Raw genomic sequence first — 114087 nt, forward strand, 5'->3', positions numbered from 1 at the left:
ACAGCGTGTTGCGCATCTGGCGCAGCACGATCTCGCCCACTGGCGTCAGGCGCAGGCCGGACGGCAGCCGCTCGAACAAGGTCACCCCCAGTTCTTCTTCCAGCTTGCGGATAGCGGTGGACAGGGGCGGCTGCGCCATGTGCAACCGCTCGGCGGCGCGGTGGAAATTGAGCGTTTCGCTCAGCACCAGCGCCTGCTTGATCTGACGGAGGTCCATGCGGATAAGACGGTCGTCGCGGCACCATCGCCGCGCGGCAGACTATGCGCGAAGCGGGAACAATGCGCAATCGGGCATTGTCCCGTGCGCCATTCAGGCGCCGGTGGCGCCGAGCGTGCGCACCTGGTCGATTTTCTCCTGCGGCAGCCAGCCGGCCAGCACCTCGCCATAGCGGCGCGCGTCCGGCGCGCTCGGCGGGGCGGGCGGGGCGCTCTGTGTACGGCTGAAGCGCGGGGCAGGGGCGGGCTGGGGAATGCCGTCCACCTCGACGAAGGTCTCGCGCGCCTTCAGGTGGGCGTGTTGCGGCGCCTCCTCGAAATTCAGCACGGGCGCAAAGCAGGCGTCGGTGCCTTCGAGCGACCGGCACCACTCGTCACGGGTGCGAGTGCGGAAGACATGCGCCAGGCGTTCGCGAGCGGGTTCCCAGTTGCCTGCATCCAACTGCTCACCGAGGCTGGCGGGATCGATGCCGATCCTCGCCAGCAGGTCGCGGTAGAAGCGCGCCTCGATCGGTCCCACCGAGATCCAGCGGCCGTCCTGGCACTGGTAGACGTTGTAGTAATGGGCGCCGGAGTCGAGCACATTGGTACCGCGCTCCTGTCGCCACTGGCCGGCAGCCGTCATGCCATAGAAGACAGTTCCGAGTGCCGCGGCGCCGTCGACGATAGCGGCATCGACTACCTGTCCCTGTCCCGACTTGCCGGCTTCGATCAGCGCCGCGAGGACGCCCGTGACCAAAAACATGGCCCCGCCGGCGAAGTCACCAAGGTACGCCGGCGGAATCGCGGGCGGCTGGTGACGTCCGCCGATGGCGTTCAGCGCCCCCGTCAGTGAGATGTAGTTGATATCGTGGCCGGCGGTGTGGGCCAGCGGGCCGGTCTGGCCCCATCCCGTGACCCTGCCGTAGACCAGGCGCGGGTTGCGCGCCATGCAGTCATGTGGGCCCAGGCCCAGGCGTTCCGTGACGCCGGGTCGGAAGCCTTCGATCAGTGCGTCCGCATTCTCCACCAGATCCAGCACAATGGCCACGGCTTGCGGATCTTTCAGGTCGAGCGCGATCAACTTGCGGTTGCGCAGCATCAGGTCAAAGCGGCGCTCGCGCCTGACGCCCAGGTCGGCCTCGCCGGGGCGCTCGATGCGCAGCACCTCGGCGCCCATGTCGGCGAGCAGCATGCCCGCCATGGGGCCGGGGCCGATGCCGGCCAGCTCAATGATTTTCATGCCTGCGAGGGGGCCCATCGTTGTCCTCATACTCTTGTCGTACTGAGTTTGCGCCTGTACGGCGTTATTCGACGGGAATTCCGGCCGTCTTGACGATTTCACGTGTTCGCTGGATCTCCGCGAGCTGGAACTGCCGCAGCTGCTGCGGTCCGCCGGAAAACACGCTGCCGCCCAGGTTCTCGATGAACTTCACGCTGTCGCGTTGCTGCATGGTCTCACGCACCGCGTCGGAGAGAGCCTTGACGATTCTTTCGGGGACCTTCGCCGGCGCGAAGACACCGGTCCAGGCGAATACCTCGAAGCCGGACGCGCCGCTTTCGGCGACGGTGGGCACCTGCGGGAGTTCCTTCAGTCGCCGCGTGTCGGTGACGGCCAGCGCACGCAGGCGACCGGCACGGATCAGCGGCAGGACCGAGCTGATCTCGCCGATCGAGTAGTCGACGTTGCCAGCGGCCACGTCTGTCATGGCCGGGGCCGTGCCCTTGTAGGTGATCGGGTTGCCCTTGATGCGGAAGCGTTCATGAAAGAGTTCCACGGCCACCTGGTAGCCGGCGCTGCCACTGGCGTAGTTGAGCCTGCCGGGTGCCTTGCGGGCCGCCTCGACGAGGTTGTCGAGGGTCTTGTAGGGAGAGCTGGCCGGAACCACCACCACCATGGCAAAGCGCGCGATGCGCTCCACCGGCACGAAGTCCTTGACCGGGTCGTAGGGCATGCTCCGGAACACCGCCACATTGGTCACCATCGACGAGTTGCTGCCGACGAACAGGGTGTAGCCGTCCGGCGCGGCTTCGGCCACAGCGCGCGCGCCGATGAAGCTGTTCGCCCCTGGGCGGTTCTCCACTACGAAGGGCTGTTTGAACTTTTCGCTCAGGTGTTGGGAGATGAAGCGTGCCGTGGTGTCAGCGCCGCTGCCCGGCGGCAGCGAGACAATGACCTTGACCGGCCGGTTCGGAAAATCGGACTGCGCCGCGGCCGGCAGCCCGGTCAGCGCCAGCGATGCCGCGAGCAGGCAATGCTTCAAGGGGTGGAATGCCATGTCGTCTCCTTGCTGTCTTTCGCCCGGCCGGGCCAAGTGCCGCGGCCGGGGTACCGCCATCGTCCGGTCAGACGCGCCGCTCGAGGAAGGCGTCCAGCGCGGCGTCGTGTTCGGGCGTGTTGTGGGCCAGCGCCTGGAAGCCCGCCGACATCTCCATGATGGTGTCCAATCGTGCATGGACGGACTCGCGCAGCAGGCGCTTGGTCATGCGCAGCGCATGGCCGGAGTTGCGCGCGATGCGCTGGCCCAGCTCCATGGCTGTCGGGAGCAGGGCGTCGGGGGCCACCACTTGCGACACGAGGCCCCATTCGAGCGCCTGGCGTGCGTCGATGGCGTCACCGGTAAAGGCCAGCTCGCAGGCGCGCGACATGCCCACCGCCTGGGGCAGCAGCCATGCACCGCCGTCACCCGGGATCAGCCCGAGCTTGACGAAGGTGGCGGCAAACGTCGCGTGCTCGGACGCGATGCGGATATCGCAGGTACAGGCGAGGTCATTGCCGGCGCCCAGGGCGGGGCCGTTGACCGCGGCGATGGTCGGCACCTCGAGGTCGCACATGGCCAGCGGCACGCGCTGGATGCCGTCGCGATAGCCATAGCGGCTCAGCACGGGCTGGACCAGCCCGCTGCCGAGCTTGCTGCGCAGCGTTTTCAGGTTGCCGCCGGAAGAGAAGGTCGGCCCCGCGCCGGTGAGGATGACGGCGCGCACCGTCAGGTCCCGGTTGATGGTCTCGCACATCTGCACCAGGGCCTCGATGGCGTCGTCGTCCGAGATCGCGTTGCGCGTCTCGGGGCGGTTCATGGTGACGATGGCGACAGCGCCTTCGCGCTGGATATCCAGAAAGCTGCTCATGTCTAGGTCGAATAGAAGGACAGGGGGAGCCGGCGCGAAAACGTGCACGGCGATTTCCATTCGATGCTACGGACTGAGCGGCGCTGTGAAAAATACTTTCGGTATGTCGCGCAATACATCGGCTGTATCGCGCCATGGCACCGGGCGCGGCAGCTATGCCTTCTCCATCAGCGCATCACGCACCTCAATCAGCGCGGCCAGGTAGGCGTCGTGGTACTTCTTCATCCGATCCGCCGGGCCTGCCACGGAGATGCCCGCCGGTTGGCCGCCCAGCAGCCCGGTCACCGCCAGGCCATACACTCCCTCGCTGCCTTCTTCGCGCGCCTCATGCCAGCCACGCTTGTGGCCACGGGAAATCTGCGCCATCAGCGTGTCGACGTCGACAATGGTGTGTTGCGTGAGCGGGCGCAGGTTGCTCCTGGCCAGTGCGGCGCGTGCTTCCTCGGGCGGCAGCAGGCTTAGCAGGCCCTTGCCCAGCGCGGACGCATGCAGGGCGGCCCGCGAACCGACTTCGATGATGTAGCGCAGTGGCAGGCGGCTGGGCTGGGCGGCGACGACCTTGACCGCGGCGGTATCGAGCACGCCGAAGAAGACGCTTTCGTTTGTCTTTTCCCCTACCTGTTCCACGGCTTCCTGCGCGACGGTGCTGAGCGGATCGTTCTCTGCGATTTGGCGCGCGACCTCGAACAGGCGTCCGGTGGGGTAGAAGCGCCGGCTGCGGGTGGTGCGCATCAGGTAGCCGAGCGAATGCAGCGTATGCAGCAGGTCGGAGGTGCTGCTCTCTGGCAGGGAGAGCAGGCGCGCCATGTCGGAATTGGACAGCTCGCGCCGTTCGCGGGCGAAAACTTCGAAGACCGCCATGGCGCGGCCGGCGGCTGGGATCAGGGTAGGCATGGATTGGCAGGTGGAAATTCGGATACCGGCAGTACTATACGAAATTTCGTAAAGCACCGGAAGCCTGCCGTGCAGTGCTACCGCACCACGCCGCCCTGCCGCAAGCGGCGGATGTCTTCCCCGGCATAGCCCGCCGAGCTCAGCACCTCATCGGTATGCTCGCCGAGCAGCGGCGCCCGCCGGTGCACTCCGCCCGGGGTTTCGCTTAGCTTGATCGGCACGCCGGCGATCCGCACAGCCCTGGCCGAGCCCGGTTGCTCGACTTCCACCAGCACCTCGCGCACTGCGTAGTGCGGATCGGCGAAAATCTCGGTTGAGGTATAGACCGGCCCGAACGGCACTTTGCCGCCCAGCGCTGCCGCGATTTCCGCCTTGCTTCGCACCGCGGTAAAGGCCTCGATCGCATCGATGACCTGCTGCTGGCGCTGCACCGGGCGGCATTGGTGGCAAAGGCTTCGTCGGTGGCAGGGCGCGGCTACGGCCGCCTCCAACCCGGATGACGGCAGCGATAGCAGTGACGACAACGATGACAGCCAACCATGAGCGGGCGGCGGCGATCCGCTGGATCCAGGACCAGATGGCCGACTATGGGCTGACGATGGACGAGTTAAAGGCGGCGGGGTGCTTCGACCCACCTCCACCCCCACCCCCTCCGCCGCCGGTCTGATACCGGAACGCCAAGGGAGTGAGTTGGGACGGGCAGGGCGAGATGCCCGATTGGCTGCGGCGGGCGGTCAATGCAGGGCAATCGGTGGAGTTTTTCCGGGTCGGATAGGGGCTCAGGGTTATCCCTGCTTCAACAGCGGGCCGGTCTCGGGCCGTACCCCTTGTGATAGCGGATTCCCCTATCTTGGCCTGGCCCCAGTCTGGGTCCACCAGGTTGACGATTGGCAGGTCGTGAAATGGCGCAAACTGCATGAGACCGCGCAGCATCAAGGCGCCGCCGCGCTGTGCCTGATCTTGCGCCTATCCTGGGCCGCGCCTAGATTTAGCGCATGGGGGGCAGTCCTCGGGCTGGCGTGGACAAAGGAAATCGTGAGCGCGGAAATTGCGGTGGTACTCGGGCTTGTGGTCTACAAGCTCGCCTGCCTGGCGGTTGGCACGCTGTTCGCTTGGCTCGGGTATCGCCTTTTCATGGCCGGAATCTGGGGGGCCGCCGGAAACCTGGAGGCCAATTTCAAGGATTGGAGACTGATGCTCAAGAGTGCGGCACCCGGAACCTTCTTTGTTGTCCTTGGCGCGGTCGTCATCCTCTACGCAGTATTTACCGGACTGAAACTTGGCGCCACCAAGAACATTGGCGCCGTGGAACGCGTCGTCCCATTCGACAAGGCGCCGTCTCTGCCTAAGCAAGGCAACGGCCAGGAAGCCGCGCCGGCCAAACCGGCGCGGCAATGACTTCAACGCAAGGCAGAGGGCGGACGGAGAAAGGGAATTGCCGTGAGAGTCGTCCCGAAAACTTCCTATTGCGGGGTTGCGTGCGGCCTCGTCCTGTGCGCGATGCCGGTGGTAGGGCGAGCCGATCTGAATGATTCCAACTTCGTCGCAGCCACGCAAGCGTATGACATGCGAGACTGCGAGGGCACACTCAAATACTTGGCGATTTACCGACAAAGAGATGCGGCGTTTCTGGCCAGCAACCCACAGATTGATGTACGAATTCGTCAGACGGAAAGGTTCTGCGCCGAGCACCTCCGAGGGCTTCGCACCCCTTCGGAGAGCGTGACCGTCGGTGGTCAGGGCGCACCACCTCTATTTCCTGTGTTCGGCTCGTCGCTGCCCGAAGTTACTGGGGCACCGCCGCCGGTAACGCCCCCTGGCCCGCCATCCAGGCTGCCGCCGCCTCCGCCCCTTGGCCCGGCACCTTCAAAGCCTTGATTGGATCGAGCGAGCGTGATCCGCGCGCGAAAGGCGGGAAGGGGGCGGAGCCTTGCTGGAAGCGGCTCTCCAGTTGATTGCCGCCACTTTTCGCGGGCCGGACCTTGGGGGCGCTGTGCCTTATGCAGCCAGGGAATAGAACTGCTGCGCAGCCGACGGATTGCTCCCATCGTGGCACTGCATCTGGCCCTTGGCGATCATATGCGTGAGCTCGATGCCGGCCAGCAAGATGCGCGCGCAGCGGAAGTCCTTGAAGCCAAGCATTGGTCGAGTCTGGCGCTTGATGGCCCGATGGTCCTGGTCGGGTAGCCGTACCGCATTGCTGCGGTACGGCCCCCTAAGAACCGTACGTGCGCCTTTAGGAGCATACGGCTCAAGCCTCTACAAAGGCATCTGTCGACACCCGGTGGCACAACTTCTTTTCAGGCGTATTGCGGAGTTCTACGGCAATTGAGATGGTGCACTTGAAGGTTGCTTGCTGCATCCGTCCCGCCGTCAGTTTGCTTCACAATATGCGAAACATCCCAGCGGGTGTTCATTGTGATGGGCTGCTGACAGTTGGAACACATGCCATCTTGCCTTAGCCAGACACGGTACAGCTTACCGTGCCCTCGCGCCGAGTTCAGCATCTTCTGGCCCCATCGGGATTCGAAGTACGGCGCCCAGTGCGGATCGTGCGGATTGGCGCTCGCCTTGATCTTGACATGCCGTTTGATTGGCGTGTCCGATACCTTCAGCAAGGTGACCTCTCTTGTCGTGCCATCCTCTTTTTTTTCTGTGGCGGCAAATACCCAGTCCCGGAGACCTTTGGTTTTGAAGTATTTCGTTTTTATCCATCGGGCGCCTTTGTTAGGGTGCCTTCTTGCCGCCCATCGCCATAGCATTGACCAGACCTCGTGATCAACCCGATCGAAGGTTTTCTTGGCGACTACATGGCTGTGATAATTCGCCCATCCTCGTAAAACAGGATTGAGCAGCCTTATCAGGCTCGCCTGTTTAGCCGTCTTGTCGGCCTTGATGATTTCACGAATTTTGTCAAGATGCGCCTTGACGTTCGCTTTCGACGGTTTCATCAGTAGCTTGCCGTTGTACTTGCGAATGTTCCATCCGAGAAAATCAAACCCCTCCTTGATGTGCGTTATCCTGGTTTTTTCTGGGGATAAGACCAGCCCGCGTTCCGCCAGAAATTCAGCTACTGCCGGCCTGACTTCATGTTCCAGCCACTCTTTCGAGTGGCCGGTAATAATGAAATCGTCCGCGTAACGCACCATGTTAATTTTCAGTCCTCTCTGCCTGGCTCGCGGAAATTTTTCCGCTAGCCTAGCTTCGAGGCCATCGAGCGTCATGTTGGCTGCCACCGGTGAAATGATTCCCCCTTGCGGGGTGCCGGCGTCAGTGGGGAAGAGTTCGTTTTGATACACGTAGCCCGCTTTGAGCCACTTCTTTAGGATCACCTTGTCCGTGGGGAGATTGGCGATCATCCAGTCGTGGGAAATTTTGTCGAAACAGCCTTGAATGTCAGCCTCCAGCACCCATTCCGCACTCGCCTTTTTCGCCAGAGAAATGAAGCATTGTCCTCCAGCGTCAGCAGTTGAGCGTTCCGGCCTGAACCCATAAGAGTTCAGGTCCGCAGTGGTTTCCGCAACGGGTTCCAGCGCCAGCAGATGTAGCGCCTGCATGGCGCGGCATTTCATCACGGGGATGCCGAGGGGCCTCGTCTTGCCGTTTTTCTTCAGAATAAAAACCCTCCGAAGCGGAAGGGGCGAATAACCCCGCCTCTTCAACGACGCAATCGCGTTGGCCTTTGCCGCCGGTGTTTTCCACGTTACCTTGTCCACACCGGGGGTGTTCCTGCCTTTGTTTTCAGTCACCCGCTTGACGGCTAATGCACGGCCGCTGAACGAGTGGGTCAGCAGCCATTGCAGGGCTTTCACCCTGTTATGGCGGCCGGCCTGTACCGCCTTCACCATACGCGACTGCAGCCTTCTTACCTGACGTTGAACATCGGCCCAATTGATGCCGTCCCACGCCACGCCAGAAGGTGCACGCGCCCGTGTTGCTGCACTCATTTGCTTTCCTTCCGTATAGATGATTCTGCAAACTCTCTGGTGAGGAGAGACCATGAGGAAGTCTGCCCGCTTTCGCGTCGGGTGATGTTGCAACCCGTATCCCGTCCATTACAGTCGGGCATTCGCTTTTTCCCCGATCCTGTGCCCGCACCGCCATGGGCAGGCCTCGCAGCCTGCTGTCCCCGAAGGGAGCGATCCGGGGTTTCCACGTTCCGCTTACGGAAGTACGTCGGGTTAGGTGCCTGCTCTGGGCCGGAAGGTATATGGGTCACGAACGCGTAATCGAGAAACGCTGTTCCCACCTCCAGTACCGTTTGGTTCGAGCGCAATAGCCATTTCCGCTCGTTCAACATAACGACCCTGTTGCAGATTCAAATGTTTTCACCATACCGACTATCTGGCACTCATCCGGCTTATGGCTGCCAGAAGGGTACGCCTCTCGCGATTGATACCCCGCGCCTTGCGGCGCTTCGTTACGTTGTCAGAGCCGCTCTTGATTCAGGCTCCTGGATTCACCGGGTGACACCGGTGGTTCACTCCTTCTATACGGCGAGAAGGGCGAACAACTTCTGTAAGCGACTTCGTGTCGCACCTCGACGATGTTGTTCAGATATTTGACCTGTCGAATGGCGATGGGAGCTTCCTGCTCGGCGTTGATGTCGCGCAGGGCCGCCAGGTTGGCCGGGCTGCCGTCGATGGTCACTGAGTCGGGCTGGCCGTTGTGCGCGATGGCCTTCTCGAAAAAGCGCCGCGCCGCAGCCTTGTCGCGCTGGGCACGCAACAGGAAGTCGATGGTATGGCCCGCCTTGTCGACCGCCCGGTACAGGTACTTCCACTGACCGCGTACCAGGATGTAGGTCTCGTCCATGCGCCAGCTTTTTCCCACCGGGCGCTTGCGAGAGCGAAAGATCTTGTTCAGCGCCGGCAGCAATTTCAGCGCCCAGCGGTGCACGGTCGAATGGTCAACCGAGATGCCACGCTCGGCCATCATTTGCTCGAGATGACGCAGGCTTAGCGGGTAGGCCACATACCACCGCACGCAGGTCAGCATCACGTCCAGCGGGTAGTGCAGACGCTTCAATACCTTCGCAACTTCCAAGTTCATGACCGCTGCCAACACTTGCTGAGTTCGACACCGGCCCATTCTACCGGAGGCTTATTGCGACAGAGCCGGCGATGGCATGCACGATAAGCGCGCGGTGCATGATGAGTTTCTTGAGGCTGTCGCGCATGTTGGCCAGCATCTTCTCGGCAGTGTCACTGTCGATACGATCCCTCTTCAACTGCGCAGTCCGCAGTTCCTGCGCAGCGATGCGTTTCCCCAAACGCTCGATGGCCAGATCCGTTTCGTCCAGATCCTTAAGATCCTCCTCTATGCTGCGCGTGACCTCTAATCCGGGTTGCATGATGATCTCCATGCTGGTGCCTATGCCTCTGTCATAGGTCAGGTGCGAAGGCGCAGGTTATTGGGCGGGATCCTACAAAGGCTCAGTATTGCGTCAGCGTGCGATGACCGGTGCATCAATCAGGAATCTCGCGCGGATCGCTCACGTGTATCTCCTTAACCTCATCGTCGACGCCCTGTCTTGGACAGGCTGAGCGTAGGCTGGTGCCGGCCGGCCACAGCATCACTCCTGTACTCCGAGCGGATCCTTAGCGAGGCCGCTGCGCAAGCGAACCGTTCCGTCTTGACGGTATATGTGCAGCTCGGCGTTTTCGCGCTTCGCTCGGTGCCATCCGGCAGCTATTGCAGCCTCAAGGGATGAATAGATCTGGAGCCTTTCCGTAGGACCTTCTATTTCGAGTGCCCAGCCATAATAAGCAGGCACAATGCGAACGATTCGCGTACGCATCTGCAAGACTCCTTGGCACCCGAGAAAAAAGGCGCCCGCTGTTTAGAGCGGGCGTCACGAACGCCGAACAAGTGAACGCATTTGACTTGTCTTATATTGTCTTATGTGTCTGGCGGCGGATAAGCCCACTTAAGTGGGGCGTCGCGCAAATGCATCACTCCTTGATCTTGCGCGGACCCTTACTGAAGAAATTTCACATGCTGATGTGGCCGTCGTGGGCATAAACGAGAAGATCGACCTTCTCCTTTGCCCGCTTGGTCCGGGCGGCGATCGCTTCTTCCTCGGGAAGTGTATCGGTGGAGGCGGGACTGCCGCTTACTCTATCGCCGACGGTGACCGCCGAGCCGCAAGTGCAGGTGGTGTGGCAGCACCTGTCGGTCAATGACCTGACCGATCAGGCTTCCACGGTCGCGTTCGACAACGCCAACAGCACGCTGATGCGCGCCGGCGTGCGGGTGCAGAAGGTGATCCCATACCAGGGCGCAACCTGGCAGCCGTACTTCCGCGCGGATGTCATGCACATGTTCGACAGCACCGGTCAGACCATCTTTGCCGGCACCACCACCGTGCCGACCGGGCAAGACTACACCGCCGCGCGCTTCGAGTTCGGCGTCGTCGGCAAGTCGGGGCGGCATGGCAGCGTCTATGCCACGGCGGGATATCTGACCAGCCTGGGCGGGCCGCCGCGCGAAGGCTGGTTCGGCAACCTCGGCGTGCGTTGGTCGTGGTAGTGCTGGGCTCAACGATGTTCAGCCTAGCGATATGAAGCCTGGGTAGAAGCGCCGGCCTACTGGAGGGTCGGCCGAGATTCGCAAATATCTGAAGCTTCAGATATTTGCGAATCCCGGTCAACCCTCTAAACGGATCGCCGCGCCAACCGTTGTGTATGTCCCAATGGTCGGAACAGTGGCACTGGAACTGTTCCAATAGTCATTGGTGAGTACCGGGCTGATCGGTACCATTGACACCATTGGTCGCACCAGTTGCTTCCATTGGCGGACAACCAACCGGGGAGAGCGATTTGACGGAGAAAAACAATGGATTCGCATTACTATTGAAGGCCCATGCGTCCAGTCCAGTGATCGGCGGACTGGTCGGACTGCTGATTGGCGATGCACTCGGCGTGCCATACGAGTTTCATACCCCCGAAGACTTGCCAAGCCAGAAGCAGATCGAAATGCAGCCACCGGTTGGCTTCAGACCGGCGCATGCCGGAGTGCTGCCCGGAACATGGTCCGATGATGGTGCCCAAGCCCTGTGTCTGCTTGCCAGCCTGTTGGAACAGGGCAAGTTCTCACTGACGGACTTCGCCGCCCGGTTGCTGCAATGGCTGGACGATGGCTACATGGCTGTCGATGGCGATGTCTTTGACTGTGGTATCCAGACTGCCGAGGCGTTGGGCTACCTTCGCGAAGGTGTCTCGCCGCACGAATCGGGTGGGACCGATGAACGCAGCAACGGCAATGGTTCCCTTATGCGGGTTCTGCCGTTGGCCCTGTGGCATACCGGCAGCGACGAACAGCTTGTCAAGGACGCACACCTTCAGTCCTTGCCAACCCATGCACATCCCCGTTCATTGGGGGCTTGTGCGTTCTACGTTCTGGTCGCGAGAGGCTATCTGCGGAAGCTGGACGAACCGTGGAGATGGGCTGACAGTCGTCTGGCCGACATCTACGAAGACTGGCCCGAACATCGGGAACGGAAGGCGCTTCTCGCCGAACTGGACGTGCTGCGCAGCTTTCCGACGACCGACAAGCCAAGCGGGACCGGATACGTACCGGACTGCCTATGGTCGGCGCGTCGGGCACTAGAAGAAGCGTCGTTCGAAGATGTTGTTCGGACTGCGATCCTCTTCGGTCATGACACGGACACCACTGCTTGTATTGCAGGCGGACTGGCGGGCGTCAAGTTCGGTCTGGCCGGTATTCCGGCGCGCTGGCTGGAACAACTGCGAGGGTTCGACATCGTGGAATCGTTGATCTTCCGATTCGATTCAACGAGGTCAAAAGCAGGCTGACCCATCATGGCGGCTAACTGTGATGTAATAGGCATAGTGCACCGCGCAACTATTAGAACAGGCGGCGCAGCAGATCGGTGGCAGTCTGCACCACTTGCACCACCGCATCGCCGACGCCCATCTCCATGCCCATCGCTTTGGCTGACGCATAGATGACAGCCGTGAGCAGTGCCAACACCATCAAGCCCATCTTGAAATTGTCATCCACCGCGCCCCCTTGCGTTCAGTCAAACTCGGGTCCGCAATTGGCAAAGGCGCTGAACAGCGGCGGCACAGTTGCACAAGCTGGACCACGTCCCATTTCGTTATAGGGACAGTGCCAGAAGCAGATGTGCCATTCCGTGCGGTTTCTCTCTTACCTCATGACGCGAAGGAAGCGTCGGCAGCGTAACCAAGCAACTACAGCAGTTGCAACCCCACACCACCCAAGCCGATTTTGGGAATCGGCACCCCTTTGCCTTTCTGTAACAGGACATGCTGCACGACGCGATCACGATGCAGAGCGAATGTCGCGGGGTCCAAGCGCAAGGCCGTACGTGCATAGTGCTCCGTCATCAGCTTGTAGACGCGATGGCGAAGCTGTAGGTTTTCGATCTTCGCTTCCAGCCTGCTGCCCTGATCAGCGTTCTCGTTTTCAAGCTGGCGAAGATTGGTCACTGCCCGGGCGTGCGTATGGCGATAGCGGTCCAGATCGGCGTATGCCTTCCGCAGTTCTTCCTTTATTTCTCGCACTTGTTGGTGGAGTTTCAGATTGGCTCGCACGCCATGCTGGATGCGGGTGGCTTCCCCGAGTGCGAGGTCTGCCGCCGCAATGGTGTCCTTCCACCCCATGCATTGGTCAAGGCTTTGCAGGTGCGGCCACGCTGTCCATGGCTCGTTGTTGTTCTTCATGCTGCTCCCCCGTCAACTGTCGGCTTCCTTGGCCGTCAGCGGTGCTTTGCCGCCAACGTGACCAAGGACCCTCGCGCTACTTCCCCCGTAACCCTTCGTGTATGAGTTTCACAGCATCTAAATCCAATTAAAGTATGGAACTAGATACATGGCAGCCTTTCTGCCACCCCTGGAACGTGAGGAAGCTGCTACTCAGGTTGTCGTGAAATGCATCCATATTCAAGCCACGTCGCTTGCATCGTATTATCCTGATTGAGGCAAAGGAATCCTCCGAATGGATGGCGCGTCGGACCATTCTTCAACCCTGCTAGTATTGCGCCCGGAGTTCTTGGCCTCATAGAGTAGGGCGTCGGCGGCAGCGAACAGGGATTTCTCGGTGACGGTCTTCCCTGCCGTCGCGAAATTTATAACCAACACACCAAAACTGGCTGTCGCAGTGATGCTTCGGGCAGTGTCGTCAATTGCCGGACTCCCCGCAATGGCGTTGTCACGTTGGTGAGGTAGTCGCGTAAGATGAGGCGATGAAGAAGAAATCGCTCTACCACGGGCACCGCTTCCCGGCGGCCGTCATCAGCTGCGTCGTGCGCTGGTATTACCGCTTCCACCTGAGCCTGCGCGACGTCGAGGAGCTGCTGTTTGAGCGCGGCGTGATCGTCAGCTACGAGACGATCCGCCGCTGGTGCTACAAGTTCGGCGCGGGCTTCGCGCATCGCGTCAAGGCTGCACGTCGCAAGCCAGGCAGCACGTGGCATCTGGATGAGATGTTCGTGTCGTTGCGCGGCGAGCCCTACCTGCTGTGGCGCGCGGTCGACGAACACGGCGCCGAGCTCGACATCCTGCTGCAAAAGCGGCGCGACAAGGCCGCGGCCAAACGCTTTTTTCCGCGTGTGCTGCGTTCCTGTCCGGCACCGCAAGATCGTCACTGACCAGCTGCGCAGCTACCCGGCCGCAAAGGAGGAGATTCCAGAGCTGGCAGGTGTCAAACATGTGTTCGTGAAGGCAGCCGCACGCGTGAACAATCGGGCCGAGAACAGCCACCAGCCAACCCGTGAACGCGAGCGGCGCATGCGCGGATTCCGCGACCCGAAGCGCACCCAGGCCTTCCTCTCAAGCTTCGGGCCGATCCGTCAGCATTTCGCCCTGTAGCGACATCTGCTGCGCGCTTCGCTTTACCGAAAACTCCTCACCGCCCGATTCTTGGCCTGGCGCGAATTTACCGAAGTCACTCAAAATCCGTCCCCCGCATGAGGCGGCAGTTCACGCCCTCCACGCATTGCGGCTTCGTTATGCCAACGTGACACCCATTAGCCGGCCGAAGTCAAGGTGCAAATCCTCCCCATCGCCAGATTGCCATGATGATGAAAATAACCATCATCATGGCAATCTGGCGAAATTCCTTCCATTATCCTGTCGCGGCTGCCTGCAGGGGCGGTATCGCATCCGTTTTCTCGCGGCTGGTTGCGAACCGGATCGCACCAGACACCCATCGGGATCAAGCGATCGGCGATGAATTGTCGATCACCCTGGCGGCGGTGCCGCCCCAGAGAAACGTTGGTGCCAGACAAGGTCCAATGGGTTTCAAAACCGTGGCTGTTGCCTGCGCAACGCCAGTCAAGCGTGGCTCATTGTCTAGGCGACCCGGCTATCTGCAAACAGGAGGCGGGGCAAAGGGAGGACCCAATCAAAACCATGGCTTTTCACCAGTCACGTTACCGGGCTCGTTCCCCTTGCACCGCCTTTTAGCCAAAGCAGCGGGTTACGTCAAATGGCTTGTGCTCCCGAAGCATGTGATAGCAGGCGCGCGCCAGCTTGTGCGCCAGCGCCTTGATCGCGATAATCCCGTTACGTGCGCGTTTCTTGCGCTCGTAAAAGCGTCTAGCTTCCGGGCACGAACGCATGGCGAAGTTGGCCGCCTCGACAAATGCCCACGCCAGATACTTGTTGCCGTTCTTTGTGTTGCCTTCGCCTTTCTTCCTGCTGTTGCTTTCGCGCCGGCTGTCCACACAGCGGCAGTACGAACTGAAATCACCAACCTCGGTGAAACGCGAGATGGTTCCGGTTTCCAGCATGATCGTGGTTGCGAGAACCGGACCAATGCCAGGCACCGAGTTCAGCAACACGTAGTCGGGTTGCAGTTTCACCCGCTCCATGAGACGCTTCTCGAGGATTCCGATCTGCTCCTGCAAGGTTTGCATCACCGCCAGATTGGCCTTCATCGCGAGCGCTACGTCCGGTGCAAAGCCGAATTCGCTGACCTGTGTCTTATCCAGATGCTTGACCTGTTCACCCCGCATCTGCCCACCAGTGTGGCGTGAGAACAGGTTCTCGATCGCGAGGATCTGGGCCGTACGACACTGCACCAGTTGCATGCGCTTGCGCGAGAGATCGCGCACCGGACGTTCTTCTGCTGGATAAATGTAGCCTTCTGGCAATAGCCCCAGACGCAGCAGTTGTGCGAGATGGGCTGCATCCGCGAAGTCCCCACTATATTTCAGCCCCTCGTACTGCTTGATCGCTGCGGGGTTCGCCAGATGCACCTGGTAGCCATCTTTCATCAGGTCATCAACCAGCCAGTACCAATTAAACGTGGCTTCGATTACCACCCCCACCAGCTCGTCACGATGCGGCGCCAGGGCCGTCCGGATCTGGACCGGATCGTTTGGTAACCGCCGCTGGTAGATAACCCGGTCAGCTTCATCGCTGACCACAACCACACTGTTGTTCGAGTGCAGGTCGATTCCACTAAACTTGTTCATGCCGGCCTCCTGTGCGTCACGTCGGTGTTCGCATCTCGACTCTACGCCAGCCGTTCGACCCGAACGGAGGGGAGGCCGGCTATATGATTATCAAAGCCGTGTAGTTCGGCACTGGCAAATCAGCCGCCCGGCACACCGCTGAGACCCGCATCAATTCAAGGCGGCATCCACCGGCGGCGCGCAACCGCCTCAACGCCGTGCTGTTTGCTGCATGCTCACCGGCGTGGCCCCGGGGCGCCGCGCTCGGCAGAGCCGCGCTGTCGAGGTTTGGCGGGATGGGTGTGACGGGGCTGGCCACGGCGTCGGCGCTAGTGGCGATCAGCGTGCGCATGGCCGCGCGAGGCGACGCTGATGCGTGTCCAGCGTCATAACAGCCGTTCGCCGGCCGACCCGGGCACGCGAGTCTCGCCTCACAGTTAAAACCTCCCGAAATTCTGATCTGTATTTTTTTTACTTGCCGCCAATGGGTTGGCCGATAGAGTTATGCAAGGTGGAGCAATCACCGTCTTCCCATCGTCTTGCCGGAGATCCGGCAAGACGATGGGCATCTGGCGCTCAGGCACAGGCGTTGCACGAACGAGGTCGGCCGAGAAGCGGCCGTGGAGGTCCGCGATGAACAAGAGTGTCTACCCGCGCTTCCCCGCTCAAGCATTGGCAGACCGTTCACCAAGCCGGCCGGCACCGGCTCCAGTGGACCGTCGACCACGCCGGTTCCTGCGCTGATCCGCTGCTTCCGGCTACCGGATTTCTCATACCCCCACTATGCTGCAATTGCACTTGTTCGGCGTAGTATCGTACAGCGTCGACCCTGGCGATGCCGCCGCCGACGTGGTGCCCACGCATGTGAGCGGACGTCCTGGCTGCCTGCTGGCCTACCTCGCGCTGGCGCGGGGCCGGTACTTCAGCCGCAGCGAACTGGTCTCTGTGCTGTGGGCGGAGCAGGCCGATTCGGTGGGCAACGGCACGTTCAACACCGTGCTATGGCGCCTGCGCAAGCTTATCGAACGGCCGCCGCTGTCGCCGGGATCGCTGATCGCCTGCGACCGGCGCGGTGCCGTCGGGATGCACCTGCAGGCACCCGTGCAGCTTGACGTGGAGGCGTTCGCGCAACGCGTGCTGCCGGTGCTGTCCAGGCCGCTGGAGCGGATGTCCGAAGCCGACGTGGAAGCACTACGTGCCGCTATTGCTCTCTACACCGCCGACATCCTCACCGACCTCGCCGACGAGTGGGCACTGCGCGAGCGCGAGAAGCACCGGCGCTATTATCTCAATGCGCTGGGCCGCATGATGCAGGTCTGCTCGCTGGCCGGCGACTATGCCTCGGCCATTCGCTACGCCCAGGCGGTCCTCGACCGCGACGCGCTGCGCGAGGACGTGCACCGCGAGCTGATGCGGCTGTTCATGCAGAGCGGCCAGCGGGCGCTGGCGCTGCGCCAGTTCGAACTATGCCGCGCCGCGCTCCGGCAGGAACTTGCGATACAGCCGATGCCCGAGACGTTCGTGCTGTACCAGACCATCGTCCAAGGCGCGCTGAGCGCCGAGTGCGGAGCGCCTGCCCACGGCATGCCGACGGCGGTGTTGAGGCTGCCGGCGCTGATCGATCCGCCCGTGCAGCGCACCACGCTGTCGCCCCGCGAGCTGATTGAGTCGGCACGGCTACACCTGGCGCGCGCCGACGCGCAGCTTCAACTGAGCCTGCCGTTCCTGTAGTCCTCCCGCTGTCATCCCACGGTCGTTCCGCTGTCATCGCGCTGTCGTTCCGCTACACCTGCGGTCCCGCCTTGCGCTGCCCCGGCGCGCCCACCCATGGTCCTCTCCTGTGCCGTCGCGTGCCATCCTGCGGCTGGCGCGTGCCATCCTGCGGCTGCCTGCTGCCGCCCCGGCATCACGCGCATCACCTCCATCACACCGGTATCACGTCGCGTCACGGCCGCGCGTGATGCACGTGATATCGGCGTGATGCCGGCGTGATCGGGGGGTGACGCCGCGCGCCAAGACTGGATTCCAGTCCACCGTCGTCGCAGGGAGTTGCTCTCGATGTCACTGCTGGAAGACCACAGCGCCTCATTCATCGTCCGCGTCTGGCGCGAGCGGGGTGAGGGGCAGGCGGTGTCGCAGGAGTGGCGCGGCTCGATCGAGCACGTGCAATCCGGCCAGCGGTCGTTCTTCCGGGACCTGGGCGCGATCGCGCGTTTCATGCGACCGCATCTGGAACAGCTCGGGATCGAGGCGCCGATGCGCTTCTGGGAGCAGATGACATCCGACCTGTTCGATCCGTCCGACGCCGCCGGGCCGCAAGACAACCCGCCCGAGCCGCGGCCTGCACGGGCAGCGGGGCGGCGCAAGCGCTGAAGCCAGGGTCTTGCCGGGCCAAGCATCCAGGAGAAGGTCATGCCCCTCATTCGCGTCAATCGTGAGTCCGTCAACGACCGCTTCAGCGTGCTCGGCTTCACCGTGCGCACCGAGAGTCCGTTGTTCGAGATCGGCATCGCCACCGATCCGGCGCTGTTCCAGGCCGAGAACCGCGCGCACCGCACGCGGCGCAACTTCTACTCGAGCCGCAGCGTGGGCGCCTTGCGCGCACGCCGCGGCGAGGCCGTGTACCTGGTGCCGCCGGACGTGCTGGCGAACTTCGTCGGCCGGTCCCGGCTGTACTTCGGACTCGCCACCTATCGCGAGAACAGCGGCGGCGTGCCTGACTGGGTGCAGTCGCCCACCGAGGGCCATATGTACGTGGACCTGAGCGGGCTCACGGAGCGCGGACTGCGCCGCGTGGCCGGCCGGTCCTTCGGCGCTGGCGCCTATGGCGCGGTCAACGGTCATGATCCCAGCCTGGACTGGGGCGGCGATGCGCAGCCCCAGATACAGCCCCCTGCGTCTCACCCGGTGCAGGCGCAAGCGCCCGCGACGAACAAGGTGGCTGGTGCCGCGCGGCCCGGCAACGGCGCCGCAACCACCGGCAACGGCAAGGCCGCCGCGCCGGTTGCGTCGGTTGCGAGCGCACCCTATGACGACGGCTTCGGCGACTTCCCCGCGGCCAAGGCCGAGCACCCGCCGGCCGCCACACCCGTCCCGCCCGCGGGCGCCGGGCACGCCACGGCGCAGGCATATGCGCGCCATCCCCGCGCACTGGAGGCGGAGGACGACGCGCACGGCATCGACGGCCCGGTGCCCGACGATGAGGCCACGGCACAGGCCCAGGAACAGGCGGCCCATGCGCTGGAGGCGCCGACGCCGGAATACCTCGGCGCGAGCCGCTTCGCTCCCGCGCATCCGTCGAACTTCCGCGCGGTCAGCGCGCCGCGCGAGGTCAACCAGATCGTCATTCACATCACAGACGGCGGCAGCCGGATCGCCGGCACCATCGGCTGGTTCCAGAACCCGAACCAGCGTAATGCGCGCGGCAACCCGATTCACGTCAGCGTGCACTACGTGGTCGGCCGCGACGGCGAGGTGGTGCAGATGGTGCGCAACAATGACGTCGCCTGGCACGCCAACGTGGCCAATGCCCACAGCATCGGCATCGAGCACGTGGCCAACACCCGCGGCCTGCTGCCGACCGAAGAGCAATACGCTGCTTCGGCGAGGCTGGCCGCCTGGCTGTGCCGGCAGTATGGCCTGCCGATCGACCGCGTGCACGTGCTGGGACACGCGGAGGCCGACACGCATACCACCCATACGGACTGCCCGAATGCCGTGTGGGATTGGGACCACTATATGGACTGCGTGCGCGAGGCCGCGGCCGCCCCGGCAACCGCGCAGGGCCTGGGACGCCCCAACGGGCTTGCCTATGCCCGTGCGCAGGAGATCATCCAGCCGTACTACGACCCGGCCGACCCGGCCAGCGCGCTCACGTGCCAGAACGACGCCTTCAGCGAGGCGCGCGAGGAATGGTTCGCCGGCGTGCCCCACACCACGCTGTTCCCGCATTCGGCGATTTGCCAGTTGCGCATGACCGCGCCGGACGGCAGCCGCTACATCGGCACCGGCTTCTACATCGGCGCCAACCGCATCCTGACGTGCGCGCACAACCTCGATGGCATGCAGAGCGTGACCATCATCCCTGGACGCAATGGTGCGGAGAATCCCTTCGGCGAATGCACGGTGAACCAGTGGCGCATCGCGCGGCCGCCATATACGGGCGACGGCAACTGGGAGAACGACCTCGCGGTGATCGACAATGTGCCGCTCGCCGCGCCCGGTGGGCAATGGTTCGAATACCTGAACGCGACGCCGTCGGACCGGCTGCCGATCGTCGTCTGCGGCTATGCAAAACGCTCGGTCACGATCCCCGAGCTGACGCAGGTGATCGACGGCGACAAACAGCATCTGCACGGCGGCTATGCGGCCAGCCAGAGCAACGGTGAGGTGATCGAGTACCCGATCCTGACGCTCAAGGGCAACAGCGGCTCGCCGGTCTACCACCTGGACAACAGCAGCGGCACGCTGCGCGCGCTGGTCTGCGCGGTGCATGTGACCGGCGAACCGGCGGCGCAGGGGCTGAACCGAGGCTGCTTCATCACGCCGAACAAGATCGACTGGATCGAAGGCCGTGCGACCGCCTTCGCGCTCGGCACGGCCCGCGCGCTGGACGTGCCGCTCGACCCGGGCGAAGGTGGCCGCTCGATCGGCCTCGACGCGCTGCAGCCCGCTGACATCATCGTTTCGACCGCTCGCCATCCGGTTTCGTACGCGATCCGCCTCGGCACCATCTCGGCCATCAGCCACGCGATGCTGTACGTGGGCGACGGCAAGGTCATCGAGGCGATTGGCAGCGGCGTGCGGGAGGTGCCGCTCGCAACGGCGATCGGCGACGCCATCCTGGCAGTGGCCTATCGGCATCCGTCGGTCGATGCCAGCCATGCGCAGGCGATCGTCGACCACGCGCGCTCGCGCGTCGGCTCGCCGTACAACTACGCCGGCGTGGCCTTCACCGGCTATCGCATCACCAATCCGCTGCCGGCGCGCGTTATCGACGCGCTTGCCAGTCGGCTCGGAACGGAGGTTGGCCAGGCGGGCGCCGCCTACTGCTCCGAACTGGTGTTCGAGTCGTTCACGCAAGGTGGCCTGCCGCTGGTGGCATCGGCGCCGGGAGCCAGTACGCCAGACGACATCGTGCGCCTGACCAGCGGTCTGCTGCAGTACGTGGGCCACCTGAAGGGCGAGGACGTGCCGTTCGGGATTCCGCTGTCTCTGGCGCAGGGCAGGGGCGCGGCGCGCGCACTGAGCCAGTCCTTCTCGCTGCACTGGGACGATACACCCTACCAGCCGCAGAGCACCGAAAACTCGTGCTGGGCCGCCACCGGCGCGATGGTGGTCGGCTGGCGCGATCGCGTCTGCATCCCCGACAGCGAGATCGCAGCTATGGTGCCGGTGTTTGATGCTTTCAACAACGGCCTGCCGCCGTCGAACCGCATCACGCTGGCTGAGGCCTGGAACCTGGTGGCCGAGCCACCCGCCTCCTATGCGATCGAGGGCTTCCGCCAGATGCTCGCCAACTACGGGCCGCTCTATGTCGGCATGCGCGCCAGCGCGCAGGGCGGCGGCCATGCCCGCGTGCTGGTCGGCATGGAGAGCGGCGGCGCGGAGGACGGTTCCGACACCACGATGTTCCTCTACGATCCATGGCCGGGTACGCCGGGGCGCATCCGCATGGCATTCGGCGAGTTCGTGCAGTTCTACGAGGGCCGCATGACGACGACCGGCGGCGTGGTCGACGTGCAGATCCTGCATGCCGACGGCGCCCAGGGCCGCTCGCCGGCTACCGCCGCGCCGTTCTCGCTGTCGCTGGCGGCCTCGCAGCTCCGCGCGCCGGGCGAAGCCCGTGACGCCGTGCGGCCCGTGCTGCGCGCGGTGCCGTCGGCCAGGCCGCCCACCCGTCCCCGCGCGCTCTCCGACGAGACCACCGACTACCCGATCACGTTGATCCCGCAGCCAAACAAGCTTGCCTGCTGGGCCGCCGCGATGGCGATGCTGCTGTCGGTCCGCCGGCACCAGTCCATCGATCCCGAGACACTGGCGCGCGAGGTCGGCAGCTCGCTGATGACCTCCTACGGCATGGAGTTGCTGCAGGCGGTGCGCGACCGCTATGGCTTTGCGGCGATCGAGATGCCCTCGAACACCAGCCTGTACTTCTCGCCCGCGCAATGGGCCCAATGGCTGCGAGACTTCGGCCCGCTGTGGGTCGTGATCGTCGGCATGCCGCACGCGGTGATCGTCAGCGGCCTGCGCGGCAATACCGGCGACGCCAACGCCTGCCAGGTGAAGATCCTGAACCCGTGGGACACGCGGGTCAGCTTCGACGACGATCCCACTGAGTTCCATCCGGCCAACCAGGGCTATGCCGACTGGCTGTCGTTCCAGCAGTTCACGTCCGACTTCGGCAACATGGCCGAGCCGGACTACGGCAACTGGCGCGTGCTGCATTTGCCCGCGCAGGGCGCCAGCGCACAGGGGCTCGCCTATGGCGGAAATGCGCATCGCGCCATCTCACCGGCGCACAGGCTCGCGCCGCCGCCGCGGCCGGTACGCGCGATGAGCCTGGAGGACACGCCACCCGCCGATGAGCCGATCGACCCGTCGCGCGTGCCGGGCACCACCATGCGCCGCCAGCGCGGCAGCCACGGGCGCGTGACGTGGGCACTGGATCAGCTCGACGGCGTGAAGCTGCCCGACCCCGCCGCCATGGCGGTGCCGGCGCTGGTGCCGACGACGATCACGCTGGCCCAATGGCCTTGCATCGGCCAGGATGCGGTGCCGCTGCCGCTGACTGTGCGCTTCGATGCGGGCGGCGGCGCGGTGGGCAACGTGCGCATCGGCGCCGGCACCGCGGCCGATACCGCCTACGACGTCACCGTGACCGCGACGATCGAGGACGACGCGCAGTCGTTGCCTGGCCTGCATGCGCCGCAGGCGGCGCTGCGCGTGACGATCGACTATGACTTCACCGGCGCGCCGGGCGGCGATGCCTCGGCGCGCGTGAAGCTGCGGCTGATCGGCAACGGCCGCTACGACCTGGACAGCAGCTGGCAATGAACGGGGCGGGGCGGCCATGACACAACGCACGCACGGCTCGATCTTTCCGCCTCACGTGAGCGGCGGCGCCCACGCGCGCGGCCTGGCCGAGGCCGCGCCAACCCCCGCCGCGCCGGCGCCCGCGCCCGCGCCGAAACCCCCGGCAACCGAATCCCTGGCCGGCCGCGCGGGCGCGCTGGTCAACGAGATCGACTTTCCAGGCTTCGTCGCCGGCCTCGTGCACGGCACCTTCGACGCGATTGTCGATGCCTCGATCCGGCAGATGGAGAGCTACTCCGGCCTGGTGGCGGCGGTGGCGAAGACGGTCGACCAGTTCACCGAGGAGAATGTCTCACCCAATCAGGCGCGCGACTGGCTCGCGCAGCGCTATCCCGGCGACGTGCGCGTGGCGCCGCCCACTGCCGAGCAGCCTTCGCCGCAGCTCGTGCCGACGGCCGAGGGGCTCACGCCTTCGTGGCTGGCCGATTATGGCGCCGGCGGCGAGGAACTGACCTCCGAGTTGCTCGAGGAGCGTGTGCTGCCGCAGGTCCGCACGCATGTCGGCGCCGAGCGCCAGCAACTCCTCGCCACGATGGTGATGCTCGGCATGAACCGCGTCGCGGTGAAGGACGGTTCCATCACCGCGAAGGTCATGTTCCGCGCCGCCGCTAACGACGTGGCGCGGGTTGGCTACGCCGCCGGCAGCGATCCGAAGAGCGTGGCGGACTGGGGCGAACGGGGCAGCCTGACATACAGCGGCGGCAGCTCGACGATGATCTCGACGCTGGGCGTCAATGCCCAGAGTGACACCAGCCTGCGCGCCGACCTGTTCGGCGAGGTCAAGCTTAATTTCGTCAGCGAGACGCTGCCGCTGGACAAGCTGGCCGATGCGGCGAAGATCGCGCTGGTGCAGCGCAATGCGGCGGTGGCCCGCGCGCCCGCGCCTCAATCGGCACCCGCCGCCGCACCTGCCGCCGCGCCCGTGGCATCCGCAAAGCTCGCTACCGCACCGGCCACGCCCGGCACACCGACGGGAGGCGGCGCCTGATGCTGCGCAGCCTCTCCACCGTGCTCGAAGACCTTCATGCGGGCATGCAGGCCGCGACGCGGCGGGCCGGCCACGGCGTGCGCATCGCACAGGCCGAGATGACGCTGCCGATGGACTGCGCGCTCGTGCTAGCGGATAGCGGCTGCACGCTGCTGGCCGACGTGGCGCGCAATCCGGCCGATGCGTCGTGGCGCGAGTCCGCCTCGCGCCTCGTGCTGCGCTGGGGTGAGATACCCACCGAGGAGTTGCCATGAACGCCGCGTTGCCGCCGCTGATGCAGGAGTCGGGCGTCCCGTTCGACGTCTTCATCCAGTCGCTCACGGAGCAACTGGACAAGGCCCAGGCCGCCATGGCCCTCAAGGCGCGCGTCGCCAAGCTGCCGCTAACCTTCGCGGTGAAGGACGTCTCGTTGGACTTGCGCGCCTTCGTGCAGATGGTGGACGACGACGTGTTCGTGCGTCCCGCCGGCCCCGGCGACACCGAGGCCAGCACGATCCGGCTCTCGCTGACGACGATCACGCGCTCAATGGTCGAGGAGAACGCGGTCGACTTCAAGGCCGAAGCCCCCGAGTTCTCGCTGCGCGAGGCGATGCAGGGGCAGCTGAGCGACGAAGACCAGCGCCGTCTGGAGCGCATCGGCGTGCGCACCGTGGAGCAGCTGACCGAATTGCGCAAGACCGCCGGCGCCGATGTGGTGGCGCGACTGGCCCGCATGCCGGTCAACCGGCTCCAGCAGGCCCTGTTGAGCGCCAGCGCGCCGCGCGTGACGCGCATCGAGGCCGCGCCAGCCGGCGGCCAGGCTGGCTCCCGCGTGCACCTGCAGGCGCCGGGCCTGCGCAGCGGACGCGTCCCGTATGTGCGGGCGGCGGGGCAAGACGTGCCGGTGGTCGAGTCGGATGAAGGGCGCCTGGTGCTGGCGCCGCATGCGATGCAACTCGGACTCGATGCCGAGATCGACTTCGGCGACGGCGAGGTCGCGCACGTGCCGCTGGCCGAGGGCAGCATCGGCCGCTGGGCGGCGGGTGCGCCGCGGGCGGGAGATCGGGGAGAGCGTCCATGAACGCCGGCCGGATCGACATGCCTCGCGTGCCGCGGCGTCTCGTGCTGACGCTGCGGCTCGGGGAGATGCCCGAGCACCTGCCCAGCCTGCGCGAGGTCCGCCGCGAGGGCGTGGAGATGGCCGCGCGCATCGATGGCGGCCCCATCGACCGGTTGCTGGCGCACCATGGTGGAGCCGCCCGGGCGGCCCGCCTGCACAGCGCCCGCGTCACGCGGCAGCAGCGCCCCGGCACGCCGGGCGCGCGCCGCTTTGACGAGGCCGAGCAACTGAGCGGCGTGGCGCGCGTGCTGCGGGTGGAGGTGGCCGACGACGCGGCCGTGCCGTCGCTCGTGCAGGCGCTGGCGCAGGTGACGCAGGTCGAGCGCGTGGCGCCGGACCGGGTCTGCACCACGCCCTTCGACAACCGGCCGGCCGAGGCACCGGCACGGCTGGACCCCGCCGCATCGCGGCGCCCGCGCACGCTGATCCGTCTGCCGCAGGCCCTGGCCATGGAATGCGGCGACCCCTCGGTGGTCATCGGTCTCGCCGACACCGGCGTGGCCCACTGCCATGCCGAACTCGCACGCCGCATGCGGCGCGGCTTTGACACGGTCGATCTGGACGCGGGCACCATCGGCGACCTGACGCTGGTGGGCGACAACGCGGTACGCGACGAAGAGCCCGACGACGAGGTCGGCCACGGCTCGGCCTGCGCCGGCATCCTGCGCGCCAGCGGCACCGGAATGCCAGGCGGCGGCGCGGGCCTGTGCGGCCTGACGCCGGTGCGCGTGCTCGGCGCGGCCCTGCAGGGCGGGCGGCGCGTGGGGATCGGCGCACTGGCGAACATCGACGCCGGCATGAAGCGGCTGATCGACCTGGGCGTGCGGGTCATCAACATGAGCTTTGGCACGCCCGAGTCCGCGCTCGCCGCCGGCGATCCACTGCCGCACGAGGAAGTGGTGCGCTACGCGCTCGCGCGCGGTGTGCTGCTGGTGGCGGCGAGTGGCAATTCCGGCGCGGGAGAGCGCTACTTCCCGGCCGCGCATGACGGCGTGATCGCGGTGGGCGCCGTCGAGGACTCGCTCGAGCCGTGCAGCTTCACCACACGGGGCGCGCACGTGGCGCTGTGCGCCCCGGGGCGCGACATCTGGACCTGCGGGCTCGATGGCTATGCCTGCGTCAGCGGGACCAGCTTTGCCGCGCCGTTTGTCGCCGCGGCGTGCGCGCTGCTGGTGTCGCACGCCGAATCGCGTGCCTGGCCGCTGGATCCGCGCAGCGCGCGCGAGATCCTGGTGGAGAGCGCACGCCCGTTTGCTTCCATCCGGGGCACCGAGGGCTGCGGCGCCGGTGTGCTCGACGTTCATGCCGCACTGACGCTGCTGGATCGACGCATCGATGCGGCGCTTGAATCTTGAGGAGGGAACCTTGCCATGGCCACCACGCGTAACAACAAGACCGTCCGGCCCGCCGCCCGCAGCGCGACCACGCGCAACGACCCCACTACCGGCCACAACCGGCCGCCAGTGCAAGGCGCCCGGGCGCGGCGGATCCTGGTGATCGACCTGAGCCAGCGGGAACTGCAGGAGCGCCAACGGCTGCGGACACGCGCCGACCGGCTCGAAGCCGTCAAGCGCACGGAGGAGGCCAGCGGCGGCCTCTCCGCCGAGCAGGAAATCGAACTTGAGCGCATCAACGCCGAGCTGGCAAGCGACCTGCCGGTCGATCCGTTCTACCAGGCCGTCGCCTCGGCGGTGGTCCGCCGGGACTGGGACGACCTGGTATCGAGCCCCGACTACATGCTCGAGCATGGCCTATTCGGCTCCCAGCAGCTGACGCACGTGATCGGGGGGCTGGGCACAATTGAGCAGGAAATTGCCTTCGTCTGTGGCCTGCTCGAGCTGGACGGTACCACGGTCCCCGGCGCGCCGGGCTTCATCCGCAAGGTGAGCGAGGCGCAGGGCGAGTACCGCCAGAACGAGGCCCTGTTCAATGCCGCCTACGAGACCTTTGCGCGGCGCTTCGAGGCCACGGTGCAGAGCCAGATCGACACTGGCGTGCTCGACCCGGACATCATCGGCTGCATCGAGCCTGGGTGGCGGATCTACGCGGACCCGAATGATCCCGAGCAACCCTACCGCCGCGATAGCAAGGGACAACTGCGCCCGCTTCCGCAAGGCTACACGTGGGCGCCGGCGCCGAACGAGCGCGTCAATGTGATGTCGGCGCGCAACATTGCCGCCGTGGTACGCAAGCTCACCGCCAATGGCGTGACGGCCGACGACGCGTGGATCAGCAGCCGCCTGGAAAGCGCCTTCAACATGCAGACGGGCGCGACGTCGGGCGGCTCGCCGTCGGCCATGGAAATCATGCTGCCGGACCTCGAGGAGCAGGTCGACATCGAGATTATCACCGAGAACCTGCACGCGGTTCAGGCCATCTACTTCACGTGGCAGCTCGAGGAAATGCGCCTGTTCCAGGTGGTGGAGCGCATCGTCGACCTGTTCCGCCAAGGCCTGCTGCCGCTGGGCAAGGGCTTCGCCGGCGACTACCTCTTCAACTACTACAAGAAGGCAGGCGAGCGCATCACCGAGGGCGAGCGCCGCGACCTGTACATGCGCGTGTTCGGCGCGCCCGGCGGCAATCCGTCCAACGAGCCGAACCGCGACTTCAACGAGCTGTGGCTGCGCTTCGTGTCGGCCGTTTCCAGCTTCGCACGCCAGCTCACGGTGGAACGCATGCTGCGCAATGCCGTGCCCATGGCCGTGACGCAGGAGCAGGTGCGCAAGGCCGGGCGCGACCTCGGCGCCAATCTCTCGCGCAACGGCTACGGCATCGCCTACTTTGCGGCCACCGAGCTGCAGCAGACGATCCTGGAGTTTCGCGACGTGCTGCAGAACGCCGAGCTGCGCAACGCCTTTGGCGCACGCGACATGTGGCAGGTGATTGACCAGGTCAACGTCAATTACCTCGGCGGCGCACGCAACACGCACCGGTACCGCACGCAAAGCCGCTCCGGCGCAGTGATCGTCCGCTGGATCGCCAACAACGTGCAGCGGCTCGCCAACGTGGGCGGCCCAGTGATCTACGTCGAGCAGATCATCAATCCTCAGCTGCGGGCGGCCAGCGGCAGCAACAACCCGACCGTCGATCCGACCGACTGGGACCTGGTGAACGCCTGCGAACAGTGGCTGGCGGTTGGCGGCGTGCAGGAGCAGAGCATCGAGCAGTACTCGCAGCCGATCGAGGCGCCAACGATGACCAGCCGGCCGATCGAGATGCCGCAGGTGGCGCGCGACGTGCTGAGCGGCATGGGTGTGGGCCTGAACGGCGACGGCCTGGCGGGCGGCGTCAGCATGCCGACCTTCTGATGTGCGGGAGACAGCCATGCCTTATATCGAAACTGCCAAGCGTCCGATGGCCACGCATGTGAAGCGGTCGCTGTCGGACGCATCGCGGGCCCTGGGTGTGCGCGATCCGCTGCCCATCATGGGCTCGCTGATCGATCGCACGTTCTCCCGGCCTGATGACGACGTCTCGTACGCCGACAACCGGCTGACGCCAGGCGCCGTGCCATTCGAACCCTCGTTCTCGGAGGCCGAGCCCGACACGCTGCGCTTCACGATCGAGCCGCTCGGCCCCGGCGCCTCGCCGGTTGACCGGCGCGACGAGGCCACGCGGGAGATGCGCCGGCTGATCGCCCCGTTGTTCGGCCGCGATGCGCTGCACTGGTTCGATGCGCGCAGCGAGGAGTGGCGCGGCATGAGCGGGCTGGGCTGGATGTCCTACGGCGCCTGGTTCGGCAGCGCCTTCGACGAAGACGGCCTGTATGCCGCGAAGATCTACTACGAGCTCGCACCCACGCAGATCGACGCGCTCGCGCCCGGCCTCGCGCGACTCACGCGGCTGGTGATGGCGGAGATGCCGGGGCTGATGCCGATCTTCACGTCGATCGGCTGCAAGCGCGACGCCGGCAGCCAGCGCGTGACCTTCATGCATCGCGGGCCGCTCGCGCTGGCGGCGCTCGGGCCGCTGATGAACCGGCTGGACATCGGGCACCAGTTGCCGAGCCTGATGCGCATCGTGGGCGTGGCGCTGGGCGGGCGCTTCGAGCTGCCTAACGGCGGCGTGCTGATCGGCCTGCGCGACACACCGAACGGCGTGGAGATGAAGCTCGAGGTGCTGCTGGCCGCGCTGCCTGACCTGCCGGCGCGTTTCGTCGACCTGCTGCGCCTGGGCCTCGCCGAGCGGCCGCGCCAGGTGGCCGCGCTCGAGCGGTGGCTGTCGGCGTTCGGCGTCGACGATGCCAGCGAGCAGGGCCATTTCTCGGTGCTGTCGGTGCGCGTGACGCCGCATTCGCAGGCGCGCATCAGCCTGTACGTGCGGCCGATCGAGTTCGAGATTCGCGACACGCTCGAGGAATCGCGCGATTTGCAGTAAGGAGCCCGCCATGCCCGCATCGATCTTCCCGTCCGGCGTCGCGCGACCGCCCGCCGCCCGGTTGCCGGCGAGCCGCGAAACAGTGGAGGCCGCGCGACACGCGGTGCGCAGCCTGCTGCAACGCAGCCAGGCGTTCAACGCGCTGCCCGAGGACAAGCGCCGCCAGCTCGCCCACGACCTGGTGCAGATCGGCAGCTATCTCGCCGAGCCCGACGGCATGCGCTTGAAGCGGCAGAGTCCGCCCGTGCGCGCGCTGGCCGATGACACGGCCGCCGAGCAGCCGCAGGAGTTCGGCCAGGCGGTCAAGGCGGGCGTGGAGAACATGGTAAGCCTGGTCCAGGGAGTGAATTTTCCCGGTTTCGTCTCCGGGCTGGTCCAGGGGGTGTTCCATTCCATCGTCGACAGCTCGATCCAGCAGATGGAGGCGTATGCCAAGCTGGTGGCGGACGTCAGCAAGAGCCTGAACCAGTTCCGCGACGACAACACCACCGACAACCAGGGCCGGGACCACCTGGTCGAACAGTTCCCGGACCTGTTCCAGCTGAGCACCGGCGACGATCCGTTCTCGGACTTCGGCGGCGATTCAAATGCTCCGCCGCAACCGCGCGTCGTGTTGCGCGAGGGCGTCGACGAAAAATCCGCGCTGGAGCGGCTGAACCGCTCGCTGCCACTGGAGCGGCCGCTGACGAGCCTCGATGACGATGTCGTGGAGGCTGCACTGGTGCCGGCCGCGCGCACAAGTGTCGCCACCGGCCGCCAGCAGCTGCTGGCGACGATGGTGATGATGGGCATCAACCGCATCGTGGTGACCGACGGCAAGATCTCCGCCAAGGTCATGTTCGACTTCCAGGCCAAGGACAACCGCAGGTACCGCTTCAGCGCGACCAAGTTCGACCACGAGAAGAATGCCGACGGCAGCCTCGCCACCACGTCCACTCGCGAGGGGACGATCGAGCAGAAAGGCGAGGATCATGCGCGCGGCGGCTCCTACTCCTACAGCAAGGACGGCTCCCAGTACGACGGCGGCACACGCGACGCCAGCTACTACGCGAAGGGCGATTACAAGTACTCCGAGCAGCCGGTCGTCAAGCTCACCAGCACGAAGCAGCTCATGGACGATTCCGCTCTGCAGACGAAGGCCCAGCTTGCCGGCGCGGTGGAGATCAACTTCAAGAGCGATTACCTGCCGATGGAGAAACTCGCGACGCCGGAGAACATTGCGGCGATCCAGATGAACGCGCAGCCCGGCATGGTGAAGAACCTGGCCGCACGGCCGCAGTCCGGCGCGGCCGCGCCAACGCCTGCAGCGGCGCCTGCGGCCCAGGCTCCCGCGCCGGCCGCGGCCACGCCGGTCCGTTGAGCGGGGCGACGCCATGGCTGCCGCAGCCGCCTCCACGCCGCACGAGCCCGCCTGGCTCGACGACGACACGCTTGCCGTCGTGCGCCCGCAGGTGCGCGAACTGCTGCAGCGCTCGCCGGGGTTCCGCGCGCTGTCGCCCAACCAGCAGCGCGACCTGGCACGCACGATGGTGCGCGTGGCGTCGTACATGGCGAACCCGGATGGACTCGCCAAGCAGGAGCTCACGCCGGGACGGGCGGTGCTGGCGCGCGCGCAGGACAGCGGCGTCGATGCGGCCAAGGGCAAGGCTTCGGACAAGGTGGGCACCTTCGCCGGCGCCGACTTCCAGGCCGGCGCGGTGCGCCAGGGCGTGGAGCAGTTCAGGAATCTCGTCGGCACGGTCGACTTCCCGAACTTCGTCGGCGGCCTGATCCAGAACGTATTCCAGGCCATCGTCAACGCCTCGATCCAGCAGATGAACGCGTACGGCCAGTTGCTGAAATCGGTGGCGCAGACGGTGGACCAGTTCGCGCAGGACAACATCAGCATGAACAATGCGCGCGACTGGCTGATCGACAAGTATCCCGACCAGATCGGGCTTGATGAGCAAGGCGCCGAAGAGGAGGGCGGCCAGCCGCGCCTGACAATGAAGGCGGAGGACGGCGACGCCGCGCTGGCGGGCATCAATACCGAGATGGGCATGGCGCAGCCCATCACCGACCTCTCGGACCCTGAGCAGGAGAGCCGTCTGGTCACCGCCGGGCGCCTGCAGATGGCGCGCAGCCGGCAGCAGTTGCTCGCCTCGATGGTGGTGCTGGGCATCAACCGCATCGTGGTGACCGACGGCGCCATCAACGCCAAGGTGGTGTTCGACCTGAAGGCCAGCGACCAGGCCCAGCGCCGTGCGCGGGCCTCGCTCTATGACAGCCAGTTGAGCGCGAACCGAAATACCACGGTGGCCGGGGGCGGCTTCCTCGGCTGGGGCGCGGCTACTGCCAATGTCAACGAGCAGCGCCACGTGACCACGGTAGGCTCCGCGGTGGACGAGACCTCTGAATCGAAGGCCGAGGTGAAGGCCAAGCTGAGCGGCGAGGTGCGCGTGAACTTCAAGTCGGACTACTTCCCGATGGAGAAGCTCGCCACGCCTGGCATGATCGCAGCGATCCAGGGCAACTCGCTGCCGGTGGACCCCAATGTCACGCCGTCGGCGCGCGGCGCCGCGGCCGGCGCACCGTCGCCCGCGCCGGCGGCGCCCGCCGCGCGATAAGGGGCGCGCCGCGACGCCCCGTCTTCGGATGACACCATGCCCGCTCCCTGCATCTTCCCGCCGACCACCCGCGCAGTGCACCGCATCGATCCGGCGCTGCTGCGCACGCTGGCGCAGGCGATGGACGCGGTGTGGCAGCTATCCGCGCGCCATGCCGCCCGCGCCGGTGCGCTAACGGAGCTGGGCGATATCGACCTGCCCGATACCGCGCCAACCACCGAGGATGCGCAGCACCTGGAAGCCATCGCGCCGCTGTACTTGGCGCACGAACTGGAACAGGCGGGGCTGCTGCGGACCGCGGAGCTGGTCGCGGGCCTGTTCGCCAGCGGGGCGATCACGCAGCCGCTGGGGCCATCCGCGCAACTGATCGCCGACTTCTGGTGGGGCCGGCGCGAGCGCCTTTCCGAGGCCGAGCGTCAGCAGCTCTTCGCCCAGGTGTTCGAGCCACAGGGCTTCTATCTGCTGATGCAGGCGCTGTGCGGCGCGCTGTCGGACCAGCTCGACAACCCGCCGCGCGCGAGCGACGTACACGCGCAGGTTGTGTTGCACGAGGCCGCCGAAGCGCTCGGCGGCTGGCTCGTGCCGCGTGCCGTGGGCATGGCAGCCTTCGCGGCGCAGGACATCGTGCATGCATTGTCGCAGGCCACGCACTTCCTGCGGGACCGGCTGTTGCTGACGGCATTCGGCGTACATGACCTATGGGGCCTGCTCGAGACCGTGGGAAGCACGCAAGGGCAGGGGACTGCCGCCATCCGCCAGCACGTGGAGCTGGGCCGGCAGGGAACGACGGTGCTGGCCTGGCTGGCCGGCGCGGTACCGGCCGGCTATGCCTTTGACCCGGCCAGCGCGCAGGGGCGGCAGCTCATGGCCGCCGCGTATGCCTGGCGGATGACCTGGGAGCGCGTCCGGGGCAGCGTTCCGGGCAGTTCCCAGGCCGGAATGCCGGCCAGCGCGGGGAACCCGCTGCCCGCGGCCGTTGGCCTGCCGGCCGCCTGACGCGGGGCGGTGTTTCCTTCCATGCCCGACCTCACCACGCCCGCCGCCTCGCCGCCGGACTGGCTGCGGCACGCCGTGCGCGGCGTGCTGGAGCGGTCGCCCGGCTACCACCAGATGCCGGCGCACCAGCGGCGCTTGCTGGCGCAGGCGATGGTGAAGGTGAGCACGATCGCCGCCGCGCTGGTTGCGGAGGAGTGCGATGCCGAGGCGTCGCTGCCGGCACCGCACGCGGCGGCGCTGGAGGCCCCGGCGGCCTCCGCGACACACTCCCGGCAGCTGCTGGCGCGCGCTCAGGACGCCCCGCCCTTCGGCACCTCGGTCGACCGCATCGCCGGCATCACGCACAGCGTCCTCAACGCGGTGTCGTTTCCGCGCTTCGTGACGGACCTGGTCAACGGCGTGTTCAAGTCCATGCTCGATTCGAGCGCGCAGCAGATGCAGATGTATGTCCAGCTGCTGAACAACGTGTCGGCCTCGGCCGAGGGCTTCGAGCGCTCGCAGTTCGGCACCGGTGCGATCCGCCAATGGGTGGCCGATCATTTTCCGGAGCAGATCGAGTACGACCTGCCCGAGGTCGAGCCCGGCGAGGAGCCGCCGGACCCGGAGGAGGTGGCCAATATCCGCCTGTGCCTGAAGCCCAACGCCAGCATGCCCAGCCAGGAAGAGCTGCACACCGTGCTGGGTCTGGGGCCGGAGGAGAGCGTGGATGCCAGCAACCCCGAGCAGTTGGTGCCGCTGGCGCGGCGCCACATCGCGCGGCAGCGGCAGCAGATGCTCGCCACGATGGTGATGCTGGGCATGCAGCGCATCGTGATCGACAGCGGACGCATCAATGCCTCGATGCGCTTCCATATCGACACGCGCAGTGCCGCCAGCGAAGACCGCGGCAGCCAGTTCGGCATGCAGAACCGCGTCAAGGCGGGAGGCAGCTTCGGCGTGGGTCCGTGGGGCGCCAGCGCGGAGGTGGAGAACACGATCAGCTACGTGTCAACGCAGCGCTCGCAGAATACCGAGGAGATCAACACCGACCTGAACCTCGATTCATCCGTCGAACTGGTGTTCAAGACCGATTACCTGCCGCTGGAGCGGCTGGCCGGCGGGGCGCAGATCGAACGGATCAAGGTCCACACGCTCAATCCGGAGGCCGAGGTGAAGGCGGTCAGCGATGCGCGCGCGACGCGCGACAGGGTAAGCCGCGAGGCCGAGGCAAAGCGCGGCGAGTCCATCGCCAAGGCGCTGCCGCCCGGGCCGGCGCCGCTTGCGCCCGGCAAGCCTGGTGACCGGGGCACCGTCGAGGATGCGGAGAAAGCGCGCAAGGAGGCGGCGAAGAAGGAAGATCCCGCAGCCAAGAAGAAGGAAGAGGCGCCGGTCGCAAAGAAGAAGGACGGCGACCCGGCGAAAGCCGACCCTGCCAAGGGCACAGTCAAGGCGGCCGCGCTCGAGGCGGACAACAAGGACGTGCGGCCCGACGTGGTTTTCATCCCGACGCCGCCGGAGTCTGTCGATGCCATACTCGCGCTGGCATCGCCGCGCCCAGGCGAAACACTCGTCGACCTGGGCTGCGGCGATGGCCGCATCCTCGTGGCGGCCGCGCAGCGCTACGGCTGCATCGCACTGGGCTACGATGTCGACCCGCAGCGGGTACGGGAGGCCCACGAGCGCATCGAGGCGGCGGGCCTGGGCAGCCGGGTGCAGGTCGAGCAACGTGACCTGTTCGGCATCGACCTCGGCACGGCTGACATCGTCGTGCTTTACCTGCTGCCGCAGCTCAACGGCCGGTTGATCCCGCAACTGCAACGGCTGCGCCCGGGCGCGCGCGTCGTCTCGCACGACTTCGAGATTCCCGGCATGGAGCCCGACCGCGTGGTGCAGGATTACCTTCCGCGCCTGGGCCTGTACAAGACCTACTTCCTTTTCCGCGCGCCATTACGGCCAGCGGCGGCGACGGCCCGGCATGAGTGGGCGGAATCGGCGCGCTTGCCGTGGGAGGGGGCAGGCCGGGCGGCCGTTTGAGGTCTGCGCCGGGTTGCGCCGGCATACCGGCTTCCCAGTGCACCAAAGTTCGTCGAGTCGGCCGTCAACCGGATAATAAGCAAGCGGTTCGTCAAGCGGCAACAGTTGGCCTGTTCGCTGGTGCATTGAACATCACGCCCGTTATTCAGCGAACCACAAGAAGAAAAGAAATCGCGATGATCTCGTCACGATGCCGTCCACGCTCTCCGCCATGCGCTTCATTGAAAATCGATCGAGCATCCAGGCCGCACACCGGTTACCGAGAGTGAGACGTGCCGGCGGCAGGTGTGAGCATCGTTCAGATAGGGGCCAGCGGATTTTGGGAGTGTTCGGTCAATTCGCGCCAGGCAACGAAGCGTGCGGCAAGCTGTTTGCGATAAAGCGAGGCGTCGCAGCAGATGTCGCTTGAGCGCGAAGTGCTGCCGGATGGGGCCGAAGCTCGATAGGAACGCCTGCGTGCGCTTCGGGGCGCGAAAGCCGCGCATGCGCTGCTCCCGTTCGCGGGTCGGCTGGTGACTGTTCTCTGCCCGATTGTTCACCCGGGCGGCGGCTTTGACGAACACGTGTTTGACGTTCGCCAGCTCCGGGATCTCGGCTTTCGCCGCCGGATAGCTGCGCAACTGATCGGTGACGATCTTGCGCGGCACTGGGCAGGAACGCAGCACGCGCTTGAGAACGTTTGGCGGCAGCCTTGTCGCGTCGCTTCTGCAGCAGGATATCGAGTTCGGCACCGTGCTCGTCGACCGCCCGCCACAGCAGGTACGGCTCGCCGCGCAGTGTCACGAACATCTCGTCCAGGTGCCATGTGCCGCCCGGTTTGCTGCGCGCGGCCTTGACGCGATGGGCAAAGCGGGCGCCGAATTTGTCGCACCAGCGACGGATCGTCTCGTAGGTCACCGTCACGCCGCGTTCGAACAGCAATTCCTCGATGTCGCGCAGGCTCAGGTTGAACCGGAAGTACCAGCGCACCGCCTGGCTGATGACCACCGCCGGGAAGCGGTGGCCGTGGTAGAGCGATTTCGTCTTCGTCATCGCGCCATCCTACGCGACCGCCCCACCAACGTGACAGTGCCCTCTCCAGTTCTGCCAAGGTCGCTTCCGTCAGCATTGCCAAATCGAACAGACAATATAGGTGACGCTGTCTGAAGGTAGTCCTCGGTTCCTTAAATCCACGTAGTAGGGCTTCGGATGATCGGACGGCGATGTGCTCAAGGCTTCTGAAGTGGACGAGAACGCCGAATTTTTTCCCCAGTCTCCGGAGCTAAAGGGCGTCTTCCCACCCCGTTTCGTAGTCGAGGTCAACCATGCCCTCGACACGTGAACTGATGCGCTCAATGGCGTTGGCTCGGCTGTGTGCGACGTAGGTGTTCATGGGCGTAGAGAGGGCACATGAAGTTCCGACGACAAAAATATAGCGCGCGATGGGCGGTGCGACAAGAGGGGAAGAAGGGAGCGCGGCACCCCGCTGACCCGCCCACGACGCTTGTCGGCTGAGCCTACATAGGCAGATTGGAGCGGCACCTTGAGTCGCCGCACACAGCCTCCAATAAAACAGCGACCAGGCATACGACCGTGTATTTATAATCGAAGCGAAGCAGGAATTGCTGGAAGCGTTAATGGAGTAAGATTGCCTCCGCTAGGGAACCCATGATCAGCGAGGGTGTCGGCCGAACAGATGACGCGGAATCTTGGCGTGTCGCTCCGATGCTGTATCAATGGGTACCCGCATCCGCGCTCCCAAAGCCCGGATATGCTCGTTCACGAGGGCTTGTCATGGGTTTTCTCATACGAAGGGCGTTCGCTCCCGTCATCTTACTCATCGCCTTCCAATCCACCTTTGCACAACCGCCGAAAACCGTGTTGCTTGAGGATCTGACCTGGACCGAACTGCGTGACCAGATTCAAGCGGGCAGGTGCACCATCATCATCCCCATCGGCGGGACCGAGCAAAGCGGTCCTCATGTTGCGCTCGGCAAGCATAACGCCCGGGTAAGGGGCTCTATCAACGAATCGCGGAAGGACTTGGCAATGCGCTCGTCGCGCCAGTGATCGCTTATGTGCCCGAGGGAGAGCTACCAACCGCCAACAGCGCATATGCGTTTCCCCGGCACCATCACAGTGTCGGACGATGCGTTTGAGAAGACACTGGAGTCCGCCGCCAACAGCTTCAAGCTCCATGGATTCACGAACATCGTCTTTCTTGGTGATCACGGCGGCTATCAGAACGACATCAAGCGGGTAGTGGCTCGACTTAACAAGACATGGGTCGACTCGGGCGCCCGCGCGTTCGTCCCGCCGGAGTACTACGGCACCAGCTCGGATGGTTACGCCCAAATCCTGCGCGAGCACGGCTACCGGGACGACGAGATTGGCACGCACGCCGGACTCGCAGACACATCGTTGCTGCTCGCAGTGGCGCCGCAGATGGTTCGGCTGGAGCGACTGAGAAATGGCGCGAAACTCGGACCTGCTGATGGCGTCTATGGCGGCGACCCGCATCGCGCGAGCGCCGAACTCGGTCAGCTGGGCATCGATGCGATCGTGTTGCGTACCATCACTGCCATCAGGAATGAGACCGCGGCCGTTGAAGGGTTCGCCAGCATTCCCCTCCCGCCTTTCTGCACCGCTCCACCCGCTAACGGAAGGAAGTCGCCATGCATTTGTGTTCCTGTCGTCTGTCGCGCCTCGGATCGTCTGTTGTCCGCGCGTTGGCCGGTTTAAGCGCCGCCGGCGCCGCATTCGCCGCGCCGGCTGTTGCCACAGTGGCAGGCATGCCGCCCGTCGTGAACGCGAGCAATCTCTACAGCGAGGCGGGAGCCGACCACCTCAGCCCGGCGGTGGCTGAGGCGTTGCCGCGGGTTTATGTGCCCAATCTGCGCTCGAACGACGTCTATGTCATCGACCCGGCGACGTTCAAGGTGGTCGACAAGTTTCGTGTCGGCTACCGGCCGCAGCACGTCGTCCCTTCGTGGGATCTTCACACGCTGTGGGTGACCAACAATGCCGAAGGCCGGCCCGACGGCAGCCTGACCCCGATCGATCCAAAGAGCGGGAGGCCGGGCAAGGAGGTGAGGGTCGACGATCCATACAACATGTACTTCATGCCGGACGGCAAGGAAGCGATCATCGTGGCGGAGGCGCAAGCGCGACTCGATTTTCGCGATTCGCACACGATGGCACTCAGATCTAGCCTTGAAGTACCGCAGTGCAAGGGAATCAACCATGCCGACTTCTCGATTGACGGCAAGTACGCGCTCTTTACCTGCGAATTCGATGGCAGCCTCGCGAAGATCGATCTTGTGAACCGCAACGTCGTCGGCTATCTGCAACTCGCCAGGAATGAAATGCCGCAGGACATTCGCATTGCGCCGGACGGCAAGGTGTTCTATGTCGCCGACATGATGGCCGGTGGCGTCCATGTGGTCGACGGCGATCGCTTGACTAAGATCGACTTCATCAAGACCGGCATCGGTACGCACGGGCTGTACCCGAGCCGTGACGGCACCAGGTTGTACGTCGCCAATCGCGGCTCCAATCGCGTTCACGGGCCGCGCCATGGCAAGGGCAGCGTGTCGGTGATCGACTTCGCCACGCGCAAAATCGTCGCGACCTGGCCCATTCCGGGGGGAGGCAGCCCCGATATGGGCAATGTTAGCGCCGACGGCAAGACGCTGTGGCTCTCTGGTCGGTTTGACGATGTCGTCTACGCGATCGACACGACGACGGGTTCGATCAAGTCCATTCCGGTCGGTATGGAGCCGCATGGCCTGACGGTCTGGCCGCAACCCGGTCGCTATTCGCTAGGCCACACGGGCAATATGCGTTGACCCATGATCGGCAGCCAGGTAATGTCAAGAGCGCCGTCACCGTCGAACAAACTGATTTTGCCACTACGCAAAGGGTCATGCCAAGAGACGGGCAATTTGCAAGGCCGCTGTCGAGCGCTGCGCCTACTATGCTCACATTCACACTCCATTGCACCCATCGAGCCCGCGGACCACACGGTGGCTGCGGTGCTGACCGGATATGGTGTGCCCCTCATCACGCAGCAAGCCATCGTGTCCCCGGCGGGCGTGAATCCGAACCTGTCTATCTGATGAAAGGGCGCCGGCAATGCCGCGCCTTAATTCAGAATATGGGGAAGCAAACGAAGCTCATATTTGTTGCGACGCTGCCCCACCACGCTCATGGCCGGCTGGGCTCTCTACGCGCCGGATGCCGCCGTCGCGGATTCACAAGCCAAATGTGCTGACAGGCTTGAGCCAAAACGGCAATCGGCAAGGTATGGCCTCTGGGAGCTGGGCCATCATGGACAGAACGCCGCCGGCGAATGGGAAGGGGCTGACACGCTCTGAAGTTCATGTGGAACCATATAAGCCCGCAGCGCCGCCCCCCAAGGCAGGCGAACCCCAAGGAACGCTGTAGTTGCGGGTATAGGAACACGGAAAAAGCGAAGGCCTTTCTGTAAAGGGCGTGCAGGATTGCCCATACTGCGCGCCGCCGCATTCTCTATACTGATTATCCGCACTGAGTCGCTGAAGGCGGCCGGCCTGCGTCACCGGGACGCAGGAAAGTGCGAGGTTGGTCGCGCCAGCGGCAGGCGGATCATAGTGAGCATGTACGATCCAGCCGAACCATGCCGCCGGGCGCGAGCTGGTGAGAAATCGCCGGGCTTAATCGGGGCAAACGCGGACGATACCCGCAGCCCGCCGAACATGTCAGGGCTCGAATCACGATCCACACCAGTCGACGCCCGCCACACTAGTAGGGCTGGCTCCCGAAAGCGCCTCGAGGTATGAGGCGCATTTTCTTTTGGAGCGACGTAGGCCTCACGGTCGTTGCGCAAACGCCTGAGGCTATCGACCGCGGATTCGCGGATATGTGAAGCTTCACATACCCGCGAATCGCCGCCGACCCTCTCTATCGCGCAGCTGGACTCGGTAGGAGTTTCAGCCAGCCACTCCGGGCGCCGAACGTTCGCAAGCGGGCTCCTGGCACAAGGGCAGTCGCTCGATACGGTTCAGTTGCTGCTGGGGCATGCTGCGCTGGATCATGTGGCGCCGCATCTGGAGGTGTCGCGGCACGATCGGCGAGAGGCAGTTGCACTGCTGGGCGACGCTTTGGGCTAAAGCCATTGGAGACGGTGCCGATACATCTGAAGTGCAGAGCTGTAGACAACGCAGTATCTCCAGTTGCGCTGGAGCCTCGTCGTCTCGCTTCTCCTCAAGCACAGTCCGTAGCCAGAGGCCTACTTGCGAACGAAATGACTTGCTTAGATAGTCATTTGTAGTAGCATAATGACTATCGCTGATGACTAGGGGATATTGTGCACAGAAATCAAGTATCGAAAACCGAGTTTAAGGCGAAGGCGCTGGAGTTCTTCCGGCAGGTCGAGGCGTCGGGCGAGAGCGTGATCGTGACAGATCACGGCAAGCCCGCACTTGAGGTGCGGCGCTTCCGTAGCACTGACCGGAATCCGCTCGACGTCTTGCGGGGGACGGTTGTCCGCTATGACAACCCGACAGAGCCGGTTGACGTGGAGTGGGAGGCGGCTCGGTGATTGTCCTGGATACGCATACCCTCGTTTGGTGGGTTGCCGAAGACGAGACCTTGAGCAAGAAGGCGAAGGCCGCCATCGATCGGGAACTCGAAGGCGGGCAAATTATCGTTTCGGCGATCTCCGCCTGGGAAATCGCCATGCTGGTGGAGCGCGAAAAGCTTGTCCTGTCGATGGACGTCGGAAGCTGGTTGGCCACGGTGGCGGAGATTGAGGCCGTGCATTTCTTGCCAATCGATATCGATATCGCAACTAAATCTGTCGATCTGCCTGGGGAATTTCACAAGGACCCGGCAGATCGGATGATCGTCGCTACAGCTCGGAAGCTCGCCGCACCCCTCGTCACGAAAGACGAGAAGATTCGCGCCTACAAGCACGTTAAGTCGATCTGGTGACAAGGAAAAGACGCGATGGCAATACACACGTTCGCCGAGATGGTCGCGCTGGCCCAGTCGAAAGGCGGGCGCTGCCTATCCGCGCCCTCCGACTTCGTCGATACCAAGTCGGTCCTGCGTTTCACCTGCGCGGCTGGGCACGAATAGACCACTCGCGTTACCAACCTCGTGCATCGCGGCCGGTGGTGCCCGGAATGCGGAGCCGCGCATAGTCCTGCTTTGACATTGACGGATACAACGCATGGCCGCTGACCGCGGCGGCGAGTGCTTATCTCCAGCCTACCTGGGCATTCACAGGAAGCACCTGTTCGAGGGTCGGCCGGCACACTGCGACGGCCCGAAAACAACGCGGCACTGATCGTGGCGCTGCGTGGTGCCAAGTGGCAACACCTGTGGCATGGCTGCCCCTACCCGGCGTTGCGCCGACAGGAAAACCTGGGCTGGGATCTTGACGCCGAGGCCAGTCCCGAGGAGAGGATTGGCCGGGATTCGCAAATATCTGAAGCTTCAGATATTTGCGAATCCCGGTCAACCTTCTTGAAGCCATCCCGCTCAATGCCCTGGCGTTCGCCGGCTCGTTGTTTGTCCGGGATGCGGCGCAGATGCGGGCCATTGACGACCTTGGCCCGATGAACCTCCTCCGGCTGGCCTGCGGCAGCCGGACCTTAAACAGGCCGCTCACTTCCGCTCATCGGCACCCCCGGCCCCGAGCGCCTCAAGCAGCGGCCGCAAGGCATCGAGCTCCGCGCCGAAGCCGCGCCAGTCCCCCGCCTTCAGGCGCTCGATGGCACGATCATAGTGCGCGAGTGCCTCGCGGGCGCGGGCGTCCGCTGCGCCCTGAGTCGGTATCGCCGCCGGGGCGGATTCCTTGAAGAGGGCCGCAAGGGCTGCGTCCAGGGTTTCTTCCATGACCACGCGATCGCCATAGGCGGCGATCACCCGCTTGAGTTCGGGCAACTGGCCGGATTCCGCGCGCAGGTAGAGCGGGGAGACATAAAGGATGGAGTTCTCGATGGGCACGACCTGCAGATGGCCGCGGATGACGCGCGAGCCCATCTGGTTCCACAGGGAAATCTGCTGCGAGATCTCGGTATTCTGCTGGATGCGCGCCTCGATCTGGAACGGCCCGTAGACCAGTTTTTCCTTGGGGAAAGTGTAGGCGACGAGCTTGCCGTAGTTGGGAGGATCGGAGCGCGCCGCCAGCCAGGCGATCATGTTCTCGCGCTGGCTGGGCACCATCGGCAGCATGAGGACGAACTCGGCGCGAGGTTCCGCCGGCAGCCGCAGGATCATGTAGTAGGGCATCATCCGCCCGCCGGTCATGTCCCCTGGGTTCATGCCCGACAGCTGGCGTGGGAACTCCCAGAGATCCTCGCGGTTATAGAAGACTTCCGCCGCTTCCATGTGGTAGGCGCGGTAGATCTGCGCCTGGATCAGGAAAAGGTCTTCAGGGTAGCGGATATGCCGCTGCAGGTCCTGCGGCATGGCTCCCAGCAGCCTGAACATGCCCGGGAAGATGCGCTGGTACACCTGCAGGATCGGATCGGCCGGGTCGCTGATGTAGAAGTCGACCGTACCGTTGTACGCATCGATCACGACCTTGACTGCGTTGCGGATGTAGTTGTCGCCGCCGCCTGTGCTGGGCTGCGAATAAGGGAACCAGCGGCTGGTGGTGTAGGCGTCCTGGATCCAATAAAGGCGCCCGTCGCTCGCGACAATATAGGGGTCATGGTCGAGGCTGAGGAACGGGGCAATCGTGCGCACGCGGTCCCGGATGTTGCGACGGAGCAGGATGCGGCTTTCCTGCGTGATGTAGCCGCTCAGCAGGATATTGGGATCGCCGAGCTGCCAGGCGAACAGGGCCCGGCGCGCCATGCCGCCGATTTCGATGCCGTCGCGCCCGCGGTAGGTCGTATAGACGTTGTCCTTGCCCTTGGGATAGTCGAACTCGGGCATGCTGCTTTTGACGATGACATAGCCTTTGCCGCCTTCACCGAAGTAGAGGCGCGGCTCCTGGATGACCGGGCCGCCGTTGGAGAGCGGGGGAATGTCACGCAGATAGAGCGAGGGCAGGCCTTCGGCGGATTTCTCGGTGACCGGCGACATCACGATGCCATTGCCATGGGTGAACAAGAGATGCAGGTTCACCCAGGTCTGGGCATTGGCCGGAATCAGTGCCGGCTCCAGCTCCCGCGCCGACAGCATGACCTGCTGGTAACCTGCGTCGAGCCGGTAGCGGTCGATGTCCGTCGCGAGGAACTTGTAATAGGTCCTGATCTCCTGCAGCTGCGCATAGGTAGCGCGCAGCGGCTGCAGGTCCCACAGGCGGATGTTGTCGATGGTCGGGCGATTGGCCTGGAGCGAGGCGAGATTCAGGCTCTGTTCGATCGGAAAACGGCTTTGCCTCGATCTGCGTCAAGCCATAGGCCTCCCGCGTCAGCGCAATATTGTGTTCCAGATACGGCGTCTCCAGCTGCAGCTCGTTCGGCTTGACATAGAAACGCTGGAACAGTGCCGGCCAGATCGTGCCGAGCATGATTGCGCTGCCGACCACCAGGAGTGCCGAGGCCGCAGGCACCCGATAGTCCCGCCAGCGCATATTGGCCCATGAAGCGGCGGCAGCCACCACAGTCAGGCCGAATTGCAGCCACAGAACCGGCAGCCCGACATGGACGTCGGTATAGCTCGCGCCGACCACGACGCCGTTGTCGCCGTAAAGCAGCATGAAACGGTCGAGCCAGTAGGACCACGCCTGCAGCGCGAAGAACAAACCGAGCAATGCCGAACCATGGGTAGCGGCGGCCGGTGAAAGCCCGCGCGGCGACCGGATCAGCGCGATGTCGCCGCGCAACCCGTAGACCACGCCGGCAACCACTGCGCTGCAGCACAGCAGCAGGAGCAGCCAGTTCCTGAGTGCAAGATATGCCGGCAGCGAGAAGAAGTAGAAACCGACGTCCTTGCCAAAGATCGGATCGGTCTTGCCGAAAGGCACCTGATAGATATAGCGCAGCGCAATGTCCCAGCTCGACAGCTTACCGACGGCCATGAGCAGCCCCACGAGGACAGCGGCGCCGGCAATGGCGGCGCGCCAGGGGAGGGGCGTCGCAATCTCGCCGACCAGTTCGCTCAGAACCTCCGGCGTCCGGACCTGCGCCTGCCTCGCGTAGCGGTGCGCCAGCCAGCCCGATATCCAGAGCGCGCCTGCGGAAACGGCGAATACGGCAAGGAATAAAAGCGTCTTGGTGAAGAATATCGTGCGGAAAACCCCGGCGTAGCCAACCGAGGCAAACCACAGCCAGTCAACAACGAGGCCGGTGACGCGCCCGAGGGCGAACAGGGCGACGATGACGGCGACGACCCAGGTCGCAAGGCGTCTCAGGCGCGTGGCGTCCCTCGCTGGCGAGCGCATCGATCATGCTCCTTTGCCGCACCGCCGTCCGTGACCCACCGTGTGCCGGCCATGGTGCACCGCTGGTCTGCCGCAATCGCGACTGAACGGGCCGCCTGTGTATTCACGATAGCTGCCGCGCAGCAATGCATGGGTGGCGGGTCAGATCGTGCAGCCTGGGTAATTGTAGGCGAGACAATTCGGAGGCAGCGCGTCCTGCGCCGGCATCTGCAGGAAGCCAGGGCCTGTAGGCAGCAGGTTTCAGTGTTCCAGCGATAACGTATTGCATTGCAGCATTTCCTGCGCGCGCAAGCCGCCCCTACGCCAGCTACCCATTAGGGTGGTGCGCGGCAGTCGCGTGCCTGTCATTGTGAGGCCACTCGTCTCCGCTTGCCTGCCTGGCATCCTCAGGCTGGCCGGGCGCGCGAAGCGTCGATTCACGTAGCAAATGGCAGGAGTCATCACAATGGAACCCTCAACCCCCAGCGGAAATCCCTTGCAGGATCTTTCCGCCAACCTGGCGGCCATTGCCGAGCGCGTCGGCCAGAGTGTCGTCGCGGTGCACGGGCGGCACCGCTTTCCCTCCAGTGGAGTAATCTGGCAACCCGGCGTGGTGGTCACGGCGGCGCATACGGTCAGGCACGAAGACGGCATTGAAGTCACCTTGGACGATGGCCGTACCGTGGCGGCCGTCCTCGCGGGGCGGGACCTTGGCACCGACCTGGCCGTACTGAGGCTCGATGGCGTGGAGCTGAACCCGGTCGAGACGGGTGATGCGCGCTCCCTCAAAGCAGGCCATCTGGTGCTCGCGGTGGCGCGTGTGGACCGGCTCGGCACCAGCGCGGATTTCGGCGTCGTTGGCACTGCCGGCGGTCCGTGGCGTAGCTGGCGAGGCGGGCAGTTCGACGCCTTCGTGCGGCTGGACGGCGGCCTGCGCCCCGGTTTCTCCGGGGCGGCCCTGGCGGATATGCAGGGGCGGGTCATGGGCCTGTGCACATCGGCGCTCGCCCCTGGCGCTGGCATGCTGATTCCGACAATGACCGTGGCGCGCGTGAGCGATGAACTGCTAAGCAAAGGACGTGTGTCGCACGGCTACCTTGGCGTGGGCACGCAGCCGGTGAACCTGTCGGAGACCTGGAAGACGAAGCTGAATCTGGCTTCCGAGCGCGGGCTGCTGGTGGTATCGCTTGCCGCGGGCGGGCCCGCGGAGGAAGCCGGGGTACTGATCGGGGATGTGCTGGTCGAACTGAATGGCAAGCCATGCCGCGACATGGACGACGTGCATGCCGCGCTTGGCGGCGACCGTATCGGACAGTTGCTGAAGATCGGGCTGGTCCGGGGTGGCGAGCGCAGCGAGTGCTCGGTCACGGTGGGCGAACGGCAGCAACGGAATTCGTGCGGCTGAAATCCTTGCCAGCCGTCGCATGTCGGAGGCTAAGATGACACAGATGAGCCCGGTCAGGGTCGCCGTCGTCGCCGCCTCGCCGCAGGCGCGCGCAAGTCTGCAGGCGCTTGTCGAGGCGGCGCCGGCGCTGGATTTCGCAGGCAGCGCGGCCGACGCCGCAGCGATCGCCGACCGCTTTGCCGGCGACGTGCCGGATGTGGTCGTGGTCGAACTGGAACCGCAGGCCGGCGACTTGCCGGTGCCGGAGGCGGACCGCGATCCCGCAACGCCGGCGCAGGTCCTGCTCACCGACGAGGCGGACACCGACTGGATCCATGAGGCGCTGGGAGGCAGCGCAATGGCACTGCTGCCGCGCGGCGCGACGCCCGGCGAAATCATCGCCGCGATCGAAGCAGTGGCTGCGGGACTTTGCGTGCTGTCCCCGGAGATTCTCGCCAGGCTGCTGGCGCAGCGCAGGGCGCCTCGCCAGATGGCATCCGCGGCTCTGATCGAAGCGCTCACCCCACGCGAGATTGAAGTGCTGACCATGCTCGCCGAAGGGCTTGGCAACAAGGAGATCGCGCGCCAACTCGACATCTCGGACAACACGGTGAAGTTCCACCTCTCCGCCATTTTCGGCAAGCTCGGCGCAAGCAGCCGCACCGAGGCCGTCATGCAGGGCATGCGGAACGGCCTCATCATGGTGTAGGTCGGAAATCAGGCCGAGTGTTCTGGATGGCCCCGGTTTGCCTCTTCGAAACAACAGGAAGCTTCAGAGTCCGGCGCCGGACCTTGCCCGACGCCAGGCTCAAGGCGATCAGGCTGAAGAGGTCCAACGCGGCGAGCTTCGCTGCCAGCCCCGCAGCGATGTTCCGTGCCATGCTTGCCGCAATACGTTCCGACTTCTGCCGGTGCGGCGCCGACAGTGTCTGTCTTTCCTCTTTCAACGCGCAGTCCCGCAGCCACCGCTCAGGGCGCGGCAGACCTGTGGCTGCCACCCGCGATCCGGGCGCAGGTGCCGGCGGGCAGCATCAGCCATTCATCGCCGGCGGCGTCGTGGCGGGCGCGGCCCGCGCAAGCGTGCAGCGCGGTGCCGCAGTCGTTCCTGCCTGCCCTGGCTACGCCGAAGCACCGTTCACGGTCCAGGGCAAAGTGTGCCGGGGAACTGGCCAGCAGATGCGTGTTCTGCCTGATCGCAAGCCCGACGGCAGTGAGCGCGGTCGCGATCACCAGCGCGTTCCCGATACGGTGGCTCATGCTTACTCCTTCAGACTGTCAGCAATGCAACACGACTGGTCCTGCTAGCCTTGCCTAGGATTGCGGGGCGCCCGGGGTCGCAGCGGCCTGGCCAAGCCGACGCCGAAGCCATTGCGCGAGCGCGATGGTGACGCACATCGTGCCGAATGCGACCCATGCATACGGCCACAGCAGGGGCATGCCGACCAGCAGCAGTCCATCGTTGCCGCCCGGAATCAGCATGCTGCCCCAGCCCATGATGGCACCGCCCGTGAAGCAGCGGAGACACTGCGCACTGGAAGTCGCGGGACCTTCGCGGCGGCCAGCGCTTATCCCGCCGAGGATGGCACCAGCGAGCAGCCCCAGCGACAGCAAGGCCCGTGCCGGCAGCATGGCAGCGCTGCCACGTGCCAGTTCGGCCAGCACCTCGGTGTATGACCACGCGCCTGCCAGCAACAGGAGCAGCAAGAAGGTGAGACCGACCACCGTGGTGGCGTGGTGCGGTGACCAGATCCGGGCGCCAACGCGTGCATGCCACGTTTGCACCAGGGTTGCAGGAGCGCCATGACGTCGCGCCCGCTGCCACAGACGGAGCAGCCGCCACCCGACGAACAGAAGGAAAAGCGGTGTCAGCAGCGGCGCAGCACTCCATACCGGCGAGGCGGTCGCGAGCACCGGGCGCTCCGCTTGCGGCCACAGCGCAAGCAGCCCCACGCAGCCCACGTAATATCCGAGGGGCGTGGCGGCGTACGCCCATTGCCCGCTGCCCAGCCTGGCGACGGCGCCGAATACGCACGCGCCGTTGATGAAGGCGCCCAGCCCGAGCAGGGCGCCTCCCAGGACAGTCAGGCCATCGACCGGATAGCCGGACGGCATGATGGGAAGCAGATGCAACCGCTGCGCGATCAGCAGTCCGCCACACACGTACAGCGACGCTTCTGCCATGGCAAGGAGGCGCGAGCAATTGCGCGATGACGTGATCTCGCTGACCGCGGCGACCGCGCAGGTTGCGCCGCGCTGGATGGCGAATCCCATCACGGCGGCGCAAATCAGGGCGCCGGCAAAGGACAGACTCAGCAGCATGAGTTTCATGGGCGCTTCATCCTCGGGCATGCGCAGGTAGCCGTCCCCACACCTGTTCACATAGTATGCGGGTCCATCTTCATTTCGACCGGGAAGAGATCGGACGACAGCAAGACTGCGGGGCTGCCGCCTTCATTCTTCCACCAGTGGGAAGTCCCGTTCCTCTCCGCGGTCACGTCGCCGGCGCGGTGTACGATCGGCACCGCGCAGTTGCTCGCATATTCCACGATCTCGCCGGAGACGATATAGATGATTGCCGGGCGGTTGGACCCAGCACTGAGGGCGAGCCATGTCGACCGATCCTGGAATGCGAGATGCCGGAGAAACCGGCCAAGCCGTGAAGCCGATCACGCTGGCGTTGCAAGGCGGGGGTGCCCATGGTGCCTTTGCCTGGGGCGTGCTGGACCGCCTGCTCGAAGACGGCCGGCTTGCAATCGAGGGCGTCAGCGCCACCAGCGCCGGCGCGATGGGCGCCTTGAACGGCGAAGCCACCAGGCCATGGGCCGAGGCGATATTGATGATGCGGCCCCAGAGCCTGGCCTTCATGCCGGGCAGCACAGCCTTGATCACGTGGAACGCTAAGGACAGGTTGATGGCAACGATCGCATCCCACTTGTCGTCCGGCATCTCTTCGGTCGGGGCGACATGCTGGATGCCGGCGTTATTCACGATGACGTCGACCTTGCCGAACTCCGCTGCAGCGAATTTGGCCATTTCGCGCACCTGGCCGGGCTGCCTCATATCCGCGGGCGAATAGCGCACGCGCACGCCGTACTCCTGCTCCAGCCCCGCACGCGTGGCTTCAATCTGATCGGCATCGCCGAAGCCGTTCAGCAGTACATCGGCGCCTTGGGCGGCAGGCGCGCGCAATGCCAAGCCCGACACCGCTGCTGGAGCCGGTGATGATGGCGGATTTTCCTTCAAGCATGTTGATCTCCAGTTCGCGTGGGGGCGGCGGGGGTGGCGTAGGGCGCCCGCGGTATCCCGGAAAAGTCATGCGTTGCAATGCGGGTTGCCGATGCACCCGGCGCTTGTGGGCGGTGGGGTGGCAGCGCATCGGGTGGCGATTCGTCTGCCTCGCTGGTGCGTGTAAAGCGCAGGTGGGTGATGTCAGTCGGGAAGAACATGGACAACGTCCATTCCGCCCAGAGGCGCAGCTTGCGCCCGAGCGTCGGCATGCGCATCAGGTACAGCGCACGCCAGGCCAGCCAGGCCGGCAAGCCCGAGAAGCTGAAGCCATAGACCTGAGCAACGCCCTTCATATGCCCGATGCTGGCCATCGCGCCCTTGCTCTGGTACGAGAACGGCTTGCTCTCACGCTGTTCCAGGTGGCCGGCGAGGTTATGGGCAAGCTGGCGCGCCTGAGCCACGGCGAACTGCGCGGTTGGCAGCGAATCCTCATCGGTGGCGGCGTTGGCCACCTGTGCGCAATCGCCGATGGCCCACAGTCCGGGCATGTCGCGCACCGACATATCCGGGTTGGTCTCGATGCGTCCGCGCCGGGTGGCTAGTGCGAGATTGCGCTCCAGGGTGGCGACCAGCGGATTCGGTTTGGTGCCGACGGTGCAGACCACCGTTGCACCTTCGATCATTTCGCCGTCAGCCAGCACCACCGTGTCGGCTTCGAAGCGGACGGCCCGGGTGCCGAGCCTGAGCCGGATGCCGCGCGCGGCCATATGGCGTGCCGCGGCCATGCCAAGCGAGGCGGGCAACTCGGGAAGCAGTTGCCCGGTGTCATGGAGCAGCGTCACCGCCAGCTCTTCGCGCTGCACGCGCGGGTAGAAGCGCCCGATGCTGCAAAGATAGTCGGCGAGTTCCCCGGCAACCTCCACGCCCGAAAAGCCCCCGCCGACCACGATGAAATGGCCCAGCAGGCGGCGCAGGACCGGGTCCGACTCCAGTTCCATGCGGGCCAGCTGGCGCAGCACGCGGTTGCGGATAAACAGGGCGTCACCCACCAGCTTCAGGGGCAGGGCGTGCTCGGCCATACCTGGCACCAGGTCGAGATTCGCGCGGGTGCCGAAGGCAAACACCAGATGGTCGAAGGGAATCTCGCGCAGGCCCGCCAGGGTCGTGCAGGATAGCTTGCCCTGGGCGTAGTTGACGTCCTGCACGGTGCCCATGATGAACTGGGTGCGCCTGAGCATCTGGCGGATCGGCACGATTACGTGTTCAGGGAAGACCGAGGCACCCACCACCTCGGCCAGCATCGGGTTGAAGGTGGTGTAGCTTTCGTCGCTGACGAGGATCAGCCGGTGAGGCGTCGGCAGCAGCTTCTCCAGCGCCTGGGCCAGCGTGGTGCCGGCGAATCCACCACCGATGATGACGATGTTGTTCTCTGCAAGCATGACGGTTCCTTTCGCCCTGGCATGGCGCCCCGGGGCTTTCGAGCTAGTGGCTGCCCCTGCCGCGCAGCAGGAAGCGGTCGATCAGGTGGTCCAGCGACAGCCGGCCGGGGCCGTGCAGCATCGTGACCAGCAGCAGGAGCCCCCAGTACTGGTGGTCCCTCAGGCCAACTTCGCCCAATCCCGGATACGAGATCACCGCGACGATGTTGAAGACGAACAAGGCCAGCGCGGCTGCCCGCGTACCGAGCCCGAGCACGAGCAGCACCGGCAGGCACAGCTCCGCGGCGGTACCGAGATAGGCGGCCAGGGTCGGACTCAACAGCGGCACGGCGTACTCGCTTTCAAACAGCGCTAGCGTGGTGGACCAGCTGGCGAGCTTGGTCAGCCCGGACTGGAAGAACACCAGGCCGATCAAGACACGAATGCCGAGATCGAGCGCGGGAGCCAGCATTTCCAGCAGGCTGATCGCCGCCTGCCCAGCGGCGATGATGCGCGAAGGCTTTGCGCCGGCCACATCCAGCGGCGCGGACGACAGAGGGGTGGTGCATTTCATTTGGGCTACCTCGCGAAGCGGTCAAGGACTTGGGGTGCGCTGGGCAGCCGTGACGCGGTTACGTGTCACGGCTTTCCGCTGCAGGCTCGGGTGCCGCTCAGGCCGGGTGGGCCGCCTTGGCGGCCGGGCTGAGTTCGCCGCTCTTGCCACCTGGCTTGGCGAACTCGGACATCTGCAGCCGCCCCCCCGCGATCTTTTCGCATGTGCCCTTGGGCACCAGGATCCAGGCTTCCACGTCGCGGTCAACCTTGGCCGTGGCAGCGCAGGAACTTTTGCTGGTGCCGCAGTCGTTCTTGCCGGCCTTGGCGATGCCCGCACATTTTTCGTTGTCGCCTGGCGCTGCCATGGCCTGGGAGGCGGCGCCGGCAATGCCAAGCGCCAGCATGCCTGCAATCGCGCCGCGGATGATTTGATCGCTATTCATGATGCACACTCCATTTGGGTTCAGGACAGGAGGGATACCTGTCTCTGGATTGCAGTATGGAAAGGCGAGTTCACGCTGGTTTCGCTCAAATTTCAAATTTTCTTCACGAGGGCGCGGGTCGTGACGGGCCGGGACGTCAGCCACGCCGGCGGATGGCTTTCCATCCACGAAATGCGTTCTAGAATGGTTCAGTGACTGCCCGGCCGCAAACCGGGCGGCAAGGACGGTGTTGCCGACATCCCGCATGCTTCAACGATGAGGTGAAACCATGTCGCGCCAGGTTCTGGTGATCGAGGACGACGCAGATATCGCCGAACTGGTACGGCTGCAGGTGAGTGGCCTGTCTTGCGACGTGAAGGTGATCAACCATGGCAGGGCGGGACTGGAAGAGGCGCTGAGCCGTCCCTATGACCTGGTCATCCTGGACCTGATGCTGCCGGGCGCCGACGGGCTGGAGATCTGCCGGCGCCTGCGCGCGGAGCCGCGCTATACGCCTATCCTGATGCTCACCGCACGCTCCACCGAACTGGACCGGGTGCTGGGACTGGAGATGGGCGCCGACGACTACCTGACCAAGCCGTTCAGCGTGCTGGAGCTGACTGCGCGGGTCAAGGCGATCTTCCGGCTGGTCGACACCCTGGCCAACCCGCCAGCGGATGGCCGCAGGACGGTGCAGGTCAAGGGCCTGCACATCGATATCGACAAGCGTGAAGTGAGCGTGCGCGGCACGCCGATCTGCCTCACCGCCAAGGAATTCCAGCTGCTGCTCTACTTTGCCAGCAATCCGGGGCGCGTCTTCAGCCGCGCCCAGTTGCTGGACCAGGTCTGGGGCTATAGCCACAGTGGCTACGAGCACACGGTAAGTTCGCATATCAACCGGCTGCGCGCCAAGATCGAACTCGACCCCAACGAGCCAGAGTACATCCAGACCGTCTGGGGCGTGGGCTACAAGTTCTGCAATACGTAATAGGGCGCAATAGGGGAAGGGAAAGGGGATTCCATGTTCCGCACCCTTTACGGCAGGCTGGCGGTGGTGCTGATGGCGGTGTTCATTACCATTGGCGCGCTGATGATCCTGGCCTCCCAGAAGATGATCGAGACGCAGCGCCTGATCGAACTGGCGACCGATCTCATTATCGGTACGGTGGCCTTCAGCCTGGTGGCGGCGCTGATCGTGTTTCGGCTGTTGACGGTGCGGCTGCGCGTGCTGTCGGAGGCCATCGAGGCATTCCGGGCGGGCGGTTTTTCCACGCCGGTGAGACTGGCGCAAGACGGCCGTGCGGACGACGAGATCCAGAAGCTCAGCACGGCGTTCGAGGAGATGTCCGAGCGGATCGTCACGCAGCTCGCCCAGCTGTCACAGGTGGACCAGCAACGGCGCGAGCTGCTTGCCAATGTCTCCCACGACCTGCGTACGCCGCTCGCATCGATGCAGGGTTACCTGGAAATGCTGCTGCTGAAGGCCGAAGAGATGACGCCCGAGGACCGCAATCGCTACCTGCAGGTGGCGACCAGGCATTGCGAACGGCTCGGCAAGCTGGTGCAGGACCTGTTTGACCTGACCAAGCTCGAAGCGCGGGAGGTCCAGCCGCGGCTGGAGAGCTTCCCGTTGTCGGAACTGGCGCAGGACGTGGTCCAGAAGTTCGCCCTGGCGGCAAACAAGCGCGGGCTGGCCCTGCTGGCGACGTCAGGTCCCGGTTGTCCGCCGGTGAGCGCCGATATCGGCATGATCGAGCGGGTGCTGGAGAACCTGATCGAGAACGCCATGCGCTATACGCCTGCCGGCGGAGAAATCAGCGTCGACGTCCAGGCCGCCGGGGAGCGCGTCGAACTGACCGTGCGCGATACCGGCCAGGGCATAGACGCGAGCCGGGTGCAGGGTGTGTTCGACCGTTACTACCGGGTGGATCGCATGGCGTCTGACAATGGCAGCAACGTCGGTCTCGGGCTGGCCATCAGCCGGCGCATCGTGCAGTTGCACGGCGGCGAGATCCGTGTGCGCAGCGCGCTCGGCAAGGGCACTGCCTTTACGATCGACCTGGCGCGGGGATAAGGCCGGCGGCGCAGGCGTCGAAATCAATGATCGTCGCGTCCAGGATACGTCGCTGGATAAAGCCGCCCAGTGCGAAGGCGGGCGCAGTTTGCAGCGCCCGCTGGTATGCCGGCTCGAGCGCGGCACCGCCATCCAGTGCGTCAAGCATGGCGTATTCCCCGACATCCAGGGACTGCACTTCGACCACAAAGCCGCTGCGCCTGACCAGCAGCCAGTCGCCGCCGCTGTCGGCGTCGATCTCGATAGCGTCCGCATGATCTGGCTGGTTCGCCTGCCAGATATGCAGCACCGGAAATGGGGACGCGAGTAACCGGCAGGCCGGATTCAGCGTCAGGCGCAGGCATGCGGCATCGGCCTCGGCGAGCGCGCCCAGGCGCTTCAGCGCGAGCGGCTCGGCGTCTGCCGCATGGAAAACCTCATGCGTCAGCCATTCGAGCCTTGCCACATCGGGCAGGTAGCGCAAGCCCGCTGCCGGTCCGAATTGCGCGAGGAAGTCCGGAAAGTTCTTGCCGAAGCGCTGGATGTCGCCGCTGGTGGATGGGCAGGCTCGGATATACCGGCCCGCCGTGGCATCGAAGAACGGCTCGCCCACCAGGCGCACGATCACGGGGAATACGGCGCGCAGGGCCTCGCACAAGTTGTGGCGCACGTTGCCGGCGTAAATGCCCAGGCTCCGCTGCGCGTCCATGGCGCCGCCGACGATGTGGTCGGACAGTGCAGCCGGGTCCTGCTCGAGCACCGCCCGGGCAAAGCGACACTGGATCTCATGCAATGAAGGCATCGTCGGTCTCCAGCATCTGGTCTGCCCTGCGGGCTTCGTCGAGCAGTACCTCGAGCGGGGGAATGTCGGTATCCCACTCGATCAGGGTGGGAACCGGGCCAAAGCGGGCGAGCGCATGTCGATACAGGCTCCATACCGGCTCTGCCACGCGCTGGCCGTGGGTGTCGATCAGCATGCCGCCGCTGTGGTCAAAGCCAGCCAGGTGGATTTCGTTCACCGCGCCCACGGGGATCGCATCGATATAGCCCGATGCATCGGTGCCGTGGTTGACCGCGTTGACGTAGATGTTATTGACGTCAAGGAGGATGCTGCAACCGGTTCGCGCCACCAGCGCCGCGATGAACTCGGGCTCGGCAACCGTCGAGTGGCTGAACCGGAGATAGCTGGTGATGTTCTCCACCAGCAACTGCTGTTGCAGGTAGTCCTGTACTTCCTCCACGTGTTCGCACACGACGGCGAGCGATTCCTCCGTGTAGGGCAGCGGCAGCAGGTCGTTGAGGTAGCGGTCTCCAATGCGGCCCCAGCTCAGATGTTCGGATACCAGCCCTGGCTGGGAGCGCCGGATCAGGGCAGCCAACCGCTGCAGGTGTGCGCGATCCGGGCGGTCCGTAGCGCCCAGGCACAGGCCGACGCCGTGCAGGCTCAGCGGGTAAGAGGCCCGCACCTGCGCGAGGTAGTGCAGGGGCTGACCGCCATCACCGAAGTAGTTTTCACTATGGACTTCGAACCACCCTGTCGCGGGCGTTTCCGCCAGGACCTGGCGATAGTGCGGGGCGCGCAAGCCGATCCCGGCCCGGGGCGGGATGGCGGCTACCATATTGGGGTGGAGGCTGGTGGGTAGCATCGGAAGTCCTGTCGGTGGCGGTTTCCTTCAGTCCCACTCTGGCCGACAAAGATCACGAAACTCTCACGCGGCCTTCAATTAAGTCTGCCGATCAGCGCTATGGGCAGGGTGCGGGCGTGATTCCGCGGTACTGGTTGGTGGCGGGATCGTGGGCTATGTTAGGAAGGGCTCGCACCGGCGTGTCACGCGAGGGTGGTGCGGACGTGGCATGCCTCCACAGAACCGCGCAAGCTGTAAAGCAAAAAGCACCTGTTGTGATGCGCGTCTGTAGCGACGGGGCGGAACAGAAAGAGAATCATGATGGGCCTGAGAGCAAAGCTGCTGCTGCCGCCGGCATTGATCAGCCTGGTGCTGATTGCCTATCTCCTGCTCGGCTGGGTGCCCGGCGCCGGCCCGCCCGGCACACGCACGGGCGTCGCACTGGTGGCGGCGGCCGGGCTGGCGTTTCTGCTTGGCGTGCTCGCCCTTGCTATTCACGCCTTCTGGGGACGTCCGCTTAGCGCGCTGCTGCGCAGTTGCGCCACATCCCAGGTATCACGCAACGATGGCGCCGGCCGCGGCAAGCCCCCTGATGAATTCGAGCAGATCCGCCAGGTCGTCACGGACTTGCGCGCACGCGTCGAGTCGTCGCAAAGCACATTGGCGTTGTCGATGGAACAGCGCCGACAGCAGGAGATCGCGCTGCGTTCCAGCGAAGAACGCTATACCCTGGCCATGCGCAGCGCCGATGACGGCCAGTGGGAATGGAATTTCCAGACCAACGAATTCCACCTGTCGCAACGCTGGAAGGCCATGCTCGGCTTTGAAGAAGACGAACTGCCGGACAGCCTGAAGGCCTGGAAAGAACGGGTACATCCCGCCGACCTGCTCGCGGTCGAGCAGGCGATGGCACGCCACCTCGAGGGTGCCAGCCCGCGCTATCAGCAGCAGTGCCGCTTGCTGCACAAGGACGGGCACTACCGGTGGGTCAATTCGCTGGGCAGCGCCATTCGCCATGCCAACGGCAAGGCATTGCGGCTGGTCGGCCTGGATACCGATGTGACCCGTATCAAGCGCGTCGAAGAGATTCTCAAGCACATCGTCGAGGGCACCTCCGGCACCTGTGGCGATGAATTTTTCCGCGCACTGGTCCGCCACTTCGCTGCCGCACTGGACGTCCCCTGCGCCTTCGTTACGGAATGTACCGGGTGGCCGCCACGGCGTGTCCACACGCTGGCCTTCTGGTTCAAGGATGACTTTCGCGAAAACGTCGAGTACGACCTGGCCGGCACGCCTTGCGAGGCAGTTTTCGACCATGGCTTACCGGTGTTCTACCCGGAGGGGATTGGCAAGCTGTTTCCGCGAGAGCAGGGCTTCGAATGCTATTACGGGTTACCGATCCAGGACAGTGGGGGCAAGGTGATCGGGCACATGGCCTTCCTCAATATTCGAAAGATGAAGGAGGAAGAAGTCCTGATGGACTACGTGTACCGCATCTTTACCGCGCGTGCCGCCGCCGAGATAGAGCGCAAAGCCGTCCTTGAACACCTGACCCGGGCGCAGGCGGCGCCCGGTGCCGGGTAGCGCAGCGACGGGCGGCGCGAGAACGCCGCTTGTCGGCCATGTGTCGCCGCCTGACGCGTCATGGCGCGATGCGCGGAGCCAGCAGATCAGACATCCCCCCGATGCAGCTTCCGCCCGCACGCGATCGAGCATGGCGAAGCCCACATAAGGAATCACGATCCGTTCTTGCCACCGTCCCACTCTTACGTCGCACGACAGCGCAACCGTTTTGCTGCTTGACCAGTTGCTCGATGGGGTGTCGGCTTTAACCATCAGAGCGTGACGCGGCTAGCTTCATCGCTTCTGCATGGATAGGGGGGCAAATAAGCACTCAGTGGTGCGCCGTGATGAAAAATTGATCTTTAACGGATCAATGCGTGAGTTCCGTTGCGCACACTACATCCAAGGACAAGCAATCGGCCTGTCTGAGTCTAAACCTTGCGGCGTCCGGCTCAGCCCCGCAGCGCACAAGTCATAGTGAACGGAGCCCTGTAACCACCTGAAAAGGAGTGGAAAATGCTGAAGAACGTCTTATTGCTCGTTGCGGCGAGTGCCGCGCTCGGTGCTGGGGTAGCCCATGCCGGCATCGGGATGCGGGACGTCTATACCGATGGCGCTGTGAAGGGGCCGGACCCCTACACCAATGGTGGCAGAGCAAGCACCGATCGACGGGATGTGTTTACGGACGGCGCGAGAATCACCAACCGCGATGGGTATATCGAAGAGCGCTCACAAAAGTAAGTGCCGACGGACTTGAAGAAGCCACCAAGTGATGGGCGCGACCTCTATGCGACCATTTGCAGGTCCCCCCGAGAGAATCCCTTTGCGGGGGGCCCGCTAGCGGGGCCTTCATTGCGGCTCGCTCAGGCGAGGGCGGGGTAGTCGATATAGCCTTCCGCTCCAGGGTGATAGAAGGTGTCTGGCTGCGGTGCGTTGAGCGACGCGTCCAGCTCAAGCCGGCGAGGCAGGTCCGGATTGGCGATGAACAGTTGGCCGAACGCAACGGCATCCGCCTCACCCGCGGCGAGCACGGCTTCAGCGGTTTGCTTGGTCATCTTCTCGTTGGCAATATAGACGCCGCCGAACGCTGCCTTCAGCGCAGGTCCGAGGCGGCCGTCGCCCAGCGCCTCGCGCGAGCAGATGAAGGCGATGCCGCGTTTGCCGAGTTCGCGGGCCACATAACCGAAGGTCGCGGCCGGATCGGAATCCCCCATCGAATGTGCATCGCCGCGCGGGGCCAGGTGCACGCCGACACGGCTGGCGCCCCACACTTCGATGCAGGCGTCGGTGACTTCGAGCAGCAGCCGCGCACGATTCTCGATCGGGCCGCCGTAGGCGTCAGTGCGCTGGTTGGTGCTGTCCTGCAGGAACTGGTCGAGCAGGTAGCCGTTGGCGCCATGGACTTCCACGCCGTCGAAGCCCGCCGCCTTGGCGTTCTGCGCGCCGCGGCGGTAGGCCGCGACCACGCCGGCGATCTCGTCGGTTTCCAACGCGCGGGGTGTCACATAGGCGCGCTTCGGGCGCACCAGGCTCACATGGCCTTCGGCGGCAATTGCGCTCGGGGCGACAGGAAGTTCACCGTCCAGGAAGACGGGATCGGAGATCCGGCCGACGTGCCACAGCTGCAGCATGATGCGGCCGCCGGCGGCATGGACCGCCTCGGTGACCTGCTTCCAGCCGGCCACCTGTTCATCGGTCCATATGCCGGGGGTGTCGGCATAACCTACGCCTTGCGGCGTCACCGCGGTGGCCTCGGAGATGATCAGGCCGGCGGAGGCCCGCTGGACGTAGTACTCGGCCATCAAGGCATTCGGCACGCGGCCGCCACCGACCGCGCGCGAACGTGTCAGCGGCGCCATGATGATACGGTTGGGCAGGTCGAGATCGCCGACACGGATGGGATCGAAGAGAGTGGGCATGGGATTCTCCTTTGTTGTCGAGGGTGAAGCGCGCACGATCGCGCGCAATGGCATGGCGCCGTGTAATCTGCGGCGCAGGTTGTTCAAAGGTCCTGGTGGACGTGTTCGAGGAAGGCCTGGATGGTCTCCTCGTTGCGCTTGAAGAAGACCCACTGTCCGATGCGTTTCGAACTAACCAGGCCGGCGCGCTGCAGCGTTGCCAGATGAGCGGAAACGGTTGATTGCGATAGCCCGGCCTGCGCATCGATCAGCCCGGCGCAGACGCCCAGGTCGAGCGGATATTCCTGCGCCGAGAAGTACGCATCGGGCGTTCGCAACCATGAGAGGATGTTCCGCCGGACGGGGTTGGCCAAGGCCTTGTGAATCGCGTCCACATCAAGCGCCGGCTTGACCGAGGGCGTGGCAGCCGGGCGCTGTTTCGGTCTCTCACGAACCATATATCGCGCTTTCTTAAAATTAATATCGTAATTGTACGATATCTATCTCAAGCGCGTTGCAAGTGGTGCACCGATGGCCCCTAGCCGAAAGTCGAGACCGCTTCTGAGAGGCCAATGAGCCACCTAGAATGGGCCCATGGCATCCGATCCTCAGCTGGCGATCGCCGTCCTGCAACTCCGGATGGCTCTGCGCGGCTTGAGCCCGCCGGTCTGGCGACGTGTGCTCATTCCTGGGCACATCACGCTGGCTCGCCTCCATGAAGTCATCCAGGCAGCCATGGGCTGGACGGACGATCATCTGCATCGGTTCGTCATTCGTGGCCGGAGATATGGCGAAGCCCGCGAAGGCGCTCTGCAATTTTCCACGGCGGCAACCACGCTGACGCTAAGCGAATTTGCTTTGCGCGAGCACGAGGCTTTCTTCTACGTGTACGACTTCAATGCATGGTGGCGGCACGATATACGCGTCGAGCGGCGCGTACTGACGCAGCATATCGAACTGTTGCCACGTTGCGTGGCGGAGTCTGGGGCTTGTCCGCCGGAGGATGTCGGCGGGGTGGAAGAATACCTGGAGGTTAGAGAAAGCCGGAGCGAATGGGAGTTCATGGAGTGGCTCGAGTCCTTACGTGAGCGCTCCATAGAGCTGAACGAGCTTCGTGATGAGGTCGACCAGTGGCTGACGTGGCTGGACCGCCGCTTCGACCGCCAAATCGTCAATGATCGGTTGCGAGAGTTGCAGGCGTAGACTGGTCGCCGCAGTTCACGGGAGGAGGGCGGCCATGCATATCACTTTGCAAGTCGTTGTGCAGGACGAAGGGGAGACGCCCGCCACCGTCACCGAGATCGCCCAGTTCGAGCGAACAGCCTTTGATGCCGGATCACTGGGCTTGCATCTGGCGGAAGCGAAAGCGCTGCTAGGCAAGCTGCAGCGCACGATGGTTTCGGCACAGGTTGCCGAGATGGTTGCCCAGTCCAGCGTTTGTCCCAAGTGCGGTGCACCGATGACCTGCAAGGGGCACCATCGGCTGGTCTTCCGTTCGCCGTTTGGACGACTGTCGTTTGATAGTCCCAGGCTGTATCCCTGCCGGCAATGCTCGGGCAGCGCCTCCACCTTCAGCCCGCTCGCAAGCTGTCTGCCTGAGCGGGTCAGTCCCGAACTACAGTATCTCGAGGTCAAGTTTGCCGCGCTGATGTCCTATGGCTTGACCGTCAACGTGCTGCAGGAGATTTTGCCGCTCGATCACGCCCTGGCAGCCAGCTCGATCCGACGTCAGGTCAGGCGCTCGGTCGCCGGCTGGAAGCGGACCAGGCGACCGATGACAGGGAGCAGGGGGAGATGGCCGCGGGCACCTGTTTGCAAGTTGTCGCGGAGCCCAGTCCGCTCCGCGCCGTCGGCATTAACGGCGGCTACCTTCGGCTGGCCGGCCACCGGCGACGGCAGGACGGCTGGTTTGAAGTGATCGTCGGGAAATCAATGCGGGATCAGGATGCCAGCCACAGTTTTGCTTACGTGCACAAGCTGGAGCACCGGCCGGCCGATCGTATGTTGAATTTTCTGCTTCGAGAAGGTGTGCAACCCAGTCAACCGGTCACCTTCCTGTCGGACGGAGGCGATACCGTACGGTTTGCCCAGCTCGGCTTTGGTGACCGCGGTGAGTACGTTCTCGATTGGTTCCACATCGCCATGCGAATACAGAACCTCGAACAGATGATCAAGGGCCGGCCGGCACACTGCGACGGCCCCACCAACGCGGCCTTGATCAAGGCACTGCATAGCGCCAAGTGGCACCTGTGGCACGGTTTGGATCGATAGCTGTGTCGCTCGTCACTGCCCGGAACGCGCGACGGATCCAACAGTTGCAGATCGACCGCGATAAGCAAAGCAGAACCAGGATCACTCAGGAACCGAATCTCGCAGAGGGAATAGACGAGAGCTGATGGCACTGAGTCCGTCAGTTGCCCAAACCCAAGCAGATGCCTAAGTGTGGGTACTGCTCATACCTTTTTATTGCTTCATTTTGCAGCGCCAGTAGAGGCCGCCACATACTTCGCCAGCGTCGCGACTTGTTGATCGGTCAGGCCTTTGAATGCTGGCATCTGACCAATACCGTTGCGCACCGCTTTCTCCACACGCGATGCATCCGGCTTGAGTTCATCCAGATTCGGGCCGATCGCGCCTTGTGCGCCAGCGTGTTCCAGCGTGTGGCACACCGCGCATGCCGGTACTGCAGTCTGAGTGAACAGCTTCTTTCCCTCTTCCATATTTGCCTGGGCCAGTGCATTGCCGCCAGCGAGTGCAGCGATCGCAGCAAGCGCTGCGCTTGCTGCCTGTCTTACGTAAAATGGCATTCCTTTTCCCTTTAAACTACAGTGATTTGCATTGCGTGGTCGCGCCAGCTGGTGTTGTTATAGCCGTGAGCGTTTTCCACACGCTCTTCCGGTTGAACCTTACCCTTGGAGTCTGTTGCGCGGCAAGCGATCGTGTACGTCCCTGGAGTCAGCTTCACCGGCAGCACGAACTGGCGCCACGCATAGCGACCCAGATCCGGGCCGACGAATTTTGCAGCCTTCCAGGTCTTGCCGCCATCGATGGAGACTTCCACGCCTCGCACCGCATTGATACCGCCAAAGGCAACACCTTTGATCTGCACGAGACCCGCCGAAACCGGACCGCCGTCGGAGGCCGGGCTGTTAATCCACGACTTGACGCTCATTTCCCAAATCGAAGGCTGACTGGGATCTCCCTTCTCTCCCGGAGGCGAGAAGCGATAGCCGGTCTTCTGGATCGCCGCGTCCGTCTGCTCTGTGGTAAAGGCGAGGCGCTTGATGTATTTGACATTGTTCACGCCGGAATAGCCGGGCACGATGATGCGCAACGGCCCGCCGTGGGCATGGGGGATCGGCTCACCGTTCATTTCCCATGCCAAGAGCGCGTCGTCGATGGCGCTCTTGGGCACCGAACGCTCCACGATCACGGTCTTTGGATCAATCCCCTCCGGAATCTTCTCACCGCCAGTGCTGGTCATGTACGCTGCGCCAGCCACCACGCCGCCCAGCGCTTCGATCACGGCACGCACCGGCACACCGCTCCATATCACGCATCCAGCTGCACCTACTTGCCAGGGCGTGCCACTCGGCTTGCTCGGAAAATAGCCGCGGCCGTTACCAGAACACTGGAGCACCATCGCTACGGTATCCAGCCCCATGGTCTTGAGTTCCTTGACCGTCAACTTGCGCGGATTCTTCACGCCTTCAACTGTGAGTTCCCAACCATCGCGGTCGGCAACGATGCTCACATCGGGCGCAGGAAGGTTATTGCGAATATACAGTTGGTCAGCCGGCGTGATGATGCTGGTGCCATACGCAGCCCGCTTAGTTTCGAGGGTGTTGCTTGAATGGACGATCATTGCATTCGGATCTTTCCATGCAACATAAGCCGGCAGCGGTTTCCCCCCGGCTGCTGGTGTAGCGGCCGGCGTGTCGGCAGCCTTTGCCAAGCCTGACATGGAGGCCGCGATCGCAGTTGCGCTGCCTGCCATCAGACGGCGACGTCCAAGATTAATTACCGAGTCTGCAGGAATCGATTCAGTTTTCTCTGACATTAGGGTCTACTTATAGCGATGATTGTTCAGATCACCGAGCCCGTTGTCTGGCAGCGACTCGGCGAAGACGGAAGGCGGATGGATAATGTCAGGAACAACTAACACCACAGCCGCCGTTGACTTGCATGGAAGCGAACACAAGCATATGCCAGATTTTAGAGGTGGTGCCGGAAATTCGGACAGCCGGATCCCCGTCGCAGCTCCGTTGCAAAGTGCTTTTCCAGATACTGGTCCTGATGCGCCTTCGCCATCTGGCCCCAGCTCCTGTTTAGAGCCATCACAGCGACAACGATTATCGTCAACAACAAGGCGAAGATGCCTGAAAGCAGCAACCTTGCGCTACTCATCATGTCGCCTGCGCGTTGGTGGGGTGAGCAGGTTAGCATCATCGATCGATGGTTTTTGCATATTTACGGGCATGTCATCAATAGACAAATAAATGTCGCGTTAGGAAAAACAGAGCAACCTGATTTCAGGGCGCAGTTTCCGTTGGCCGGATAGAGTGCACAGTATTCCCAGTGCCGAGTATCCTGCGTACCTGTCTGTGCCGCTTGCTTTTCGGGATATACATTTGCCAATTCGGGACAGTCGCCAGGTAAGCGTGACAAGCCGCCAGCCGCCTCAGTAAGGTTGCACAGCCGAGTGGTCGCCAGCGGCTTGCCGGAGCGGGTCAGTGCAGAACTACAGTATTTCGAGGTCAAGTTTGCAGCGCAAATGTCCTACGGCCTGACCGTCAATGTCTTGCAGGAGGTGTTACCGCTCGATCATGTGCTGGCGGCCAGTTCGATCCGGCGTCAGGTGACCGCGCTCGGTCGCCGGCTGGAAGCGGAACTGGCTACCGATGCCCGGCAGCAGGGGGGAGATGGCCGCGACCGTCGGTTCGCCCGATATCCCGGAACCCAGTCCGGTCCGCGCGGTAGGCATTGACGGCGGCTACCTTCGGCTGGCCGGACACAGGCGCCGCCAGGACGGCTGGTTTGGGGTAGTCGTACTTTTTGCGCAGGATCTGGTGGTAGCAAGCTGGAGGAGCCACTCGCAGCAACGGTTCTTGACCATCCCCATTCTGAGCGTTAGACATGTTTGCAAAACATTGATTCGTATGGTTTTTTAAGTCAAACCAGCAGATTTCGCACCAAAAGTACGATGACCCCGATATGGTGCGGCGGTCCACGCCACTCAAGAAGCAGGTACGTATCCTGGCTACGACCACCTCAATCTCAGAGTCTCTGCCAGACGAAATCGCTGCATTTTTAAAGGCCCTCGGCCGGAGTGGTCGAGGGCTAGAAGTGGTAGCGGGCAGATCGCAGAACCACCCGAACGGAGGGACCGACCGGGTTTGGGTGTATCGAGATCACTCATGGTGATGTTGGTTCGGAGCGACAGCCAGGGTGAAGTTGCTGCTGTCAAAGGAGTGGATACAAAGCCTTACAAGACGCTCACGCCGCAGTGGTCAACCGTGACAACCTACCGCCGTTACACAAGGTAACCGGCTTTAGGTTCTGCTCATATCAGACTGGGCGAGAACGCCCTAAGGTGTGAGCATCATTGGACGGAACAGCATCATGCAGAAGATCTTGGCAGTATGTGTAATCGCAGCCGCCTCCGCGCTTGCCTCAAGCGCTGCGCAAGCAAGAGTAGACGTCGGAATTGGCATCGGTATTCCAGGTGTCGTAGCACCTCCGCCCCCGGTGTACTACGAGCCGGCCCCTGTCTACGTTGCGCCGCGCCCAGTGGTAGTGGCGCCTGGTTATTACTACGACGATTGGCAAGCACGCGCATGGCGTGAGCAACAGTGGCGTGAGCAACAGTGGCGTGAGCAACAGTGGCGTGAGCAGCGGTGGCGGGAGCGCCATCGCAAGTGGCACCGTTGGCACGATGACGAAGACGATTGAAGCCGATTCTCAGGGCGACGCGGCAAGCCCGAAGGAAGCATTGGAGGGGCCCGGACCAGACCAAGGATGTCGTCCCGAGCGCTTCCCGCTCTTGCCATGCTGGCGGGAAGTTCCGCCCGCGCAGGGCACAGCCAAATGCGCCACAGGATTCAGTGAAGGGAGGGCGCCACGAGTACCTTGGATGAAACAGTTTTTTAAGGTTAGGGGTCCTGCTGGCTGCAGATCTCCGCCCCCCTCAAAGGAGGGCCCAGGACTTCGTACACCATGACTGACCTCGACAGACTGCTCGAGTGGGGCGTCCATGCGGACCAGCGAAGATACGTGGATTGACCGTCCCTGGCCGCCCAAGCGGAAGCCGCTATATGACGATCGGCAGGAGGTAGACCGGAGGTACTTTGCTGCTCGCTGGCGTTCAGTCGCACCCGCGAAGGAGCTTGTACTCGAAGCCAGGTCTGGCCGCTCAGCGCGCCGGACTTGCCCAGACGTCCGTTCTTGCTTCAACCTCAGCCGTCGAATCGGGCTTTATCCAACGACAGCTACTGGCCGATTGTGTTGAAAAACTCGGCAGGCGGGGTTTCCAGCTAGATTTTTGGGGTTACCCGAACCCCCAACCGATCGACGATCGTTCAATACAGGGCGATCTGATAGGTCGAGTTTCGCCAGGCACGGCCTCCTCACTGGCCACAACGAGTTTTTCAACACTATCGGCCGGCAAGTGACCTACGGCAGCCGCTCACCGGTCGTCGCTTTATGACCCCTTCTCGATCGTTCGGAGGCTTTGGTTCGAGAGGCCGTGCTGGCCGAAAAGCGGACTCTTGGCTTTACGACGAAAGTGAGCTCCGCGTCGGTAAAGAATTGAATTCTTTCGTAATGAGACACTGCAAAGCTGCTCTTCCCTCCACTCAATACGCCCTTTGGCAAGGTCATCACGCACGCTAACTCGGCACTGAAGTGCCGGTCTTCCATGGTGCGGCACTGGCCGCCACAGCTCATTCTGACGTGTTCGTTTAGAATCGGGGCGCATCCCTACAACGCGCCGCTGATTCTGCCAGCACCATGAGCAAGAGGCTTACCAGTATCGACATTGCCCGCCTGGCGGGAGTGTCCCAGACCACCGTCTCCCGTGTTCTTCAAGATCTGCCGTCAGTAAAACCGGAAACAAAGGCTCGGGTACTCAAGGTCATCCAGGATCATGAATACTCCCCCAGTGCCGCAGCTCGCCAGATGAAAACCAGGCGCAGTGGCACGGTTGCTGTCGTCGTCGCAAGCCTTTCGAATCCGCTCTACCCGTTGCTGCTTCAGCTATTGGTGGAGCGCCTCGCGAGCCACGGCTTCCGAACGACGGTCTGGGAACTGGACGGCGTGATGGACGATGCAACAGTGCGCGCGCTGGCGGAGAGTGCGACGGACGGCGTGATTTTTGCCGCCGCGCTCGATGAATCCAGGGAGCTGCTGACCAGGGTGGCGGCAGAGAAGCCGATCATTCTGATCAACCGATCCGTCGGTACCAATCTTTTCGATACGATCGTCAGCGACAACTACGCCGGTGGCAGACGCGTCGCGGAGTATTTCCTGACCGCGGGCCGCAAGCATATTGGATTGATTTCCGCAAAATCGAGCAAGAGTTCGAGAGCAAGCACGATTCGCGAGCGCGAAAGGGGGTTCATGGAAGGGCTCGGGGATGTGGCACTTGGCCCGGCTTTCACTCGTGCTGACGCGGCGGACTTCGGCTATGAATTCGGTTTCCGCGCCATGCAGACGTTGCTGACCGACCGCCCCGAAGTTGACAGCGTCTTCTGCACCAATGACATCGTCGCAATCGGCGCACTGGATGCCGCAAAGCGCTGTGGGCGGTCGGTGCCCGATGAGATGTGGATCGTGGGCTATGACGATATTCCGATGGCTCGGTGGGAATGCATCGGCCTGAGCACCGTTCAGCAACCGCTGCCGGCGATGGTGGAGCAGGTGGTTGAGCGGCTTGAACGTCGCATGGCGGACCCCGGGCTGGCCCCGCACACGTTCGTGTTGCCGAATGATCTGGTGCTGCGGTGCACAACATCTTGAGGTTGAATCCGCAAGGCTTGCGCCTATAATGACTACGTAACCATTTCTACAGGTGCGGTTGGCTCGCATGAATGCGCCACCGCAATTTTTTGGAGACAGAATGACTACGTATTCATTGGGGGCCGTTGCCGAACCGCCGCGTTCGACGCCGGTGGTCCGGACGGCGGATATCTGCGTGGTGGGCGGGGGCGCCGCCGGTGTGGCAGCCGCCATATCGGCAGCGCGGGCCGGTGCGAAGGTGCTGCTGCTGGAACGCGAGGGCTTCCTCGGCGGCACCTTGACCTCAGTCAGCCTGGGCAGCATCTGCGGTCTATATGCGGTCACCGAGTCGGAAGTCCGCCAGATCGTCGGCGGGTTCTGCAATGAGGTTATCGAACGCCTGCATGCGCTGGACGGGGTAGGCGAGCCAACGCGATGGCTGGAGACGGCCTCGTTGCCCTATGACCTTTTCGCGATGAAGGTCGTGCTCGACCAACTCATCCAGGACGCCAAGGTCGAGGTGCTGTTTCACGCCCTGGTCGTGGATGTGGCCATGGATGGCGAGGACGTCGATGCCGTGCTCATCGAAACCAAGCAAGGCCGCCTGGCGATCCGCGCGAAGGCATTCGTGGACTGCTCGGGCGATGCGGACGTGGTGAAGTTCGCCGGCGCACCGTTCGAAATTTCCACGGGTGACCTGCAGTTTCCGACCACAATGGTGCGCTTTGGCGGTGTCAATACCACGGCGCTCGGCAACCTGAGCCGGGCGGCGTTGCGCGAGTGTCTGGAACGCGCCGTGGAAGACGGCTACGACCTGCCTAGAACGGCCGGCGGCGTGTTTGCCGAACGGCCGGGTCTGGCGCATCTGAATATCACGAAGGTCGCGGTGGATGGCAAGTCTCCTAATCCGTTCGACGTCAGCGTGATGTCGCGGGCGGAGTTGGCCGGGCGGGAACAGGTTTGCCTGTATCTGCAGGCGTTCCGCAAATTCGTACCGGGTTTCGAATCAGCATTCGTGATGGATACCGGCGCAGTGATCGGCGTGCGCGAGAGCCGGCGCACGGTCGGCAGCTATGTCCTGACCGATCAGGACGTGCTCGAAGGCGCGCGGTTCTCCGACGCTATCGCCTGCTGCGCCTGGCCAATGGAGGACCACGCGGCGGGCCGTGCAACCAAATGGATCTGGTTGCAGCCGGGCACGTACTTCCAGATTCCGCTGCGCTCGCTGACGCTCCCCGGCTTCGACAACCTGATGGTGGCGGGCCGCTGCGCATCGGCCACACATGGCGCGCAGGCGTCGATCCGCGTCACCGCGCAGTGCTTTGCGATGGGCGAGGCGGCGGGCCAAGCCGCTGCAGCCGCCGTGGCGCGGCAATGCAGCGTGCACAGCGTTCCCGTCACTGACATCCAGCAGGCCCTGGCCCGCAACGGCGCCTTCCTTGGAGACGCGCAATGACTTCGCAGAAATACCGTAGCAATTTCGTCCCGGGCACTACGCGCTGGGCGCTGCGCAAGGCGCAATGGCAGGCGCTTGGCCTCAGCGATGCGGACATGGAGAAGCCGAAAATTGCCGTGGTCAACACGTCATCGGAATTGTCGAGCTGTTTCAGCCACCTCGATGGGGTGGCCGTGCAGGTGAAGGCAGCGATCCGCGCGGCCGGTGGCGTGCCGTTCGAAGTGCGCACCGCCGCGCCGAGCGACTTCATCACCAGTGCGGGCAAGCAGGGGCGCTACATCCTGCCGTCGCGCGACCTGATCGTCAACGACATCGAAGTACAGGTCGAGGGTGCGCAGCTTGACGGCATGGTTTGCCTGGCATCGTGCGACAAAACCACCCCCGGTCAGATGATGGCGGCGGCGCGGCTGAACATTCCGACGATCGTCGTGATCTGCGGCTACCAGGCCAGCGGCCAATACAAGGGCGAGCATGTCGATATCGAGGACGTATTCGAGAAGGTCGGCATGCATGTGACCGGGCAACTCTCGTTCGAGGATCTCGACGGCATGTGCAAGCGCGCGGTGCGCAGCCCGGGCGTTTGCGCAGGGTTGGGCACGGCCAACTCGATGCACATCGTCTGCGAGGCACTGGGCCTGACGCTGCCGGGCGCGAGCCCGGTGCTGGCGAATTCGCCGGCGATGGTGGAGCAGGCCAGGGCTGCGGGGGCGCGCATCGTCGAAATGGTCAACGCTGGCCTGACGCCGCGCAGCATCCTGACGCCGGCGGCGTTTCGCAATGCCGTCAGGGTGGCACTTGCACTTTCGACGTCGATCAATGTTTTGCGCCATCTGCAGGGCGTTGCCGAGGAGGCGGGCACCGATGTCGATCTCTACGACCTGTTCGACCGCCTTGGCCGTGAAGTGCCGCTGCTGGCCACCGTCAAGCCGAATGGTCCTCATCGCACAGAAGAACTGGAAGCGGCGGGTGGCACGTTGGCCACAATCAAGCGCTTGGCGCCGATGATCGAGCAGGATTGCCTGACAGTGTCCGGCAAGACCTGGAGTGCGATTCTGGACGACTATGAAGCGCCGTCGCCTTCCATCCTGCGTACGCTCGACGATCCCGTTTCGACCAAGCCATCGCTGGTCATCCTGAAGGGATCGCTGGCGCCCGAGGGCAGTATCCTGAAACTTGGCAATGCTGGCGAAAAGGCGGAGCGCTTCCGTGGCAAGGCCATGGTGTTCCACTCGCAGGAGGAGGCCATTGCTGCGCTAGCGGATGGCAGGATCACCGCCGGCACCGTGGCATGCCTGCGCGGCATGGGCCCGATTGGCGGGCCGGGCGTGGCGCTGGCCTCGTCGTTCGTGGCAGCGGTGGAAGGCGCGGGATTCAACGGCAAGGTGGCGGTCGTGACCGATGGTCAGTTGTCGGGCCTCAATCGCGGCGTGGCCGTCGGTCAGGTCTGCCCGGAAGCCGCCGCCGGAGGGCCGCTCGCGCTGGTTCAGGATGGCGACGACATCGAAATCGATATTCCCGGCCGGCAAATCAACCTGCTTGTCGACGAGCGCGAGATGGCCGCACGGCGAGCCCGGACGGCGCCGATCCTGGGCGCCACGGAGCAGGGCTGGCTGAACATCTATAGCAAGACAGTAAAGCCGCTGGCTCGCGGGGCCGTACTGATTCCGATCCATCCCCGTTGACGATTATCTGGAGGAGACATGAAAGCAATCATCAAAATCACCTGGCGCACGGCCATCGTTGCTGCAACGCTGGCGTCGGGCGTGGCCGCGGCAGCGTACCCGGACAAGCCGGTACGCATTGTTGTCCCGTACCCGCCCGGCGGCGCATCCGATACCACTGCACGTGTGCTGAGCGAAAAGCTCAAGGAAGTGACCGGCGGCACCTTCGTGGTGGAAAACCGGCCTGGGGCCAACGGCAACATCGCTGCGGAAATGGTGGCGAAATCGCCGGCAGACGGCTATACGCTGCTGATGGCGAACGTCGGTCCGAACGCGATCAGCCAGACCATCTATCCGCACTTGAACTACGACGTCAACAAGAGCTTTGCGCCGATCGGCCAGACCACCACGGTGCCGATCGTGCTGGTTGCCGGCCCGAAGGTCAAGGCGACGGACATCAAGGGCCTCGTGGCCGAAGTCAAGGCCAACCCCGGGAAGTACACTTTTGCCTCCGCCGGCAATGGTTCGTCGAACCACCTCGTTGGTGAAATGTTCAGGTCGGGCCTGAAACTTGACATGATGCATGTACCGTACAAAGGGGACGGCCCGGCGATGACCGACGTGATGGCCGGTCAGGTGTCAATGATGTTCACCACGGCGGTTGCCGCGCGTCCGTACATTACGGGGGGCAAGCTTAAGCTGATTGCAGTGGCCAGCAAGAAGCGCGTTCCGGCATTTCCGAGTGCACCGACCATTAATGAGACGGTGTTGCAAGGCTTTGATGCCTCCTCCTGGGGTGGTCTTGTTGCCCCGGCGGGAACTCCCCCGGAAGTTGTCAAGCAGCTCAACGCCGCGCTGGTCAAGGTGTTGGCCATGCCTGACGTGAAGGACAAGCTCGCGACCCTCGGTGCGGAAGTTATAGCCAGCAAGCCCGAAGAGTTTGCCGGCTATATCAAGAGCGAAACTGACAAGTGGGGTGCGGTCGCGAAGGCGGCCAATGTCGTGGCTGAATAACCGCAATAGGGCAGCGCGCGGGATGGGCGGTGAGCGGCGATCTGCTGCTCACCGCATTCTTGCGTCAACGATGGAATGAAGTTCTGCGATCGCTACTCCAGATGGACGTTGGCATCCCGGACGACACCGCTTCATGAGGGCACCGCTTTGCGGCAGTGTGAAATTTCAGGGTTCGCTCGGCAGAAGAAGTGACTGCCCGCGTGGCTTACTCTGACATGCGTTTTCGGTCTGCGGCGCTGTGGGTCACGGCGGGCCTGCTGCTGACGGCACCAGGTCTGCCGCCGTGCGCCAAGCCCGTGGTGATCGAGGGAACTCGTTACGAATCTCAGTCCCTTAGCATCCGGTCAGGTGACATCGTCGTGTGGGTCAACAGAGATCCCTTCCCTCACACGGTGACGGCACAATCCGGTGGATTCGACTCGAAGAACATCGCGCCGGGCATGTCGTGGATGTATGTAGCGAGGAAGGCCGGGGTTTCCCCTTGCACCTGCATATTGCATTCGACCATGAAGTCCACACTTCGCGGTGAATGAGTCGGTGCGTCGGCCGCAAGGACGGATGTTCACGCCGTGCCGCCGGTGAGCGTGCCTGCGCCATTAGGTAGATACTCCGCAGTCGAGCCCGCCGGTGCAGGCCAAGTGATTGCTCCGGCTGCCAGGGGACGAATTCTTTCTGGCCATGGCCATGCAGCTCGCTTTTCGAGTGTTGACCCGAAGCCACCGCCAGCATGAGTTGGAAAATCCCTCCGCATGCCAGTGCTCCAGATGTTTGGGCGCGTTCTCTCCGGGGGGGCTGGCAGACGCCGTGCCACCCGCGAACGTTTCCTGCAAGCCTCCGCCACGCGCGAGGTAGGAATGTTCTCCTCGAGATTGTTCAGCCCGACGGCCGTCGCGGCTTCGGCGAGGGCAATCTGCCGACTTTGGGGCGGCACCGCATAAACAAACTCCATGACAGTGGAATAAAGCGCCGCCGCGGCGCGTTTACCCATTGACAGGACTGTGGCAGCAGCAACATGCGCTGCCCGGGTGCGGCGTTTTCGACGTGGAGAATGCTGCTCCGCGGCCTACCCTCTGGAGACCGAAATGAAAATGCTCCATCTGATTTCTGGCTTGCTGCTTGCCATGATGGCGGTGGCGGCGTGCTCCACCGACAGTGGTACAGATCCGTCGGGCAGTTCGTCCCAATCCCGCAGTGGCAGTAGCCGGAGCACGGGCGGCGCAATGTATCCCGGCGGCTACTAATTGGTCCTGGCCGCCGGCCCGAGGAGAGTCCATCCCGGTGAGCTTGCGCGACGACCTCGCCGCCTGCCTGCCGCAACTGCGCCGTTACGCGCGCGCGCTGACGGGTGATGCCGCATGGGCGGACGACCTGGTGCAGGACACGCTCGAGCGCGCGCTCGCGCGCACCTCGCTGCTGCGCGCCCACAGCAATACGCGTGCCTGGTTGATGGCCATATTGCGTCACCTCTATATCGACCAGTTGCGCAAGCGCCGCGAGCTGGCGCTCGATGCCGATGACCCTGTGTGGCAGCGGCTGGAAGCGCCGGCCGGGGAGGTCGACGGGCTGCTACTGCTCGATGTGCAGCGCGCGCTGTACTGCTTGCCGCTGGAGCAGCGCGATGTGCTACTGCTGGTGGCACTGGAGCAATTGAGCTACCGCGAAGCCGCCGCGATCCTGCAGGTGCCGGTGGGGACGGTAATGTCGCGGCTGTCGCGGGCGCTCGAGCACCTGCGCGTGCTGCTCGGCGGCGGCGACGCTGGAAACAGCCCTGGGTTTTCAAAGTCGTGAGGCACAGGCCATGACTGACAAGCGAAGTTCCACCGCGCCGGCGACAGACCCGGAGCTGAAGCGGCTCTCGGCGCTGGTCGATGGCGAGCTTGCGCCGCACGAGCAAGTCGAGGTCGTGGCCGCGCTGGCGCAAGATGTACAGGCCGCCGCACGTGTGGAGGATTATCGGCGTCAGAGCGCCGCTCTCAGGTCACTATTTCCGTTGCCGACGGATGCGCACTATGTCGTGGTGATGCCGCGCCGCGCGTGGTGGTGGCGTGCGGTGGCCGCGCTGGCCTGGGTCGGTGCGGGGATGTTGCTGGGCACCGGCGGCGCCTGGCTGTCGTTGCGCGGGCCCGATCCCTGGGATTTCGCCCGCCATGCTGACCTTGCCTACGCGGTCTTTGCGCCGGAGCAGGGCCACCCGGTAGAAGTGGCGGCCACCGATCAGGCGCACCTGGTGGAGTGGCTGTCGCGCCGGCTGGCGCGCACACTGACGATTCCAGCGTTGAACGAATACGGCTACACGCTAATTGGTGGGCGGCTGTTGCCCGGCGCGGCCGGGCCAGCGGCACAGTTGATGTATCAGAACCAGGCGGGCGGGCGCCTCACGCTGTATATCACCGAGGCAGCGCCGCCGACCACCTCCTTCCGTGTGCTGCGCCAGGACGACCGGCGCACGTTCTATTGGGCCAGCGCGGGTGCCGGTTACGCGCTCTCGGGCCAGCACAGCGAGCCGCGCCTGCGCGAGATCGCGATGGACGTCTGCAGCAGCCTGGGCGGCAATTCGCAAGCATGGCAGTGAGGCGCGGCGTCACCGCCGTGTGGAATAAAACGTGGCTCTAATCCGTTTACTTCATGCAGGACTGGCGTGGCTGTGGGTAGCGGACGCGGTCCGGCAGGCAAACCGATGTGCCATGAGATCCGCAAGGGCATACGTCGGGACTTTGAGATCAGGGTGAAAATGATGGGCAAGGCTTTGGCGGCCGCGGCGGCCGTGTTCGCAGGCCTCAGCTTTGGCGTGGCGGCGTCGGCCGAGGAATTGGTGTCGGCGCCCTGCCAGCAAGTGGTCGGACAGGCCGAGATTGGCGGCGTGCTGCAGGAGATCTCGGGTGTGGCCTGCTTGCAGCCGGGCGGGACCTGGCAGTTGGTCGACGGAGCGAGCGGGGCGGTCACCTATGCGGCCCCGGCCTACTACTACGATCCCTGGTACTGGGCCCCAGTCGGCGTCGGCTTTGGCGGCAGTGTGATCTTTGTCGACCGCTTCCATCATTTCCACCACATGCACCATGTGTTCTTCCGCAGGCCGGGGGTGATCGTTCGCGGTGGTTTCCACAACGGTTTCCATGGGGGCTTCCATAGGGGTTTTCACAATGGGGGGCGCGCGCGTGGTGGCTTTCATGGGGGCGGCATGCACCACTGAGGAGCGCGGAAATCGCATCTGAAAACATTGCAACGCGCCGCTGTCCCCTTGACTTGCGCGCCTCCGGGTAGCAACCCTGCTGGCATTCTGGCACCAGATCAAGGACCCTGCCCGACGGAGAAATCCATGTGTCGGTGGCCGCCAACGCAACGTGAACACCGTGATGAAGGTGAACTGGCGGACGAAAGAACGCGCAGCGCCAGGGCGACGCGATGCTGGAACACTATCCGGACCACAGCGGAAATGTTCTACGTGCCGGTGCTTTGGTCGCCGGTATTTCACTCACGAAAAGTACGACAGGCGAATCGGCGGTTCCGGCGGTTCCGGCGGCGGCACGGATACGCGACTCCTCAGCGTCCATTTGTGCCGCCAATGTCGCCAACTCCTCCTTTGTCAGCTCTTCCATGGCTGGCCTCTTGAATGACATCCTTGGGATCGCACGCTGGCAGACCGTCCATTTGCCGGCATAGCAAATACCACGTGGCTCATGCACGACTACCACGTGTCATTGCCATGCCGGCGCCGCAGTCACAAATGCCTAACGGTGGCTGCCAGCCAGCGCGACGATAGCGCCTGTGGTTGCCGCGATGGCGGCCACGGTACCAATGCTTTGCCACGGATGCTCATGGACGTAGCGATCGGTCGTTGTCGCCCACTCGGAGACTCTGGCGCGGCTCTCTTCACGCAGCGCAACGAGGCGGTCCTGCAGCGCGCGCTGCCGGGCTTTGAGTGCGTGGCGCTCAAGGCTGGTCCCTACGCCGGTTTCGGCTTTGACTTCATGAAGAAGCGCCTGCACGTCGGCCATCAGCGTATCGACGTCGCGGGCCAATGCGTCCTTGTGCATGGAGAAATCGGATCGGATGTCGTTCATCTTGCCCTCCTGTTAGCGAAATCATCGCGGTGCGTCGCACAGCACGACTGGCACTGTGTCAAATATAGGCTTGGGTTGACCGCCCGGCATAACAAGCAGCAAGCCACTACGCAGCGGCCCGGAACGGGGGCAGAGGACGGTGGAACAAATACGACGGAAGTATCGTCACGTCTATGCCGCGAAAGCCTGGAGGATCCCACGCTATCGGCTGCTTGGCAGGGGGATTTTAACGCCTGCCCGGCTGCCCTCACGGCGAGTGCGGGGTATAGGGCGGCGCCCCAGCAGGTGAACTACGTGGGTGCATGGGGCTCTGCCAGCCGCGGCGCAGGTGCCAGAGGATCATAGATTGGTAGCTCCCCGTCACATAGCAGCTGCCCTTCGGAAAGCACTCTTGTAACCGCCAGGCACGCAGCACGATGCTTTGAAGGCGCGCGATCTCCCTTAACAACGCATGCACCTCCGGCCGTACGATCCCTCGTATCACAAACGGCGTAGCGAGGAATGGCTACAAGATGGCGGCCGTCTACCCCAGGCTTTTTGTCCACTGGCACGTCATCCGGCGTAACGGTTTGGATAACAGGAGCCGTCTGAGGCGCGAGTCTCACATAAGGTTCTGCAAGAAAACTCCCCGGGCTACTCACCATTCGCAGATATCTGAAGCTTCACATATATGCGAATCCCGGCCGACCCTCTGCCCTTGGGCGGTGAACCTGAAGCCGGTGGAGGAGCAGACCTGGGCTCGTGAATATGCGAAGCTTCACATAATTGCTTGCCAATCCCGGCCATCCTTGATGGTCGCTTCCATCAGCTTAAGGTGGAAGACGTGGACGCTTACTGAGGAGACAACGATGTTCCAACATATCTTGGTGCCAACCGATGGGTCGGCGCTCTCGGAAGACGCGGCCCGTATGGCGGTGCGACTCGCCAAAGTGTTTCATGGCAAGCTCACCGGATTGCATGTTCTGCCGGAGTATCGTGTTTTCACCCACCGGATCGACATGCTGGAAGATGCAACAGAGCGCTACGCGCAGCTTGCCGAGCAGCATGCGGAGCATTACCTGGGCGTAATTGCGCGAGCGGCCAGGGATGCGTCCGTGGCATACGAGACGATTTGCGTCACGGGCGATCACCCCTATGAGGTGATCATCCGGACTGTCGAGGAACGCAACTGCGACCTGATCGTCATGGCATCGCACGGCCAAGCCGGCGTGCGTGGCCTCCTGATCGGCAGTGAAACCCAGAAAGTCCTGACGCACTGCAAGATCCCAGTGCTGGTGTTCCGTTAGTTCGCAGCGGGCTGTGCACGACATCGGGTCATCAGCATTTCTGGCGAGCATGACGCCATAGCGAGATGGGGCCGCTGTGCCGGTTCGCCCCGGCGGCTAAAGCCTTACCTACTGGCCATTCTGGCCCACACCCGCTGGCCCTTGGGCACCAATCTGGTCGAAGGCATCGACATGATCAAGGTGATCAAGCTTACGGCCTGCGGCTTCCGTGATGACCACTACTTCTTCCTCAAGATCCGGGCGGCCTTCCCCGGAAATCGGTCATGTCGCACCAATGACCTTGCGTTTTGCCGGCGGCAAGGATCTCCTTGGCGCCATGGTGGCGGTCAACCAGCGCCGCGTCGATGAACCCATTCACAGGCGATGGAGAGATGCCATTGCTGGACGTACTTGCGGGGCCGATCACTGAGTACGTCAGCCCTGACCCGCGGAATTCAGCGGAGTCAGCGCATATTTCCCGTGTGGCCTAACGAATAGCGACCGGGTTGCGGCCAGAAGGTAAGGCCGTGCGGTTCCATGCCGACTGGAATGGCTTTGACGAAACCGGTCGTCGTATCGATTGCATAGACGACATCGTCAAATCGCCCCGACAGCCACAGCATCTTGCCATCTGCACTCACGTTGCCCATGTCGGGGCTGCCGCCACCTGGGATCGGCCAGTTCGTTATGACCTTGCGTGTGGCAAAGTCAATCACCGACACACTGCCTTTACGGGCTGGCCCGTGGCAGCCCGATAATTATTAAACCTATTTACGGGATGTTGTACTAGTTCGCGCCATGGCCCGAATCCGGTGCCAAAACTTACCGGCAACTTGCCTCGGCCCCGACTAGGGTGTGTTGACGTTAGGCAAGGCCGAGGCACGAAGGGGTGTTAACTTCGATCGAAATATGTTTACATCCTGTCTTTTGGGCGAGGCAGGGATGGCAAGAAGGCTGTTGCGAGACGACCAGTACGAGCGCATCGCGCTGCTGCTACCCGGTAAGGCCGGGGATCGGGGACGAACCGCCGCCGACAATCGGGAGTTCGTGGAGGCCGTACTGTGGATTGCCCGTACCGGCAGCCCGTGGCGAGACCTGCCGGAAGAATTTGGCAACTGGAACAGTGTGTACCAGCGATTCGCTCGGTGGTCGCGTGCCGAGGTATGGCATAAAGTATTTGCAACGCTGGCAGGTGACGCGGATTTCGAGGAAGTCTTCATCGACAGCACCATTGTGCGCGCCCATCAGCATGCCGCTGGCGCGCCCAAAAAAAGGTGACCAGGCGCTCGGGCGATCGCGCGGTGGCCTGAGCACGAAGATTCATGCACTGGTTGACGGACTGGGCATGTTGGCGAGATTTCGCTTGACCGGCGGACAGGCGGGCGACAGCCCCGAGGCGTTGCCTTTGCTGGGCAGTTTGTGCCCGGGCAGTGTTGCCGCCGACAAGGCCTACGATACCGATGCGCTCATCGAGCATCTGCACAAGTTCGATGTCCAGGCTGTCATCCCGAGTCGGGCGAACCGGCTTGTACAACGTCCATTGGAAAAGCATCTCTATCGGTCCCGCAATCTGGTCGAGCGCTTCTTCGCCCGCATCAAACAGTTTCGACGCATCGCCACGCGATACGACAAGCTCTCCGAGCGCTTTGCTTCCTTCGTTGCCCTGGCCTCCGCGCTCATCTGGCTCGTCTAAATGTCAACACACCCTAGGGTTTTTGTGGAGGGAGGGCGGATAGCGTAGCAAGCAACCCTTCGGCATCTGGGCGGCGGGCAATGGAATAAATCCTGGCCGCCAGGCGTTTACTCAAACGGACCATCGTTTTTCTGCCGAGGAGGGGTCGTGCGCGATTCGCCACGCCGGTTCCTGGCCACTCGCGGACACGCGATTGCCAAACTTGTGCTCGCCACTTTCGCATCGCTAGCGGGTGCCGTCTGCCAGGCCCAGCTAGCCGAGGCGGACGGGTGGCTAGATCGGTACGTGCTGGAGCCACAACGCTCGAGCGTCACGTTCGACGTCGACGCCTTTTCGGACTCGCATATCAAGATGCGCTTTCACCGTATGCATGCCCAGCTTGAAGGGACGCAGGCCGGGCTTGACTCGGGCCGCGTGACGGTGACGATCGATGCCTCAAGCGTTGAGGCGCACCCGCGCTTTCTGTCCCTGATCATCCGGGGCGGCGGCATGCTCGATGTGGCCCGCTATCCGGAGATCCGCTTTGTCAGTACCCGCTTTGTACGGACCGGGGAAGGCAGTGGGTGGCTTTTCGGCAATCTTACGATTCACGGTACTACGCGCCCGGTCAGCCTTCTCGTGACCCCCGGCGGCGCCATCGGAAGTCCGAGGCGCGACGGCACGCTTGCCTTCTCCGCGGCCGGGGAAGTCAGCCGCCGGGAGTTTGGGCTGTCAGCATGGTTCCCCACTGTGGGCGATGCCGTGCACGTGAATATCCAGGTGGAGTTCGTGCATGGACCTTGAAGCGCCGGGCAATACCAGGGGTTTGTTCACCAATGCAACACAGGAGAACATCATGTCGACCCGAATTGTTGCGGCGTTGCTTGCCGCGTTCCTTCTTGCGGCTTGCGGTGGAGGCGAGGACGATTCCGGCACCACTGCCGGATCGGGGGCGGGCATGACGGGCGGCGCCTCGTCGGGAAGCGCTCCCGGATTCCAGCCTACGCCAGGCACCGGGGGCGGCGGTGGTGGCGCAGGCGCCGGCGGGGCAGGGGCAGGGGCAGGGGCAGGGTCCGGAATGTAGCCGGTGGATCATGCCTGGATCGAATGCCAGCCGACAGAAACTGCGCCTTTCGGCATTGGAGGATGGTCATGCAATATCGTTTCGCCATGTGGCTGGCTACCGGCAGCGCGGTTGCGCTGGCTGCCTGTGCGTCCCTGCAACCGCTCCAGACAGCACTGAAAATGACCGGCAGTCCGGCAAGCTCCGTGCGTGAGACCTTTGGCGCGCCCACGGAGGCCTATCAGCTTGCCGACGGCACCAGCCGCTGGATCTATTCGCACCGGCCCCTGGGGTATGAGGTCTACGCCGCAGATTTTGACGCGAACGGAAAGCTGGTCAGCTTCCGCCAGATGTTGACCGAGAAGGAGATCTACGAGGCAAAGCCGGGGGTCTGGACCAAGCGCGGCGTGGCCGAGCGCTTCGGCCTGCCGCGCGAGCCTGTCCAGTACTACGCGCTCATGAAGCGCGAGGCTTGGTCGTACCGGCTCTATGCGAGTGGCTATCAGCCGGCTCACCTCAGTGCCTACTTTGATGACCGGGGGGTACTGGATCGCACGATGATCATCGTTGATCCGCGTGGAGGCGACCGGCGGCGCAAGTAAGGCTGCAACCTGGTGATGCCCCCGGCTTTCGACGTCGGCCAGCGATGGCCGGAGATCGGTGGCCTCGCCGGGAGGCGCCTTAATTTGCATGCGTGGGCATTCACGGAGATCCATTAGCTGGTGTCGACTTCTCGGCCGTTGCGAGTACCGGCAGGTGAACGGCCGCTTCCAAAGTACAACCGCCATCTCGACACCCTAGTCCCCGTTGGCCTCGCCGTCAGGCCGTGTCGCCCACCTCGCGGATCGGGATCATGGCGCGGCCGCCGCAGTTGCGCAGCACGTCTCGCAATTCGATGATGACCGGAAATACCTCGTGGTTCCAGTCGGCCCCCTGCTTGTCGTGGGCCTCTTGCTCGCGCTCGACGATCCAGCGGTCCTCCTTGAAGATGCGTTCTGTGAACCAGACCAGCAGCGGCCATGCCAGGTCCAGTGCAAACGGAATGCCGGGCTTGCGGATGGAGAGCAGGCCAAACGTCCGGTTGGTGCGCTGCGCCGCATCAAGCGGCACGTAGACGATCCACAGGTCCATCACTAATGTGCCGTCGCCCGAGCGGATCTGGAGGGTCTGGTACGGATATCCGGTGCGCACCGTCATCACGTCCTTGCCGTCCCGGTCGCCGTTCTTCTTGCTGGCGCCAAACACCAGCGCCTCACCCACAGGCTGCTTGCCTTCCATGCGCGCGAACGTGTAGTCCACTTCCACCCAGTCCTCGCCGCGACGGCGGCCCAGCGAGCGCGCACGCATCTGCCCCATCTGCCGCCGGTGTAGGAACTGGTGGTTCATGTCCATCAGGTTCTCGTGCATGAAGGAGTAGTGGCACTTGACCTCGCGGCCAAAGCGACGCGTCTTGTACGCCTTGTCCGCCACCGATGGCAGAGCGGGCAGCAGCCGCTCCTTGGCGAGCGCCACATCGCCAGGAAAGACAAAGATCAGGCCGTGCACCTCGCGGCAGGGATAGGCACGCACGCCGTTGGGCAGGCGCTCACGCCCGAGGTATGGCACATCGACGCAGCGGCCGGTGCAGTCATAAGTCCAGCCGTGATAGCCGCAGCGGATGGACTCGCCTTCCACCACGCCCGCGTGCAGCGGCACCTGCCGGTGTGCGCAACGATCTTCCAGTGCGAATATCGTACCGGACTCGGTACGAACCAGCACGATCGGATCGCCGGCAAAATGCACCCCGAGGGCTTTGCCCCGCTTGACCTCATTCGACCAGGCCAGCGGAAACCAGTGATCGGGATGGATGGGCACACGGCGCAGGTCGCGCACGGGCGCGTTAGCGTGCGGGTCGATGGCACTGCTATCCGGCAAAGGCATTGCATGCATAGACGCCTCCTCGCATAACGGGAGTTTCTACCGTCGCCACAAGCCGACCAACTAGCGAACGGGGGATCTGGCGCAGTTTACGCGAAGTCTGCCGAACTCACCGAATTCCGTTCTTTCTATGGTGTGCTTGGAAGGCTGAAGGTCATGGCCACCTTCGGCCAATCGACCCCGCATCCTATTAGGGCTGGTATGGCGGACACCGTGACGGGGTATTGAGGCGGCGAGCGTCCGGTGCCTGGTACGGAGCCGACGCTCAACTGTCCGCGCTATGGCGCCGGGCAACGGCCGAAACTGGCCGGCAAGCGCCTGATCGACCCCGAGATCCGCTACGACTGCGCCAGCCGGCAGGAGCCGACCCTTATGGGGCGTACAGCAGGTTGCGGCGGGATGGCCGAATCGCACCGAAAAGCGGACGTATGAGAGCCCCCCATAATACCGCTCATCGGCAATGAACGATCATTGGATCTCACGTACCGTGCCAGGCGATGAACGTCGGATTGCCAGCGTGAATCAGCGGAGGCCATCTGCAATTTAATTGCTGCCCTTATTAGGCGTCGACATTTTTTTCATTGCTTCGTCGATCGCTTTCTTCATGCTGAGCGTGTCCGCACCCTGGCGTGGTGGATATTCTTGCATCGACTTCAAGTGAGCATCCAGGAACGGCACGGCTGCCGTCGGTGCCCAGAGCTTCTGTCCGACAAAGCGTCGGCCCGCATAGCCCCATTCGTGCGATTCCGGATCCATCTTCTCCAGCGGGTCCATCAGCAGGTTGAAAATGTACGGCACGCTTGGGTAGTACTTCGTGTTGAACCAGCTTCCATCCTTCTTGACACCGATATGCATCTTCCAGCCGTCAACCCGAATGGCCATTAGATCCGTCTCGTCGTAGTAGATGAACTCGCGTCGTGCCGATTTGTCGGTCTTGCCCATCCAGTAGTCGAGATTGTTATAGCCATCCAGATGCGCCTTGTACCGTGTGCCACCCATCCGATACCCCTTCAGCATGTCGTCCTTCAGCGTGGGCAGACCTGCTGCCGCGGCCAGCGATACGAACAAGTCCTCGTGATTCTGGACCCCGTTGAGATCTGAGCCTGATGGAATCTTGCCGGGCCAGCGAATCAAGCAGGGCACCCGCACGCCGCCTTCCCAAGTAGTGCCTTTCTCCCCTCGGAACGGGGCGTAGCCACCGTCCGGCCACATCATCAGTTCATTGCCGTTATCAGTGGTGTAGATGACAATCGTGTTCTCAGCCACGCCCATTTCACGCAGTTTGTTGAGGATGTGCCCGACTTGCTCGTCATGCTCGATCATTCTGGCGCGCACCACGTCCTGCTCTGCACGCCCCTCGGCAACGGCCTTCTGCACATACTGATGCTGCGGGTGCGACCAAATGTGAATCGCCGTAGAATTGAACCAGAGAAAGAACGGCTTGTTGTCCTTGCCGACCCGGTCCATCCAGTTGAGCGTGTGTTGGAGGACCTCGGCGTCGAAGGTTTCCATGCGCTTGCGCGTGAGCGGTCCGGTATTCTCAATCCGCTGTTTGCCGACGCGGCCGAACTTTGGATCGGTGGTCGAATCGTCCTGGGTGGTCGCCCAAGCGTGAAGTACGCCACGCGGCCCGAACTTCTTTAGATACTCCGGGTTGCGTTGCCCCGGATAATCAAGCTCCTCCGGTTCTTCTTCCGCGTTCAGGTGATACAGGTTTCCAAACCACTCATCGAACCCGTGCACGGTAGGCAGGAACTCGTTGCGGTCGCCAAGATGGTTCTTGCCGAACTGACCGGTCGCATAACCTTGAGTCTTCAGCACTTCGGCCAGCGTGGGGTCTTCCTTCTGGATGCCGCGTGAAGAGCCCGGAATGCCGATCGTCGTCATGCCGGTGCGCACCGGCATTTGGCCGGTGATGAACGCTGCGCGCCCGGCGGTGCAACTGGGCTGGCCATAGTGATCAGTAAAGAGCGCGCCGTCACGCGCCAGGCTGTCGATATTGGGAGTCCGGCCCATCATGCCGTGCGCGTAAGCCCCCACGTTCCACATGCCAATATCGTCGCCGAAGATGACAACAATGTTTGGCTTCGTGGCAGGCGTCTGGGCAAAGGCGAGAGCCGGGATCAGCGTCAGAGTCAGCGCAATGAGAATGCATGTGGAGGCGTAGCGCCATGCCGAGCGGAGCAGCGCCAGTATGCTGCGAATATCACTTTTCATGGCTTTCTCCCTTGTGCGTTTGGCCGTTGGCGCCGAAACATCACGTGCGATACTGGCTCTTGGCTATTGATTGGCATTCCAGTTGTCGATCTCCAGCCAATTTAGGATCTACTAGGCGCATGCCAGTTTGAAGTGAATCTTTTGGATTGGCGTATGAAAGGAATTGGCCGCTGGCGGGAAAAGTGCGGACCGGACTCGTGCCAAGGTTGGGAAGCTCGACGCAGCACTAAATGCTGCGAAGGCGCGAGGCTGGACCGTTATCAGCATGAAGCAAGACTGGCAGCAAATCTATCCAGCGCAGGGCCGTAAGTAATGCGCGGGAGAGCTAGATTCTCGAAATACTCGGCGAGGACTTCTGCCCGAGCCGGACGATGAAAGACTCATTTCGCATTGCTCAAACCGTTGCTTAGTAAGGCATTGCCTCTCGTTTGGCGGCTACGCGGTCGCCCGTTGACGGGGTCGGCTGCCGGTTGCGCCACGCGTTGATCGCGTCCTCGATTGCCTTGATGGAGAGGTTTGCCGCGCCTGTCTGGCATGTTGCGGTCATGGGCCCCTCACTGGTGAGCGCCCCGAGATCAGCGCCCATGGGCTGCTAGCGACGGGCGGCATAAGCGCCGTGCCGTTTCGGACTAGAATCCTCTGAGGAGGTGTCAGTCATGTCAGCTATCAAGCGCATCGATCCGGGCCATTCCGCCTATCAGGCCGCGCCGCACAGGACGACCCGCTACCCTGCGGAGCACGTCACGTTGACGGCTGGCTCCAGGAAGAGGCTGCGCCCCTGTGTGCCGCATCGAAAGGTCGGGCGCGGCAAGGTCGGCGTCGGCGGCAAGTAGGCACCTGCAACCCTTGTATGGCGTCGGGCTTTAGAAGGTGGCTTGACGTGAATTGGCTGTCCGGCGCGAGGGCGGATGAAACGCGGTCGTTCCTCCAGCTCTACCCTGCCGACTTGATGTCCGCCGAAGCGTATTCGCTGCCTCCGCGCAAGCCAGCGCACTCGATCGGCATTGACGGGCAGCCGTGCTTCTAGTGTCTTGAATCGTCGACCATCTACCCCTCGATGTCGAACGGCCGCTTCTGGCGTGCGCCGTGCAAAGGCGGCGCTTTTCCAGTGGGTGAAAGCCCCACCCGGCAACCGCTCCAGCCGGAAGCAACCGGAGCAGCTATGGAGGTAACGAAGTGGCTGAAGCCTTCGGATAAGCGTGTCACGAAATACGGTGACAGCGCAAGTGTGCAGGCCGTAACGTGAGTGAACGCCGAGCAAGCCTCGAAAAGGACGATGCGCAGGCCGACCCGACAGCCATATCGGGGAAGGCTGACACGACTGGATGGATGAGCGAAGCAGGACCGCCAGTCGCTGCGCCGGGGTAGTGGCGACAGCATGCACACAAGGAAAGCGCACGCAACACGGGAAGCCCCACGGCGTGGCCAGGGATGGCCAACCGGACGCCCGCGAGGGACAGGCCGGGCGCCGTGGGGTGGCGGAGAGGCTCGTAGTACCGGGGAAGCCGGGTAATGCCGGTGGAGGGAAGGGGCCTCAGTTCAAGACAAACGCAAGACGTAGTGAGGGACAGGAGATTGGGCAACCTATCAACTCCGATTAGTGTTCAGAAGCTGCAGATGGCGTTACACGCGAAAGCGAAGGCAGAAGCCGGTTACCGCTTCTATGCCCTATATGACAAGATCAGCCGCGACGACATTCTGGCTCACGCCTACGCCCAGTGTCGCTCCAACAAGGGCGCGCCGGGTGTGGATGGTCAGGACTTCGCGGACATCGAGGCGTACGGGCTAGAGCGGTGGCTCGGCGAACTGGCGCTTGCGCTCAGGCAGGAGAGTTACCGACCGGACCCTATCAGAAGAGTGTTTATCCCGAAGGCCAACGGCAAGCTGCGGCCGCTGGGTATCTCGACTTTGCGTGACCGGGTCTGCATGACAGCAGCAATGCTCGTGCTTGATCCGATCTTCGAGGCCGACCTTCCACCCGAGCAGTACGCCTATCGCCCGGGCCGCAATGCCCAGCAGGCGGTGGTCGAAGTGGAAGAACGGCTCCACCGTGGTCATACCGACGTTGTTGACGCTGACCTCGCGGACTACTTTGGCAGCATCCCACATCCGGAACTTATGCTTTCGCTTGCGCGACGCATTGTTGATCGGGGTGTGCTGCATCTTATCAAGATGTGGTTGGAATGCGCTGTCGAGGAAACGGACCCGCGCGGACGGAAGAAGCGGACGACGGAGGCCAAGGACGCTGGTCGCGGCATCCCTCAGGGCTCGCCCATCTCGCCACTCCTGTCGAATCTGTATATGCGTCGATTCGTGCTGACGTGGAGGGAGCTCGGCCTGGAGCACAGCCTTGGCAGTCGGATCGTGACGTACGCGGACGACCTCGTGATCCTGTGCAAACGCGGAAAGGCTGACGAAGCCCTGTCAGCGATGCGGGCGATCATGGGAAAGCTGAAGCTCACGGTCAACGAGGAGAAGACACGAATCTGTCGGGTCCCGGAAGGCGAGTTCGACTTCCTGGGATACACGTTTGGGCGGATGTACTCGGCGAAGACCGGCCAGCCCCGCATGGGCATGCGGCCGGCGAAGAAGAGTATCCGGCGCATGGTCGAGAAGATCCATGCGTTGACCGCCCTGAAAACGGGATGGCAAGAGACCACGGCGATGGTGGGCAAGTTGAACCGCATGCTGCGCGGCTGGGCGAACTACTTCAAGGTAGGGACGGTCAGTCGCGCATACCGTGCGCTCGACAGCTACGCCGCGACGCGGTTGCGCCGGTGGCTGCGCAACAAGCACAAGGTCAGACGACGCAGGGGCGGAAGCTATCCACTCTCGCACCTCTATGGGCACTTCGGGCTCGTACGTCTGAGCGCGCGCGGGGGTGCAGCCTGGCGTGGGTGAAGGCGTGGAGTCTTGTCCGAGAGCCGGATGCGGGAAATCTGCCTGTCCGGTTCGATGAGGGGGATGTGGAAACGGAGCCACGGTCCGGCTAATAGGGCACCGCCAAACGAAAGGGGCGGAAACATCGATGCCTGGACCTACCGTCACCGCGCCACATCTCTACTCTACCGACTTCGGCCTTCAGCCCTTCCTGGCGAACCATTCACCCAGCTTGTTCAGCGTAGCCTTAACGGCTAGCGCCTCCGGACCTCTCTCTAAATCCATTTGTCCTTGGCCGTCACCTGCGCTGAGACTTCGACCGTCTTGTTGGCAACGCGATCTGTGACGGTGGCAACAAATACATACCTTCCCGCGGGGTCGTCGTGGTTGAATTCTAAGGTCACGCCGGAATCCCCGAGCTCCGTGATTCCGGGCTTCGGTGCCGCTCGACGAGAGACCGGTGTCGTACCAAAGTCGTCGCTCGAGCCGTTTGGTGAGATCAGGAGGTATTTCACGTCCACATTACATCGCCCATCTTTACCAGGCTTACATCCAGCGAACAGGAGTATGGTGCTCACCGACTCCCCCTGTTGTACGATCTTCGTGGTAGGGAGGATCGGCGTGCCCGGGCGGTTCCACGTGTCCCGAAACGTCTTGGCATCGCCTGTCAACACAAGTTGTACGCCAAAATCGCCTGAGGACTTGCGATCGTCACTATCCGGCACCGGGCGTCCATTACCATCTATCCATCCCGCCATAGCCGGAAACGAACACATGAGAACGGCGGCCAACAGGAGTCTTCTCTTCATGGCAGTTGGTCCTGGGTCAAAAGACGGCCGCAGCCTGGGAGCCAAGGCAATATTGGGTAAAGCGCCGGATTAGCCACCCCTCCGAGGCGGTGGTTTTGTGGCGCAGCGCACCTAAATGCTGGAAAGAGGCCCCAACAATTGGGCCGGAAATTGGGAACTTCGCCGGCCTGTGGGGTGGATGAGGGGCTCAAAGCGACCCGTCACGGTCATTCGCGCGCCCATCTGCGAACGACCGGAGTTCGGCGGAACCGGCCGGTCGCAGGTCGCGGCCAGATAACGGCCAGCTCGCGCCGGCTCTCTGATGGGAGGCGCCCGCCTTCCGTTAGAGAGACGGGCTGATCATCGTTCGTGCTTGGCGATGAAGGCTTCAACAGCGTCGTGCAGTAGTACGGGCTTCTCCAGGAAGATGAGGTGCCCACCGTCAAGGGTGGCAAACTCGGCTCCCGGAATCCGCTCTGCAAGCTCCGCAGAGAAGTACGGCGGGGAGCAGAAGTCGCGCTCGCCCACCAGCACCAGCGTCGGTGTCGTGATCGACTGAAGATCATCGAAGGCGTTGTGCCCTACGATCATGTCGATCCGGGCAAAGCCGATCTCCGGTTCGAATGTGCCAGCCGATGAAGTGTTCACCCATGCCTGCACCTGCTCCGGGTGCTCGCGAATGAATTTCGGATCGAAGAGGAATAGTGCGTTTGCCTCGGTGGAGGCGCGCAGCCCGGAATCAGTCAGCATGCGTCGCCGCATGGCGAACTGACGACGGTAGAACGCGTCCGAGCGCGCAATCGAAGAGGCAATGGTCGCGCTGCGCAATAGTTCGCGATGATTGATCGCCAGCAACTGCGCGATGGCGCCCCCGGTCGAGGAGCCGACCACGTGGACCGGCCCGCATCCGACCGCCTCGATGACCCGCGCCATGTCCCGCGCGTGTTGCGTAATTGTCATGTCGCGTGCGGTGCGCTCGGACTCGCCGGTGCCGCGGTGATCAGGTACGATCACTTGGTGATGCTCGGCGAATAGATCGATCTGTGGGCCCCAGGATGCGCCCACTCCTGCAAGCCCCGCCAGAAGAAGCACGGGCGAACCTTGGCCCTTGACCTCGTAGTGGATCGAAACACCGTCGGACGTTACGTATGGCACTTTGCTTCTCCGGGTTCAGAGCGAGGCGAAGGAGAGGTCGGGCGCGTCGACGATCGCGCCGTCGAGATTGATATTAACGGTGCCAGGCGTACGTGACGAGCGCTAGCGCTGGTGCGGAAGCTGTATCCGGGGAGGCACCTCAGGGCTATAACGTAGTCGCTAGGGCCCGCATTGACCGGTGATCGGCCATTCAAGCGCTGCGCCATGAGCGGCTGAGGCTGGCCGACTTCGGCTAGTTGAGGGGAGGGCGCCGATAGGCAACGGACGCGTCCAGCGACACGAGGCATATCACCTGCGGGGTTGGATGGTCGCCACCGCGAGACCCGCTCCGACGAACGCGCACACAGCGGACACCAGCGCAACGGCGCGCAGCGCGTCGGTGATAGCTTCGGCTTCCGCCTGCGCCACGGGTGTCTGAGTCGGCAAATGGGCGTCGCCCGCTGCCGCCCCGGCTTGCGCGCCCGGCTCCAGCAACTGCCCGGTCCGGCGTGCGTCCCTAGGAACGTCCAGTTCATCGAGCCGCGCCGAAAGCGCCGCTTGGTGCGACCACACGAACACGATGCCGAGCACCGCAATCGCCAGCAGGCTCGCCACACGTGCAACCGCATTGTTGATGCCGGATGCAACGCCTGCGTGGTCGCCCGGTACCGAGCCCATCACAATCGTCGTGAGTGGCGCAACGGTGATCGTCATGCCAAGCCCGAGCACGGTGAGCGCAGGGAAAAATCCGGCCCAATAGCTGCCGCGCACAAACGGAAACGCCAGCATCACGAACCCGATTCCGGCGACGCCCGGGCCAGCACTCAACAGGATCCGCGAACCGAAGCGGCTCGTCAGGCCGCCGGTGAAGCGCGACAGCAAGCCGATGATGACCGGCACCGGTAGCACCGCCGCACCCGCTTCGGTTGCGGTGTAGGCATGTGCGCGGATCAGCGTGAACGGCAGGAAGAACAGTGCGCCGCTCAGACCGAAGTAGAGCAGCAGTGTGACGAGGTTGGCGCCGGTGAAATCGCGCGAGCGGAACACGTCGAGCGGCATCATGGGGTGACGGCTGTTCGCTTCGATCATCACGAATGCGACCAGCACGAACGCGCCGGCGCCGATCGCGCACAGTACAAGCGGATCTGCGAAACCGCGCGAAGACGCCTCGGTCAGACCATAGGTGAGGGCAGCGAGCCCCGCTGCGACGCTAAGCGCGCCGGGCCAGTCCAACCGTTGAGGCGCATCGAGCTTGTGGCTGTTCGGCACCGACGAAATCGCGAGCGCGACCGTCACCGCTGCAAGCGGGACGTTGAGGAAGAATATCGCGCGCCAGGACAACACGTCGACGAGCCAGCCGCCCGCCACCGGCGCCGCCGCGGACGTGATCGCCCCGACGGCCGCCCAAGTGCCGATTGCCCGTCCGCGCGCTTCGCCTTCGTACACGGCGCCGATGATCGCGAGACTACTGGGTATGAAGAGTGCTGCACCAATGCCCTGCACTGCGCGCGCGGCGATCAGCGAATTCGCGTCCGGCGCGAACCCGCAAGCGGCCGACGCCAGCGTGAAGACCCCGATGCCCGCAATGAACACCGTGCGGCGGCCGAGCTTGTCGCCCATCGATCCGCCCACCAGCACGAGGGACCCGAGAAAGAGCAGGTAGGCGTTAACGATCCACTGCATTGCCGCGACGCTCGCGCCGAGTTCGCTCTGAATGGCGGGTAGCGCGACATTGACGACGGAGCCGTCGATGAACGCCATGCTTGAGCCGAGGATCGTCGCGGCGAGTGCTAGACGCTTGCGCTGGCACGGGCGGTCGACCGCGGTGGGCTGGGTGCGGATGACGAGTTCGTCGCACGGGCTTGCTTGTGCAGCGACGACGTGCGCGGTCATTTGGTCGCTATCGAGAAGATCCGGGTTGGCCAAGCTCGCTCCCGTGCCGGTCGGTGGTGACTAGCAGCATAGTAACGGGAGCGCGGGACCGCAGATACGGTTGGTCGGGTGCGTGCGAGCGCGATGCGCTACTTATTCCGCGGAAGCGAGGCGAGCGAGCCGTCGGTCGCGGCGCCCATCAGTTGCGCGATCCGCTTCATCTAGCTCTAGCGCATGGAATCAGGCGTGATCGCTGCCATCGATCTGCACCAGTCCGCCCCGGACATGTTGTTCGACGCCGGCTTCCGGGTGTTCGGGAAGCTGCACCCACCCAAAATGCCTCAGCCGCGCAACCGGTGGGAATGTATGTTATCCGGCACACGAAGGCTGGCGAAATGTGTAAAGCTCACGCCTGGTTCTCACCGTTTCAGGCGATGACCTTCTACTCTGCTGCAGGCTGCTCGCGCATGCGACGGGCTTCGTCGCGCAGGAACTGCTGGTAATCGTCCAGATCGCCGTCGAAGGGCTCGACGCCGCCCTTGGTGACCAGCCAGAACTCGTCACATACGGCGCGCAGCAGGGCCCGGTCGTGACTGACCAGCATCACTGTGCCGTCGAATTCGTTGAGCGCCATGCCTAGCGCTTCGCGTGTGGCCAGGTCGAGGTGGTTGGTAGGCTCGTCGAGCAGCAGCAGGTTGGGGCGCTGCCACACGATCATGCACAACACGAGCCGCGCTTTTTCGCCGCCGCTCATCGTGCTAACCGCCTGATGGACCATGTCGCCACTGAAGTTGAAGGTGCCGAGGAAGGTGCGAAGGGATTGTTCGGTTCCACTCTGGCCGGGGGCGCGCATGTGAGCCGGCGTGTCCTTGGCAAGGCGGATCATGTGTTCCATCGGCGTATCGAGCGGGCGCAGCACGTCGAGTTCCTGCTGTGCGAAGTAGCCGATATTCAGGCCTTTGCCTTCGCTGATTTCGCCGGCAATCGGCGCCAGCGCGTGCGCCACCGTCTTCACCAGCGTGGACTTGCCTTGGCCGTTGGCACCGAGAATGCCGATGCGCTGCCCGGCTAGCACGGAACGGTTGATGCCCCGCACGATGACCGTGGGCGGCGTGCCCGGCAGTGCGCCGGTCGGCGCCGGGTAGCCGAAGCTCGCGTCCAGCATCGACAACAGCGGGTTCGGGACGTTGAGCGGCTCCTTGAACTCGAAGTTGAACTCTGCGTCGGCAAGTACCGGTGCGATCTTCTCCATGCGTTCGAGCGCCTTGACCCGGCTCTGCGCCTGCTTCGCCTTCGAGGCCTTGGCCTTGAAACGGTCGATGAATTTCTGCAGGTGGGCGATCTTGTCCGCCTGCTTGGCCATCGCGGCCTGCTGCAATACGAGCTGCTCAGCGCGCATGTCTTCGAACTTGCTGTAGTTGCCGCCATAACGCACGAGCTTGGCGTTGTCGACGTGCATCGTCACCTGCGTCACCGCGTCGAGGAATTCGCGGTCGTGGCTGATCACTACCAGGGTTCCTTGATAGCGCTTGAGCCAGGCTTCCAGCCAGACCAGCGCGTCGAGGTCGAGGTGATTGGTCGGCTCGTCGAGCAGCAGAAGGTCGGACGGGCACATGAGCGCGCGCGCCAGTTGCAGTCGCATGCGCCAGCCGCCGGAGAAACTGTTGACTGGCTGGCTAAGCTGCGCAGCACTGAAGCCAAGGCCCAGGATCAGCGCTTGGGCACGTGCGGGGGCATCGTGCGCACCAGCGTCGTGCAGGGCCATGTAAGCGTGCGCCATGCGCATGCCGTCGTCGCTGGCCTCGGCGGCGGCTACTTCGGCCTGCGCGGCCAACAGCACGGTGTCACCCTCGACTACGAAGTCGGTCGCGCTCTGCTCGGTCTCCGGCATCTCCTGCGCGACCTGGCCCATCTTCCATGCAGCGGGAATCGAGAACTCGCCGCTGTCTTCGTGCAGCGTGCCGTTGAGAAGGCCGAAGAAGGACGACTTGCCGGCGCCATTGCGGCCGACAAGACCAATCTTTTCGCCGGGGTTGAAGGTGACGGATGCGCGGTCGAGTACGACATTGACGCCGCGACGCAGCGTGACATTACGGACGGAAATCATAGGGAGCTATTTCGGAGAGGATTGGCATGATAGCCGACCGGACGTGCAGGGCTGTCTCTTTTCTGGCCGCACGCGTGAAGAGCCGCTTGCGCTTTGCGGCGCCCACCGGCCACAAAGCAAGGCAGCCCCTGGGCGCACCGGGCGTTCCGGCTGCGGGGCCAGCGAACATAGCGGTGAATGACGGCTCCTGGCCGGCGCGGCCGTCTCTGACCAACCCCTCACGGTCATTCGCACACTGCTCTGCGAACGACAGAAGTTCGGCCGATCCAGCCGTTTGTCGGATACGCCCAGTCGCTCCAAAACTGAACACATCGATTCAAATTACAACACTCCACGAGGTGCATCTGATGGACAGCGTCTGAAAAAGACGTCGCCAGACACGGGTACGGTTCATGCGTCAAGGCTTGCGAGGACAGGAGACCTCATATTCATTACAACCTTGGAGACGACATGACCCACCTGAACATCGCTAATCGCGTCGACAGCTTCTTCATTCCCTGCGTGAGCCTCTTCGGTCCGGGCTGCGCGCGCGAAACGGGCGCTCGCGCCAAATCACTCGGGGCCAGGAAGGCTCTCATCGTCACGGATGCCGGCTTGTACAAGATGGGGCTCTCCGAGGTCGTCGCGGGGCACATTCGCGAAGCCGGGCTCCAGGCCGTCATCTTTCCGGGTGCCGAGCCCAATCCCACCGACGTTAATGTTCACGACGGCGTAAGGTTGTTCGAGCGGGAAGAATGCGACTTCATCGTTTCGCTCGGCGGCGGCTCATCGCACGACTGCGCGAAAGGCATCGGCCTCGTTACCGCCGGAGGCGGACATATCCGCGACTACGAAGGCATCGACAAATCAACGGTGCCAATGACGCCGCTGATTTCGATCAACACGACCGCTGGCACTGCTGCGGAAATGACACGCTTTTGCATCATCACCAATTCGAGCAATCACGTGAAGATGGCAATCGTCGACTGGCGTTGCACGCCGTTGATCGCCATCGACGATCCGAGCCTGATGGTCGCGATGCCGCCCGCCTTGACGGCGGCGACCGGCATGGACGCGTTGACTCACGCCATCGAGGCATACGTTTCCACCGCCGCCACGCCAATTACCGATGCCTGTGCGGAAAAGGCGATCGCTCTGATCGCCGAATGGCTGCCCAAAGCTGTCGCGAACGGGGACTCGATGGAGGCACGCGCGGCCATGTGCTACGCCCAATACCTTGCCGGCATGGCCTTCAACAACGCATCACTCGGTTACGTGCACGCGATGGCCCATCAACTCGGCGGCTTCTACAATTTGCCCCACGGCGTGTGCAACGCGATCCTGCTGCCGCACGTGTCGGAATTCAACCTCATTGCCGCGCCGGAGCGTTACGCGAGAATCGCCGAACTGCTAGGCGAGAAAATTGGGGGCTTGAGCACGCATGACGCCGCCAACGCTGCCGTCTCGGCGATCCGGACCCTTTCCGCGTCGATTGGCATTCCGGCGGGTCTGGCGGGCCTGGGCGTCAAGACGGACGACCATGAAGTGATGGCAAGCAATGCGCAAAAGGATGCTTGCATGCTGACGAATCCGCGCAAGGCCACGCTGGCGCAAGTCATGGCAATCTTTGCTGCGGCGATGTAATGCGTATGCCCCCCTGCTGCGAAGGCAGGAGGGGCGGGCAGACTGCGGACATTTAGAGAGCATCAGCGAAGGTCCCTTTGTGGCCGGAAGGCGACTGATGATTCGCGTTCCGGCTCATGCTTTGCGAAAATTTCTGGTGCTACAAAAAGGCCCGGAAGGCGTACTGGCTCCTTGATCTCTGCCTGGCGCGGCGCTCGCAGGCGCGCGATTGGCCTGTTCTTCTAACATGCTTCTCGCATCTGCCCGCGAAAGGAGCCTGTGGCTACTGATGCAGACCTTCGGCCCCTACGCCTTCTTAGGACTCGTTCCCCTTGGTCACAGCGACGCGACGCTCGCGGCCAACCCGTGCGTCACCGCGGCCATGCGACCATAGTCGAGTGTGGTGGGGACATCGTGCGCGGTATGGTAGTTCGGATTGCGCAGATAGGCGGTGTCCGTCACCATGATGGCCGGATAGCCGTGGCGCCAGAAGGAGGAGTGATCGCTCAAGGCAACCCCGGGTACCCACCACGGCAGCGCCGCTGCTTCGAGCGGAAAACTGGATGAGGTCTGGAACGCCTTGACCACCCCTCGCAGTCGACGCCACGAGCGAAGATTGGAAACGAAGGCGATAAAGTTGCCACGCACTGGATAGAAGTAACGTAGCAGAGGCGGATAGCTTTGGGTGCCAGGTTCGTCGCGGTAGTAACCCAGCATCTCGAGCGAAAGCATCACCTGAATGCGGTCCCCGCGCAGCCGCGCGGCTCTTGCATACCTCAGGCTGCCCATGTCCTCGCGGAAGAAGAATGGTGCTTCCTCGTTCACGAACGCAACGCAGCGCACAGTGTGTCGGTGCGAGAGGGCCTGAAGCAGACCCACGATCTCGAGCAGCGCGGCGACCCCACTGGCGTTGTCATCAGCCCCTGGGCTGTTCCGCACAGTGTCGTAATGCGCGCCCAGCACAATGATTTCGTCAGCCTGAACGCAGCCTGCGAGCGCAACCTCGATGTTGGCGCAGGGGACGCCTCGTACCTGATAATCCTGACGCGTCACCGCACAGCCACGCTTGGCCCATTCCTGTGCGATATAGTTCGCTGCGGCATGCAGCGCGTCCGGCCGAAACACGTTGCGTTCGCCAATGTCTCCGGCAAGGACCTTTACATGACGCTCCAACGCCGCAGCCAGGTCGGGGTCGTGCGCAGTCAGCATGAGTTCGATAGTCCTTCTTATCAAAATGCGAGATGGCGATGCTTTGGACCGACCGATCCGTTCGCGACCCGCCCCATCAGTGGCTGCGCGAGTACATCCGAGGGGCTTTACCGATGGCCGTCCATTGACTCTAATGAATCAAGCATCAACATTTTCGGAGTCCGCTGCCAATGTTCCTGCGGAGGTACATATGCGCTACGAAGCCTTTTCTTTTGGATCCATCTGCATTGATGGCGTGACTTATGAGCATGACGTAGTAATCGACCACGGAATAGTCCGCAAGCGCAGGAAGAAGCCGTCGAAGGCGTTCCGCGAGGCCTTCGGCCACACACCGCTGTCGATCAAGGAGGACATCCCCTGGAACTGCAGCCGGCTGGTGATCGGTACCGGTACCGGAGCCTTGCCAGTGATGGACGAAGTGAAGCAAGAAGCGCGGCATCGCCACGTCGAGCTTGTCATCCTGCCGACCGCCGAAGCCATCGCGAAGCTGGAGGAACAACCCCGCGACGCCAATGCGGTCCTACACCTCACTTGTTAGTATGGGTCGCCCTTAGCGGGGTGGGCTCTTCCTTGATCGCGGTACCAGGCGCCTTGACCGGCCTTGCTACATAAAACTGCGTGCGAACCATGAGCACTCATCGCTATATCGTCATGATCGACCAACCCAGGGACGTCTCCGAGGAGCAGATGGCGGAGTACATCAAGCTTGCCATCGTCGGCTGGGGCGGTGGACTACCGCCGCCGCCCAAGGACAGCCCGTTTTTCGACCTGGATGTGTTGTCGGTAACAAGCAGCCCCAGCAAGCCACACAAGAACGCGTCATGAGACGCTGGCGCCGCCAGTGGCCAATCGATGTCTCGCTATCGGCGCACCGCTGGCAGGGGGCCGAGCGCTACCTGGATGCGCTGGCAGCCTATGACGCGCAGGATGCGTTTCCTTGGCAGACTTCCTGATCCGCCGCGGGCGCGCGCTGATCAGCGCAGGGCAAAGGGTGGGCAGGAGGGCGCCGGTGTGCGCCCGGTGCGCCTCGCAGAAGAGGCGCGTGCGACCCGACTGCACGATTCGCTGCGCCGCCTTGCGCCGGATGCCCACTTGCAGTCCATAGTCAATGGCCAGGACCATGTTTCAAACACGGCAATGCGTCGGCGTATTCCGGCATGAGTCACATTCTAGCTGCCGGCCACAGCGGTCCATCTCTCGCCCGATACGGTCATTGGTCTGCCATTGGTCGATCGACCGACGACATCAATGCTTCTTGTGTTCAGGGAAGAGAAAGGGCGGCGATCCTGTCGGAACTTTGTCATCGAACGACTTTAGTTTTCCGGTGGACGATTGCGACCGGCGTGTTCCGATCCGACTCGGAGCTAGGTGATTGCTTTGTCACGGCGGCGCCTGAACTTCCGAAGGATAACCCCTGTGCGGCCAAACATTTTGGCCTGACTAACCGGCCCGTCACGCCTCAAGAATCTCGAGCCCGTTTTCGGCACACCATTGTCTCAGCGCTCCTTCGACAGAATCGGCTTCAAACGTATACCAGGCTTCGAGAACGCCTTCGCGCCGCAGCAAATCCTTGAAGTGCGAGTAAGCCCCTTGCCTTTGGAAAATTCCTTCGACCTGGTCGTAACATGCAGGCAGCTCTTGTGCGACAAAGCGCAAGGCGAGAGCTCTTCCAAGACCAAGATCGTTCTTATGTGGTATCGCAAGGTATCGGTCCGAAGTTTCAAGGTCGTCAGGAATATCTTCGTCGAACGTGTCATTGGAATCAGAGGTCCAATAGACTTTGCCCGTATCGAGCGAGACATAGGCGTTGTGCTCCATCGGCGCCGCGTAGCTGACGAAGTCGAAGGCCATAGAAAGATCGTCGTGTTTGACTGCGACCATGGCTCTTCTCCCATAGGTTGTAGCGTGCGAGTTGGACTGGCACGGGGATATTCGGTGACCCCCGAAAAACGCTTCAAGGACGGATGACTTAATGTGACGCGATCCAGCTGCGAACATTTCGGCCCTTAGACTTCGCCAAGGGTCAACGCTTGATAGTACCGCAGCGCGCTTCACAGTCTATGGCGCGACCCATGGTCACCGCGTCCGCCAAGGACGCGCCTTGTTCAGCGGTTGGTTCTGACCTGGGGCTAGCTTACGCGGCCGACTCATGTCGCCCCCTTTCGGTCCGAAGTGGAGGAGGCGTTCCAGCGGCCAACCGGCCAAGATGGTTGTCGCTGGACAGGCCGTCCTGCTTGACGCCATCTAGTCCGGCCATTTGGCCGCCGACCCTGACGGCGGCGGTCAGCCGCCGTGCGGGCGTCTCGAAGAGTGTGAGTCGGCCGTGCCGTCCTGACCGACGACAACCTCGGACGCGTCATCAAGGCGCGATAACGTTGTGCTTACCGCATGCTTCTTGCGCTTCGAACTCTCGCATCCATGGCAGCACACTTTCTATGCATCGTCGAGGCAGCGCAACGATGTCAGCCTTGCTCCCAGGCGCTACACCCCCTTGCCGACACCTGAGTTCCTCGCCCGGGAGCTTGCGCAATCCGGAGTGGTCTGGGGTGACGCAAAATGCGAGTCAACACTCCGTCGGAGACCATGGCCGAACCGAGCCCAACGCCGCAGCGCCCGTGCTCTTTGTATCAAATCACTGCAGTGTGGAGGGAACAGCACGCCTGAGATGGGGTTGGCCCACCGCTTGGGTGATGACTTTTTCCATCATGTAGGTGCATAGTCTCGTCTTCCGATGTGCCTGCTCACGGCGCGTCGCCTGGCGAGCGACACAGTTGTGGCGAGGTACCATGATGTGAGAATCAATAATGATAGGAAGGACCCGCCTTCGTGCTGCAAAGACACAGGACCTGGAGGCAGTAGAACAAGTGTTGGCGGCATGCGGTCTGCCGCTGACCTTGTCCAGTGAAGCAACACCGCTTCACCATGTTGCAGTCGTAGGGGATAGCGTTGTTGGATGCGCCTATGGCGAACAGCACGGTCAAACGTTCGTCCTTCACACGGTCGCAGTGTTACCTGCCTATCGTGGACACCGTCTTGCTACTCACATTGTCAGCGTGCTTCTGATGAGAGCGCGCGCGAACGGCTGCACCAAGGCGACCGTCTTGACCAATGACCATCCAGGATTCTTCGCTCGGTACGGCTTCACGCTCGCCCCGGTCGACAGCATCGTGAGGGAGATGCAGTTGCCCAGGGACTTCCTTCGCAGGTTCGGCGCACGCACGCACTATATGTGCCGGCGGTTATGACAATCTAGCCCCGGTCCATCCAAAGCAAGTCAAGGACATGCGACTCCTTGTCACCGGTACGGGCGACGCTGGCGCGCTTTCGCAGGCTCTCGACAGCCTCGCGAACACGAAGCGCTTCGGAGCGGGGAACCTCACGTGCCCAGATGACTTCGCCACTGCGATACAACTGAACGGAGAATCGCGGCGCATCCCAGTCGTTCACCCAAGCAGAAAAAATGTGGTCGGGATTCCAGTGGTTGACCTTCTTCTTCGGATGCGACTCAATCTTATAGAAGATGTCTGCGGCTGGAACGACGCCGCTGATGTCGCGCCCTTCTCGATACCCGACTAGCTTGACCTGATTGCCAGCCACCGGGGTCAGTACGAGGCCGTGGAGCAGAAGGTGAGACTGGAAAAACAGCTGGTATCTACGTCGGAGATGCAGAACGACATAGGCGAGTACTCCTGTCAAGACGCCAGCAAGAATAGCTGTTCTTTCCATGTCTCCTCCCCACCGCGGACTTTGATGGCGGCTAACTGCCAGTCTAGTCGAACAACGTCGGGTCATCGACTCGTTGCTGAGCAGCCACATGCCACTTGCCCTTCGCGTCAATTGTCCTCCGACGCCGGCAAGGTCCATGCGCCATGGCGCTTTCCGGGCTTGGCACGCCGGCATCGGACTCACTTCTAATAAGCTCATGGTCAGGCAATCTCGAGTGGGAACGACGGCGGCACGTAGACGGCTTTGGTGCTGGACTGGCTTCCGCGCGCCGATAGGGGCTCTGCAGAGATAGCCTTATCTTGTTGCAGGCCGATTACACCAGCGTGAAGCCCATTTGAGCGGTGAGGATTTGCGTTCTTACAGGGTGAAACGTCGAACGGCGATACCGGCCGCAAGAGGGCCGAATATATAGAGCTGCGGCCCATCCTGTCACTGTCTGAACAAGCGAAACCCGGTGCAAACAGGACGCGTTCATATTGATTACCCCTAGTTCAGAGCATAGGTGAAGTTCGAGAACAGTTGGAGCCGGCTTTTGAGGGCGCTTGGCCGGCGACTGTCGCAATTGGCCGACACTGCTGAGCGATTCCGGTCGTCGGTTGCTGGCGCTGAACGGATTGCGCTCCTAAGCTCGAACAGGCTGCCCGGCAGCATTGCAAAGTCAGGCATACAAAGAATGAAGTTGTGGCTGGGACCACCCAAAGAAAAAAAGAGAACGAGAGGAGAACAGCATGTCACTGAAACGCATGGCCCTGGCGACTCTGCTGGGATGGCCGCTGGCAACCCTTGCGCAGTCAAGCGTCACGCTGTACGGCGTGATCGATGCCAACGTCGAATACGTCAACCACGCGGGCGTCGTGCCGACGGCCGCCAACGGATTCAACCCGGGACCGGGCAACGATGCCTACCGACTGACCTCCGGCGGACTTTCCGGCTCGCGCTGGGGCCTGCGCGGCAACGAGGACCTGGGCGGCGGCATTAAGGCTATCTTCGTGCTGGAAAGCGGCTTCGGCCTCGATACCGGCCTGTCGCAGCAAAGCGGTCGCCTGTTCGGCCGCCAGGCGTTCGTGGGCGTCCAGAGCGACCGCTTCGGCCAAGTCAGCCTGGGCCGGCAGTACACCTCGATGTTCGAGGCCTTGGCGAACTTCTCTCCAACCGGCTATGCCACGCAGTATGAGCCGGTCGTCATGCAGTCCGGCCCCAACTACCGCGAGGACAACACTATCAAGTACACCGGGAAGTTCGGGGGGCTGACGGCCCTCGCGCACTGGTCCTTCGGCGCCGGAGTGGCCCTGCCCGCCTCGGTAGGGTTCCCCATCCCGATCGGCGGCAATGGCGAAGTCCCGGGGCAGTTCCGACGCGACACCGCCTACGGCGGGGCACTGGCTTACACGTTCGGCCCGTTCGCTGCGACGGCCGGCTATGACCAGTGGAATCCCACCATCGGCACCGGCACCGGCACCATCAAGAAGGCCGTGGTAGGCGCCAGCTATGCGTTCGGCCCTGCCAAGATCATGGGCGGCTACCGCTGGGGCCAGAACAAGAACGCGGCCGATGTCCTGATCCAGCGCGATGACTTCTACTGGATCGGGGCCAACTACCAGGTCACACCGGCCATCGGGCTGACGCTGGAATACAACTACGATGACGTCAAGAGCCTGTTCGGCAATACCAACGTCGCCAATCCGTGGCAGGTCGCCTTCGTGGCCAACTATGCATTCTCCAAGCGCACCGACGTCTACCTGACCACGGCCTATGCCAAGAACGCCGGGTTGATGCTCGAATCGCTGGCGACCGTTTTTGCCAACAGCCTGTCGCTAGGTAACAGCTATGTCCTCGGCAACGGGCAGAGCAACATGTTCGGCGTCGCCATAGGCGTCCGGCACAAGTTCTAAGTGGGCCGGGAAGACCGGCGATAAGTACGTACGGGCCCGGCGGGATAGCCGGGTTTAGGTTGAAAGAGGGAAAACCGATCCACCATCGGCTTTGACCGCACACTCAATGCGTTGGAGCATTCAGGAGAGCCACATGATAATCCGAAGAACAGTCCTTTCTGTCTGCGTGGTGATAATGCTTTCGTCGGCATGCTCGACTACGCCCATAGCGGCGAGCAAGGCGGCACCAGCACCTTCAGAGAGACTTAGCGGATTGCAAACGCCGCCGTCCGGCGAGTTTGCGACGTTAGTCGTGACCCGGGATGAAGGCCTCTACGGCAGCGCTTGCGATACAGTCGTATCCGTTGACGGGAAAGAAGTGGGCCGACTCAGATCGGGTGAGGTAGCTCGATTCTACGCCAAGCCGGGGGCGATCATTCTTGGCGCTCAGACGTCGACAATGTGTCCTGGCGGGTTGAAGGAGAGGGAGGTAAAACTCACTCCAGCCTCGACGGTCCGTTATCGCATTTCGATCGATTCGAGCGGCGGCTTGGACCTGTCGCCGACTGCATTCTGACTGGTGAAGTCTCGCTACGCCACGCGGCCTCTGGAGCGACTGGGGATACTGCACGACGTTGCTTCGACCGCGGCCGGTCACGATCAAGGTGGTAGATGCGAAGCCATCAATAGCTAGCGCGAGAGGACACGAGCAGCCCGCAGCGCTAATACAACATCCCGTAAGTGGGTTTAATAATTATCGGGCTGTAAATACGGCTGCAGGAGTGTGACGACCACCTAGGCCAACCTGTCGAAACGGCAGCAACGGCGCTGACGCTGGGCGCGTTCGCTTTGCGCGGGCTGATGTCAGTGCCAGTGACATCAGCCGCGCCGTACGGACCAGGTTCGACATCCGTCCACTCATTTGTCGCCAGCTTTTCGTGACGAAGACGGTGGTCCAGGGAGGTCCGCGCCAAAGTCTGAAGCGTAGATTCGAGTGTCCCTCGTCGGGCGTTGGCGATGGACTGGGGGGAAAGGTGGCGTGAAGGGGAGGAGTGGGTCGCTAGCTGCTATCGCGGTCAGGCCGGCGAAGATTGGCTGGAGCCAACCCTCCTGCTGCGCTAACGGCGGCGCCCCGGCCTGCGTGGGACGATCAGCCAAGTATATGTCTCGCTTTGTCAAATGAAGGCGAGTGCCCCTTGGTAGAATCCGGTGCCCTATGCAGCCAGTTCCGCCGGCAGGTCACGCCGCCCAGATCCATCTAAGCGTGCCGCCGGTCTGAGTTAACGCGCATGCCGCCACCTATCATCTCCGTCGTTATCGCAGACGATCACCCGGTAATTCAGCTCGCAGTCAAGGCCACCTTGAGCGAGATTCCGAATGTCCGGATTTCCGCAACGTGCTCGTCAGGAAAAGAGCTCTTTTCGGCACTACAAACGCAACAACCTGACCTCATCGTCACGGATTTCACGATGGAGCGTTCCGAGGGCAATGAAGACGGCCTTCGACTGATCCACCGGCTCAGGCAGTCTTCCCCAAATACGCCGATCGTGGTCTTCACAATGTTGACCAATGGCGGACTGCTCACGCGCATCAAGGAGACGGGCGTAGAGGGAATCGTCGGGAAAAACGAGGAGCCGGGCATCCTGAGGCAAATCTGTGTCGATGCAATGACTGGTACTGGTCAGCGCCTGTCACCGGGCATAGCGGCCAGGATGTCAAGCACGGGGGCGTTGGTCAACGGCACGGCAAGCCCGCTGTCCCCGCGGGAGATCGAAGTTGTGCGGATGTTCGCGACTGGCAGCACTCTCACGGAAATCGCGGGATATCTCCATCGATCGCTCGCTACCGTCGCGACGCAGAAGCGCTCGGCAATGCGCAAGCTGAATATCACCAGTAATGCGGACCTTGTCACGTACGCACGCGACAACGGTCTTACCTGATGCAGGACGAACGCGAGCGCTCGCAGCAACCGCCACTACACGCCGACCACTCGGTTGAGCGGAATCTGCAGCGGGAGCGCCGTGTGTTCTCGATGGTGGTCCTGCTGCTGGGGCTGGTCGCCATCGCGATCGCTTCGGCAGCCATGCTTGCCCGCCTGAATGGATCCCTGCGTGCCCAGGAGCAGGTCGTGCGCCTGTACGAGCAAGGCGTAGTCGATGCAGTGCTCGAACGCCGCAGCACCCTGACGGCGACGAACTTGATCCTTGAGATGCGCAGCAATGGCAAAGTCCCCGTGGCGCAGCGCGGGCATGCCGGCAGTCTATGCACGCAGGTGTCTCCGTCCGCGCCTCCCGATCCCGTGTTGGAGCAGAGTTGCGACCAGGCTGTCCGGACGCTGACTGCCGCAAGCCAGAAGCCTTCGATCGAGATGATCTCGATTGCGAACGGGGCGACGTATCGGTATGAAGCGCCTGACGCATCGGGATCCGGCGTGGGTGCGACCCTTCCGCCGCTGTCGTCGTCAAGCATCACCACGATGATTCTTGAACGGTTCCAGAGCCGCGACATGGATCTCTTGCAGGCAGCACGGGAGAAGCGCGTCGTATGGCTGGGCATCCCGGCGAATGCGGCCGGAAGGAGTCCGGAGATGATTGGCGCATCGCTGGTCGCGAAAGGCGACGCACTCTACGCCATCGTCTTGACGCGGATCCCGCTGCAAGACTTGCTTCGGCCAGCTTGGCCGAACTTGTCGATCCCGGAGCCAATTGTCGTCGATCGCCTTGGCACGCCCCTGGTTGCTTCAGCTGAAGGGGCCAACGCACGGCGCCTGGACGCCAGACTGGAGAGACTTCCGGAGGGGCTGTTTCATTGGGTCCAGGACTATGGGTGGGCCCTTCGGCGCCCGCCGCTCGTTGCGGATTTCGGCCACCTTGTCTTCGCGCTGCCGCTAGGGCAGCAGTTCCGGGAAATGCGGGAGGAACTGCTTGTTACCGGCCTGATGACCGCTGCGCTTCTCGCCTTGCTGTTTGCGATGTATCGCTACTGGAACTATCGCTTCCTGACCGGCACCTATGCCGAGGCGGCACGCGCACAGCAGCTATTGCACGAAGCGAGACTCGCCAGCGAGGCTGCGGCCAAGGCCAAGGTGGCGTTATTTGCGTCGATGAGCCACGAGATACGGACGCCGCTTTCCTCGCTGCTGGGAAACATGGAACTCGTGGCCCTCGGTACGCTGGAGCCGGAGCAGCGGGCGCGGGTAAGCGCCATGCAGGTGTCGGCCGAAGGGTTGCTGCAGATCGTTAACGACGTGCTCGATTTTTCGAAGCTCGACGTGGGAGCGATGCGCCTGGCGGAGGAGCCCGTCGTCGTCACGGAACTCCTCGGTCGCATTGCGATCTCGCACGCGCCGCTTGCGGCGCGGCGTGGGCTGAGCTTCTTCGCGGTATATGGCAAGGAGATTCCGGCGCGGCTCAATCTTGACCCGGTGCGCCTGACCCAGATCATCAACAACCTGCTTGGCAACGCGTTCAAGTTCACCGAGGCGGGGAAGATTGTCCTGCGCGCGCAGTGGGTGGATGCAAACCTTGAGATCGTCATCACCGATACCGGCGTTGGCATACCGGAGGCGTACAAGGAACGGCTCTTCCAGCCATTCTCCCAGGTCGGCAACAATCGTCTCGCGCAGGCCGGCGGGACCGGGCTTGGACTGTCAATCTGCCTGCGACTGGTGGAGCGGATGAACGGACATATCACGCTGGACAGCGTACTAGGCGTTGGCACGCGCGTCACGTTTCGCCTGCCGCTCAGCACGCCGGGTGGGCACCAGACCCCGGCGCAATGGCGCTTGGCGCCGCACCGCGCGCTGGTCCTCTCCCGTGAGCCAGAGTGCCTCGAAGGAATGCTGAACCATTTCGACTGGGGATCATGCCAGCCATCTTCCCGGTCCAGCATCGACGAGCCCATTGACGGGGACAGATTCGACTGCCTGCTCGTGACCGAGTCCCTGGATCCGGCCCAAGTCATTGCGTGGTGGCGGAAGCCGGCCTCTATCATATGGCTCAAGCAACTGGGCCCGCTCGTCCCGACCGTACGGCCGGATGGCAGCCGGGAGGTGTCTGCCTATAGCCTGGCCGGTATCTATGCCGCTGCACAGGCGGTCCTCAAAATAGCTCCGGAGACTAAGCATGTCGACGAAGACCATGTCGGGGCTGCCATACACGATCAGTCTGCAGCTCCGTTCGCGGGCCTTTCCGTGTTGGTCGCGGAAGACAATCTGCTGAACAGGAAACTGCTGCGCGACCAGCTTCACCTGCTCGGTGCGAGCGTTATCGAAGCCGGCAACGGCAACGAGGCGTTGGCAGTGTTGTCGGAGCAGGGCGTGCATGCAGTGCTGACGGACGTGGACATGCCCGTAATGAATGGATTCGACCTGCTTCGTGAAATCAGGCGGAGCGGGCTAGAGATACCCGTCTATGGCGTAAGCGCGAGCGCGAGACCGAAGGATGTTACCGAGGGGCTGGCAAGCGGGTTTACCGGCTATCTCACGAAACCGGTGTCGCTGGCGACGCTGGCTTCGGTGCTCGATGCTGTTGCCGCGCGGGCCGACCCGCTACACACGGATGATGGGGCGGCGCCAGTGCTGCTAACCGATGACGATCTCCCTGAACTGCCGTCGGTCGCCGAAGAATACGCCGAAGCGTTCCTGGCGCAGACCATGGTGGACCTGGACGAATTCGAGGCGATCCGGGCAGCGCGAGACATCCGCCACCTGGAACGGCTGCTGCATCGTATCGCGGGGACGCTCGGGGTCGTCGGGCGCTCAGGACTGTCCGAACTCTGCGCTGACCTGCACAACCATGTGGCTGAAGCCAAACGCTGGGACGATGAGATCGAACTGCAGTCCGCCTTCATCATGCAAGGCCTGATGAGCGCATGCGAGCACGGGCGTGGTGAGAACCGGGCCGCCTGCGGTTCCCGTCCGCTGGCTTTCTAACTTCTATGATTGTGAACGCTCCTGCGCGCGGTCAGCATTGAGGGGACGGCTGGATGCCTGCTTAAGGCACCACTCGTCTTGGGTACTGCCCGCTTGCGAGGCCCTTGGTTTGCCCGCCTGTACGGCGGGCATTTTTTCTGTGCCCCGGCCGGGCGCTTCGGCTAGCGCTGATTGCCGCCACACCGAGGCGCGAATCCCTGCCACCGGGGAAAGATGGCGCAATGCCCCGGAATGGCACCTCCTCAGGAGAGTTCATGAGCAATCGTAGAAGTCTTGCTCTTGCCGCGTGCACGGCATTGGTTCTGATCTCGGGTGCGGCCAATACGGCGCAGGCTCAGGCCTTGCTGAAGCCCATTGCCTATCCGCTGAGAGGACAGTCGGCCTACCAGCAGGCCAACGACGATGGGGCCTGCTATGGCTGGGCCCGGCGGGAGACCGGCGTCGATCCGGCCCGAATAGCGAGCACGCCAGCGCCGGTCATCCTGCCTGGCGGCGAGAGGATACGGGGCGCAGCGGGTGGGGCGGCTGCCGGGGCAGTGGTGGGTGCGATCGGCGGTGACGCGGGCAGGGGAGCTGCTGCGGGCGCGGCGGTCGGCACGGTCGCTGGTGGCGTCGCCCATCGCCAGCACCGCCGGCAGGCTGCAGCCATCAGCGCACAGGCGCAGGCCAGCAACGACTGGGCCATGACGTCGTACTGGCAAGCCTGGCGTGCCTGCATGGCGGGCCGCGGTTATTCAGTACAGTAAGGATCACGGAAGGTGGACTGGGCTGGCGTCAGCCGGTCCACCCCGGGAAGCAACACGTCGGAGGCGTCCTAGAGAACGGCGCAGGCTTCTGCACTGGCGGTAACGGCAAGATCTACCCGCGCATCATTGCGCAAGACTACGCAGAGGAAGTTGCCGATGGGTTCGCCAGCGTGAGGATCTTCCCGCCACAGGTGTGGCAGGGGTGCCGTCGAAGCATGTAGCTCGCCCCGTTCGGACGCGGCATGGGATTCCGTGCCGGCTATGGCATCGCTCCAGGTTATCGCGATGGGCCCCTCCGGCTTGGTGCCAAGGAAGCAGAAAGAAGGCGCCGACAGCGAGCGCCCCGACGCGGGTCCGGTCTCGCAAGGGCCGGCGCGTAATGCCAGCACGTCATGATCGGTCTGATTGACAGTGACGATCTTTGTCCACGGCCAGGGCTCCTGGAACGGACTCCACGTCTCAGTGGTAGGGATTGCGCATCCGGAGATGGCGCTTGCTGTGGCAATGGCAATGACACATGCAGAAATCGAGGAAACAGCATTCATTGGATAGTCAATTCAGGTGAACCTGATATTCACCTGGGAGGGCATATGACGGCGCACAGGGTAAGCCGGCCTCGCCGTGGCGGCTATCAAAGGAATTCGAAATACCGGGCCACGCTTGGGGCGCATCCATTCGACGCGCCCTCACTTTCTAATTTCTTTGATAGCCCCGCCTGCGCCACCGGCATAAGGTGTGCACATTCACGTAGATGTGACTGGCCGCGCCGGTTTGCGTCGACGGTATCTGATCCACTTCGAAGGAAACTACAGGAATGATCAAGCACTGCCTTTCGGCTGTCTCGATAGCGGGCGCGGGCGCGCGCGGTCGTGGGGTGCCCAACCTTGTCATGGCCCTGCTGATTGCCGGCGCCGCGCAATCGTACGCGCAGATCCTGCCCGCTCACGGGCAGCGAGACACCGTCGCGCAGCCGGAAGCCTGCTCAGGTACCGGCGCCGGCCTGCAATCTGCGGCCTGCCGTGCCGCCAGCAATCCCGACCAGAGCAAGTACAACCTCCTGTACGCGGACGATGTGCCAGCCGGCAAAAGCGAACCGTCTTCCGGGCCGGTTTCAGACAGCCCGTGCCGGAGCTGCCCGACGGATGCACAATCCGGCTGGCAAGCCGGGCGCATGCCGGACAGCGCCGCCAGCAGCAGCCGCAGCGAATCGGCGGGTACTACCGCGACCAGCACACTGTAGTTCTCAACGCAGCCGAGTACCTGGCAAGTCAAACACCGGGCCCTGGTGCCCGATCTCTCTATTTCCCCGATGAAACTGCGTCAATATCTGCTGGCGGGCCTTGGCCTGCTGGTAATGCATGAACCAGCGTTCGCCTCCTTCCTCAGCGGAAAGGCCCTGGAGAGCGCCGCCAATGCCATCTCCTGGGTGGTGATGATATTCGTGCCGCTTGCAGCCATCTACCTGTTCTGGATGCTGCATATCTGGCCGGATAAGGTCGCCCACCGGAAGCAGCATCCGCAAAGGGAAGCCATCCATGCGCTATGCCTGCTTTCGCTCTTCTTCGGCGGACTGCTGTGGCCGATGGCCTGGCTCTGGGCACACACCAAGCCGGTGTTCTACCGGGCGGCCTATGGCACCGACAAGCTGCCGGAAGATGAAGCGGCGCGAGGCGCGGGACATGCCCCCATCGGCCGTCCCGGGAACGTCGCGTCCCTGCGGGCGCCGGCACGCGGAGCCACGTCCGGCGCAGGGGAGCAGAGCTGAATGGATGCGCTGCTGCTTGCAATCTACGCGCTGGCCGTCTGGCTGGTCTTCTTCAAGTTCAAATGGCTACCATGGAACACGACTTCCATGGTCGTTGTGGTCACGATTCCGGTGGTCGCCCTGACGCTGCTGGTCCTGACGCTGAACGTGGTGGCGCCTTCGTCCCATGATGTCAGGGTGGTTGGCAAGGTCCTCCAGGTGGTGCCGCAAGTGCGGGGGCGTATTGTCGAGCTTCCGGCCGAGGGTAACCGGCACTACAGCAAGGGCGATGTCCTGCTGCGCATCGACCCGACGCCGTATCAGGCCTCAGTCAAACAACTCGAGGGCAGGTTGATGGCGGACGATGCCGGGTTGGCTGAAGCGCAGGCAGCGGCGCGCCAACTCAGCGAATCCGTGCGCGGTGCGGCCGGCAAGGTTGCCACGGTGCAAGCCAAGCTGTCGCTCGCCCGCCAGCGCCTCAAGGAACATGAGGCCCTGCTTGCAGCAGGGGCCGGTTCGAAGTTCGACCGGGAAGATGCCCTGGCCCGGCAGCACGAGCTGGAAGGCGAACTGGTCAGTGCGCAAGCTGTCGAGGACGAGGCGCGGCAGAAGCTGTCGGCCAGGAGCCAGGGGGAATTCGCCGCCATCGCCACGGCGCGTGCCAAGCGTGCGGAAACTGAAGTCATGCTCGACAACGCCCGATGGGAACTTGGCCAAACCGAGTACCGGGCGCCCGCAGACGGCAAGGTCGTGAACCTACAGGTGCGCGTGGGCACGATGCTGGTCCCGTTTCCCTTCTCACCGGCATTCAGCTTCGTGGAGGATGAGCAGGAGGTGGTCGCCTTCTACAAGCAGAACGAGCTTTACAACGTCAAGGCGGGGGACGTTGCCGAGATCTACCTGCCGACGCATCCAGGTGAAATCATCAAGGCAAAGGTGGATTCGATCGTCTGGGCACAATCGCAAGGCCAGTTCGCGCAGGGCGGAATGATCCCGAACACTGGTGCCACGGAAGCAGTGCCGAACCGATTCGCGGTCAAGCTGGACCTGCGCGACGAATCGAAGGGCCAGATGCTTCCGGTCGGGGCAGTCGGCGCGGGTGCCATCTACACCACGCACATGAAGATGTTCCATATCGTTCGGATGGTCTTCCTGCGCGTCAGTTCCAAGCTGAACTATCTGGTATTCAAGCTCCACTAAAGGCAAGCCTGTGTCGTCATCTCTCAACAAGACCATTCCGGTACTGCTGGCGCTGCCGCTCGCCATGCTCTTTGGCTGCGCCCTGCAGGCGCCGCCGGATAGCGCCAGCCTTCGAGGCCAGGCCGTCCCGGCGCTTGAAGGGCAGCGCACCTGGGCAAACGCGGCCGAAGCAGGCGAGTCCGCGGGCGACTGGCTTGCAAGCTTTGACGATGCCGAGTTGCAGCGGCTGGCCCGGGAAGCGATCGCGCACAACGGCGATCTCAGGCTGGCAGCGGTGCGCGTCGAGCAGGCGCAGGCACTCGTTACCATGCAAAGCAGCGGCCTGTTACCGAGCGCGGGCGTGAAGGGCAGGGCCGGCCATTCGGAAACCCAGTTCCTCTCGATTGGTGCGAGCTGGGAGATCGATCTCTGGGGCCGCATCCGTGCACAGTCGCGCGCGGCAAAATCCCAGTACGCCGCTACCGCGGACGAATATCTCTGGGCGCAGCGCGTCGTCGCAGCCACCACTGCTAAAGCATGGTTCACGCTGATCCGGTCCGCAAAGCTGGAGGACCGGCAGCGGCAAGCCGTGGCCGTACAGGAGCAACTGGTGCAGATCAGCGAGCGGCGGGTTGCCATTGGTGCGGCACCGGATACTGAACCGGTGGAAGCGAAGAATGCGCTGCGCGCGCAGGTGGATTCGCTCCGGAAGGCCGAACTGGCCAGGAGCCAGGCCGCGCAAGCCCTGGAGCTGCTGCTGGGCCGCTACCCTGCCGGGGAAATCGGGGATAGTGTGGCGAAGCTCGAGCTGCCCGCCATGCCCGTAGCCCCGCAGGCAGGCCTGCCTGCAGACCTGCTCGATCGCCGCCCGGACTTAACGGCCGCGGCACACCGCGTCGCCGCGGCCTTCGACCTGAGGCAGTCCGCCGAGGCAGCGCGGCTGCCAAGCATTTCAATCAGCGCGGCCATTACTGGCATCCGCAGCGACGTGCTGCTGCTCAACCAGGCCGGCACTCCGATCAAGGGACTGAATGGCGCGATCTTCGCGCCGCTGTTCACGGGGGGAGAGCTCAAGGCCAGGGCGGACTACTACAGCGCCGAGCAGAAGGCCGCCATGATCGCCTATGGCAACAGTGCCCTGCAGGCACTGGGCGAGGTCGATGCGGGGTTGCGTGCTGAATCGAATCTTGCAGATCGCACCAGGCAACTGCAGGATCGGGTGAACGAGAGCCAGCTATTGGTACAGCGCGAGGAAGCACGCCTAAGCATTGGTGCTTTCGACCCGCGCGGCGTCCTGAAGGCTCGGCAGACACTGCTGGCTGCCGAGATGGATCTGATCAACGTGCGGGGCGATCATCTCAATCAGCGTATTGCGCTGCTGTTGGCGCTGGGGGGAGATTGGAGCGGGAGAACCAGGGAAAGCGCTTGAATGAGCCAGCGCCCTCGCATACGAATTCAGCCTTTTGCTCCGCGGATATCGCACCGGCACTTCTCACTATTGGTCCGGTATTCGGTCGCCGAGGGACGTCTTGACCTTCGCGGCTGCCTGGGAAATCCGGTCTCGGACGACGCCAATCGCCTGCTTGAGGGCGTAGACATCCTGGAAGTAGCGCTGCGGCAGCCGTATCTGGCTCGCGTGCGCGTCGATGTTCTCGATCTCGTCGCGCCATTGCGCCACCTGCTCTGTGGTCGGCTCGCCGTTTCTCCAGATTTCATCTTCCAGCGCCTTGATCTCGTGGTACCAGACTACAAGCCGCTTCTTGTACCGCGCCTCTATCATGCGCGGCAATGCCTGCAGCAAGCCGAGCAGCAAAGCCATGAAGGGCAGCAGGATCAGCAGGCGCCGTTCGATGAAGCTGGCGAGCCAGAAAGGGAGGTAGCGCTGCAGGAAGGGGCGTCCGGACTTGAAGTAGCGCGTGCTTTCGTCCGAGATCGGAAACTCGCTCGTATTCAGGTTGGGAAACGTGCCCAGCCGCGTGAAGTAGTCCTCGCCGCCATGGACGGACTTGGTTGCCTCCAACAACAGGTAGACCAGGGCAGGGTGGAGGGTGTCCTTGGAGACCAGCAGGCCCGTGGCGGCCAGCAGCGTGACATCCGCTTGCGGAAGATCCTTGGAGATACTGGTCGATGCGCGCGGGAATGTGAGCTTGGAAAGAGAGGGAAACCTCTGCACCAGGGCGTCGGCCTGAGCGAAATTCATCAGCTTCAGGTCGCTGTTCAGCAGCTTCTGCTGCATGTCGGCATCCGGCCTCCCGATGAAGAAGGCGGCGTCGAGCTGGCCACCGAGGAGGCGTTGATAGGCCTGGGTAGCGTCCATTTCCAGCAGCATGCTGTTGCTCGCGTTGACGCCACTATGGTTGAGCAATACGCGCGAGACATTCAGCAGGCCGCTGCCGGGTACGCCGATCGAGATCCGCTTGCCGCTTAGCTGTGCCAGCCGGTCGATCGTGGCCTTGCCACGATAGAACACCCAGATCGGTTCGTAGGCAACTGCGGAAATGGTCTGCAGGTGGTCGGCTTCCGTCGGGGTGGTGGTGCCTGACTGGATGAAGCCGACGTCGTATTCGCTGCCGGGATCCGTCAGCCTCGCATAATTCTCGACGGATCCGGCGGAGTTGCGGATATCAAGTGTGATGCCGTCGCGTTTGAGGAGAGGGGCATAGCGATCTGCAAAGCCGCGGTAGATGCCCTTGTCCGCGCCGGTTGTGATTACGATGGTGCGCTGGATAGCGGGTTCGAGGACGACCTCCACTCCCCAGCCCAAGGCAGCGACCAGCATGATGGCGCCAGTGATCACAAGCCGCCGGCGCCCCGGTGTCATGGGCGCCTTCTGGCTGCGTCGGAGCGCTGGGTTGGGCCTGGGCATTGCTTGGCTCCCTTGTCAGGTTTCTTCTATGCCGTATGGCTTGGGCGCCATACGATATCAGATTGTCCTGTAGCGAAGCTGGCGATTGCGCCAGCAGGCGGGGCAACGCCGCGTTCCGTAACGCCAATGCGCGACGGTACCTGGCGCCACCGTACCAGAGTTCCGGTGCTCACTCATTTTCCCTCGCTGCCCCGCGGTACCGTGATCTATGCTAATCACATCGAAGAACCGGCCGGAGTTCGAAATGGCGAAACTGCGCTGGCTGGCAACTGTGCCGGCAGTGACCGCACCGGCGGTCTATACGGTGACGGGGGCCAACAGCGTCGACAATGTCCAGGCCCTGTTGACCATCGAAGTGGCTGCCCTGGCGGTGCCGCCGGCTGGCCTCGCCTATGTGGATCCGCTTCCTGAATACATTATCGGTGTGCCGATCGTGTACAACGAGCCCGTGTTGGTCGTACGAGCGTTACGCGGGCTCGTCTCATTCCACGCGATTTGCGGACCACTGCACAGCATTGCGAGATGAGCCTGTACGAGCTCGTGCCTGTCGATACGGCTCGAAGTAGCGGTAGACATGGGTGAGCCCAGCGATTATCAATTCCAGCAACGCTTCGCGCTTCTCGGGAGGGATAGGTGGTGGTCGCATCTGGGGATCCGGATCATGTTCGTAGTGCAGGATCATGATCGCTAGCATCGAGCCACAGTGATTCTCGTCATGGATCAGGTGATTCCAGCTTCCCGAGCGCATTTGTACGCCACGCATGAACCCGTGTGCCCAATCGTTGCCGGGCGCGACACCATCATCCCGTTCGATCAAGATCGGCAGATATACGTTCTGCTCCTTCAGAGTACTGTGCAATTCCGCGGCGATCGCGTTCCAGTGACGCATCAGCAGGCTACGGATGTCTGAGACCTGCTCATCAGTGTTGAAAGAAGACTCCGCACCGCACACCTCAGGCAAGTACTCGCACGGCAGCACCATGTCGGGCCCGCAAATCAATGCTGTGAAGTAGCCGTCGAGCATTTCGATGTTCATCGCGCCGATGGTGTCGAGCAATGCGGCAAGGTGAGCGAGCTCGTCAAATGAGAGAGGCTGGCTGGATCTCGGATTCATCAGAACTGGCTCCATGATTGCATGCCATCACTGAATGCGATCGCTGCTGGATCGGATGTGCCACGGGCTGAAATTCCTGTTCTGTCCGACCAGCGCTGTCAGCGTTGCCAGCGTGACGCCGAAGGACTCATATACGGCCTCTTCAAGAAGATGCAGATAGTTGAAGCCGTATTCGTCCGAGAGACGATTGTCGACTTTTGGCAGCTTCGGAAGATCCACCAGGAACCTGCAGAGGCGGGTTGAGCGGACGGTATCCCGCATGCATTCCCCTTCAGAGAACAACAGACGTGACACGTCACCTGTAGACAGGCGCAGCATCGACGCAAACTCATGTCGTGTCCAGTTTCGACCTGGCTGGATGAAGACGCATCGGGCGAGAAAGTGAGTCAGCGCTTTCCTGTCCTGTCGCGCTGAACCTTCCATGCTGGCAATTTCGAAAGTCGGACTTGCACATACCTGGCTGTTGCCAGTCACCGGGTTCGCAAGGTCATTCCCAACTTGGACTTGAACACGTACGCTGGCATTTGCCGAAAGATGCAAGTCAAACCGGGTGAGCGATGGCAATATCGTCTGTCGGCCAGGCCGCAGTGTTCTTGACACCGATCGGTCGTTGCACCAAGCTATTTGCCGCTCCAGGTCGACGGAGACCGTATAGGGAAAGGAAAGCTGGCGCAAGACAACGTCCCTATATTGGTAAGCAGAGAGGACAACGCAGCCATCAGGAAGACTTGAGATCTTGCTGCTTTCTGTATCGTCGAAACCACTGCAAGAAGTTCCTGGTGGCCCCATGCCGGTGCGACAATGCCGGTTCATGGGCTCAGCCGGAGGTGCCGAAAAGGTTGGCACGTTTGGCCAATAGAGCGCTTCCGACACGCGATAGGTTTGGTCGTCCCAATGCTTCGGATATGAACGCTCCTGCTTCCACAATTGCGTCGAGACTGATGCCGGTTTCGATTCCCAGCCCGTGCAGGAGATAAAGCAAGTCCTCGGTGGCGACATTACCCGTTGCACCGGCGGCATAGGGGCAGCCGCCGAGCCCGGCGACGGAGGAATGAAATGTACTGACGCCGACCTCAAGGCTGGCGAGAATGTTTGCCAGTGCCTGGCCATACGTGTCATGGAAATGACCCGCGAGGCCATCCAACCGGAACGCGCTGGCGGCCGCGTCCATAACTTCCTGGACTCGCCCTGGCGTACCGACGCCAATGGTGTCGGCAATGTCGATTTCATCGCAGCCCAGGTCTGCGAAGCGAGCCACTACGTCCCGAACGGCATCGATGCGAACGTCCCCCTGGTATGGGCAACCCAAGGCGCAAGAGACACTCGCTCGCAGTCGCACGCCGGCTGCTTTTGCCGCGATGGCTACCGGCGCAAAGCGCCGGATGGATTCCTCGATCGAGCAGTTGATGTTCCGATTTGAGAAAGCCTCGCTGGCAGCGCCGAAGATGACGACCTCTTCGGCGCCGGCCAGCATCGCGCTTTCAAAGCCCTTCATATTTGGCGTGAGAGCGGAGTACGTCGTGCCTGGAACACGGTCGATGGTATGCATGACCTCATGTCCGTCTGCCATCTGAGGGACCCATTTCGGAGAGACGAAGGATGCGCTTTCGATGGCGGTCAGTCCGCTACGTCCAAGGCGGTTGATGAGATCAACCTTGATGCTGGCGGGTACAT

General features: G+C 63.2%; 97 protein-coding genes and 16 pseudogenes (2 of these 113 only partly in view). 66 read left to right on the forward strand and 47 right to left on the reverse strand.

What is annotated here, in order from left to right; translation table 11 throughout:
• The 6 genes from ABNX08_RS36770 to ABNX08_RS36795 all read right to left on the reverse strand — a co-directional run.
• Positions 1 to 217 carry the beginning of a LysR family transcriptional regulator gene (locus tag ABNX08_RS36770; RefSeq protein ID WP_349604793.1) on the reverse strand. The gene continues 707 nt to the left of window position 1, outside the view, so only the first 217 of its 924 coding nucleotides appear in the window; it begins with the start codon at positions 215 to 217; the stop codon falls past the left edge of the window.
• 93 nt (positions 218 to 310) lie between these two features.
• Positions 311 to 1456 (reverse strand): CaiB/BaiF CoA-transferase family protein, encoded by a 1146-nt coding sequence (locus ABNX08_RS36775; protein WP_349604791.1) that lies wholly within the window; start codon positions 1454 to 1456, stop codon positions 311 to 313.
• A 46-nt stretch (positions 1457 to 1502) separates the two neighbouring features.
• A complete protein-coding gene (locus ABNX08_RS36780; RefSeq protein ID WP_349604790.1) occupies positions 1503 to 2474 on the reverse strand; it encodes a tripartite tricarboxylate transporter substrate binding protein in 972 nt (323 codons plus the stop codon).
• A 67-nt stretch (positions 2475 to 2541) separates the two neighbouring features.
• Positions 2542 to 3324 (reverse strand): crotonase/enoyl-CoA hydratase family protein, encoded by a 783-nt coding sequence (locus ABNX08_RS36785; protein ID WP_349604789.1) that lies wholly within the window; start codon positions 3322 to 3324, stop codon positions 2542 to 2544.
• Between the two features lie 153 nt (positions 3325 to 3477).
• Positions 3478 to 4218, reverse strand: a complete 741-nt coding sequence (locus ABNX08_RS36790; protein ID WP_349604788.1) for an IclR family transcriptional regulator — start codon at positions 4216 to 4218, stop codon at positions 3478 to 3480.
• A 77-nt stretch (positions 4219 to 4295) separates the two neighbouring features.
• Positions 4296 to 4649: a CoA transferase gene (locus tag ABNX08_RS36795; RefSeq protein ID WP_349604787.1), complete on the reverse strand. Its 354-nt coding sequence runs from the start codon at positions 4647 to 4649 to the stop codon at positions 4296 to 4298.
• 95 nt (positions 4650 to 4744) lie between these two features.
• Here ABNX08_RS36795 and ABNX08_RS36800 point away from each other — a divergent pair.
• A pseudogene (locus ABNX08_RS36800) lies at positions 4745 to 4993 on the forward strand (H-NS family nucleoid-associated regulatory protein).
• A 122-nt stretch (positions 4994 to 5115) separates the two neighbouring features.
• The gene (locus tag ABNX08_RS36805) at positions 5116 to 5616 is read left to right on the forward strand and encodes a hypothetical protein (RefSeq protein ID WP_349604785.1); all 501 of its coding nucleotides are present in this window, start codon (positions 5116 to 5118) and stop codon (positions 5614 to 5616) included.
• Positions 5617 to 6216: 600 nt separating this feature from the next.
• Here the strand turns inward: ABNX08_RS36805 and ABNX08_RS36810 are convergent.
• From ABNX08_RS36810 to ABNX08_RS36830, 5 genes and pseudogenes are all read right to left on the reverse strand, one after another.
• Positions 6217 to 6399, reverse strand: a pseudogene (locus tag ABNX08_RS36810) (IS6 family transposase); the annotation flags it as partial.
• A 119-nt stretch (positions 6400 to 6518) separates the two neighbouring features.
• Positions 6519 to 8165 carry a group II intron reverse transcriptase/maturase gene (gene ltrA, locus ABNX08_RS36815; protein ID WP_349604783.1) on the reverse strand — a complete coding sequence of 549 codons (1647 nt, stop codon included), beginning with the start codon at positions 8163 to 8165 and terminating at the stop codon, positions 6519 to 6521.
• A gap of 541 nt (positions 8166 to 8706) precedes the next feature.
• Positions 8707 to 9270: pseudogene (locus ABNX08_RS36820) on the reverse strand (IS6 family transposase); the annotation flags it as partial.
• 40 nt (positions 9271 to 9310) lie between these two features.
• A complete protein-coding gene (locus tag ABNX08_RS36825; RefSeq protein ID WP_349604780.1) occupies positions 9311 to 9583 on the reverse strand; it encodes a hypothetical protein in 273 nt (90 codons plus the stop codon).
• Between the two features lie 210 nt (positions 9584 to 9793).
• The gene (locus ABNX08_RS36830) at positions 9794 to 10018 is read right to left on the reverse strand and encodes a DUF2188 domain-containing protein (protein WP_349604779.1); all 225 of its coding nucleotides are present in this window, start codon (positions 10016 to 10018) and stop codon (positions 9794 to 9796) included.
• Positions 10019 to 10260: 242 nt separating this feature from the next.
• On the opposite strand from ABNX08_RS36830, the pseudogene ABNX08_RS36835 reads away from it, so the two are divergent.
• Both ABNX08_RS36835 and ABNX08_RS36840 read left to right on the forward strand, forming a co-directional pair.
• Positions 10261 to 10749, forward strand: a pseudogene (locus ABNX08_RS36835) (autotransporter domain-containing protein); the annotation flags it as partial.
• 290 nt (positions 10750 to 11039) lie between these two features.
• Positions 11040 to 12035, forward strand: a complete 996-nt coding sequence (locus tag ABNX08_RS36840) for an ADP-ribosylglycohydrolase family protein (protein ID WP_349604778.1) — start codon at positions 11040 to 11042, stop codon at positions 12033 to 12035.
• Positions 12036 to 12087: 52 nt separating this feature from the next.
• Here the strand turns inward: ABNX08_RS36840 and ABNX08_RS36845 are convergent, their stop codons facing one another.
• Complete coding sequence (locus ABNX08_RS36845) at positions 12088 to 12243, reverse strand: hypothetical protein (protein WP_349604776.1); 156 nt, start codon at positions 12241 to 12243, stop codon at positions 12088 to 12090.
• Between the two features lie 191 nt (positions 12244 to 12434).
• Positions 12435 to 12926, reverse strand: coding sequence for a hypothetical protein (locus ABNX08_RS36850; protein WP_349604774.1), 492 nt, complete (start codon positions 12924 to 12926; stop codon positions 12435 to 12437).
• Between the two features lie 521 nt (positions 12927 to 13447).
• Between ABNX08_RS36850 and ABNX08_RS36855 the strand changes: the two are divergent.
• Positions 13448 to 14174: pseudogene (locus ABNX08_RS36855) on the forward strand (IS6 family transposase).
• 56 nt (positions 14175 to 14230) lie between these two features.
• On the opposite strand, the gene ABNX08_RS36860 reads toward ABNX08_RS36855, so the two are convergent.
• The gene (locus ABNX08_RS36860) at positions 14231 to 14491 is read right to left on the reverse strand and encodes a hypothetical protein (RefSeq protein WP_374063722.1); all 261 of its coding nucleotides are present in this window, start codon (positions 14489 to 14491) and stop codon (positions 14231 to 14233) included.
• A gap of 174 nt (positions 14492 to 14665) precedes the next feature.
• The gene (locus ABNX08_RS36865; RefSeq protein WP_374063721.1) at positions 14666 to 15682 is read right to left on the reverse strand and encodes an IS110 family transposase; all 1017 of its coding nucleotides are present in this window, start codon (positions 15680 to 15682) and stop codon (positions 14666 to 14668) included.
• Between the two features lie 777 nt (positions 15683 to 16459).
• Here ABNX08_RS36865 and ABNX08_RS36870 point away from each other — a divergent pair.
• The 13 genes from ABNX08_RS36870 (at position 16460) to ABNX08_RS36930 (ending at position 34835) form a co-directional block, all read left to right on the forward strand.
• The gene (locus ABNX08_RS36870; RefSeq protein ID WP_349605003.1) at positions 16460 to 17392 is read left to right on the forward strand and encodes a BTAD domain-containing putative transcriptional regulator; all 933 of its coding nucleotides are present in this window, start codon (positions 16460 to 16462) and stop codon (positions 17390 to 17392) included.
• 327 nt (positions 17393 to 17719) lie between these two features.
• Positions 17720 to 18034, forward strand: a complete 315-nt coding sequence (locus ABNX08_RS36875; protein WP_349605002.1) for a hypothetical protein — start codon at positions 17720 to 17722, stop codon at positions 18032 to 18034.
• A 39-nt stretch (positions 18035 to 18073) separates the two neighbouring features.
• Positions 18074 to 22717 carry a papain-like cysteine protease family protein gene (locus tag ABNX08_RS36880; protein WP_349605000.1) on the forward strand — a complete coding sequence of 1548 codons (4644 nt, stop codon included), beginning with the start codon at positions 18074 to 18076 and terminating at the stop codon, positions 22715 to 22717.
• A gap of 16 nt (positions 22718 to 22733) precedes the next feature.
• The gene (locus ABNX08_RS36885) at positions 22734 to 23744 is read left to right on the forward strand and encodes a hypothetical protein (RefSeq protein WP_349604999.1); all 1011 of its coding nucleotides are present in this window, start codon (positions 22734 to 22736) and stop codon (positions 23742 to 23744) included.
• Entirely contained in the window at positions 23744 to 23998 is a 255-nt protein-coding gene (locus ABNX08_RS36890) for a hypothetical protein (RefSeq protein ID WP_349604997.1), read from the forward strand. Before ABNX08_RS36885 ends, ABNX08_RS36890 begins: the two co-directional genes overlap by 1 nt.
• Positions 23995 to 24804 (forward strand): hypothetical protein, encoded by an 810-nt coding sequence (locus tag ABNX08_RS36895; RefSeq protein WP_349604995.1) that lies wholly within the window; start codon positions 23995 to 23997, stop codon positions 24802 to 24804. Before ABNX08_RS36890 ends, ABNX08_RS36895 begins: the two co-directional genes overlap by 4 nt.
• Positions 24801 to 26198 carry a S8 family serine peptidase gene (locus tag ABNX08_RS36900; protein ID WP_349604994.1) on the forward strand — a complete coding sequence of 466 codons (1398 nt, stop codon included), beginning with the start codon at positions 24801 to 24803 and terminating at the stop codon, positions 26196 to 26198. The genes ABNX08_RS36895 and ABNX08_RS36900 overlap by 4 nt, the downstream gene beginning before the upstream one ends.
• 15 nt (positions 26199 to 26213) lie before the next feature.
• A complete protein-coding gene (locus tag ABNX08_RS36905; RefSeq protein WP_349604992.1) occupies positions 26214 to 28151 on the forward strand; it encodes a hypothetical protein in 1938 nt (645 codons plus the stop codon).
• A gap of 16 nt (positions 28152 to 28167) precedes the next feature.
• The gene (locus ABNX08_RS36910; protein WP_349604990.1) at positions 28168 to 29220 is read left to right on the forward strand and encodes a hypothetical protein; all 1053 of its coding nucleotides are present in this window, start codon (positions 28168 to 28170) and stop codon (positions 29218 to 29220) included.
• Positions 29221 to 29230: 10 nt separating this feature from the next.
• Positions 29231 to 30580, forward strand: a complete 1350-nt coding sequence (locus ABNX08_RS36915; protein ID WP_349604988.1) for a hypothetical protein — start codon at positions 29231 to 29233, stop codon at positions 30578 to 30580.
• A gap of 13 nt (positions 30581 to 30593) precedes the next feature.
• Positions 30594 to 31826, forward strand: a complete 1233-nt coding sequence (locus tag ABNX08_RS36920) for a hypothetical protein (RefSeq protein WP_349604987.1) — start codon at positions 30594 to 30596, stop codon at positions 31824 to 31826.
• A gap of 36 nt (positions 31827 to 31862) precedes the next feature.
• Positions 31863 to 32822, forward strand: coding sequence for a hypothetical protein (locus tag ABNX08_RS36925; RefSeq protein ID WP_349604986.1), 960 nt, complete (start codon positions 31863 to 31865; stop codon positions 32820 to 32822).
• Between the two features lie 21 nt (positions 32823 to 32843).
• Complete coding sequence (locus ABNX08_RS36930; RefSeq protein WP_349604985.1) at positions 32844 to 34835, forward strand: methyltransferase domain-containing protein; 1992 nt, start codon at positions 32844 to 32846, stop codon at positions 34833 to 34835.
• A gap of 298 nt (positions 34836 to 35133) precedes the next feature.
• Here the strand turns inward: ABNX08_RS36930 and ABNX08_RS36935 are convergent.
• Positions 35134 to 35867: pseudogene (locus ABNX08_RS36935) on the reverse strand (IS6 family transposase).
• Positions 35868 to 36608: 741 nt separating this feature from the next.
• Between ABNX08_RS36935 and ABNX08_RS36940 the strand changes: the two are divergent.
• From ABNX08_RS36940 to ABNX08_RS36965, 6 genes and pseudogenes are all read left to right on the forward strand, one after another.
• Positions 36609 to 37556 (forward strand): annotated as a pseudogene (locus tag ABNX08_RS36940) (creatininase family protein).
• Positions 37490 to 38662 (forward strand): YncE family protein, encoded by a 1173-nt coding sequence (locus ABNX08_RS36945; protein WP_349604984.1) that lies wholly within the window; start codon positions 37490 to 37492, stop codon positions 38660 to 38662. Before ABNX08_RS36940 ends, ABNX08_RS36945 begins: the two are co-directional and overlap by 67 nt.
• A gap of 1496 nt (positions 38663 to 40158) precedes the next feature.
• Positions 40159 to 40395, forward strand: coding sequence for a type II toxin-antitoxin system Phd/YefM family antitoxin (locus ABNX08_RS36950; RefSeq protein ID WP_374063820.1), 237 nt, complete (start codon positions 40159 to 40161; stop codon positions 40393 to 40395).
• On the forward strand, positions 40392 to 40787 hold the full coding sequence (locus ABNX08_RS36955; RefSeq protein ID WP_349604981.1) for a type II toxin-antitoxin system VapC family toxin: 396 nt from the start codon (positions 40392 to 40394) through the stop codon (positions 40785 to 40787). The genes ABNX08_RS36950 and ABNX08_RS36955 overlap by 4 nt, the downstream gene beginning before the upstream one ends.
• A gap of 15 nt (positions 40788 to 40802) precedes the next feature.
• Positions 40803 to 40934: a hypothetical protein gene (locus ABNX08_RS36960; RefSeq protein WP_349604980.1), complete on the forward strand. Its 132-nt coding sequence runs from the start codon at positions 40803 to 40805 to the stop codon at positions 40932 to 40934.
• A 392-nt stretch (positions 40935 to 41326) separates the two neighbouring features.
• Positions 41327 to 41437 (forward strand): annotated as a pseudogene (locus ABNX08_RS36965) (phosphorylase); the annotation flags it as partial.
• A 28-nt stretch (positions 41438 to 41465) separates the two neighbouring features.
• Here the strand turns inward: ABNX08_RS36965 and ABNX08_RS36970 are convergent.
• Positions 41466 to 44196: pseudogene (locus ABNX08_RS36970) on the reverse strand (UPF0182 family protein).
• 445 nt (positions 44197 to 44641) lie between these two features.
• Between ABNX08_RS36970 and ABNX08_RS36975 the strand changes: the two are divergent.
• A complete protein-coding gene (locus ABNX08_RS36975; protein ID WP_349604978.1) occupies positions 44642 to 45580 on the forward strand; it encodes a trypsin-like peptidase domain-containing protein in 939 nt (312 codons plus the stop codon).
• 43 nt (positions 45581 to 45623) lie between these two features.
• Positions 45624 to 46268 (forward strand): response regulator transcription factor, encoded by a 645-nt coding sequence (locus ABNX08_RS36980; RefSeq protein WP_349605007.1) that lies wholly within the window; start codon positions 45624 to 45626, stop codon positions 46266 to 46268.
• A 260-nt stretch (positions 46269 to 46528) separates the two neighbouring features.
• Here ABNX08_RS36980 and ABNX08_RS36985 read toward each other — a convergent pair whose 3' ends face one another.
• The gene (locus tag ABNX08_RS36985) at positions 46529 to 46816 is read right to left on the reverse strand and encodes a DUF2282 domain-containing protein (RefSeq protein ID WP_349604977.1); all 288 of its coding nucleotides are present in this window, start codon (positions 46814 to 46816) and stop codon (positions 46529 to 46531) included.
• A gap of 54 nt (positions 46817 to 46870) precedes the next feature.
• The gene (locus ABNX08_RS36990) at positions 46871 to 47908 is read right to left on the reverse strand and encodes a YeeE/YedE thiosulfate transporter family protein (protein ID WP_349604976.1); all 1038 of its coding nucleotides are present in this window, start codon (positions 47906 to 47908) and stop codon (positions 46871 to 46873) included.
• A 284-nt stretch (positions 47909 to 48192) separates the two neighbouring features.
• On the opposite strand from ABNX08_RS36990, the pseudogene ABNX08_RS36995 reads away from it, so the two are divergent.
• A pseudogene (locus ABNX08_RS36995) lies at positions 48193 to 48353 on the forward strand (patatin-like phospholipase family protein); the annotation flags it as partial.
• A 41-nt stretch (positions 48354 to 48394) separates the two neighbouring features.
• Here ABNX08_RS36995 and ABNX08_RS37000 read toward each other — a convergent pair.
• The 4 genes and pseudogenes from ABNX08_RS37000 to ABNX08_RS37015 all read right to left on the reverse strand — a co-directional run.
• A pseudogene (locus ABNX08_RS37000) lies at positions 48395 to 48763 on the reverse strand (SDR family NAD(P)-dependent oxidoreductase); the annotation flags it as partial.
• A 35-nt stretch (positions 48764 to 48798) separates the two neighbouring features.
• On the reverse strand, positions 48799 to 50226 hold the full coding sequence (locus tag ABNX08_RS37005) for an NAD(P)/FAD-dependent oxidoreductase (protein ID WP_349604975.1): 1428 nt from the start codon (positions 50224 to 50226) through the stop codon (positions 48799 to 48801).
• 43 nt (positions 50227 to 50269) lie between these two features.
• Positions 50270 to 50779: a DoxX family protein gene (locus ABNX08_RS37010; protein WP_349604973.1), complete on the reverse strand. Its 510-nt coding sequence runs from the start codon at positions 50777 to 50779 to the stop codon at positions 50270 to 50272.
• 97 nt (positions 50780 to 50876) lie between these two features.
• A complete protein-coding gene (locus ABNX08_RS37015) occupies positions 50877 to 51203 on the reverse strand; it encodes a DUF2282 domain-containing protein (protein ID WP_349604971.1) in 327 nt (108 codons plus the stop codon).
• 268 nt (positions 51204 to 51471) lie between these two features.
• Between ABNX08_RS37015 and ABNX08_RS37020 the strand changes: the two genes are divergently transcribed.
• Positions 51472 to 52170 (forward strand): response regulator transcription factor, encoded by a 699-nt coding sequence (locus ABNX08_RS37020; protein WP_349604970.1) that lies wholly within the window; start codon positions 51472 to 51474, stop codon positions 52168 to 52170.
• Between the two features lie 33 nt (positions 52171 to 52203).
• Positions 52204 to 53256: an ATP-binding protein gene (locus ABNX08_RS37025; RefSeq protein ID WP_349604968.1), complete on the forward strand. Its 1053-nt coding sequence runs from the start codon at positions 52204 to 52206 to the stop codon at positions 53254 to 53256.
• On the opposite strand, the gene ABNX08_RS37030 is transcribed toward ABNX08_RS37025, so the two are convergent.
• Positions 53231 to 54037, reverse strand: coding sequence for a DNA-binding domain-containing protein (locus tag ABNX08_RS37030; RefSeq protein ID WP_349604966.1), 807 nt, complete (start codon positions 54035 to 54037; stop codon positions 53231 to 53233). The genes ABNX08_RS37025 and ABNX08_RS37030 overlap by 26 nt on opposite strands.
• Positions 54021 to 54881 carry a DUF692 domain-containing protein gene (locus ABNX08_RS37035; RefSeq protein ID WP_349604964.1) on the reverse strand — a complete coding sequence of 287 codons (861 nt, stop codon included), beginning with the start codon at positions 54879 to 54881 and terminating at the stop codon, positions 54021 to 54023. Before ABNX08_RS37035 ends, ABNX08_RS37030 begins: the two co-directional genes overlap by 17 nt.
• Before the next feature lie 336 nt (positions 54882 to 55217).
• Here ABNX08_RS37035 and ABNX08_RS37040 point away from each other — a divergent pair, with 336 nt between their 5' ends.
• Both ABNX08_RS37040 and ABNX08_RS37045 read left to right on the forward strand, forming a co-directional pair.
• The gene (locus ABNX08_RS37040) at positions 55218 to 56444 is read left to right on the forward strand and encodes a PAS domain-containing protein (RefSeq protein WP_349604962.1); all 1227 of its coding nucleotides are present in this window, start codon (positions 55218 to 55220) and stop codon (positions 56442 to 56444) included.
• A 495-nt stretch (positions 56445 to 56939) separates the two neighbouring features.
• Positions 56940 to 57164 (forward strand): hypothetical protein, encoded by a 225-nt coding sequence (locus ABNX08_RS37045; RefSeq protein WP_349604961.1) that lies wholly within the window; start codon positions 56940 to 56942, stop codon positions 57162 to 57164.
• Positions 57165 to 57286: 122 nt separating this feature from the next.
• On the opposite strand, the gene ABNX08_RS37050 is transcribed toward ABNX08_RS37045, so the two are convergent.
• Both ABNX08_RS37050 and ABNX08_RS37055 read right to left on the reverse strand, forming a co-directional pair.
• Positions 57287 to 58342 (reverse strand): alkene reductase, encoded by a 1056-nt coding sequence (locus ABNX08_RS37050; protein WP_349604960.1) that lies wholly within the window; start codon positions 58340 to 58342, stop codon positions 57287 to 57289.
• An 83-nt stretch (positions 58343 to 58425) separates the two neighbouring features.
• Positions 58426 to 58779, reverse strand: coding sequence for a helix-turn-helix transcriptional regulator (locus ABNX08_RS37055; protein ID WP_349604959.1), 354 nt, complete (start codon positions 58777 to 58779; stop codon positions 58426 to 58428).
• Between the two features lie 136 nt (positions 58780 to 58915).
• On the opposite strand from ABNX08_RS37055, the gene ABNX08_RS37060 reads away from it, so the two are divergent.
• The 3 genes and pseudogenes from ABNX08_RS37060 to ABNX08_RS37070 form a co-directional block, all read left to right on the forward strand.
• Positions 58916 to 59524, forward strand: coding sequence for a plasmid pRiA4b ORF-3 family protein (locus ABNX08_RS37060; protein WP_349604957.1), 609 nt, complete (start codon positions 58916 to 58918; stop codon positions 59522 to 59524).
• 34 nt (positions 59525 to 59558) lie between these two features.
• Positions 59559 to 60083 (forward strand): annotated as a pseudogene (locus ABNX08_RS37065) (ISKra4 family transposase); the annotation flags it as partial.
• A 77-nt stretch (positions 60084 to 60160) separates the two neighbouring features.
• Positions 60161 to 60580, forward strand: a pseudogene (locus ABNX08_RS37070) (ISKra4 family transposase); the annotation flags it as partial.
• Between the two features lie 212 nt (positions 60581 to 60792).
• Here ABNX08_RS37070 and ABNX08_RS37075 read toward each other — a convergent pair.
• Together ABNX08_RS37075 and ABNX08_RS37080 are read right to left on the reverse strand one after the other, a co-directional pair.
• The gene (locus ABNX08_RS37075) at positions 60793 to 61128 is read right to left on the reverse strand and encodes a cytochrome c (protein WP_349604956.1); all 336 of its coding nucleotides are present in this window, start codon (positions 61126 to 61128) and stop codon (positions 60793 to 60795) included.
• 11 nt (positions 61129 to 61139) lie between these two features.
• A complete protein-coding gene (locus ABNX08_RS37080) occupies positions 61140 to 62381 on the reverse strand; it encodes a sulfite oxidase (RefSeq protein WP_349604955.1) in 1242 nt (413 codons plus the stop codon).
• A 315-nt stretch (positions 62382 to 62696) separates the two neighbouring features.
• On the opposite strand from ABNX08_RS37080, the gene ABNX08_RS37085 reads away from it, so the two are divergent.
• The 7 genes and pseudogenes from ABNX08_RS37085 (at position 62697) to ABNX08_RS37115 (ending at position 70447) form a co-directional block, all read left to right on the forward strand.
• Positions 62697 to 62882, forward strand: coding sequence for a hypothetical protein (locus tag ABNX08_RS37085; RefSeq protein ID WP_374063796.1), 186 nt, complete (start codon positions 62697 to 62699; stop codon positions 62880 to 62882).
• Positions 62883 to 63029: 147 nt separating this feature from the next.
• Positions 63030 to 63213 (forward strand): annotated as a pseudogene (locus tag ABNX08_RS37090) (ISKra4 family transposase); the annotation flags it as partial.
• Between the two features lie 730 nt (positions 63214 to 63943).
• Positions 63944 to 64273 carry a PXPV repeat protein gene (locus tag ABNX08_RS37095; protein WP_349604954.1) on the forward strand — a complete coding sequence of 110 codons (330 nt, stop codon included), beginning with the start codon at positions 63944 to 63946 and terminating at the stop codon, positions 64271 to 64273.
• A gap of 1056 nt (positions 64274 to 65329) precedes the next feature.
• Complete coding sequence (locus tag ABNX08_RS37100) at positions 65330 to 66337, forward strand: LacI family DNA-binding transcriptional regulator (RefSeq protein ID WP_349604952.1); 1008 nt, start codon at positions 65330 to 65332, stop codon at positions 66335 to 66337.
• A gap of 67 nt (positions 66338 to 66404) precedes the next feature.
• Positions 66405 to 67772 carry an FAD-dependent oxidoreductase gene (locus ABNX08_RS37105; protein WP_349604951.1) on the forward strand — a complete coding sequence of 456 codons (1368 nt, stop codon included), beginning with the start codon at positions 66405 to 66407 and terminating at the stop codon, positions 67770 to 67772.
• Positions 67769 to 69454, forward strand: coding sequence for a dihydroxy-acid dehydratase (locus tag ABNX08_RS37110; protein WP_349604949.1), 1686 nt, complete (start codon positions 67769 to 67771; stop codon positions 69452 to 69454). Before ABNX08_RS37105 ends, ABNX08_RS37110 begins: the two co-directional genes overlap by 4 nt.
• Before the next feature lie 18 nt (positions 69455 to 69472).
• On the forward strand, positions 69473 to 70447 hold the full coding sequence (locus ABNX08_RS37115) for a tripartite tricarboxylate transporter substrate binding protein (protein WP_349604947.1): 975 nt from the start codon (positions 69473 to 69475) through the stop codon (positions 70445 to 70447).
• 385 nt (positions 70448 to 70832) lie between these two features.
• Here ABNX08_RS37115 and ABNX08_RS37120 read toward each other — a convergent pair whose 3' ends face one another.
• Entirely contained in the window at positions 70833 to 70955 is a 123-nt protein-coding gene (locus ABNX08_RS37120; protein ID WP_349604945.1) for a hypothetical protein, read from the reverse strand.
• A gap of 574 nt (positions 70956 to 71529) precedes the next feature.
• Here ABNX08_RS37120 and ABNX08_RS37125 point away from each other — a divergent pair.
• The 4 genes from ABNX08_RS37125 to ABNX08_RS37140 all read left to right on the forward strand — a co-directional run bounded on the left by ABNX08_RS37125 (position 71530) and on the right by ABNX08_RS37140 (position 73637).
• Positions 71530 to 71688, forward strand: a complete 159-nt coding sequence (locus tag ABNX08_RS37125; RefSeq protein ID WP_349604944.1) for a hypothetical protein — start codon at positions 71530 to 71532, stop codon at positions 71686 to 71688.
• Positions 71689 to 71725: 37 nt separating this feature from the next.
• Positions 71726 to 72235 carry a sigma-70 family RNA polymerase sigma factor gene (locus tag ABNX08_RS37130; protein ID WP_349604943.1) on the forward strand — a complete coding sequence of 170 codons (510 nt, stop codon included), beginning with the start codon at positions 71726 to 71728 and terminating at the stop codon, positions 72233 to 72235.
• Between the two features lie 10 nt (positions 72236 to 72245).
• Positions 72246 to 73019, forward strand: coding sequence for an anti-sigma factor (locus ABNX08_RS37135; protein ID WP_349604942.1), 774 nt, complete (start codon positions 72246 to 72248; stop codon positions 73017 to 73019).
• Between the two features lie 162 nt (positions 73020 to 73181).
• Complete coding sequence (locus ABNX08_RS37140; RefSeq protein WP_349605005.1) at positions 73182 to 73637, forward strand: hypothetical protein; 456 nt, start codon at positions 73182 to 73184, stop codon at positions 73635 to 73637.
• Between the two features lie 223 nt (positions 73638 to 73860).
• On the opposite strand, the gene ABNX08_RS37145 is transcribed toward ABNX08_RS37140, so the two are convergent.
• Complete coding sequence (locus tag ABNX08_RS37145) at positions 73861 to 74043, reverse strand: hypothetical protein (protein WP_349604941.1); 183 nt, start codon at positions 74041 to 74043, stop codon at positions 73861 to 73863.
• Positions 74044 to 74175: 132 nt separating this feature from the next.
• Positions 74176 to 74508, reverse strand: coding sequence for a DUF883 domain-containing protein (locus tag ABNX08_RS37150; protein ID WP_349604939.1), 333 nt, complete (start codon positions 74506 to 74508; stop codon positions 74176 to 74178).
• An 848-nt stretch (positions 74509 to 75356) separates the two neighbouring features.
• Between ABNX08_RS37150 and ABNX08_RS37155 the strand changes: the two genes are divergently transcribed.
• Both ABNX08_RS37155 and ABNX08_RS37160 read left to right on the forward strand, forming a co-directional pair.
• Positions 75357 to 75794 (forward strand): universal stress protein, encoded by a 438-nt coding sequence (locus ABNX08_RS37155; protein WP_349604938.1) that lies wholly within the window; start codon positions 75357 to 75359, stop codon positions 75792 to 75794.
• Positions 75795 to 75884: 90 nt separating this feature from the next.
• A pseudogene (locus ABNX08_RS37160) lies at positions 75885 to 76049 on the forward strand (ISL3 family transposase); the annotation flags it as partial.
• A gap of 188 nt (positions 76050 to 76237) precedes the next feature.
• On the opposite strand, the pseudogene ABNX08_RS37165 reads toward ABNX08_RS37160, so the two are convergent.
• Positions 76238 to 76519: pseudogene (locus tag ABNX08_RS37165) on the reverse strand (YncE family protein); the annotation flags it as partial.
• A gap of 196 nt (positions 76520 to 76715) precedes the next feature.
• Here ABNX08_RS37165 and ABNX08_RS37170 point away from each other — a divergent pair.
• The 3 genes from ABNX08_RS37170 to ABNX08_RS37180 all read left to right on the forward strand — a co-directional run bounded on the left by ABNX08_RS37170 (position 76716) and on the right by ABNX08_RS37180 (position 79110).
• Positions 76716 to 77466 (forward strand): IS5 family transposase gene (locus tag ABNX08_RS37170; protein WP_374063797.1). Its coding sequence is split into 2 segments (ribosomal slippage): positions 76716 to 77044 and positions 77043 to 77466, totalling 753 coding nucleotides; the frame shifts between segments, so codons are not numbered across the junction.
• A gap of 147 nt (positions 77467 to 77613) precedes the next feature.
• Positions 77614 to 78249 (forward strand): YceI family protein, encoded by a 636-nt coding sequence (locus ABNX08_RS37175; RefSeq protein WP_349604935.1) that lies wholly within the window; start codon positions 77614 to 77616, stop codon positions 78247 to 78249.
• A gap of 348 nt (positions 78250 to 78597) precedes the next feature.
• The gene (locus ABNX08_RS37180; RefSeq protein WP_349604933.1) at positions 78598 to 79110 is read left to right on the forward strand and encodes a hypothetical protein; all 513 of its coding nucleotides are present in this window, start codon (positions 78598 to 78600) and stop codon (positions 79108 to 79110) included.
• Positions 79111 to 79327: 217 nt separating this feature from the next.
• Here the strand turns inward: ABNX08_RS37180 and ABNX08_RS37185 are convergent, their stop codons facing one another.
• The 3 genes from ABNX08_RS37185 to ABNX08_RS37195 all read right to left on the reverse strand — a co-directional run bounded on the left by ABNX08_RS37185 (position 79328) and on the right by ABNX08_RS37195 (position 83228).
• A complete protein-coding gene (locus ABNX08_RS37185) occupies positions 79328 to 80437 on the reverse strand; it encodes a Rieske 2Fe-2S domain-containing protein (protein WP_374063798.1) in 1110 nt (369 codons plus the stop codon).
• 531 nt (positions 80438 to 80968) lie between these two features.
• The gene (locus tag ABNX08_RS37190) at positions 80969 to 82642 is read right to left on the reverse strand and encodes an arylsulfatase (protein ID WP_349608167.1); all 1674 of its coding nucleotides are present in this window, start codon (positions 82640 to 82642) and stop codon (positions 80969 to 80971) included.
• Positions 82643 to 83048: 406 nt separating this feature from the next.
• Complete coding sequence (locus ABNX08_RS37195) at positions 83049 to 83228, reverse strand: DUF3717 domain-containing protein (protein ID WP_374063799.1); 180 nt, start codon at positions 83226 to 83228, stop codon at positions 83049 to 83051.
• Between the two features lie 70 nt (positions 83229 to 83298).
• Here ABNX08_RS37195 and ABNX08_RS37200 point away from each other — a divergent pair, with 70 nt between their 5' ends.
• Positions 83299 to 83475, forward strand: coding sequence for a hypothetical protein (locus tag ABNX08_RS37200; protein WP_200872568.1), 177 nt, complete (start codon positions 83299 to 83301; stop codon positions 83473 to 83475).
• A 784-nt stretch (positions 83476 to 84259) separates the two neighbouring features.
• Entirely contained in the window at positions 84260 to 85543 is a 1284-nt protein-coding gene (gene ltrA / locus ABNX08_RS37205; RefSeq protein WP_374063800.1) for a group II intron reverse transcriptase/maturase, read from the forward strand.
• A gap of 254 nt (positions 85544 to 85797) precedes the next feature.
• Here the strand turns inward: ltrA (ABNX08_RS37205) and ABNX08_RS37210 are convergent, their stop codons facing one another.
• The 4 genes from ABNX08_RS37210 to ABNX08_RS37225 form a co-directional block, all read right to left on the reverse strand.
• Positions 85798 to 86331 carry a hypothetical protein gene (locus ABNX08_RS37210; protein ID WP_349608256.1) on the reverse strand — a complete coding sequence of 178 codons (534 nt, stop codon included), beginning with the start codon at positions 86329 to 86331 and terminating at the stop codon, positions 85798 to 85800.
• Between the two features lie 339 nt (positions 86332 to 86670).
• Positions 86671 to 87465, reverse strand: coding sequence for an alpha/beta hydrolase (locus ABNX08_RS37215; protein ID WP_349608258.1), 795 nt, complete (start codon positions 87463 to 87465; stop codon positions 86671 to 86673).
• Between the two features lie 288 nt (positions 87466 to 87753).
• The gene (locus tag ABNX08_RS37220) at positions 87754 to 89337 is read right to left on the reverse strand and encodes an MFS transporter (RefSeq protein WP_349608298.1); all 1584 of its coding nucleotides are present in this window, start codon (positions 89335 to 89337) and stop codon (positions 87754 to 87756) included.
• A 421-nt stretch (positions 89338 to 89758) separates the two neighbouring features.
• Positions 89759 to 91423, reverse strand: a complete 1665-nt coding sequence (locus tag ABNX08_RS37225; RefSeq protein WP_349608260.1) for an ATP-binding cassette domain-containing protein — start codon at positions 91421 to 91423, stop codon at positions 89759 to 89761.
• 450 nt (positions 91424 to 91873) lie between these two features.
• Between ABNX08_RS37225 and ABNX08_RS37230 the strand changes: the two genes are divergently transcribed.
• A complete protein-coding gene (locus ABNX08_RS37230) occupies positions 91874 to 93046 on the forward strand; it encodes an iron-containing alcohol dehydrogenase (RefSeq protein ID WP_349608262.1) in 1173 nt (390 codons plus the stop codon).
• A gap of 315 nt (positions 93047 to 93361) precedes the next feature.
• Here ABNX08_RS37230 and ABNX08_RS37235 read toward each other — a convergent pair whose 3' ends face one another.
• Positions 93362 to 94234 carry a M28 family peptidase gene (locus tag ABNX08_RS37235; RefSeq protein ID WP_349608264.1) on the reverse strand — a complete coding sequence of 291 codons (873 nt, stop codon included), beginning with the start codon at positions 94232 to 94234 and terminating at the stop codon, positions 93362 to 93364.
• Positions 94235 to 94424: 190 nt separating this feature from the next.
• On the opposite strand from ABNX08_RS37235, the gene ABNX08_RS37240 reads away from it, so the two are divergent.
• The 3 genes from ABNX08_RS37240 (at position 94425) to ABNX08_RS37250 (ending at position 95187) form a co-directional block, all read left to right on the forward strand.
• On the forward strand, positions 94425 to 94772 hold the full coding sequence (locus ABNX08_RS37240; protein ID WP_349608266.1) for an MTH938/NDUFAF3 family protein: 348 nt from the start codon (positions 94425 to 94427) through the stop codon (positions 94770 to 94772).
• A gap of 89 nt (positions 94773 to 94861) precedes the next feature.
• Positions 94862 to 95059 carry a hypothetical protein gene (locus ABNX08_RS37245; protein ID WP_349608268.1) on the forward strand — a complete coding sequence of 66 codons (198 nt, stop codon included), beginning with the start codon at positions 94862 to 94864 and terminating at the stop codon, positions 95057 to 95059.
• On the forward strand, positions 95056 to 95187 hold the full coding sequence (locus tag ABNX08_RS37250; RefSeq protein ID WP_349608270.1) for a hypothetical protein: 132 nt from the start codon (positions 95056 to 95058) through the stop codon (positions 95185 to 95187). The genes ABNX08_RS37245 and ABNX08_RS37250 overlap by 4 nt, the downstream gene beginning before the upstream one ends.
• A 499-nt stretch (positions 95188 to 95686) precedes the next feature.
• Here ABNX08_RS37250 and ABNX08_RS37255 read toward each other — a convergent pair whose 3' ends face one another.
• Positions 95687 to 96115, reverse strand: a complete 429-nt coding sequence (locus ABNX08_RS37255) for a hypothetical protein (RefSeq protein ID WP_349608272.1) — start codon at positions 96113 to 96115, stop codon at positions 95687 to 95689.
• A 923-nt stretch (positions 96116 to 97038) separates the two neighbouring features.
• Between ABNX08_RS37255 and ABNX08_RS37260 the strand changes: the two genes are divergently transcribed.
• Positions 97039 to 97479, forward strand: a complete 441-nt coding sequence (locus ABNX08_RS37260; protein WP_349608273.1) for a GNAT family N-acetyltransferase — start codon at positions 97039 to 97041, stop codon at positions 97477 to 97479.
• Between the two features lie 4 nt (positions 97480 to 97483).
• On the opposite strand, the gene ABNX08_RS37265 is transcribed toward ABNX08_RS37260, so the two are convergent.
• Positions 97484 to 97960: a hypothetical protein gene (locus tag ABNX08_RS37265; protein ID WP_349608274.1), complete on the reverse strand. Its 477-nt coding sequence runs from the start codon at positions 97958 to 97960 to the stop codon at positions 97484 to 97486.
• 728 nt (positions 97961 to 98688) lie between these two features.
• Here ABNX08_RS37265 and ABNX08_RS37270 point away from each other — a divergent pair.
• The 8 genes from ABNX08_RS37270 (at position 98689) to ABNX08_RS37305 (ending at position 109862) form a co-directional block, all read left to right on the forward strand.
• Entirely contained in the window at positions 98689 to 99852 is a 1164-nt protein-coding gene (locus ABNX08_RS37270; RefSeq protein ID WP_349608276.1) for a porin, read from the forward strand.
• 1268 nt (positions 99853 to 101120) lie between these two features.
• Positions 101121 to 101771 (forward strand): response regulator transcription factor, encoded by a 651-nt coding sequence (locus tag ABNX08_RS37275; RefSeq protein WP_349608278.1) that lies wholly within the window; start codon positions 101121 to 101123, stop codon positions 101769 to 101771.
• Positions 101771 to 104764: an ATP-binding protein gene (locus ABNX08_RS37280; protein WP_349608280.1), complete on the forward strand. Its 2994-nt coding sequence runs from the start codon at positions 101771 to 101773 to the stop codon at positions 104762 to 104764. The genes ABNX08_RS37275 and ABNX08_RS37280 overlap by 1 nt, the downstream gene beginning before the upstream one ends.
• A gap of 254 nt (positions 104765 to 105018) precedes the next feature.
• Positions 105019 to 105510, forward strand: a complete 492-nt coding sequence (locus tag ABNX08_RS37285; protein ID WP_022540108.1) for a glycine zipper family protein — start codon at positions 105019 to 105021, stop codon at positions 105508 to 105510.
• An 814-nt stretch (positions 105511 to 106324) separates the two neighbouring features.
• Complete coding sequence (locus ABNX08_RS37290) at positions 106325 to 106750, forward strand: hypothetical protein (protein WP_022540109.1); 426 nt, start codon at positions 106325 to 106327, stop codon at positions 106748 to 106750.
• Between the two features lie 69 nt (positions 106751 to 106819).
• Positions 106820 to 107275 carry a DUF3302 domain-containing protein gene (locus ABNX08_RS37295; protein WP_022540110.1) on the forward strand — a complete coding sequence of 152 codons (456 nt, stop codon included), beginning with the start codon at positions 106820 to 106822 and terminating at the stop codon, positions 107273 to 107275.
• Positions 107276 to 108454 (forward strand): HlyD family secretion protein, encoded by a 1179-nt coding sequence (locus ABNX08_RS37300; protein ID WP_022540111.1) that lies wholly within the window; start codon positions 107276 to 107278, stop codon positions 108452 to 108454.
• 10 nt (positions 108455 to 108464) lie between these two features.
• Complete coding sequence (locus ABNX08_RS37305; RefSeq protein WP_022540112.1) at positions 108465 to 109862, forward strand: efflux transporter outer membrane subunit; 1398 nt, start codon at positions 108465 to 108467, stop codon at positions 109860 to 109862.
• Positions 109863 to 109928: 66 nt separating this feature from the next.
• On the opposite strand, the gene ABNX08_RS37310 is transcribed toward ABNX08_RS37305, so the two are convergent.
• Positions 109929 to 111254, reverse strand: a complete 1326-nt coding sequence (locus ABNX08_RS37310; RefSeq protein WP_041682290.1) for a TAXI family TRAP transporter solute-binding subunit — start codon at positions 111252 to 111254, stop codon at positions 109929 to 109931.
• Positions 111255 to 111543: 289 nt separating this feature from the next.
• Here ABNX08_RS37310 and ABNX08_RS37315 point away from each other — a divergent pair, with 289 nt between their 5' ends.
• Positions 111544 to 111825, forward strand: a complete 282-nt coding sequence (locus ABNX08_RS37315) for a hypothetical protein (RefSeq protein ID WP_349608284.1) — start codon at positions 111544 to 111546, stop codon at positions 111823 to 111825.
• On the opposite strand, the gene ABNX08_RS37320 is transcribed toward ABNX08_RS37315, so the two are convergent.
• The 3 genes from ABNX08_RS37320 to ABNX08_RS37330 form a co-directional block, all read right to left on the reverse strand.
• Positions 111781 to 112413, reverse strand: a complete 633-nt coding sequence (locus tag ABNX08_RS37320; protein WP_349608286.1) for a UPF0149 family protein — start codon at positions 112411 to 112413, stop codon at positions 111781 to 111783. The genes ABNX08_RS37315 and ABNX08_RS37320 overlap by 45 nt on opposite strands.
• A gap of 27 nt (positions 112414 to 112440) precedes the next feature.
• Positions 112441 to 113088: a hypothetical protein gene (locus ABNX08_RS37325; protein WP_349608288.1), complete on the reverse strand. Its 648-nt coding sequence runs from the start codon at positions 113086 to 113088 to the stop codon at positions 112441 to 112443.
• A 142-nt stretch (positions 113089 to 113230) separates the two neighbouring features.
• Positions 113231 to 114087, reverse strand: partial view of a hydroxymethylglutaryl-CoA lyase gene (locus tag ABNX08_RS37330; RefSeq protein ID WP_022540116.1) — the 3' portion only. It continues 100 nt past the right edge of the window; 857 of the gene's 957 nt are visible here — the last part of the coding sequence; its start codon lies off the right edge, out of view; it ends in the stop codon at positions 113231 to 113233.

It is taken from the genome of Cupriavidus sp. DF5525, from assembly GCF_040149425.2.
GTDB classification, from domain to species: domain Bacteria; phylum Pseudomonadota; class Gammaproteobacteria; order Burkholderiales; family Burkholderiaceae; genus Cupriavidus; species Cupriavidus pickettii_A.

Excerpts from the sequence above, each read along its gene's own strand:
- ABNX08_RS36775 (WP_349604791.1), bottom strand. The coding sequence starts at position 1,456 with ATGGGCCCCCTCGCAGGCATGAAAATCATTGAGCTGGCCGGCATCGGC.
- ABNX08_RS36780 (WP_349604790.1), bottom strand. The coding sequence starts at position 2,474 with ATGGCATTCCACCCCTTGAAGCATTGCCTGCTCGCGGCATCGCTGGCG.
- ABNX08_RS36785 (WP_349604789.1), bottom strand. The coding sequence starts at position 3,324 with ATGAGCAGCTTTCTGGATATCCAGCGCGAAGGCGCTGTCGCCATCGTC.
- ABNX08_RS36790 (WP_349604788.1), bottom strand. The coding sequence starts at position 4,218 with ATGCCTACCCTGATCCCAGCCGCCGGCCGCGCCATGGCGGTCTTCGAA.
- ltrA (WP_349604783.1), bottom strand. The coding sequence starts at position 8,165 with ATGAGTGCAGCAACACGGGCGCGTGCACCTTCTGGCGTGGCGTGGGAC.
- ABNX08_RS36825 (WP_349604780.1), bottom strand. The coding sequence starts at position 9,583 with ATGGAGATCATCATGCAACCCGGATTAGAGGTCACGCGCAGCATAGAG.
- ABNX08_RS36830 (WP_349604779.1), bottom strand. The coding sequence starts at position 10,018 with ATGCGTACGCGAATCGTTCGCATTGTGCCTGCTTATTATGGCTGGGCA.
- ABNX08_RS36850 (WP_349604774.1), bottom strand. The coding sequence starts at position 12,926 with ATGAAGAACAACAACGAGCCATGGACAGCGTGGCCGCACCTGCAAAGC.
- ABNX08_RS36865 (WP_374063721.1), bottom strand. The coding sequence starts at position 15,682 with ATGAACAAGTTTAGTGGAATCGACCTGCACTCGAACAACAGTGTGGTT.
- ABNX08_RS36875 (WP_349605002.1), top strand. The coding sequence starts at position 17,720 with ATGTCACTGCTGGAAGACCACAGCGCCTCATTCATCGTCCGCGTCTGG.
- ABNX08_RS36880 (WP_349605000.1), top strand. The coding sequence starts at position 18,074 with ATGCCCCTCATTCGCGTCAATCGTGAGTCCGTCAACGACCGCTTCAGC.
- ABNX08_RS36885 (WP_349604999.1), top strand. The coding sequence starts at position 22,734 with ATGACACAACGCACGCACGGCTCGATCTTTCCGCCTCACGTGAGCGGC.
- ABNX08_RS36890 (WP_349604997.1), top strand. The coding sequence starts at position 23,744 with ATGCTGCGCAGCCTCTCCACCGTGCTCGAAGACCTTCATGCGGGCATG.
- ABNX08_RS36895 (WP_349604995.1), top strand. The coding sequence starts at position 23,995 with ATGAACGCCGCGTTGCCGCCGCTGATGCAGGAGTCGGGCGTCCCGTTC.
- ABNX08_RS36900 (WP_349604994.1), top strand. The coding sequence starts at position 24,801 with ATGAACGCCGGCCGGATCGACATGCCTCGCGTGCCGCGGCGTCTCGTG.
- ABNX08_RS36905 (WP_349604992.1), top strand. The coding sequence starts at position 26,214 with ATGGCCACCACGCGTAACAACAAGACCGTCCGGCCCGCCGCCCGCAGC.
- ABNX08_RS36910 (WP_349604990.1), top strand. The coding sequence starts at position 28,168 with ATGCCTTATATCGAAACTGCCAAGCGTCCGATGGCCACGCATGTGAAG.
- ABNX08_RS36915 (WP_349604988.1), top strand. The coding sequence starts at position 29,231 with ATGCCCGCATCGATCTTCCCGTCCGGCGTCGCGCGACCGCCCGCCGCC.
- ABNX08_RS36920 (WP_349604987.1), top strand. The coding sequence starts at position 30,594 with ATGGCTGCCGCAGCCGCCTCCACGCCGCACGAGCCCGCCTGGCTCGAC.
- ABNX08_RS36925 (WP_349604986.1), top strand. The coding sequence starts at position 31,863 with ATGCCCGCTCCCTGCATCTTCCCGCCGACCACCCGCGCAGTGCACCGC.
- ABNX08_RS36930 (WP_349604985.1), top strand. The coding sequence starts at position 32,844 with ATGCCCGACCTCACCACGCCCGCCGCCTCGCCGCCGGACTGGCTGCGG.
- ABNX08_RS36945 (WP_349604984.1), top strand. The coding sequence starts at position 37,490 with ATGCATTTGTGTTCCTGTCGTCTGTCGCGCCTCGGATCGTCTGTTGTC.
- ABNX08_RS36960 (WP_349604980.1), top strand. The coding sequence starts at position 40,803 with ATGGCAATACACACGTTCGCCGAGATGGTCGCGCTGGCCCAGTCGAAA.
- ABNX08_RS36975 (WP_349604978.1), top strand. The coding sequence starts at position 44,642 with ATGGAACCCTCAACCCCCAGCGGAAATCCCTTGCAGGATCTTTCCGCC.
- ABNX08_RS36980 (WP_349605007.1), top strand. The coding sequence starts at position 45,624 with ATGAGCCCGGTCAGGGTCGCCGTCGTCGCCGCCTCGCCGCAGGCGCGC.
- ABNX08_RS36985 (WP_349604977.1), bottom strand. The coding sequence starts at position 46,816 with ATGAGCCACCGTATCGGGAACGCGCTGGTGATCGCGACCGCGCTCACT.
- ABNX08_RS36990 (WP_349604976.1), bottom strand. The coding sequence starts at position 47,908 with ATGCCCGAGGATGAAGCGCCCATGAAACTCATGCTGCTGAGTCTGTCC.
- ABNX08_RS37005 (WP_349604975.1), bottom strand. The coding sequence starts at position 50,226 with ATGCTTGCAGAGAACAACATCGTCATCATCGGTGGTGGATTCGCCGGC.
- ABNX08_RS37010 (WP_349604973.1), bottom strand. The coding sequence starts at position 50,779 with ATGAAATGCACCACCCCTCTGTCGTCCGCGCCGCTGGATGTGGCCGGC.
- ABNX08_RS37015 (WP_349604971.1), bottom strand. The coding sequence starts at position 51,203 with ATGAATAGCGATCAAATCATCCGCGGCGCGATTGCAGGCATGCTGGCG.
- ABNX08_RS37020 (WP_349604970.1), top strand. The coding sequence starts at position 51,472 with ATGTCGCGCCAGGTTCTGGTGATCGAGGACGACGCAGATATCGCCGAA.
- ABNX08_RS37025 (WP_349604968.1), top strand. The coding sequence starts at position 52,204 with ATGTTCCGCACCCTTTACGGCAGGCTGGCGGTGGTGCTGATGGCGGTG.
- ABNX08_RS37030 (WP_349604966.1), bottom strand. The coding sequence starts at position 54,037 with ATGCCTTCATTGCATGAGATCCAGTGTCGCTTTGCCCGGGCGGTGCTC.
- ABNX08_RS37035 (WP_349604964.1), bottom strand. The coding sequence starts at position 54,881 with ATGCTACCCACCAGCCTCCACCCCAATATGGTAGCCGCCATCCCGCCC.
- ABNX08_RS37045 (WP_349604961.1), top strand. The coding sequence starts at position 56,940 with ATGCTGAAGAACGTCTTATTGCTCGTTGCGGCGAGTGCCGCGCTCGGT.
- ABNX08_RS37050 (WP_349604960.1), bottom strand. The coding sequence starts at position 58,342 with ATGCCCACTCTCTTCGATCCCATCCGTGTCGGCGATCTCGACCTGCCC.
- ABNX08_RS37055 (WP_349604959.1), bottom strand. The coding sequence starts at position 58,779 with ATGGTTCGTGAGAGACCGAAACAGCGCCCGGCTGCCACGCCCTCGGTC.
- ABNX08_RS37060 (WP_349604957.1), top strand. The coding sequence starts at position 58,916 with ATGGCATCCGATCCTCAGCTGGCGATCGCCGTCCTGCAACTCCGGATG.
- ABNX08_RS37075 (WP_349604956.1), bottom strand. The coding sequence starts at position 61,128 with ATGCCATTTTACGTAAGACAGGCAGCAAGCGCAGCGCTTGCTGCGATC.
- ABNX08_RS37080 (WP_349604955.1), bottom strand. The coding sequence starts at position 62,381 with ATGTCAGAGAAAACTGAATCGATTCCTGCAGACTCGGTAATTAATCTT.
- ABNX08_RS37085 (WP_374063796.1), top strand. The coding sequence starts at position 62,697 with ATGCCTGAAAGCAGCAACCTTGCGCTACTCATCATGTCGCCTGCGCGT.
- ABNX08_RS37095 (WP_349604954.1), top strand. The coding sequence starts at position 63,944 with ATGCAGAAGATCTTGGCAGTATGTGTAATCGCAGCCGCCTCCGCGCTT.
- ABNX08_RS37100 (WP_349604952.1), top strand. The coding sequence starts at position 65,330 with ATGAGCAAGAGGCTTACCAGTATCGACATTGCCCGCCTGGCGGGAGTG.
- ABNX08_RS37105 (WP_349604951.1), top strand. The coding sequence starts at position 66,405 with ATGAATGCGCCACCGCAATTTTTTGGAGACAGAATGACTACGTATTCA.
- ABNX08_RS37110 (WP_349604949.1), top strand. The coding sequence starts at position 67,769 with ATGACTTCGCAGAAATACCGTAGCAATTTCGTCCCGGGCACTACGCGC.
- ABNX08_RS37115 (WP_349604947.1), top strand. The coding sequence starts at position 69,473 with ATGAAAGCAATCATCAAAATCACCTGGCGCACGGCCATCGTTGCTGCA.
- ABNX08_RS37120 (WP_349604945.1), bottom strand. The coding sequence starts at position 70,955 with ATGGTCGAATGCAATATGCAGGTGCAAGGGGAAACCCCGGCCTTCCTC.
- ABNX08_RS37125 (WP_349604944.1), top strand. The coding sequence starts at position 71,530 with ATGAAAATGCTCCATCTGATTTCTGGCTTGCTGCTTGCCATGATGGCG.
- ABNX08_RS37135 (WP_349604942.1), top strand. The coding sequence starts at position 72,246 with ATGACTGACAAGCGAAGTTCCACCGCGCCGGCGACAGACCCGGAGCTG.
- ABNX08_RS37140 (WP_349605005.1), top strand. The coding sequence starts at position 73,182 with ATGGGCAAGGCTTTGGCGGCCGCGGCGGCCGTGTTCGCAGGCCTCAGC.
- ABNX08_RS37145 (WP_349604941.1), bottom strand. The coding sequence starts at position 74,043 with ATGGAAGAGCTGACAAAGGAGGAGTTGGCGACATTGGCGGCACAAATG.
- ABNX08_RS37150 (WP_349604939.1), bottom strand. The coding sequence starts at position 74,508 with ATGAACGACATCCGATCCGATTTCTCCATGCACAAGGACGCATTGGCC.
- ABNX08_RS37155 (WP_349604938.1), top strand. The coding sequence starts at position 75,357 with ATGTTCCAACATATCTTGGTGCCAACCGATGGGTCGGCGCTCTCGGAA.
- ABNX08_RS37180 (WP_349604933.1), top strand. The coding sequence starts at position 78,598 with ATGCAATATCGTTTCGCCATGTGGCTGGCTACCGGCAGCGCGGTTGCG.
- ABNX08_RS37185 (WP_374063798.1), bottom strand. The coding sequence starts at position 80,437 with ATGCATGCAATGCCTTTGCCGGATAGCAGTGCCATCGACCCGCACGCT.
- ABNX08_RS37190 (WP_349608167.1), bottom strand. The coding sequence starts at position 82,642 with ATGAAAAGTGATATTCGCAGCATACTGGCGCTGCTCCGCTCGGCATGG.
- ABNX08_RS37195 (WP_374063799.1), bottom strand. The coding sequence starts at position 83,228 with ATGGGCGCTGATCTCGGGGCGCTCACCAGTGAGGGGCCCATGACCGCA.
- ABNX08_RS37200 (WP_200872568.1), top strand. The coding sequence starts at position 83,299 with ATGTCAGCTATCAAGCGCATCGATCCGGGCCATTCCGCCTATCAGGCC.
- ltrA (WP_374063800.1), top strand. The coding sequence starts at position 84,260 with ATGGCGTTACACGCGAAAGCGAAGGCAGAAGCCGGTTACCGCTTCTAT.
- ABNX08_RS37210 (WP_349608256.1), bottom strand. The coding sequence starts at position 86,331 with ATGAAGAGAAGACTCCTGTTGGCCGCCGTTCTCATGTGTTCGTTTCCG.
- ABNX08_RS37220 (WP_349608298.1), bottom strand. The coding sequence starts at position 89,337 with ATGACCGCGCACGTCGTCGCTGCACAAGCAAGCCCGTGCGACGAACTC.
- ABNX08_RS37225 (WP_349608260.1), bottom strand. The coding sequence starts at position 91,423 with ATGATTTCCGTCCGTAATGTCACGCTGCGTCGCGGCGTCAATGTCGTA.
- ABNX08_RS37230 (WP_349608262.1), top strand. The coding sequence starts at position 91,874 with ATGACCCACCTGAACATCGCTAATCGCGTCGACAGCTTCTTCATTCCC.
- ABNX08_RS37235 (WP_349608264.1), bottom strand. The coding sequence starts at position 94,234 with ATGCTGACTGCGCACGACCCCGACCTGGCTGCGGCGTTGGAGCGTCAT.
- ABNX08_RS37240 (WP_349608266.1), top strand. The coding sequence starts at position 94,425 with ATGCGCTACGAAGCCTTTTCTTTTGGATCCATCTGCATTGATGGCGTG.
- ABNX08_RS37245 (WP_349608268.1), top strand. The coding sequence starts at position 94,862 with ATGAGCACTCATCGCTATATCGTCATGATCGACCAACCCAGGGACGTC.
- ABNX08_RS37250 (WP_349608270.1), top strand. The coding sequence starts at position 95,056 with ATGAGACGCTGGCGCCGCCAGTGGCCAATCGATGTCTCGCTATCGGCG.
- ABNX08_RS37255 (WP_349608272.1), bottom strand. The coding sequence starts at position 96,115 with ATGGTCGCAGTCAAACACGACGATCTTTCTATGGCCTTCGACTTCGTC.
- ABNX08_RS37260 (WP_349608273.1), top strand. The coding sequence starts at position 97,039 with ATGATAGGAAGGACCCGCCTTCGTGCTGCAAAGACACAGGACCTGGAG.
- ABNX08_RS37265 (WP_349608274.1), bottom strand. The coding sequence starts at position 97,960 with ATGGAAAGAACAGCTATTCTTGCTGGCGTCTTGACAGGAGTACTCGCC.
- ABNX08_RS37270 (WP_349608276.1), top strand. The coding sequence starts at position 98,689 with ATGTCACTGAAACGCATGGCCCTGGCGACTCTGCTGGGATGGCCGCTG.
- ABNX08_RS37275 (WP_349608278.1), top strand. The coding sequence starts at position 101,121 with ATGCCGCCACCTATCATCTCCGTCGTTATCGCAGACGATCACCCGGTA.
- ABNX08_RS37280 (WP_349608280.1), top strand. The coding sequence starts at position 101,771 with ATGCAGGACGAACGCGAGCGCTCGCAGCAACCGCCACTACACGCCGAC.
- ABNX08_RS37285 (WP_022540108.1), top strand. The coding sequence starts at position 105,019 with ATGAGCAATCGTAGAAGTCTTGCTCTTGCCGCGTGCACGGCATTGGTT.
- ABNX08_RS37290 (WP_022540109.1), top strand. The coding sequence starts at position 106,325 with ATGATCAAGCACTGCCTTTCGGCTGTCTCGATAGCGGGCGCGGGCGCG.
- ABNX08_RS37295 (WP_022540110.1), top strand. The coding sequence starts at position 106,820 with ATGAAACTGCGTCAATATCTGCTGGCGGGCCTTGGCCTGCTGGTAATG.
- ABNX08_RS37300 (WP_022540111.1), top strand. The coding sequence starts at position 107,276 with ATGGATGCGCTGCTGCTTGCAATCTACGCGCTGGCCGTCTGGCTGGTC.
- ABNX08_RS37310 (WP_041682290.1), bottom strand. The coding sequence starts at position 111,254 with ATGACACCGGGGCGCCGGCGGCTTGTGATCACTGGCGCCATCATGCTG.
- ABNX08_RS37315 (WP_349608284.1), top strand. The coding sequence starts at position 111,544 with ATGGCGAAACTGCGCTGGCTGGCAACTGTGCCGGCAGTGACCGCACCG.
- ABNX08_RS37320 (WP_349608286.1), bottom strand. The coding sequence starts at position 112,413 with ATGAATCCGAGATCCAGCCAGCCTCTCTCATTTGACGAGCTCGCTCAC.